Origin of the sequence: Agrobacterium vitis, from assembly GCF_013337045.2 — a bacterium.
Classification (GTDB): domain Bacteria; phylum Pseudomonadota; class Alphaproteobacteria; order Rhizobiales; family Rhizobiaceae; genus Allorhizobium; species Allorhizobium vitis_B.
In genome coordinates this window covers 950001-1065343 of sequence record NZ_CP118260.1, presented here as the reverse complement: position 1 = coordinate 1065343, position 115343 = coordinate 950001, and the positions used below count along the sequence as shown (strand labels likewise).

Here is a 115343-nt window from a genome sequence, read left to right as displayed (position 1 = left end):
TGATCGCAAATTTCTATATCGTCTCGACAGTTATTATATGGTTGCTCGGTCTTCTGGTCGCCGGCACGGCTCAAAACGTCCTTTGGGTGCGCGTGTCAGGCATCAGCCAGATAGTGTTCATACTGATCCCCATCCTGCATCGCGGTGTCTCCGGCCTGTTTCAATATCTGGCAATACGACGGCAAGCCGTTTACGGTCCGGGCTTCCACTCGGTCCTGCTCTGGGCGTTGCGCATCCCGTTTTCCGGCGCGATCTGGCTGATTGGAATTCACATCACCGTCATCCTGTGGCAACCGCTTCTGGCCAATGCGGGGGTGGATGCCTCCTATTGGCTGAATCATTTGCAACAATTTGGCATTACCATTGTCTGCAGCGCCTTTGTCTGCGGCTTCCTCTGGAAGTTTTTTGACACTATTTCACCAGTCAATACTGTCAAACTGCCGGGTCACGAGGATGATGGCGAACAGAAAACCACCAGCCGATTGTCGACGGTTCTGCCTGTCGTGCGCAATCTGGTCATGGGGGCCGTCCTAGCGGTCGCGTGTCTCGTCATCCTGACCTCCCTCGGCGTGAACGTGGCACCGCTTCTCGCGGGCTTCGGTGTGCTTGGCCTGGCCGTATCATTCGGCTCGCAAGCCCTCGTCAAGGATGTCGTTTCCGGCATCTTCTTCCTGGCGGAAGATGCCTTCCGGATCGACGAATATATCGATGTCGGCAAGCTACAGGGCACTGTTGAACAGATTTCCCTGCGCTCGGTTCGTTTACGCCACCACAATGGCCCTGTGCATACAGTGCCGTTCGGCCAGATCGCCGCCGTTACCAATTACAGTCGCGATTGGGGCACGATTAAATTCGAATTGCGCTTCGACCGAGACGCCGATTTGGAAATGATCCGCAAGACGGCCAAGAAAGTTGGTCTATCCCTGTTGGAAGAGCCGGAATTTGCGGATGATTTTCTCATTCCTCTCAAGATGCAAGGCATTCAAGAGGTCAACGAAAATTCCATGGTCATCCGCTTCAAGTTCACGTGTCGGCCCGGCAATCCCAGCCTGATCAAGCGCGAAGGCATCAAGCGTCTGCTCGCAGCATTCAAGGCGGCTGGCCTCAATCTGGCCTCCAATGCTGTTGTCGTGCGCTCCGATGGAACGGCGATCAATGATGCCGCTGCGGCCTCAACCCTATCTGCAAAAGCCGCCAACGCGCCTTGATAGGCGCTTGGATTAACCTTCTCCAATCGACGGTTCCCTTCTGCAGGGTACAATTCATCGTGATCAGAAATGCAAGACTGATTGCAACCATAATGCGACAAAGGTCGTCAGGCCCTTCATTCCCATGCGAATAGGCGTAGGCAACCGTCATTTTAGACAGAAGATACAGCTAAACCGTTCAGCAGCCGCAGACCTTCCAACCGAGAGTAACTTGACTTCAATACTCAGCTTACCTAACCAAGGGTCAGATTTGTGACTTCCTTCTGCCCTTCGACAAGGAGACTGACTTGAAAATCTCTCGTATTTCTAGCTTGAGCGCTATGGCTGTTCTTTCCGCCCTGTTCACCACGACTGCAATTGCACCGGCTTTCGCCGCCGATGGCGACGGCATTGTGGTCTACAATGCCCAGCATGAAAGCCTGGGCCGGGAATGGATCGAAGCCTTTACCAAGCAGACCGGCATCAAGGTGACGATGCGCCAGGGCAGCGACATGCAGTTTGCCAATCAACTCTTGCAGGAAGGCGAAGCCTCCCCAGCCGATGTGTTTCTGACGGAAAATTCTCCCGCCATGACGCTGGTCGATCAGGCTGGCCTTTTTGCTCCTGTTGATGCCGATACGCTGGCGCAAGTGCCGGACGAGTTTCGCCCGGCCAATGGCCAATGGATCGGCATTGCTGCCCGCTCCACGGTATTTGCCTATGACAAGACCAAGCTCAGCGAAGACAAGCTGCCAAAATCCCTGCTCGATCTTGCCGATCCGGCGTGGAAAGGCCGTTGGGCAGCCTCTCCCTCCGGTGCGGATTTCCAGGCCATCGTCAGCGCTCTCCTGGAGCTGAAGGGTGAGGAAGCGACCGCCAAGTGGCTGAAGGCCTTGAAGGAAAACGCCACTTTCTACAAGGGCAATAGCGTCGCCATGAAGGCTGTGAACGCCGGTGAAGTCGAAGGCGCGGTCATCTATCACTATTACTGGTTCGGCGATCAAGCCAAGACCGCAGAAAACAGCGGCAACGTGGCTCTGCATTATTTCAAGCATCAGGACCCGGGCGCCTTTCTCAGCATTTCCGGTGGCGGCATCATCAAGTCCACGCAACATATGAAGGATGCGCAGGCCTTCTTGAAATTCATCACCAGCAAGGAAGGCCAGGCGATCCTGAAAACCGGAACCTCTTACGAATATGCCGTGGGCAAGGGTGCGGAGTCGAATGCCAAGCTGGTGCCGATCAAGGATCTGGACGCACCGAAGGTTGAGCCGACCAAGCTGAACAGCAAGAAGGTCACTGAAATGATGACGGGTGCCGGGATTCTCTAATACAGCAATTCTCTAAATCAGTCTGCATGCGTTACGGCACCCGGCCCGGCCGGCTGCCAGGCGTCTCCTTCACTTCGAAACTATTGTCTTTCCCTCAAGAAAGGCTTAGGGCAATCGCCATTCGGCGATTGCCTTTTTTAGAGTCATTTTGGCTTTTCCAGACAGCGCCCGCATCGATATTGCCATAACAAGAAGATCGAATACCGTTGTTGCAGGACAATAGGCGAACAGCGCCAAAAGCGCAGACAGGGATGACGGCAGGGCGCCAGCACCGGCCCGCTGGACATATCGGTCTGCTGGCGATTGCCGGCCTCGTTGCAGCCTTCAGCCTTGTGCCACTCGGTTTCATCGCCTGGGTCACAGTCGATGTCGGCTGGGAGACGGTGAAAGCCCTGGTCTTTCGCGGCAGGGTCGGCGATCTGCTGATCAATACGGTCCTGCTAGAAGCGGCAACCATTCCCATTACCATCGTGCTTGCCGTGGCCCTCGCCTGGCTGATCGAGCGGACACGCCTGCCATGGGCCGGGCTTTGGTCCTGGCTGATGGTGACGCCGCTTGCTGTTCCAGCTTTCGTGCACAGCTATGCCTGGATCGGCATTTCGCCCGGCATGCATGGGCTGTGGAGCGCGGTGTTCATTTCGGTGCTTGCCTATTTCCCGTTTCTCTACCTGCCTGTTGCCGCCTCTCTTCGCCGGCTCGATCCAGCCATAGAGGATGCCGCCGCCTCGCTCGGCCTTGGGCCATGGCAGGTCTTCTTCCGCGTGGTCTTGCCGCAATTGCGTCTGGCCATTCTTGGTGGCGCTTTGCTGGTGGCGTTGCATCTGTTATCCGAATACGGCTTGTTCGTGATGATCCGGTTCGACACCTTTGCGACCGCCATCGTCGACCAGTTTCAATCGGCCTATAACAGCCCCGCCGCCAATATGCTGAGCGGCGTTCTGGTGTTCTGCTGCTTGCTGCTCCTGGGTCTTGACGGGATTTTGCGGGGCAGCGAGCGCTATGCTCGCGTCGGCTCAGGCGCCATCCGGCCGTCTCCGCGCCACAAGCTGGGCGGATTTGTCGTTCCAGCCTTGTTGCTGCTGCTCACCGTGACGGTGCTGGCGCTTGGCGTGCCTGTTTATACGCTACTGCGGTGGCTCTATATTGGCGGTTTGCAGGCCTGGCAAAATGACATGGTTTGGACCGCCTTTGTCGAAACCATCATGCTCGCAGTCACCGGCGGCGTCCTCTCAATGCTGGCAGCCGCGCCGATGGCCTGGTTGTCGGTGCGTGCGCCCGGACGCCTGCAAAAGGTGCTGGAAGCCTGCCATTATTATGTCGGCTCTCTGCCCGGCGTCGTCGTGGCGCTGGCGCTGGTGACCATCACGGTGCGGGTGGCGCTGCCTTTCTACCAGACATTTGCAACGCTGATCGCTGCCTATATCCTGCTTTTCCTGCCGCGTGCCATGGTTGGTTTGCGCTCCAGCATTTCGCAGGCTCCGGTGGAACTGGAAAGGGCCGCCATGAGCCTTGGCAAAAGCCCGACCCAGGCGGTCTGGCTGACAACCATGCGGCTGGCCGCACCGGGCGCCGCCGCCAGTATCGCGCTGGTTGCCATGGGCATCACCAATGAACTGACCGCAACGCTGATGCTGGCTCCCAACGGGGTCGACACGCTTGCCACCAAATTCTGGTCGCTGACCAGCGAAATCGACTATGTGGCAGCGGCTCCCTTCGCCTTGATGATGGTGGTCCTCTCCCTGCCCCTTACCCTGCTTTTGCAGTCGCAATCCAAACGCACGGCTGGCCAATGACCTTTCTCGATATTCAATCCGTCAGCAAACACTACGGTCATGTGCAGGCGTTGAACGATGTCTCCCTTGCTATTCCCGCCGGCAGTCGCACCGCCATTGTCGGCCCTTCTGGTTCGGGAAAAACCACTCTTTTGCGGCTGATCGCCGGCTTTGAAATGCCGGATTCGGGGCGGATCATCCTTGGCGGGGCTCTTCAGGCTCAGGCCGAGCCAGGCTTCATGCAGCCAGCTCATAAACGCGGCATTGGCATCGTCTCTCAGGATGGCGCGCTGTTTCCCCATCTGAGTGTTGCCGACAATATCGGCTTCGGATTTGAACGCGGATTGAAGAACCGCGATGAGCGGATCAAGAATTTAGCCGAAATGGTCGAACTCGATCCCACCATGCTGGCTCGGCGTCCTCATCAACTCTCTGGCGGCCAGCAGCAAAGAGTGGCACTGGCACGCGCCCTTGGCCGCCAACCGCGACTGATGTTGCTGGATGAACCGTTTTCCGCACTGGACACGGGCCTGAGAGAAACTATGCGCAAGGCAGTGTCCAAACTGCTGGCTGCGGCTGGCATCACCACCATTCTCGTCACCCACGACCAGACAGAGGCGTTGTCCTTCGCGGACCAACTTGCTGTCTTGCGTGATGGCAAGCTTGTCCAAGCTGGCGCGCCCAGAGAGCTTTACGAGCGACCGATTGACCGCCAAACAGCGCTTTTCCTGGGTGAAGCCATCGTTGTTCCCGCAACATTTGCAGGCGGGAAAGCCAATTGTGCGCTTGGAGCGATCCCGATGCAAGGCGCCAACACCGGCAACGGCGATATCATGTTACGCCCGGAACAGATCTGCATCAAACCGGCAATGACCGATGCAAGCATTCCAGTGCGGGTGCTGGATGTCGAATTTTCCGGTGCGAGCGGCACGGTGACCTTGCAATTGCAGGGTAGCGATGCGGCAATGCCAACCCTTTCCGTGAGGATGTCGCGCCTTGATCTGCCAATGCCGGGCGATCTCTCCTATTTGACCGTCATGGGCAGCGCCCACGCCCTGCCGCCAGAATAACCCGTCGCGAATAGCTGTTAAACTGCAAAACGCCGTGCCCCTATCAGAGGCACAGCGTTGATATGCATTCTGCGCCTAGAATCTGTCAGGTTCAGATTGAACCAGACAGATCCTAGGTTCTTTTGTTTTCGTTTGCCTTTTCGGGAAAACCGGGTTCCACTTTTCCCTGACAAACTCTGATCATCTCCATCATCAGGAGTGGCGCAGTCATTATCAGTCTCTCACGTCAATCGACGTCATCAAAACCTATGCCGCTCCCAACTGGGTCAGATGAAGACCCGGCGATGATTTCCCGCTTGCCGACATGGTTTGCTGGGCCGACCAGGCCTTCGCGCTCCATGCGTTCCACCAGCGAAGCGGCGCGGTTATAGCCGATCGACAGGCGGCGTTGGATGTAGGAGGTCGAGCATTTCTGATCCCGCAGCACCACTTTGACGGCCTTTTCATAGACCTCGTCGCTTTCTTCGCTGCTACCGCCAACCGGGGCGCGGTCGTAAGTCTCTTCAACGGCGGGGGCACTGGCCATGGGTTCGCCGCCATCTTCCTCAGTCACTGTGCCGAGATATTCAGGACGTCCCTGCGTTTTCAGATGTGCCACGACTTGCTCGACTTCGGCATCCGAGACAAACGGCCCGTGGACACGGCAAACCCGGCCACCACCAACCATGTGCAGCATGTCACCCTGTCCAAGCAGATGTTCTGCACCCTGTTCGCCCAGAATAGTACGGCTATCGATCTTGGACGTGACCTGGAAGGAAATCCGGGTCGGGAAATTCGCCTTGATCGTGCCGGTGATGACATCGACGGACGGCCGCTGGGTCGCCATGATCAGATGAATGCCCGCCGCACGCGCCATCTGCGCCAGACGCTGGATTGCGCCTTCAATTTCCTTGCCAGCCACCATCATCAGGTCGGCCATTTCGTCAACAATAATGACGATATAGGGCATATGCGACATGTCGAGATCCTGATCCTCATAGAGGATCTCGCCCGAATGACGATCAAATCCGACCTGGACGCTGACGGTAATCACCTCGTTCTTCTCGCGAGCCTGGGCAGCGCGGGCGTTATAGCCATCGATATTGCGCACGCCGAGCCGCGACATCTTGCGATAGCGGTCTTCCATTTCGCGAACCGCCCATTTCAGCGCCATGACGGCCTTTTTCGGATCGGTCACGACGGGGGTCAGAAGATGCGGAATGCCATCATAAACAGAGAGCTCCAGCATTTTCGGGTCGACCATGATCAACCGGCATTCCTCCGGCTTCAGCCGGTAGAGCAGCGACAGGATCATCGTGTTAATCGCCACCGATTTGCCTGAACCCGTCGTGCCTGCCACCAGAAGATGCGGCATCTTGGCGAGTTCAGCGATAACAGGTTCGCCGCCAATCGATTTGCCGAGGCAAAGCGCCAGCTTGAACCGGCTTTCCCAATAATCCTCGCATTCAATCAATTCGCGCAGATAAACGGTTTCACGCACGGCATTGGGCAATTCGATGCCGATGACATTGCGACCGGGGACGACGGCAACACGGGCCGAGAGCGCCGACATCGATCGGGCGATATCATCGGCAAGGCCGATGATCCGCGATGACTTGATGCCAGGTGCCGGCTCGAATTCATACAGCGTCACGACAGGACCGGGGCGCACGTCGATGACCTCGCCGCGAATACCGAAATCCTCCAGCACGCTTTCCAGCAAACCGGCGCTCTGCTCCAGTGCTTCCGGCAACATGGCCTCGGCACGGGCAGCCGGCGGCTCCTGCAACAGGCTGATCGACGGGAATACGAAATCACCATCGAAGGGATGATGACGGTTCATTTCCAGGCCGCCAATGGCGCGGTTGGCTCGAATGGTTTCCGAAACGGGACGAACAACTGCCACGGGAGCCAAAACGATCGGTTGAGCCTCAACAAAATCAAGGTCTGAAACGACTTCCACCGGCTGAGCAGGCTCTTCCCAAGGGGCAAGATCAACAGGAGCCGCTTCTGCTACATCAGCAACAATTTCGGGCTCTGCGGCGAGTTCAACAACAGATTCAACCACTGGCGTAGGCGGAACGGGCTGCTCGACATTCTCTTCGACAATGATGGTGGGAGCAGGCACCGAAATCGCCTGTTCCGCACCATGACGCACCCGGATTTCCCGATAAAGTGCAGCCACTGAGCCGCTAGTAGGCTGTGATACAGGTTCAACTGCAGGAATGGGCGTCCATACCGGCGCCAAAGCAACCCTGGGGACCTCCACCTCGACGGGAAGATCAAAGGGATCGGAGAGCATTTCGAAAAATGCGAAATCGGACACCGACAGCTGCGCTGTAGCGACTACAGGCGGCGCCTGCGCTTCACCCGCTAAATTGTCCACAATAGCGGAGGCCGCCAGGCTTTCATTGCGCAGGTTCAATTCGATGTTCTCTGCCATGCGCATGGCAGCCGCGGCCTGACGCAAACGCAGCGCCTCCGGCAATTGCGGCAGGTCCGCACCGATAGATTCGGTTCTCTGTGAGTTCGGCAAGGGCCGCACCAGCGTCTCCGGCGAAAATTGTGGGGCAATTACAATCTGTGGCACTTGAACCACCTCGGCCTGGGCAGACCCCTGATCCTGAACAGGTTCAGCCACGGACACCTCGGCAACGGGCTGCGGCGGACGCGCATTCACCGGCCTTGGCGGCGGCGCACGGCGCGGGACGATGAGCGGACTGCCTGTCTTCGGCAATCCAAAAAAGCTGGCGTTTTGCGCGGCAGAATCAGCACCAATAGCAGCAGCAGAGGCGGGCATCGCCGTGCTGGACGCCAGATCAGGAGACGAGGTAGCGGCAGGAGTAGAGACGCGAGCCTGATCGACAGCCTTCTGCAAGGCGGCGACGACTGCTGCCTGCTCGGCTGCGGCCTCAGCTTCCCGGCGCTTGTTGATGGCGGCTTCCGGTGTGCGGGTAAAGCGCACATTCGGCCCCAAGACGAAGGCCGATTGCCAAGGCTCCAGCGGTCCGTTCGGACCGGACTGACGGCCCTGATCGGATGAAGACACCGCGCCAGACTGCGGATCGTCATGACCGGACTGATCGGAAGAACGGGGACTATTCTGTGTTGGAACGCGCATGATGCCTAACAGTTCATTTGGAATGGCTCTTGTCCCCTATAGAAGTAAAAAATAAAGGTTAATCACTCCTTTCCAAGCCGCATCATAACTGGGCGAAGCCTTGCGAAACCCCGCGTATAACCCATTGTTTTTCAATGCGTGACAGGAAGAGCACAGATCAAAGCCCGCTCTCAGTACCTTGAAAACAGGGGATAATCGCAGTCAGAAATTTTTTCGCCTCGGTTAAGCCTGCGCACGCTTTTTATTTGGGTAGACGCGAGCAGAGCGATAGGGGCCACCCCATTCATCATCATTCTCGAAGGAATGCCGCTGGTTTCCCCATTCATACCCCAACCAGCTTATACGAATCGACAGTAGCCAGGCCGGACTGGACATGGCAGATTCCACGGCACTGATAGTGAGGAGACAATCATGACCGAACCATTCACCGCAATCGTCATCGATACCGTTGACGGCAAGCCAAAAGGCATCTTTCGGCAATTGACGCTGGCGGATCTCGCCGATCACGATGTGCTGGTGGAAGTTGCCTATTCGACCTTGAACTATAAGGATGGATTGGCCTTTACGGGCGCTGGTCGGATTGCACGGCGCACCCCCATTATCGCCGGCGCCGATCTGGCCGGAACGGTTGTCGAATCGCGCTCGCCGGATTGGGAACCCGGTGACCGCGTGGTCGTTAACGGGTTTGGCATGACCGAGACCGAAGGCGGCGGCTATAGCCGCTACCAGCGGGTCAAGCCGGAATGGTTGCTGCGCCTTCCCGAAGGCTTCTCCTTGCAAGAGGCGATGGCCATCGGCACGGCTGGCTATACTGCCGCCCTCGCCGTATTGGCTCTGGAGGACTGGAGCGCAATCCAGCCGGGAAATGGCGAGGTACTGGTGACAGGGGCAGGCGGTGGCCTTGGCTCCATGGCCGTCAGCCTATTGGCCTCGCGGGGTTATCAGGTAACGGCATCCACTGGCAGGCCTGAGACCCATCAGTACCTGAAAACACTCGGAGCCAGCCAGTTTGTGGATCGCGCCGAGTTGGCAGAAAAGGCCGGTGCCTTGCAAAAAGAGCGTTGGACGGGTGCCGTCGATAGCGTTGGTTCAACCACACTTGCCAATGTCATCGCCCAAACGGTCTACAATGGTGCCGTTGCAGCCTGCGGCCTAGCTGGTGGTGCCGACCTACCTGCCACAATCATGCCGTTCATCCTGCGTGGGGTGGCCCTGCTTGGCATCGATTCCGTCATGACGCCGATGGCAAAACGCCTCCGCGCCTGGGAGTTTCTCAATAAAACCCTCAATCGCGACCACCTGGCAGCCATGACAACAATCGAGCCGATGTCCAATTTACCCGCACTGGCAGAGGCCATCCTGGCTGGAAAAACCCGTGGCCGGGTGGTGATCGATGTGACGAGATAGCAGTTTTTCGCAATCGGCAGACTTCACTTGTCCGCCTGATATCAGGCGGATTTACCAAGACGGGCGATGGCACCGATTAATTGCAGACCGGTTTTTGTGGCGGCCCCCGTCGCCACAACCATCTGCGGCAGCAGCAACCATTCCAAGGCCCAGGCAGCGCCAGAGCGTTCCTGTTCATGCACAAGGCTTTGATGCAGGCCAGCAATCTGAACGGCATTGAAACGGGCAAGCGTCACCAGCGTTTCCGCACCGACGGGGTTTTGCTTATGCGGCATGGCCGAGGAGCCGCCGCCGCCGGTCAATTGAATTTCACTGCCCATTTCCGCCAGAAGCGCCACGTCCTGGCCAAATTTCCCCAGGCTACCTGAGATCAGTGACAGAAGGTCGGCAAAAGTGACGATCCGGTCGCGCTGGCTATGCCATTGCGGCGCATCCTCAAGGCCAAGCAGTTCAGCCAGTCTGGCGCGCACCGCAGGGCCTTTATCGCCGAGCTTTTCCAATGTCCCCGCAGCACCGCCGAATTGCAGGGCAAAACCATCGCCAAGCAAAGCCTGCAAGCGGGAGCGGTGCCGTTGCAAAGGTCCAACCCAGGCAGCGATCCGGTCTGAAACCGTAATCGGGATTGCCGCTTGCATGCGAGTATGGCCCATCAGAACATTCTGCCCAAATGCGGCATCCAGCTGTTCAAACCCGGCGATCAATGCCGCCAGCCGCTCGTCGAGGAGTCCCGCCGCCATCTTCAGACGCAGCACGAGGCTGGTATCGATGACATCCTGACTGGTGGCACCGAAATGTAATTTTGCAGCGCATGTCCCGCCGATGGCCTTGCGCATCTGGCTGACCAATTCTGGAATGACCACGCCATCGCGTGCCGTGGCCGTTTTCAAGGCATCGAGATCCGCTGTAAAACGGGCGAGGCCCGCCTGGATCGCCGTGGCATCACCCACCTCGATCACCCCGGCCTCACCTTGAGCCGTGGCCAGCGCCGCCTCAAAGGACAGCATGGCGGCAATATCTGCCTGCTCGGCAAACAAGGCAGAAAAGGCCTCGTCGCCAAACAAGCCGGACAGGAAGGAATGTTCGAAAGGAGAAATGCTCATGTTGCCAATCAGATATCGAAGAAGACAGTTTCGTTTTCACCTTGCAGATGAATATCGAACACGTAATCATTGCCCTGCTTTTTGGCAATCAGTGTCGGAACCCGCACTTTGTGCTCGATACGCGCCAGAAGCGGATCTTCGGCATTGGCCGCCTCTTCCTCCGGGAAATACATGCGTGTCTGCAAGCCGATATTAATCCCGCGTGCCACGACCCAGAAGGTCACATGCGGTGCCATCCAACGGCCTCCGGCAAAGGGAACCTTGCCCGGCTTGATGGTGTGAAACACGAATTCCCCGGTTGCCATATCGCCTGGGCAACGAGCCCAACCGAGGAAATTCGGATCGGCCTTGCCGCCGGTTTCGGAAGGGCTGTTGTAAAGTCCATCGCTATCGGCCTGCCAGATTTCGATCAGCGCGTCTTTCAGTGCATTCCCGCCACCATCATAAACATAACCGCGAATGGTGATACGCTCGCCACGGGTTTTGTCGTTATAAAGCGGACCAGACCCGAGATCTTCTTTGAAGATCCCCTCAATGCCGGAGAAATTCGGTGTGCAACCGATATGAACGTACGGACCCGCCGTCTGCGAGGGCGATTCCTTCAGGTAACCGAGTGGCTGTACCATATCAGTTGCCCTCCTTGCGATTTTCAAACAGTGTGGAACGGCGTCCGCGCAAGACGATATCGAATTTATAGGCGCGCATGTCCATCGGGATAGCCGCATTCATATCAAGCGGCGCCACCAGACGCTTGATCGCCTCTTCATCCGGAATGGTTTTGACGATCGGACACAGCCAGATCATCGGATCACCCTCGAAATACATCTGGGTGATCAAGCGCTGGGCAAAACCGTGGCCGAAAATGGAAAAATGAATATGCGCCGGGCGCCAGTCATTGACGCCGTTCGGCCAGGGATAGGCACCCGGCTTGATGGTCTTGAACCAGTAATAACCGTTCTCGTCGGTGATGGTACGCCCTACCCCGCCGAAATTCGGATCGAGCGCTGCCAGATAGGTTTCCTTCTTGTGGCGATAACGCCCACCGGCATTGGCCTGCCAGAATTCGACCAAGGCACCGTTTACGCCGACCCCACGCTCGTCCAGCACCCGGCCATGCACCAGAATGCGCTGGCCAATCGCCATTTCACCTGGTTTGGCATAGTTTAGGATCAGGTCGTTATCGGTATCGTTCAGCAGGCTGTGTCCGAAGACCGGGCCGGTAATTTCGCTCTTGGTACCCTCAAGCGAAATCAGCGCGCGCTGCGGCGAACGCAGTACACTGGTCTTGTACCAGGGGGCATAGGCCACCGGATGCATATCCCGGTCACGGGCAAAAAATGGCCCGGTTTCCGGTAGGGAATTTTTCATGTCTTTCCTCCTCAAGTTTCTCCGTCGCAGGCTTCGTGGTGCCAGTTATGGCTCAGGCTGCTTCGGAATCCATTTGCGCGTAAACGCCCTTGGCGATCTTGAACGCATGGTTTGCGGCCGGAACGCCCGCATAGATCGCCACATGCATCAGCGCTTCGCGTATATCCTCGCGGGTTGCCCCGGTATTGACCGTGGCGCGAATGTGCATCGCCACTTCCTCGTCCTGACCAAGTGCCGCCAGAAGCGCAATTGTCACCATCGACCGCTCGCGTTTCGACCACTGGTCGCCCGACCACACGGTTCCCCACGCACCCTCGGTAATCATCGTCTGGAAGGGCTGATCGAAGGCGGTTGTCGCTGCTGTTGCCCGATCCACATGGGCGTCACCAAGCACGGAACGCCTGGTTTTCATACCGCGCCGATGCGCCTCTGATGCCGTGTCTGTTTTGTCGGTCATGTCTGCTCTGTCTCCGCAACTATCTTGTATCTTGCCTTCAGTGTCAGGCTAACTCATCCAAAAATGGCAGCAAGGCCGCAACATAGGCGTCCGGTTGCTCAAGGCAGGGGATATGACCCGCCTTAGACACGACCGAAAACCGGCTGCCCGCAATCAGATCGGCCAATGATTGCACCAGAGCCGGCGGGGTCGAGCCATCCTCGTCACCCACAACGCAAAGCGTTGGAACGGTGATGGCCGGTGCTTGTTCAGTGAAATCGGCATCGCGCAGTGCAGCGCATGTACCGCAATAGCCTTCTACTGGCTGACGCAGCAACATCGCGCAGCAGCCCGCATAAAGCGAATTATCCGTCGTGCGGAACGGTGCCGTGAACCATCTTTCCATAATCGGCTCAAGCAAGGACCCGATACCGTTGTTTTGAATGGTCGCTATCCGGTTGTTCCACATTTCAGCAGAACCGATCTTATGGGCGGTATTGCTGAGGATAAGCGCCCGCACCAGATCAGGACGGCTGGCGTAAAGCCCCTGCGCAATCATGCCGCCGACAGAAAGCCCAACGACAATCACCTGCTTCAACGAAAGATGGTCCAACAATGCGGCCATGTCATCGACATGCGTTGCCATCGAATAGGGAGGATTGCCGAGATCCGACAGGCCATGACCGCGCTTGTCATGCAGCACAAAGGCGTAACGATCCTGGAGCCGATCCATAACCTCGTCCCAGATCCGGAAATCCGTGCCGAGTGAATTGGCAAACGCAATCACCGGCTTGCCGCTCTCTAGGCCAACCGTGTTGTAGTGAATAACCGCATCCGTCGTCTTTAAAAATTTCATACCGTATCCTCCGAAATTGATCTTGCGACAGCAAATCGGTTAAGTAAAATGACATTATCGCCGCCATTGATAACCCTCAGGTTATGAGAGATATGATCGACCAGCGCATCAAGTTTCGCCATCTTCAAACCTTTGTCGAGGTTGCGCGCCAGAAAAGCGTGGTGAAATCCGCCAATTTATTGCATGTCAGCCAACCAGCGGTGACCAAAACGGTTCGTGAGCTGGAAGAAATCTTAGGGGTCAGCCTGTTTGAGCGCGAGGGACGCGGCATCCGCATCACGCGCTATGGTGAGGTCTTTCTGCGCCATGCGGGCGCAACGCTGGCGGCCTTGCGCCATGCAGTTGATTCGGTTTCCCAAGAATCGGCCAAGGCTGGGCCGCCGGTGCGGGTCGGTGCCTTGCCCACTGTTGCCACCCGCATCATGCCCCAGGCCATGACCGTGTTCCTGACGGAAAATACCGGAAGCCCGATCAAGATCGTCACCGGCGACAATTCAGTCCTGCTCGAACAATTGCGCATTGGAGAACTGGACCTCGTGGTTGGCAGATTAGCAGCACCTGAGAAAATGGCAGGATTTTCCTTCGAGCATCTCTATTCGGAACCCGTGGTTTTCGTCGTCCGGACCGGCCATCCATTGCTGACGGGCGAAACGGCACCGTTTGAGCGGATGCGTGAGTTTCCAGTGCTGATGCCAACCCGCAACTCGATCATCCGCCCCTTGGTTGACTATTTCCTGATCGCAAATGGTGTAGCCACCCTGCCCAACCAGATCGAAACTGTCTCCGATTCCTTTGGCCGAGCCTTTCTGAAAATCAGTGATGCCATCTGGGTCATTTCCGAGGGTGTCGTGGCGGGCGACATCGCAGAAGGGACGATTTGCGCCCTGCCGATAGATTGCTCCCCGACACGCGGTCCGGTTGGCTTGACCGTCCGCGCCGACGCCATGGCAACGCTGCCGCAATCACTGCTTATGCAAGCAATCCGTGATGCGGCAGCGGCCATTATGCCTTGATTGCCTGATCAGTAAGGCAAGCCGACATAGTTTTCAGCCAATGACGTAGATGCGGCACGGGAGTGAACGAGATAATCCAGCTCGGCTTCCTGAATGCGCTGCCCGAAATCGCCGGTATCAGGAAAACGGTGCATCATGGTGGTCATCCACCAGGAAAACCGCACGGCCTTCCAGACGCGCGCCAGCGCCCGAACCGAATAATCATCAATCCCGGCGCTGGACTTATCGGCGTAGAATTCAATCAGGCCTTCGCTGAGATAGTGGATATCGCTGGCAGCAAGATTAAGCCCCTTGGCACCAGTCGGCGGCACGATATGGGCGGCGTCACCGGCCAGGAACAATCGGCCGAACCGCATAGGCTCAGTGACGAAAGAGCGCAGAGGCGCAATCGATTTCTCGAAGGATGGCCCGGTCACCATGGCTTCGGCATGCTCTGCCGGAAGACGGCGGCGCAACTCATCCCAGAACCGGTCGTCGCTCCAGTCTTCAACCTTGTCTTCCAGCGGGCACTGCACATAGTAGCGGCTACGGGTGTTGGACCGCATGGAACACAGCGCAAAGCCGCGCGGATGGTTGGCATAAATCAACTCATGGGCCACCGGTGGCACCTCGGCCATCACACCCAGCCAGCCGAATGGATAGATCCGCTCGAATTCCTTGATGGCGCCCTGGGGCACCGATTTGCGGCTAACGCCATGAAACCCGTCACAGCCAGCGATGAAATCGCAGTCGATCCGGTGGCTGACGCCGTCTTTCTCATAGGTGACATAGGGGCTTTCGCCCGAGAAATCGTGCGGTTCAACGTTTGCGGCATCGTAGATGGTCAAGGCACCGGCTGCATCGCGCTGGTCCATCAGATCGCGGGTCACTTCGGTCTGGCCATAGACCATAACCCGGTCGCCGCCGGTCAGATTAAAGAGATCGATGCGGTGATCACGCCCATCGAATGCCAACGAAAAACCGTCATGCGGCAGACCTTCGCGATGGAGGCGATCGGCAGCACCGGCCTTTTCCAGCATGCCCACCATACCCTGTTCCAACACGCCAGCCCGGACCCGGCCAAGAATATAGTCGCGGCCAACACGGTCGATAATGACGGTTTCTATGCCCTTGCGATGCAACAATTGCCCCAGCAACAAGCCAGAAGGGCCTGAGCCAATGATGACGACTTGAGTACGCATGATATCCTCCCGAATTTGCTCCTGATCAAGAAATTGACCGTTTCGGATCGCCAGCTCAATGGACTTTTCAATCCAAAAATTGCACTATTCGACCATGAATGAAGGATGCTGAAACCATGGCCGCGATACCCACTTACAAGCTATATGGCGAAAAAACCGCGGTTTCCGGTGAGTTTTTGCTGCATTGCGAAACCCTTTTTTCCCGCAGCAGTTTGTATCGCTTCGAGATCGACCTCCACCGACACGAGAATTTTCTGCAAATTCTGTACATTTCGGAGGGCCAGGGAGATGCCACGCTGGACGGCGAAGTGATCGGCATTACCCCACCAGCCGCCATCGTCGTTCCACCGCTGTTTAGCCATGGATTTCGGTTTTCGCGTGCAATCAAGGGCATGATTATCACCGTTCTGCCAGCCGCCCTACCGCTTGCCGTTCGAACCAGCCTGAAACAGGCTTTGCCTCTGCCTCTCCATATGCCTTTAGAAGGCGAGCCGTGCGCATCCGAAATCGGCCTATTGATGGAACGGATCGCCGAAGAATATGCTGGCATAAAGCCGGGGCGCAACGGGTTACTTGAGGCTTATCTTGCGACCGTCGTGCTTCTGCTGGCAAGGCAGGCCGCACCGGACGCCTCTTCAGACCGGTTGACGCTAACGGCCAATGACCGGCGAATGGAAAAGCTAACCGCACTGATTGCCGCCCATTTTCGCAGCCACAAAACCGCGGCCTTCTACGCACGGGAAATGGGCCTTTCCCCCACCCATCTGAACAGGCTTGCCAAGGCTGGAACCGGCGCAACCCTGCAACAACTGATCGCTCGCAAGCAGTTGGAAATCGCCCAGCAGGAGTTGATCTTCAGCCAAACCAGTATTCAGGCTATCGCACTCAATCACGGCTTTACCGATCCCGCCTATTTTACCCGTTTTTTCACCCGGGAAACCGGCCTCACACCACGGGCCTGGCGTCTAGCAGAACGGCAGAAACTTCAAAACCTGAGCGACCGCGCACAGGCGGAGATCAGCGCAGCAGCGGCTTCAGAATAGCTTGCGTCGCCAATAGCGCTGGCAGATAGCGCTCAGCCATTTCCGACGCGGAGATAAAAGCGGCTGGCGCCCCGATATTGATAGCCGCCGCCATCTGGCCCCGGCTGTCATAAACCGGCACGGCAATAGAGCACAGGCCTATTTCCAACTCCTGATCGATGATTGCGTAGCCTTGGCGCCGCACATCAGCAATTTCGGCCCTAAGCTCTTCCGGATCGGTTCGGGTGAACGTAGTATTGGCCTTCAGCACCGATGCCTCCAGCACGGCCCTGATTTCGGCATCGCTCAATCCAGCCAGCAAAACCCGCCCCATGGAAGCTGAATAGGCAGGCAAGCGGCTACCCGGCATCAGGTTTATCGACATGACACGCCGTTGTGAGGCGCGAGCGATATAGACGATCTCCGTACCATCGAGAACGCTAGCAGACGCGCTTTGACCGACTTTTTCACTGAGTTGATCGAGATGCGGCTGGAGAATAGCAGGCAACGGGGTCGCCGAGAGCCAAGCATGACCGAGCCGCAGGATCTTTGGTGTCAGGGAGAAGAATTTCCCATCATAATCAGCATAGCCCAGTTGGGAAAGCGTCAGCAAACATCTGCGGGCTGTTGCCCGGTCCAGACCCGAAAGCCGTGCAGCTTCGGCAATGGACAGGCGCGGCGCGGCCTCCTCGAAAGCCTCGATGATCTTCAGGCCTTTGGCAAACCCGCCCATGATATCCGTTTCGCGCATCATACTCTCCTCAGTCGCGGTAGTTTGTGCGATAATCGAACAAATGTCAATTATCGCACAAACTTGTTGCGAGGTGATCGCTCCAGTCCTATCTTTCTTGTCGGAGGCGCGCCTGACTTTTCTCTGGCGCAATCGCAAACGGGAGAATCCCATGGATAAGACAATCGCCAGCACGGCAGACGCCGTTGCCGGTATAAATGATGGTGCCGTCGTCATGATCGGCGGCTTTGGCGGCTCCGGCGCGCCTATCGAACTCATTCACGCCCTGATCGACAAGGGGCCGAAAAACCTGACGGTTATCAACAACAATGCAGGCAATGGCCGGATCGGCATCGCCGCAATGATCGATGCGGGCATGGTCAAGAAGATGATCTGCTCCTTTCCGCGCTCTTCCGATCCACGTGCCTTCACGGACCGGTATCTGGCGGGACAAATCGAGCTGGAATTGGTGCCACAAGGGACGCTGGCAGAGCGTATTCGCGCTGGCGGGGCTGGAATTCCGGCTTTCTATACGCCAACCGGTTACGGTACGGAACTTGCCGAAGGCAAGGTGATTGCCGAGTTTGATGGCCGTCATTACGTACAGGAACGCTGGCTGAAAGCGGATTTTGCCATTGTCAAAGCCCATCTCGGCGATCTGCATGGCAACCTCACCTACAGCAAGGCGGGCCGCAATTTCAATCCGCTGATGTGCATGGCTGCGACCAAAACCATCGTACAGGTCTCCAAGATTGTTGCCCCCGGCGAGATCGATCCTGAAATTATCGTTACGCCCGGCATTTTCATTGATGGCGTCGTTGAAGTCGCCAATCCGCAACAGGAAGAAGCGCTGATCCGCGCCGGAGTGGCCTACGCATGACAATAGACACCCGCGAAGACATCAAGCTTTCGAATGCCCAGATTGCCTGGCGCGCAGCTCAGGACATTGCCGACGGCGCCTACGTCAATCTCGGCATCGGCTTTCCCGAAATGGTGGCGCAATATCAGCCGCCGGGCCGTCAGGCTATTTTCCACACGGAAAACGGCATCCTGAATTTCGGCGAAGCCCCTCCGGAAGGTGAGGAAGACTGGGATCTGATCAACGCAGGCAAAAAGGCAGTGACGCTGAAGCCGGGCGCTGCATTTTTCCACCATGCCGACAGCTTTGCCATGGTGCGCGGCGGCCATCTGGATGTCGCCATTCTCGGCGCCTATCAGGTCGCGCAAAATGGTGATCTCGCCAATTGGCGGGTCGGCAGCAAGGGTGTGCCTGCCGTGGGCGGCGCCATGGATCTGGTGCATGGCGCAAAACAGGTTTTCGTCATCACCGAACATGTCAGCAAGAAGGGCGAGTTCAAGCTTTTGGACAAATGCACCTTCCCGTTGACCGGCGTTGGCTGCATTACCCGTGTCTATACCAGCCACGCGGTGATCGATATCGCCAAGGGCCATTTCGTGGTGCGCGAAATGCTCGCCGCCATGACGCTGGACGAATTGCAGGCAATGACTGGCGCAAAGCTGCATGTCGATGGGCCAATTGCCGATCTCACCGTACCCGCGCTTTGAGGAGACCCCGATGACCGAAGCTTTTATCTGCGATTATATCCGCACGCCCATCGGCCGATTTGGCGGCGCACTTTCCTCCGTTCGCGCCGATGACCTTGGCGCGGTGCCGCTCAAGGCCCTCCTGGCAAAACACACCAATCTGGACTGGGAAGCAGTCGATGACGTGATCTTCGGCTGCGCCAACCAGGCCGGAGAAGATAACCGCAACGTGGCGCGCATGTCGCTGCTTCTGGCAGGCCTGCCGGTCTCAGTAACCGGCACGACCATCAACCGGCTGTGCGGTTCAGGCATGGATGCCGTGATCGCGGCGGCCCGCGCAGTCAAGTCAGGCGAGTCAGAACTGATGATTGCCGGTGGTGTCGAAAGCATGAGCCGAGCGCCTTTCGTCATGCCAAAGGCAGAAACCGCCTTTTCCCGGAACGCTGAAATCTATGACACGACCATCGGCTGGCGTTTCGTCAATCCGCTGATGAAAAAGCAATATGGCGTCGATTCCATGCCGGAAACCGGCGAAAACGTTGCGGAAGATTATAAGATCTCCCGCGAAGACCAGGACGCCTTTGCCGTCAGAAGCCAGAACAAGGCATCGGAAGCGCAGGCCAATGGCCGCTTGGGCCAAGAAATCACCCCGGTGACCATTCCCCAGCGCAAGGGCGACCCGGTGGTTGTCGATAAGGACGAGCACCCCCGCGCCACCACGATTGAAACGCTGGCAAAGCTTGGTACACCTTTCAAAAAGGAAGGTGGCACCGTGACCGCTGGCAATGCGTCCGGCGTCAATGACGGGGCAGCCGCTCTGATCATCGCCTCCGAAGCTGCGGCACGTAAATATGGCCTGACGCCGATTGCCCGTATTCTGGGCGGCGCTACTGCCGGTGTGCCGCCCCGGGTGATGGGTATTGGCCCGGCCCCCGCCAGCCAGAAGCTGCTGGACCGGCTCGGCCTCACTCAACAACAGTTGGATGTTATCGAGTTGAACGAGGCCTTTGCCTCTCAAGGACTGGCAACCCTTCGCCAGCTTGGCATTGCCGATGACGATCCACGGGTCAACCGCAACGGCGGCGCCATTGCCCTCGGCCATCCGCTCGGCATGTCCGGCGCACGCATAACCGGCACGGCGGCGCTGGAATTGTCGCTCAGCGGCGGACGCTATTCGCTGTCTACCATGTGCATTGGCGTGGGCCAGGGCATCGCGGTGGCGCTGGAGCGGGTGTAATCCGGTATCTAACAGGCACGATGACAGATGAAGGTGGAGGATGCTTTCTCCACCTTTTTCATCTTTAGCGCTGCTTCCTCAGACGTTACGAATGCCTATCTGTGCGATGGTTGTTGGCATTTACACAACAGCACTTGACCTTGCTCGCATGGCTGGTAGTTAACATACGCTGCCGCATTGCCAGACATCGGTCTTTGCGGAGTGAACTTATGGTGCCGGGCCCCTCTGGCGAGAGTTTACGGCGCTCTCGTGATGTCGGTACCGCCAGCAATCATGGCCGGCGGATTATAACGCAATGACAATTTCATCCACGTGTTTTTCGCGCGATCGATCCGGCATGGCCGGTGCTCGTTCGCGTGCTATCCCGCTTTTCCCTCGCGTTTCGAAGGTGCAAGCATGAGCACGGCAACCCCTTCCCATTCCGTTCTCAGCTATTTCAAATGGGCCTTTATCGTCACCATTGCAGGTCTTGCACTCGGTGCCTGGCTCGGCTGGAACATGACAGGCACGCTTGGTGGCATGGCCAGTGTGTTCTTCATCTGCACCGTCCTTGCCGTTCTGGAAATCTCGCTGTCCTTCGACAATGCTATTGTCAATGCGAACAAGCTGAAGGAAATGACCCCGGTCTGGCAACAACGCTTCCTGACCTGGGGTATCCTGATTGCCGTGTTCGGCATGCGGATCGTGTTTCCGCTGGCAATCGTCGCCATCGCGGCACAGATCGGCCCAATCGAAGCACTGAAACTGGCAGCCGCTGAACCGGCGGAATACGCCAGAATCATGAATGAAGCGCATCTGCCGATTGCTGCTTTCGGCGGCACATTCCTGATGATGGTTGGTCTCAACTACTTTTTCGATCAGGAAAAGGACGTCCATTGGATCGCCTTTATCGAAAAGCATATGGCGAGATACGCAAGCATCAAGGGCATTGAAGTTGCCTTCGTCCTGGTGCTAATCCTGCTGTTTTCGTCTTTCCTGGAGGGAGCGGAAGCGATTACCTTCCTTTACAGCGCTATCTATGGCCTGTTGACCTTCCTTGCCGTCGAATTGGTCGGCGGTCTCCTTGATGCCTCCCAGCAAACGATGAGTGCTGCGGCCAAGGGTGGCCTGGGCGCTTTCATCTATCTTGAAGTGCTGGACGCCAGCTTCTCCTTCGACGGTGTCATTGGTGCGTTTGCGCTCACGCAAAACCTGTTCGTAATTGCCATCGGCCTTGGCATCGGCGCCATGTATGTTCGCTCGATGACCATCATGCTGGTCGAAAAAGGCACGCTCGCGGAATACCGCTATCTGGAACACGGCGCTTTCTACGCGATCCTGATCCTCTCGGTGATCATGTATTGCCAGACGCTGGTGCATATTCCCGAAGTGGTTACCGGTCTCGGCGGTGCGGCACTGATCGGCATCTCGCTTTGGTCATCGATCCGTTACAACAAACGCGAACACCAGAACGACTGAAAAGCCTTTACGGAATAAATAAGAGCTTTTCACGAACCAAAAAGCCCGCCAGTTTGAACAACTGGCGGGCTTTTACACGCGGATATGAAAAAAATCAGTCAGCGCGCTTGATATTGCGGAAGCTTAGGGGATCGATACCCAGAAGACGCAGATCACGGTCACGCGGCTGGCGATGCCCATCTACAGCCGCGGCAGCGGCGGTTGCTGCGCCGAACACGGCGATGGCACGACCGATAAAGCCTTTACGGGGGAGGGAAGCCATTTTCGTTCTCTTTCCTTGTTAAATCTTACAAAGCAAAGATGGACCTTCCATTAGCTTGTTTCAATGCACACAAATGCACTGTAGCCATGCAACCTGAACAGATCGGCTGATTTGCCCATCTGATTTTATGGATACAGTCAACGACGTGCCCTGTTTTACGCCCGAAAAGACCTGAATCCGCCGATTTTGAGAGAGTTGCAGAGAATTAGTCGAATGAAACAGAACAGCCCCCCGCGCCATAATGGCGCAGGGGGGCTGTTCGCTGTTCATTTTCGCCCGGACTGAAACTCAATCTTCGTTGGCAGCAAGCTGCGACAGAACCTGCCCTCTTCCGCGAATCCTCATAATCAGCGGAATGAAGAAGGCCGCTGCGGCAATGAGGAAAAGACCAACAGCAATCGGCGACATGAAGAGCACCGTGAAATCGCCCTGCCCTATCGCCAGCGCCCGGCGCAATTGCTGCTCGGCAAGTGGACCAAGAATGAGGCCGATAACGACAGGCGCAATCGGATAACCGAAGATGCGCATGACATAGCCGAGAATTCCAAACGCCAGCAACATGCCAAGCTCAAACACCGAGGGATTGGCACCAATCGTGCCGAGTGTGGCAAACAGCAGGATGCCAGCATAAAGCCAGGGCTTCGGGATGGTCAGCAGCTTCACCCAGAGGCCAATCAACGGCAGGTTCAAAACCAGCAGCATGAAATTGGCAATCAGCAGGCTGGCAATCAGACCCCAGACCAGTTGCGGATTGGTGGCAAACAGCAAGGGGCCAGGTTGAAGGCCGAACTGCTGGAAACCCGCCAGCATGATGGCCGCCGTTGCCGTGGTCGGCAAGCCGAGCGTCAGCAGCGGCACCAGCGTTCCTGCCGCCGAAGCATTGTTGGCCGCTTCAGGACCAGCCACACCTTCGATGGCACCATTGCCAAATTCCTCAGGATATTTCGTCAGCTTTTTTTCAGTGGCGTAAGACAGGAAGGTGCCGATCTCCGCGCCGCCAGCCGGCATGGCCCCAATCGGGAACCCAATCGCTGTGCCGCGCAACCACGGCTTCCAGGACCGTGCCCAATCCTGAGCGCTCATCCAGACGGAACCTTTGACCGCTTCGATCTTGTCCGGGCCAAGATTGCCCTGGGCGACGATGTACAAGGTCTCGCCAATCGCAAACATGGCAACTGCCAGCGTCGTAACCTCGACCCCATCCAAGAGATCCGGAACGCCGAAACTCATCCGGGTCTGGCCTGTCAGCTGGTCGATGCCGACAATCGCCAGTGTGAAACCAATGAAAAGTGAGGTTAATCCCCGCAATGCAGAGTCACCAAACGCAGAGGACACGGTCACGAAGGCAAGCACCATCAGCGCAAAATATTCGCGCGGGCCAAACACCAGGGCAAGCTTGACGATCGTCGTGGCGACAAGCGCAAGACCAATCGTTGCCAGAAGCCCGGCCACGAAAGAGCCGATGGCAGCCGTCGCCAAAGCGGGCCCGCCGCGCCCGGCCCGGGCCATCTTGTTGCCCTCCAACGCCGTGACAATCGAAGCACTTTCGCCCGGCGTATTGAGTAGGATCGACGTGGTCGAGCCGCCATACATGCCGCCGTAATAGATGCCAGCAAACATGATCAGCGAGCCAGCAGGATCGAGCTGGTAGGTCACGGGCAGCAGCAGCGCCACGGTCAATGCGGGTCCGATACCCGGCAACACGCCAACGGCGGTGCCAAGCGTCACCCCGATCAAGGCATAGAACAGGTTCATCGGTTGCATTGCAACCACAAGACCCTGCATCAGGAATTCAAAAGTACTCATGAAGGTAAGTCCCTGTCGGGTATCAGAAAAACAGATTTTCCAGCGGCCCGGCGGGCAGCGACAATTGCAATAGGCCAGCAAAGACCAGCCAGACAGCAAGGCTGAGCGCTATGCCTATTGGTATCGAGAACCACAATTTACGTTTGCCGAAGGCCCTGGCCGTAGCAGCAAAAAGCAGGCCGGTCGCAATGGAGAAGCCCGCAACATCGAGCAGAAGCATCTGCGCGGCAAGACCACCCACGACCCATATCACCGGGGCGATTTCCTGCTTTTCGCGCTCTGGAAACTCACCGCGCCATGCCTCGAACACGGTCCAGATCGCAAGACCGATCAAACAGATCGCGATGGCATAGGGAACGGTCGCAGGGCCGACAGGCGAATAGCCTGCCACAGCGCCGAGCCGGGCAGAGTCCCACAGAATGACACCGGCAATGGCAACGAGACAGACCGCGATTGCAAGCGCCGCCCAATCGGGGCGGCGCTTTTCGTTGTTCAAGGGGGTCAAGCCACTGCTCATTTCACCAGACCGATATCTTTGAGGATTGTCGAGGTCGCGGCGATATCCTTGTCAAGCTGCGCATTGAAAGCATCGCCAGCCAGATAGGTATCCTGCCAGCCCTTGGTCTTCAGCACGTCTTTCCAGCCCTCGGACTTGGCCAGCTTCTCAATATCGGCTGAAACGGCTGCTTTCTGTTCTGCCGACAGTCCAGGAGCGGCAGCCACCATGCGCCAGTTTTCGACCACAACGTCGAGACCGGATTCTTTCAATGTCGGCGCGTCAATGCCAGCGATCCGCTCGGCGCTTGAAATGGCGATCAGCCGCAGCGTTCCCGACTTGACCTGGGATTCAAATTCGCCATAGCCGGAAATACCAGCGGTCACCTGTGCTCCCAGAATAGCCGCCAATGCTTCGCCGCCGCCGGAATAGGCGATATAGTTGATCTTGGTCGGATCGACCCCAGCGGCCTTGGCGATCAGGCCAACCGCGATATGATCGACACCGCCGGCAGAACCGCCAGCCCAGGACACCTTGGCCGGATCTGCCTTCAGCGCGGCCACCAGATCCGCAGCATTCTTGATCGGTGAGGAAGCAGGAACCACGACCGCCTCATATTCGCCGGTCAGGCGGGCAATCGGTGTGACATCCTTCAATGTGACGGGTGCATTGTTAGTCAGGATTGCGCCCACCATGACATAGCCGCCGACGATCAGGGCATTGGATTTGCCCTTTTGCTGACTGGCAAACTGGGCAAGACCAATGGTACCGCCGGCACCAGGCACATTCTGGACCTGAACCCGCTTCGAGATGCCTTCCTTCTGCATGACAGTCTGGAGGGAGCGGGCAGTCTGGTCCCAGCCGCCGCCGGGATTGGCAGGTGCGATAATGGTGTAATCAGTCGCAGCAGCCGGCAGTGCCATGGCTCCGGCCAGGATGGTGGCGAGAATGAACTGTTTCAAAGTAATTTCCTCCTGCGAGTGCGCTTCGATGCGCAGTGTTCGTCGATGCCGAAGGAAGAGTATTTCACGGGACCCTCCTGCGAGCTGCGGCAAGACACCGTGCTCGTCCATCCCTTGAGTATCCTCCCTCAAGCCGTAATCATCCGCCTCCACGGATAATCAAGACCTGGAACGCACCATACAAACCTGTCATCGAGCTGACATTGCACTGCATTTTATCAAACGGCGGCGCGCACCCCACAATTGAATGGGTTATTGCAGCCGTAAAACCTCGTTCCAGCGGGCGATGAGACGCATGCGCTTGACCTGATCGAGATAGACCATCAAGCCGGGACTGACGGGGACGGGCCGCAGTTGTGCGCCCAGCAGGGATTGCATGGTATTGGCGGTGTTTTCGCCGCCAACATCCGGATTGACCGCCGCAATATGCAGCTCGCGCGCCATAATGCCCTGCCCTTCCTTCGACATGAAGAATTCCAGATAGCGCCGACCAAGCTCCGGCGATGCGGCCGCCTGTGGCACGAGCCCGATTCGCGACATCACCACGGTATAATCCTTGGGCAATACGATGCCGACATCTGGATGGCGCGACGCCCAGTCGGCAGCGTAGGAGCCCAGAATATTATAGCCCAGCACGAATCGTCCATCGGCGACCCGCTCCAGAATGGCCGAACTGTTGGAGTAGAGCTTGACGCCCGCCGTGCCCATACTGCGGATCACCGACCAGATATCTCCAAACTGCTCCTGGTCACGGGCCATGAACAGAAAGCCGACCCCTGAACGCTCAATATCGTAGGTGCCGATCCGGCCGAAAACGGCATTTCCCTGGCTTTTCAGGTAGTCCACGAATTCCGCCCGCGTCGAAGGCGGCTTCTGATTGGCGAAACTCGGCTTGTGATAGACGAAAACCGCAGGCTCGAATGTCAGCGCGTAGGCGGTATTGCGCCAATTTGCCCAGGCGGGCCAGCTTGCGCTCATCGGCAGGTCACTGCGTTGGGCATAGCCGTCATTGCTGAGCTTGACTTGCAGATCCATCGCCGATGAAAATGCAAAATCCGCTGTCGTCTTGCCCGCATCGGTTTCCCGGACGATCCGGTCATAGATTTCGCTGGTCAACATATCCTCGTAGCGCACCGCGATATCGGGATTTTTCGCCTGGAAGCCTGCAATGATCTGCTTTGCCATCGGCTCATCAAGCGAAGAATAGACAAGCAGCTCGGGGGCTTTTGCATCGCCTGACAAGGCAGGGAACAAGACGGGCCCGGCAGCGGCTGGAAACGCAAGGCCCAGCAGGATTGAAATGAAGATGATAAAACGCATAAACGGATCATGCCGCAGCCCAGCGTTGTTCACAAGCATCATGGACGGCACCATAACATAAATGCGTCAAAAGACCTCGAAGTGGAATGCGACGTGTTATTTTCAGCAATTCATCGTATTCCAGATCAAATATAAAGTGCTAGAGCAATGAGTGAGGAGACATTCCCCAGTGCGCATCTTGCTCGTTGAAGACAATAAGGCTCTGGCCGACGGCCTGTCTGCCATTCTGCGCGGCACCGGCTATGCGGTCGATACCGTCAGCGACGGCGCGTCTGCCGACGCCGCGATTGCGACGGAAAACTTCGATCTTGTCATTCTGGATCTCAACCTGCCGGAAATGGACGGCATAGAGGTGCTGCGCTGCGTGCGCGCGCGCCATGACAAGGTGGCAATCCTGATCCTGACGGCGCGCGGCACACCGGAAGACAAGGTCAAAGGCCTGGATCTCGGCGCTGACGACTACATGATCAAGCCTTTCGATATCGGCGAATTCGAAGCGCGTGTGCGCATGTTGTTGCGCCGCCAGGCCGGGCTGCGCTCTTCGATGATCAGCTACGGAGCGGTTTCGCTCGATCTGAATTCGCGCAGCTTTTCGGCAGCAGGCGTGCCCCTCGACATTCCCGCCCGGGAACTCGGACTGCTGGAAGTGCTGTTCATGCGGGCAGGCAAAGTCGTGGCCAAGGAAGCCATCATCCAATCGCTGGCCGCCTTTGACGACGATCTCAGCGCCAATGCCATAGAGCAATATGCCAGCCGATTGCGCAAACGGCTAGCCCCTCACGGTCTTACCGTGCGCACTGCGCGCGGCATCGGTTATTACCTCGAAAAAACCATGACCGAGACGGCATGACCGGGGTCGCCTACTCGCTCCGTCGTCGTTTGCTGGGCTGGCTGTTGCTATCGACTGCACTCATTGGCGCAGTCGCTCTGATCGACACCTATTATGAGGCGGTCAAAACTGCCGATACCGTCTCCGATCGGGTTCTGGCCGGGTCGGCCTTGGCGATTGCTGAACGGGTCATTGTTTCTGAAAATGGTGAGTTGGCGGTCGATATTCCCTATGTAGCGCTGGAAATGCTAACATCAGGGGCGCAGGACCGGGTCTTCTACCGCGTCGATGGTCCAGGGGGCAGTTTCATCACCGGCTACCAGAACCTGCCGACCGTTTCTGATTTCCAGGGGCAATCGGCTGTGTATATGGACGCAGCTTTTCGCGACGAACCGATCCGCATCGCGGCCCTGCAACGGTCGGCCTCGACCGGCATCGATTCTCTTCCCTTCGTGGTCACCGTGGCTGAGACGACAATTGCGCGCAATCAGCTCACCCAGGCCATTCTGTTGCGTTCAGCGTTGCGACTGCTATTGATGATCGCCGGTGCTGGCGCCATTGTCTGGGTCGCCGTCACCTATTCTCTACGCCCGCTCTACCGACTGGGAGAGGCCATTTCCGAGCGCAGTCCGAACGATCTGCATCCTATCGAGCAATCCGTTCCCCGCGAAGTCGAAAACCTCGTTGAAACCGTCAATTCCTTCATGGTCCGGCTACAATCGGCGCTGGATGCGCTTCGTCATTTCACCGGCAATGCCAGCCACCAGTTGCGAACGCCGCTGGCGATCATTCGCACGCAACTGGCGCTTTCTGCCCGCGCCACAAACATTGAGGATGCACAGTCAGCGGCGCGCAAGGGCGATGAGGCTCTTGCCCATGCCGAGCATATTCTGGCGCAACTGCTGTTGATGGCCCGTGTCGATGCCGTTGGCTCCAACGACCGGCAAATACCGCCCCGGATCGATCTTGCTCATCTGTCACAAGCGATCACCGCCGAACATGTGCCACGCGCCGCCGATGCCGGTATCGATCTTGGGTTCGAGGGCCAGGACGGTCCTGCTTTCGTGCTAGCTGAACCCTTGCTGATCGGGGAGTTACTCAGCAATCTGATCGCCAATGCCCTGGCCTATGCCGGGCATGGCGCAGAAGTCACGGTGCGCATCCGAGAGGATACGCAGAACGTGATCCTGTCCGTCGAAGACAATGGTCCGGGCATCGCCCCCGAACGGCGCGACATCGTGCGCCAAAGGTTCGCCCGGGGAGAGCAGAACCCCTCCCCGGGTCTCGGACTGGGCCTGCCGATCGTTGAGGAAATAGCCAATCTCTTTAACGCCAAACTCACGCTTCAAGACACATCCGAGGGACGCGGCCTGACGGTATCGGTCACATTTCCCAAGGCGGCAAAAGCAGCACACGCATAAGCGTTAGAAGATCCTGCAGGAGAATCAAAGCATCCTCCCCATTCTCGACTGCTTGCGGGTCTCGGCCAGTTTACTCGCTGTCCAGATGCAGTCTGCAATCAGACGCGGATTAAGCTTCACCGGAACGGAGTGAATGACGCTGGCTGGGGCCATGGCAATCTCACCGACTTTCAGCAGGTCTTCCGCTGTCACCGTCTCCAACCCGAGATCGCCAAGCATGGTCGGCAATTTCAGGTCCTGGCAGAAATCGATCGCCTCGTTGATCTCGTCCAGCGACCGATTTTCCAGCACCAACAGACCGATAATACCGAAGGCGACTTTTTCGCCGTGGAAGAAATGATGGGTCGGCTCCAGCACGGTCAGCGCATCATGGATGCCGTGCGCGCCGGAGACACCGCAATTTTCAAACCCAAGACCGCTCAAAAGCGTATTGGCCTCGATGATATTTTCCACCGCTGGCGTCAGTTTGCCATCAATGGCGGCAGCATAGGCAGCCCGCCCATCGCGCATCAGGACCTCATGGCAACGCCGGGCAATCGCTGCGCCCGCTGCAGTTGTTGCATAGCCGTCGCCGATATAATTATTCGAATGGCTTTCGAAATTGGACCGCGCCTCATACCAGGTCGATAGGGCATCCCCCATGCCCGAAACCAGAAACCGGACGGGCGCCTTGATGATCAGAGCGCTGTCCACCAGGACCACATCCGGATTGCGACCGCAACGCACCACCCGATCGTAAACGCCGTCCTCGCTGTAAATCACGCCAAGCGCACTGGTCGGAGAATCCGTCGAAGCGATGGTCGGGACCGTCACCGTGCGCGCACCAATATGAAGTGCTGAAATCTTGGCTGTATCGAGCGCCTTACCGCCACCAATCCCGACAACGACGCCAGCGCCAGCGGTTTTGCCGAGGCTCACGGCCCGCTCGACTTCCTTATCCGTGGATTCGCCGCAAAATTTCATGAAGTGGCTTTTCACCCCATGAGCATCAAGGTTTTTCTCCACTTCCGGGCGAAGAGTATCCCAGAAAAACTCATCGATGACGATCAGCGCCGAGTTTGACAGCGGCGCAATGTAAAGCCCGATCTCATCGATGACACCCGGCCCCTGAACATATCGCAGCGGTCCGCCATAGCCTCTTGACGTCATGGTCTTTATCCTTTTTCGAAAAATGCAATGATCAACGCAGCGTCAAGCCGCCATCAATGGTGATGATTTCGCCTGTGGTGAAGGAACTGGCGTCGCTGGCCAGATAAACCACCGAACCAGCCAGTTCCTCGACGGAACCGATTCTGTTTTGCACGGCACCTTTTGCCCAATGATCCCTGACGACATCGGGATGTTCCCGCAGCACATCATCGGTCAGTTCCGTGCGAATATAGCCCGGCGCAATCGCATTGACGCGGATATTGTGTTCGGCCCATTCCGTTGCCAACGCCTTGGTCAACATATGAACGCCAGCCTTGGAAACATTGTAGGCGGCATGACGGAACGGCCAGTTGACGATCCGGCCCGACATCGAACCAATATTGATAATCGATCCGCTTTTCTGCGCGATCATTTGCCGTCCAACATGTTTGGAGGCAAGGAAAACGCCGTCCAGATTGACGGCCATGGTCTGGCGCCATTGATCCAGGCTGCAATTTTCCGCTGCGGCTGGCAGAACAATACCAGCATTATTGATGAGAATATCGATACGCCCGAACCGATCGACCACAGACTGCGTCATGTGCTCGACATCCGCCTCTTGCGCGACATCGGCTTGCAGAGCGAAGCTATCACGCCCTTGCGTTCTCAGGTTGGCGGCCAGTTCCTCGGCACGATCCAGCGTCGAGCGCACGACAATGGCGACATCGGCGCCATGGGCGGCCAGCGCCTCGGCCAGCCCCTTGCCAATGCCTCGCGACCCGCCGGTAACAATGGCCTTGCGTCCGGTCAGATCAAACATATGGCGGTAATCGGATGCTGTGTTTGACATGTAGGCTCCTCCCTATCTGTCTTGTTTTTCCAGTCAGGCCACGGTCTGCGAAGCCTGTGGCGTAACGGTGCTTTCGCCCCAGCGGGCGAGGATATGTTCAGCGGTGCGCTGCGCCTGCGCGACAATGGTCAGCGAGGGATTGACGGCAGTGGAGGACGGCAGGAAGGACGCATCGACGACATAGAGATTATCGACGTCCCAAACCTTGCAATGTGTGTCCAACACGGATGTCTCTGGCGTCTTGCCGAAACGGGCAGTGCCGCATTGATGCATGGATACCTTGATATCCATCTTGTTGGTAATGATCAGCGGATAGCCCAGCGAGCGCATATGCCGCGACCAGACCTTGACCAGTTCATCGTGAGATTTGAGATTATTAGCCGTGTAGCTCAAACGGATGCGGCCATCCGGATCGACGGTGACGCGGTTTTCAGGATCGGGCAGATCCTCCGACATCAGCCACCAATCGACACTGCGGTCGGCGAACAATGACATCAACCATTCAGGCGCCCAGGCCGCACCGGCGGTCAGCATGCCCCCCTGCAATTTGCCAAGCCCCTGGATATTACCAAGCGGATAGGGTTTTTCGGCATTGGCGAGGTAGTAATCATTGATCGCCATGGATTTCTGAAAGACGACGCGGTTTTTCTTAAAGGGCGAAATCGCCATCAGCGCCGTATTGTTATGCGCCATGTAATTGCGACCGAGCTGGTCGGACATGCTATTGCCGATGCCGCGCTGATGGGCCTGATTGGCTGATCGCAGCAAAAGGGCTGCCGAATTGATCGCCCCTGCACTGGAGACGAACAGATCGGCTTCGATCCGCTTTTTTTCACCCCCATGGGTCAGCTCAACGCCGGTCACCTTTTTACCGGTCGGATCGGTCAGCAAACGATGCACAAAGGCTTCCGTAACAAGCTCGATTTTACCCTTGCCACGGGCGAGCGCCGGATTAACGAGGCGCACTTCGGCGTCTCCCTTGGCGCCCAGCTTGCAGGCAAAGCCGTCACAGGTCCGACATCGGATACAGCTGCCGCCCTGATGGTAATCAATGGCAATCGGCAGTGGAAAGGGATGCAGACCTCTTTCTTTCAGCTTTTTTTCGAAGAAGGCGATTTCCGGTTCATGGCCGATGGCTGGATGTGGCATCGGGCCGGAGCGCGGCGGCTCGGTCGGGTCGATGCCCGCCGTTCCATGCGTCCCCATCAACCGTTCAGCAACAGCATAATAGGGTTCGAACTCGTCGTAGGAAACCGGCCAGGCAGGTGCGACGCCGCCTTCATGGGCCAAATCCTCAAAATCTTCCCGGCGAAAGCGCAGGGTGGCCGCACCGAAGAATTTGCTGTTGCCACCGACATAATAAAACGTGCTGGGGCGGAAAGACTGACCGTCCTTGTCGCGCCATTCTTCTGTCGTTGCATATTTCTTCTGGTGGAAGACCGCATCGACGCTCCAATTATCGTCTTCACGCGGCAAGCGTGGTCCGCGCTCGATCATCAGGATATTGCGGCCCGTTTCTGCCAACCGGTTCGCCAGCGCGCCGCCGCCGACGCCCGAGCCAATAATGATCACGTCGTAAAATCGCTTCAACTCACTCATGTCTCTCTCCCGTGCCTGCCTTTGGCTGCACCTGCGTCTGAATGAATGCCTTTCCCCCCGAAAGGCGCATTCTACCAAGGCTTGAACTTGCTCCAATGCTCGTTGGTGTTACATGATCGCCCCGACCTGCCAGGGGACAAATTCATTGTCACCGTAATTGTAGATCTCACTCACTGTCCGCTCGCCCGACGCGGTGGCAACCACAGCCTCGAAAATCCGCTGCCCGACCGCCTCCACCGTCTCATCGCCGGTGACGATGGTGCCGCAATTGAGGTCCATGTCTTCCTGCATCCGCTCATACATTGGCGTGTTGGTGGCGAGCTTCAGCGATGGCGCCGGTTTGAAACCGGACACCGAACCGCGCCCGGTGGTGAAACAGATGACATTGCAGCCGCCCGCCACCTGGCCGGTCACGGCAATCGGGTCATAGCCGGGCGTATCCATGAAGACGAAGCCGGGTTCGTTGATGCGCTCGGCATATTCATAGACGGCGTTGAGCCTGGTCGTGCCGCCTTTGGCCACCGCACCCAACGATTTTTCCAGAATTGTGGTCAGCCCACCGGCCTTATTGCCATGGGATGGATTGTTGTTCAGCTCGGCCCTGCCCCGCGCCGCATAATCGCGCCACCATTCGATGCGCTCCAGCAGCTTTTGGGCCACATCAGGGCTTTTGGCCCGCCGGGTCAACAAATGTTCGGCACCGTAGATTTCCGGCGTCTCAGCCAGACATGCCGTGCCACCGTGGCGGACCAGCAGATCAGCAGCATAGCCAAGCGCCGGATTGGCGGAAATGCCGGAATACCCATCCGATCCTCCGCATTCGAGTGCTAGTTTCAGCTTGGACACCGGTTGCGGGGTGCGCTTCAATGCATTGACGGCGGGCAACATTGAATCGATGGCTGCAATCGCTGCTTCGATGGATTTGCGCGTGCCACCGGTTCCCTGAATGGTCAGCGTGTGAAATCTGTCGCTCTCGGTGAGGCCATGAGCGGCAAGCAAAGCCGGTATCTGGTTGGTTTCGCAGCCAAGGCCAATCATCACCACACCGCCGACATTGGCATGGGTGGCGTATCCGGCCAGTGTGCGGGTGAGATAGAGATAACCCTCGGTCGCGGTATTGATGGCGCAGCCGCCTGCATGGGTCAGCGCAATAACCCCATCGACATTGGCGAAATCATCGAGCCTGCCCGGCTGGGCATAATGCTGCGCCACGGCCTTGGCCACGGTGGCAGAACAGTTCACCGAAGAGACGATGGCGATGTAATTGCGCGTACCAGCCTCACCATTCTCCCGCTGATAGCCCATAAACGTCGCGGGCTGGGGCGCAAAAACAGGCTCCTGCGCGTCCACGCAAAATTCGTGGGCCAGTTCCACATCCCCCATCGCCATATTGTGGGTATGAACATGATCACCAACCGCAATAGGCTGCGTGGCAAAACCGATGATCTGGCCATATTTGATAATGGCCTGTCCCGGCTGAAGGGCCGTGATGGCAACCTTGTGTCCCTGGGTGATCCGGGCCGAAAGCTGCACGCCGCCAAGCTCTGGAAGCGCCACCGGCTCCAGCGTCAGCCGGGCAACGGCCACATTGTCACGCAAATTCAGCCTGAGCAGCGGCGAAGAAACCGAAGTCACTGTCATGGTCCTTCCTTTCCATCGAAAAGCGCGCCCTGGTCCTCATGCATTTTGGCCATGACGGCGAAGGAGGAATCCAGGTGGATGCGCATGGCCAGTTCGGCCTGATCGGCGTTTCGGGTTGCCAGCGCCCGCACAATCGTATCGTGCTGCTCGGTCACGACAGACAAATGCCCAGGCACAGGCGCACTGAGCTGGCGCATACGGTCGAGATGAACCTTGGCAAGCGTGATGAACTTCCAGATACGGGGATAGCCGCTGATCGTGGCAATGGCGCTGTGAAAGGCATCGTCGCAATCCAGATATTTTTCCAGCTGATTGCTATCGAGAATGGCCTGCATCTGCGTGATGATCGACTTCAGTTGCGCGACGTCGCGATCGGTAACATTGGCCACGGCCTTTCTGACGCTTTCGATTTCCAGCGCCCGGCGAATGACAAAGCCCTCTTCCGCGACAGTGAAGGAAATACGACTGACATAGGTGCCGGAATGGGGAAACACATCCACCAGCCCCTCATCCGCCAGCCGCTGCAAGGCCTCTCGAACCGGGGTGCGCGACACGCCGAATTCGGCACATAGATCTTTTTCCGAGATGATTGCCCCAGGCTGCATCTCCAGATGGACTATGGCTTGGCGCAACAACCAATATATCTGTTCAGCCTTTGGAATTGTCTTCATCTTATCCGTGCGCATCGCTATCTCAACAATTTCGGGCATTTTATCGCCTGTAGAGAAGTTTTCGAAAGCCTGTTGACAGGCGAATAATCATCTGACTTAGATAACTCATATATTGGTTGGCGGTGCAAGTGAAATTTTCAGCCCGCAGCCAGGAGGACTAAACCGAGCTGGCGAGGAGGCCGGCAGGCGCTTTCAAAATTTGGGAATGACGATTCTGGCCGACACTGTTTGCGCGTTGCGTGATGCAATGGCGACGGGAGATCTGTGTCTCACCTCGGCTGACAAACTATGGATGCAAGCGGATCATGGCGACAATCAATTATTTGACACGGATTGAATTCAACGAGGGCGCAATTTCAACATTGCCTGCGTTGCTGGCTGAACTCGGCGTGAAAAAGCCGCTGATCGCAACAGACAAAGGACTGGTTTCGACTGGTCTGGTTGCGAAAGTCCTCAGCCTGTTTGATGAAACACCCGCGGTGTTTGACGGCACTCCGGCCAATCCGACGGAAGAGGCCGTCACCCAGGCTTATGACCTCTATAAAAGCGCCGGATGCGACGGCATTGTCGGTCTCGGCGGCGGTTCCTCGCTCGATCTGGCCAAGGCCGTCCGGCTTCTGACCGGTCATGCGGCACCCTTGGCGCAATATACTGCTGTGGAAGGCGGCGCCTCAAAAATCCACGGGCGCATCTGTCCGATGATTGCCGTGCCAACCACATCCGGCACCGGTTCGGAAGTGGGCCGCGCTGCTGTGATCATCACCAGGGAAGGCCGCAAGCTCGGTATATTGAGCGGCCACATGCTACCCTCCATTGCGCTCTGCGACCCGGAACTGACCTATGGCCTGCCGCCGTTTTTGACCGCCGCAACCGGCATGGATGCCCTCTCCCACTGCCTGGAAACCTATATGGGTCCATCCGTCAATCCGCCTGCCGATGCGATTGCGCTCGACGGTTTGAAGCGCGGCTTTCCTGCCATTCGAAAGGCGGTTGCCAATGGAAGCGACCGGCAGGCGCGCTGGGACATGATGATGACTGCGCTGGAAGGCGCCATGGCATTCCAGAAAGGTCTCGGCGCCGTGCATGCGCTGACCCATCCGCTTGGCGCGATCCGCGAGCTTAATCTGCACCATGGCACGTTGAATGCAGTGCTGATGCCCGCCGTCTTGCGCTTCAACCGCTCCGTCATCGGCGCGAAATGGGACGTGATGGCAGACATCATGGGTGGCGCGCCGGATGAGGTCACGGCATCGCTGAACCACGATATCGGCATGCCATCTGGCCTGAAAGCCATGGGTGTGACGAAAGCGATGATGGAAAAAATCGCCGGAGAAGCCCTGAAAGACCATTGCCACGCCACCAATCCCCGGCTCGCCAGCCGGGAGGATTACCTGGCGTTGCTCCAGGAATCGGCCTGAAAACCGAGGCAACGAAAACAATCGAGTGGGAGGAGAACACAATGACTGACTTTGAGGAAACCAAGGATCGCAGCCGGTTCATGGGCGACCTGAAACTGAGCCGCCGTGGCGTATTGAGTGCAGGCGCAGCCCTCACCGTGGCAGCGGCCCTCAGCAAGCCGCGCCTGGCGGGTGCCGAGGATCTGAAATTCTGTGCGTCGCTTGGCTGGACCGTCTGGGAATCGGGTCGCCATATCGTCAATGGCTATAAGGATGCCGTTTCGCGTCTGGGCGGAACATTGACCATCGCCGATGCCAATTACGACATCAAGAAGCAAGCCGATCAAATCGCCTCCTTCGTTGCGTCCAAGCCAGCGGCGATCTTTATCACGCCCGCCGATGCCGCCGCGATTTCGCCCGCTGTGCAGGCAGCCGTAGCCTCCGGCATCCCGATTTTCTGTGGTGACAGCTATGTGCCAAACACCACGGTAACCTCCACCGCCATGTCGAATAATTTCGGCCTCGGGGCAGCCGGAGCGGAATATATTGCCAAACGGCTGAACGGCAAGGGACAGGTCGCCCTCGTTAGCCTGCCCTCCAACGAGTCCTGGGACCAGCGCACCTTGGGCGCAAAGTCGGTCTTCGTCCGCTTTCCCGATATCAAGGTCGTTTCAGAAATCGCCTTTGCCCTGGGCGGCACGACGACGCCCCGTCAGGTGGTGGACAACATCCTGACGGCCAACCCTGAATTAAACGCCATCTGGTGCGCCTGGGATGGTGCAGCCTCCGAAGGAACACTCGCCATTCGCGCCGCAGGCCGCAAGGTGTTCATCACCGGTATCGATGGTGGCCGCCAATCCTTTGAATATATCAAGGCCGGTTCGCCCTTTGCCATGACCATGGCCCAGAGCTTCTACGAAATGGCCTATATGAATGCCTTTTATGCCCATGAGGTCGTCGCAGGCCGCAAAGCACCGCGCTTCGTCATCACCCCGTCCTATGCGGTGACAGAGGACAGCCTGAAGCCCCTGAAGGACATTCCCGACAATTACGATCAACCGGGCGAAGCCATCAAACTGGGTTGGGCGCGCGCGCTTTAATCTGTCACTCCGGCAGGCGCGTCAGGCCTGCCGGCTCCATCAATACAGCCGGAAAGGCGCGGGTGCAGGATATGACAGCCATTCTCGACATGAAGGGAATCGAAAAACGGTTCGGCGTCGTCAAGGCGCTGGACAACGTCGATTTCTCGCTGGACGCAGGCGAAATCCACGCGCTGCTGGGCATCAATGGCGCGGGCAAATCGACCTTGATCAAGATCCTTTCCGGCGTCTATTCCAAGGATGCTGGTACAATCGTCATCGCCGGGGAAACGGTGGAACTCGGCAGCCCGGCAGCGGCAATTGCCTGCGGCATCGCGTCTGTGCAGCAACATCCGGAACTGGTCGATGACTTCACCGGCGTGGAAAACATTTTTCTTGGCCAGGAATCGACCAAGGCCGGTCTTGGCCGCCGCATAGATCGCAAAGTTCTGAAGACCGAAGCGGCCTTGCTGCTGAAACGCTTTCCGATCGAAGTCGATCTCGACCAGCGCGTCGGTGAAATGCCTGCCGTCGACCGAGAAATAGTCGCCATTCTGCATGCGCTCAGACGTGAGGATATCCGCATCCTCATTCTCGATGAGCCGACCTCGACGCTGACCGAGCGCGAAAAGACATCCCTGTTCCAATTGATGCGGCACCTGAAAGCGGCGGGCATCGCCATTATCTACATCACCCACCGGCTGGAAGAGGTTTTCGAGATAGGCGACCGCTTCACCGTGTTCCGGGCAGGAAAGCGCGTTGCCACCTTCACCTGCCGTGAGGCGCGCGACAGCAACATATCCATTCCCGAACTGATGCTGGATGAAAAGCCGGGCAATATCTTTCCTCCCAAGGCCGCCAGCGCCGCAGGGGAAGCACTTCTGGAAGTAGCGGGTCTTGAAAGACCGGGTCTGTTTTCCGGCGTGAGCTTCACCCTGCGGCGCGGCGAAATCCTCGGTATTTTCGGCCTCGTTGGCTCCGGCGCCGATGAATTATCAAAGGCGCTGTTCGGCGTTATCCGCCCCGACACCGGCACGATCCGCATCAAGGGCAAGCCGGTGACGTTGAAAGACCCGCATGACGCGCTGCGTAAGGGCATTTTCCTGGTTCCCGGCGACCGTCGCACCGAAGGCCTTACCCTGTCGCGCAATGTGATTTTCAACATGACATTGGCGCATCTGAAGAAAGCCTCGTTTTTGGGCGGGTTGTTGAAATTTTCCTCCAGCCGTAAAATTTCCGAGCAGTTGGCCCGCCGTGTTGCCCTTCACCCGATGACACTGGACCGCCCGGCCAGTGCCTTTTCCGGCGGGAACCAACAGAAGATCGTTATCGCCAAGGGGCTCTACCGCGATGCTGACATTTATATCTTCGTTGAACCAACGGTCGGCGTCGATATAGGCGCACGCGCCACGCTCTATGCGCTGATGCGGGAACTGTCGCAGCATGCGGGCGTGCTGGTGATTTCGTCCGATTGCGACGAGGTGCATGGCGTCGCCGACCGGATGATCGCCCTTTACAAAGGCCGCCCTGTTGCCGTCGCCGACCAGCGCCCCAGCCGCGACCAACTTCTGTCTGCCGGAATCATGGGAGCACGATCATGATTGCCTCGTTCAAATCCTCGCCGCTCGCCTTGCGGCTTTCCGCCTTCCTGATCCTGCTTTGCGCGATTGCGGTGGTCTTTCAGTCCTTCGCTCCCGCCTATCTGACCGAAAACAACCTGCACGCCCTGCTGCGCCATATGTCGGTCAACGGCTTGACGGCCATCGGACTGACCTTCGTCATTGTGGTTCGCCATTTCGACCTCTCCTTTCCAGGCGTTGCATCGTTGGGCGCAATGACACTCGGCTGGCTACTTGCCAATGACTACAGCCTGTCTGCGAGTGTGCTGGGCGGCATCGGCGTCGGGCTGATGGCCGGGCTGATCAACGGCACGGTCATTTCCTATCTACGGCTGCCCGATATCGTCACCACCATTGCCACCGGCGGCGTGGCTGTCGGATTGTCCTATTTCTACAGCAACGGCACATCGATTTCGGAAAACTTCTTCATGTCGGGCATCCTCGACCTGAACGATTCAAAATTCCTGGCGCTCGACATGCCCGTGGTCATCCTGCTGGCAACGGCCATCGTGGCTTTCGTTATCCTGCACTGTACCCGCTTTGGCAGGGCCTTTTATGCGACAGGCGAAAACCGGCGTTCGGCGGTGTTTTCCGGCATCAGGGTGAAGACCTATATCCTAACGGCCTTCGGCCTTTGCGGCGCGCTGAGCTGTCTTGGCATCACGCTGCTGGTTGCCTCATCGGGGGCAGCCAATGTGACGGCGGGCAACCAGTTGATGATGCCAGCCTTTGCCGCCGTTTACCTCGGGGCTGCCCTGTTTGGTTCCCCCTCCATTCCAGCGACGCTTGCCGGGGCGCTATTGATGTCGGCCATGCTGAACGGCTTCACCCTGCTTGCCATTCCCTATTATTACAGTGACGCCATTGTCAGCACCGTGCTGATCCTCGCCATTGGCATTTTCGATCCGAAGCTCACAACGCTGTTTGGCGACATTTTCGGCCGAAAAGCAGCGGGTAAAAACGGGAGATAACGGATGAAAAACGCAACGGATATCACCATGACGACTGTGCAAAGTGCCGCAACTCCGGGCCGGGTGGACATGCAGGGATTTTTCCTGCGCTACGGATTATTCCTGCTGCTGGTGCTGCTTATTGTTCTGTTTGCTTGGCTGCGCCCCAGCTTCGTCAGTGGTGGTAACATCAATGACATGCTGCGCTCAGCCAGCATCGCGGCACTGATGTTTCTGGGGCTGACCTGGATCATTGCGGCAGGTGAAATCGATGTCAGCTTCATGTCCGTTGCAGCGCTTGCCAATATGGTCGTGGCAGCCCTGGTTGCATCAGGCCAAAACTGGGCGGTGGCCTGCCTTGCGGGCTTGTTGCTCGGCCTCGTTTTTGGTCTGGTAAACGGACTGCTTGTGGCGATCTTCAAGCTTCCAGCCCTTGTCATCACCATCGCCACGGGCGGGCTGGCCGGATCGATTGCCGCTGCAATCGGCCTCGGCACATCGATTTCCCTCTCCTCCACCGGCTTTATCGGCTCTCTCCTGCACGTCAACCTCGGCATCATCCCGCTGCTGACGGTCATCGTCGCGCTTCTCTATGCCACCGCCTGGTTTATTCAGGAAAGGCTGACCTTTGGCCATTATCTCTATGCCATGGAGCAGAACCGCGCCGCCGTGATCGAAGCGGGCGTGCCAGTCAACCGATTGCTGCTGATGCTCTACGTGCTGTCTGGCCTTGTGTCGGCGCTGGCAGGGATCCTGCTGACAGCCGATCTCTCGTCAGGTCAACCCTATATCGGCAGTTCCTATTTCATCGACGGCCTGACCTCAGTTCTGCTGGGGGGCATGGCGCTGAAATACGGCAAGCCCAATGTCATAGGCACCGTCACCGCCGTTCTGCTCCTGGCCACACTTTTGAGCGGCGCCGCCCTGCTCGGCTGGACGGATGCGCAACGCCAGATCGTGCGCGGCCTGCTGCTGCTATGCGGCGTCGCCACGGTTGTCTGGGCAAGGCGCAAGACCCGCGCCCACATTTAAAGCCAAGGGAAACACCATGAAAGCGACTGAAAAACGCCCGATCGGCAAGACCGGCCTGACTGTCACCGCGCTTGGCGTCGGCACAGCCCCGCTAGGCGGATTGTATGCGTCTGTAGCCAAAGATGATGCCACCGCCATGCTTGATCATGCCTGGGAGGCTGGTATCCGCTATTTCGATACAGCACCCATGTATGGCAATGGCCGTTCCGAACATCTTGTTGGGGAATTATTGCGGGAGAAAAATCCCGAGCAACGAGACTGGGCGATCAGCACCAAGGTCGGAAGGTTGATGACCACGGAGCGGGTGGGCCGAAAGCTTCCCCCGGCTCCGCCGAAAAACCCGCTCGATCCTGGCTGGTGGAACGGCTTGAATTTCCGCGAGGTGTTTGATTACAGCTATGACGGCATCATGCGCAGCTTCGATGACAGCCAGCAGCGATTGGGCTTTCCCAATCCCGACATTCTCTATGTGCATGACATCGGCAGCGTCACCCATGCCGATCTGCACGAGCATCACTGGTCAGCTTTGACCAGGAGGGGCGGCTTCCGGGCATTGACGCAATTGCGCGATGCAGGTGACATCAAAGGCTTCGGCCTTGGCGTCAACGAATGGCAGATCATCCGCGATGCGCTGGAAGAGGCTGACCTCGACTGTTCCATGCTGGCGGGCCGCTATACGTTGCTGGACCAGGATGCGGAACAACAGTTTCTGCCATTGGCCCAGAAACGCGGCATGGCGCTGGTGGTTGCGGGCGTCTTCAATTCCGGCATTCTTGCCTCAACGACAGGTCGTCGCAAGTTCAACTACGCCGATGCTCCGCAGGATATTGTCGATAAGGCCGAAAGGTTGAGGGTCATCTGCGACAGTTTCGCCGTGCCGCTTCCCGCCGCCGCCATCCAGTTTCCGCTGCGCCATCCGGCTGCGACCTGCGTGGTGATCGGCGCAAAAACCGCAGAGCAGATCTCCACCAATATTGGCTGGTTCGAACAGGACATTCCCGAGGATCTTTGGGCGCAACTGCGCGCCGAAGGCCTTATAAGCCATTAACCTACCCCGGAGGACGACCATGCTGAAAACCATCAACCCGCTTTTGACCGGCGATCTTCTCGCTATCCTCGCAGATATGGGCCATGGCGATGAAATCGTTATCGCCGACGCCAACTTCCCCGCCATCACCGCCGCCAACCGTCTGGTGCAGATGCCGGGCATCGACGCATGTGCTGTGATGGAGGCCATTCTCTCGCTGATGCCGCTTGATGATTTTGTCGAATACCCAGCTGGCGTAATGGACGCGCCGGGCGAGCGGCCTGCCATCTATGCCGAATTCGAAACAATCATAGAGAGCGCCGAAAATCGCAAAATCGAACTGGATCTCATCGACCGCTTCGCTTTCTACGACCGGTCCAAAGCCGCCTTTGCGGTGATCTCAACCGGCGAGCGGCGACTGTACGGCAATATCATCTTGAAGAAGGGCGTGGTTCGTCCCGCATAAGCCAGAGTGAAAAGTTTCGGATGCTCGACAGCCATCAACATTTCTGGAAAGTCGACCGTGGCGATTACGGCTGGCTGACGCCTGATCTCGGAGCGATTTATCGCAATTTCCTGCCAAAGGATCTGGAACCCGACATGCGCCGGGCCGGAATAACCCGGACCATTCTGGTTCAGGCGGCGGAAACCCAGGCAGAGACCGATTTTCTGCTGACGATCGCCGCAAAGACTGACTTCGTTGCAGGTGTTGTCGGCTGGCTCGATCTGGAAGCCGATGATTTTGCCACCCGGCTGAAACACTACCGTACAAATCCTGATTTCATCGGCATCCGTCCCATGCTGCAAAGCTTGGCCGACGACACCTATATCCTGCGCCCGAAGGTGATCGATAGCCTCAAAGCCATTGCTGACAGCGGCCTGCCTTTCGATATTCTGACCTTCCCGCGCCATTTACCGCATGTGATCGCGGCACTGAAACAGGTGCCGGACCTGAAGGCCGTGGTCGATCATATTTCCAAGCCGCAGATTGCCAAAGGCACACTTGACCCGTGGCGCGACCATATGACGGAAATCTCCGGTTTCAGCCAGGTCTGCTGTAAGGTTTCCGGCATGGTCACAGAAGCCAATCCGGATTGGACGCTTGACGATTTTCGTCCCTATGTGGACCATGTTATCAAATGTTTCGGTCCCAACCGGCTGATGTTTGGCAGCGATTGGCCGGTTTGCACGCTGGCCGCCAGCTATGGCGAAGTTGCCAATCTGGCCCGCACATTGTTGTCCGCCCATTTCGGCCCTGATGATCTCACGCTGATTTTCGAGACCAATGCGCGCCGTTTTTACGGTGTCTGAATGGGATGTCTCAGCGAAGGAGCAAAACGTCCCTTTACGTCAAACGCCCACCTTGGTCTTATAAACAGACCGAGGTGAGCATTTGATTTTACGTATTAAAATCAGAACGGTGCATCAATATCAACGACATCGATCAGCTTGTGGTTGACGAATTCCTTGATGCCGAGGCCCAGCAATTCGCGGCCATAGCCCGAACGTTTGACGCCACCGAACGGCAGGTCCGCCTTGACCATGGTCGGGTGGTTGATGAACACCATGCCAGTGGTGATCCGGTGGGCAAGCGCGACACCGCGCGCGGTGTCCCGGGTAAAGATCGAGCCACCCAAACCATAGGGCGTATCATTGGCGATGCGGATCGCGTCATCGTCATCCTTGGCGCGAAACAGCATGGAGACCGGGCCGAAAAACTCCCAATAACGGGCCGGATTGTCGTCGGCCAGATCGGTCAGGATGGTTGGCTGCACGAAAGCGCCCTGGTTTGGCACCGGAGGCCCGACTTCCGTTGCCGTTGCCCCATAAGACACGGCTTCGGCAATCTTTTGACGGATCTCGTCGGCAGCCCCTTGTGAGGATAGCGGCGCAAGCGTTGTTTGCGGATCGAACGGATCACCGGCTTTCAGCCCGGCGACACCGGTTTTGTATTGCTCCAGAAAAGCATCATAGACCGCATCAACGATAATCATCCGCTTGGATGAGACGCAGACCTGACCGCCATTCCAGTGGCGACCGAAGACCGCCCATTTCACGGTCTTTTCCAGATCGGCATCGGCCAAGACCACGAAGGCATCGGCGCCTCCCAGTTCCATGGTGGATTTTTTCAGCGCCTGCCCCGCCTGCGCGGCAATGGTGGCGCCCGCGCCTTCCGAACCGGTCAAAGCCACGCCATGGACGCGCGGGTCGTTGAGGATCATTTCCACCTGGGTCCGCGTCGCATAAAGATTGGTGAACCCACCCTTCGGCAGACCGGCCTCCAGCATCAACCGCTCAAAAGCTGCTGCGCATTGCGGCACATTCGACGCATGCTTCAACAGCATGGTATTCCCGGCCGACAGCTGAGGCGCGATAATCCGAGCGATCTGGTAATAGGGGAAATTCCAGGGCTCGATGGCCAACAGCACACCGAGAGGCTCATGCACCAGGATCGCCTCACCTTCAGCCCTATGGGCGACGGGAAGCTGTTCCGGCTTCAACAGGCGTTCGGCATTGATCGCGTAGTAATCGAGGATATCGGCAGACAGGCCCACCTCGGCCCGTGCTTCGGACATCAGCTTGCCCATTTCCAGGGTCAGCAGCTTGGCATAATCATCCGTCTGGCCGCGCAGGATTTCGGCGGCAGCATGCATGACCTTGGCCCGCTCGGCAAAGGATGTCTGCCGCCATTGCTGAAATGCGGCATCCGCCGCCGTAATGGCCGCCTGAACGGCAGCGTCGGTTGCTTCGGGAAAAGTGATAAGAGTTTCGCCAGTATAGGGATTGGTTGTTGCGTAAGCCATGGAACCGTCCTTTGCAGTCATTGCTGCGGCGCGCATTACCGACATCGGTCGCGTCGATGAGGTAATGATAGCGCTGAAGGTGGTTCTGGCCGTTGATCCTAATCAAGATCGTAAAAGTTGTAGATTATAGCATTTTCAGGAAGCTGTTCTCCCAAAGCGCTATTCTGCAAAAACATGCGCCGACGCCGGATCGAACCCCAGCGCAACAGGCGCACCGATCGTCAATCCATCCAGTGCGGCATGGCCGAAGGGCAGACGCACGGACAGGCCATGCCCGCCTTCGCTCAATAGCGCGATATGAATGGTATTGCCGAGAAACGTAATGTCCTCAATCTTGGCAGCAAGCATTCCCGGTCCTTGAGCCGAAAACAACGTCAACCGCTCCGGGCGCAGCATCAGCATGGCATTGCTTCCACTCTGCGCCTTCCCATGCAGCGGAATATTTCCGATTGCCAGATAATCACCAAGGCGGATTTCGGCCTTACCCTCCCTGGTATCGGTCACCACGCAGGGCAGAAAATCGCTGTCCCCGATAAACTCCGCCACAAACCGCGTCGCCGGATTGGCGTAAAGCTCGGCGCCGGTGCCGATCTGGTCGATCACCCCCTTGGAAAACACCGCAATCCGGTCGGAAAGCCGCAGCGCCTCTTCCTGGTCATGGGTGACGTAAAGGATGGTAACATCCGTTTGGTGATGGATGCGGCGGATCTCGTGCTGGATTTCCTCGCGCAGCTTTTTGTCCAGCGCCGAAAGCGGTTCGTCCATCAAAAGCACCGGTGGATCATAGGCCAGCGCCCGTGCCAGCGCGACGCGCTGCTGTTGGCCACCGGACATTTGCGCCGGTTTGCGATCCTCATAGCCTTCCAGCCGCACCAATTGCAGCATCTTGCGGACACGCTCGGTGATATCGGCCTTCGACCAGCCGCGCATTTTCAGCGGAAAGGCAATGTTCTGGCCGACCGATAAATGCGGAAACAGCGTGTAGCGTTGAAATACCATGCCGATATTGCGTTGGTGCGATGGGGTCTGCAACACGCTCTTGCCCGATAGCAGCATATCACCCGCACTCGGCTGTTCGAAACCGGCGAGAATATAAAGCGTCGTGCTCTTGCCTGACCCGGAAGGACCGAGAAAAGTCATGAACTCGCCCTTTGCCACCTCAAGATTGACATCCTGCACCGCGACCACCGGGCCGTATTGCTTGCGGATACCGCGAATTTCCAGAAAAGGCGTCATGCTTTCAGTCCTTTGCGCACCAGGGCGGTGATCAACATCAACGCGATGGTGACGACGATCAGAAGGGTGGAGGCGGCGGCAATCACCGGCGTCAGATCCTGACGCAGCGTTGCCCAGATCTTGACAGGCAGGGTTTGCAGCGTCGGGCTTGCCATGAAGATCGCCAGAACGACCTCATCCCAGGAGGTCAGGAAGGAAAACACCGCCGCCGAAAACAATCCATGACCAATGCAGGGCAGCGTAATCAACAGCCGCGCCTTCAGCGGCGAGGCACCGCAGAGCACGGCGGCATCCTCGATGGATTTATCGAAGCCTTCCAGCGCGTTGGTCAGTGCGAGAATGGAAAAAGGCAAGGCGACAACCAGATGGGCGATGACGAAACCGAGTGTCGTGCCGTTCAGCCCGATGCGCAGGAAAAACGCATAGAGCGCCACGGCCAACACCACGACGGGCAGGATCATCGGCGTCATGAACAGTGCTCGCAAAGTATTCCGCCCCAGAAACCGACCACGCACCAGGCCGAACGACGCACAAAGCCCGATCAGCACCGACAGGATCGTGACGATGACGGCAATGCGAAAGCTGGTCCAGGCCGCATCCAGCCAGCGCGGATCGGCAAATAGCTGGGCGTACCATTTGGTGGTCCAGGCGGGTGGCGGAAAAATCAGCCATTGCGAGGAGCCGAAGGACAGGGCGGCGATAAACAGGATCGGCAGCAGGAGAAAAGCCGCCGTCAGCAGCGTGATGACCAGCAAAATCCATTTCCAGACACCAAGGCTGTTGAAATTCAAAAGCATGTCAGCGCCCTCCCTCACCGGCTGCGCCGAACAGCTTCAATTGCAGGGCATAAAGGCTCAACGTCACCACCAGCAGCACCAGCGCCGCCGCACCGCCCATGCCCCAATTGACCAAGGATTGCACGAATTGGGCGATCAACTCGGCCAGCATCATATTGGATGTGCCGCCCAGCAGCGACGGTGTAACGAAATAGCCAAGTGACATGACGAACACCATCAACCCGCCAGACACCAAGCCCGGCATGGCAAGCGGCAGCAGCACCGTCACCAGAGCCTGCCAGCGCGTCGCTCCGCAAAGTGCTGCCGCCTGCAACAGCGCCGGATCGATCTTGCGGATCACCCCATAGAGCGGAATGATGATGAAGGGCAGCATGATGTAGCTCATCCCGATGGTCACACCGACGAGATTGTTGACCATCACCAGCGGCGTATCGATCACACCGAGACTGATCAGCGTTTTGTTGATGACCCCGGTGCGCTGTAACAGCACCATCCAGGCATAGGTGCGGGCGAGAAGGTTGGTCCACATCGACAGCAAGACGATCGCAAAGATCACGGAGGCCAATCGTTGCGGCATGATCGCCAGCGCCCAGGCGACGGGAAAGCCAATCACGAGCGAGATTGCCGTGACCAGGGCCGAGACAAAAAACGTGTTGAAGAAGATTTTCAGATAGGTCGCGCTTCCCAGCAATGCGCCGTAATTGCCAAGGCCGAGAACCGGCTCCGTCACCGAGCGCGTCAGCAGAGCCAGCACCGGCAGAACGAAGAAGATCAGGATCAGCACCAGCGCCGGCAGGGTCGCGGCTTTATTGCCGAAACCCCACCGGTTTCTAACGGGCTGTTCAATAGTCGAGATCGGGGACGCCATGCCGTTTCCTTGCGAAACCCGTCCGACATCGTGCATTTAAAGGATGCAACATGCCGTAACGCTGAGGACGCTCCGGCACCGGATGTTTACGGTGCCGGAAATGTCTTACTTTAGAGTATGGCTTACTTCGACTGCCAAGCGTACCAACGCTCACCAATCTCGTCACGGTGCTTGGCCCAGTAGGCCATGTCAGCATTGACCTGCGACGCGGTCTGCTGGTCCGGCAAGGTCTTGGCGATGGCGGGGTCCATCAGCGCCGGTGACTTGGTATTCACAGGCGCATAACCGGTCCCTGCTGCCATCTCGGCCTGACCCGCGGGCGAGGTTGCGAAAGCGATGAACTTCATCGCCGCTTCCTTGTTCTTGGTGCCCTTCGGCACGACCAGCGCATCGGCTGCCGTGATATTCTGCGCCCAGGAGGTTTCAACCGTCACACCGGTCGCGGCCAGCGCCGTCAACCGGCCATTCCAGAACGAGCCGAACGGGGCTTCGGCAGAGGCCAGCAATTGCTGCGACTGCGCACCGCCCGACCACCAGATGATGTCGGATTTGATGGTGTCGAGCTTCTTGAAGGCGCGGTCGAGATCAAGCGGATAAAGCTTATCCGGCGTCACGCCATCCGCCAACAACGCGGCTTCGATCACGCCTGGCGCTGACCATTTGTAGAAAGTGCGCTTACCGGGAAATTTCTTGGTGTCGAACAGGTCCGTCCAGCTTTTCGGGCAAGCGGCGACAGCGTCCTTGTTGCAGCCGACCACGAAGGAATAATAAAAGCTGCCGACCGAATAATCCGTCACAAAACGCGGATCGAGCGTTGTCTTATCGATGGTCTTAAAGTCGAGCTTTTCCAGCAGGCCCTTGTCGCCAGCTTGAATCGCATAGTCGCCCTCGACATCGACGACGTCCCAGTTCACGCCCTTGGCCTCGACCATGGCTTTGATCTTGCCGTAATCGGTCGGGCCGTCCTGAAGGACGTTGATGCCTTCTTTCGCGGTGAATTTATCCGCCCAGGCGGATTTCTGCACGTCCTGCGTGGTGCCGCCCCAACTGGTGAACACCAAGTCAGCGGCCAGTGCCTGACCGGAGACGCCCAAGAGCAAAGCCAGCGATGCGATAATCGTTTTGTTTTTCATGTTCCCTTGTCCTTGTTTGATTGTGCCTTACCCGGATGCCGGTTGCTTCTTTTGGGCCATCCATCCGGGGCATGTTCTTATCACCGCATCACGAACGGATCGGGAAACGGGTCGTCTGAGGTTTTCAGCCAGACCGTCTTGGTGCGGGTATAGTCCAGTACCGCGGCCATGCCGCCTTCCCGCCCATGGCCGGACAAGCCAAAGCCGCCAAAAGGTGCAATCGGCGAAACGGCGCGGTAGGTATTGACCCAGACGACGCCAGCGCGCAGCCCGCGTATCATCCGATGCGCGCGTGCCAGGTTTTGGGTAAACACGCCTGACGCCAGACCATAGGCCGTATCATTGGCCAGATGCAGCGCTTGCGCCTCACTCTCAAAAGACACCACGGACAGGACCGGCCCGAAAAATTCCTGCGCCATGGAGGGCGAGTTGACGCCATCGCAATCGAGAATGGTCGGCAGATAGAAGTTACCCGGACCATCTGGGCGCTGCCCTCCCGTCACCAGCCGGGCGCCTGCGGCAAGCGAGGCCTTCACCAGCGCATCGACATGATCCTGCTGGCGTCTTGTGGCGAGCGGTCCCACCTCCGTTGCCATATCCAGCGGACTCCCAATGCGGATTGCTTCGGCCTTCTCCTTCAACCGGGCCAGGAATGCACCCTTGACCGAGCGCTCGACAATCAACCGCGATCCGGCAACGCAGGATTGGCCGGTGGCTGCAAAAATGCCGGAGACCTGCGCATTGGCTGCACTTTCCAGATCCGCGTCGGCAAAGACGATGAACGGCGACTTGCCGCCAAGTTCCAACGAGGTGGAAGCCAGATTTTCCGCCGAATTGCGCACCACGTGCCGCGCTGCCTCCGGCCCACCGGTGAAGGCCACATGTGCAACCCTGGGATGACGGGTGAGTGCTGCACCGCAAGCAGGCCCGAAGCCGGTAATGATATTGACAACACCGGGCGGAAATCCCGCCTCATGCACCAGCCGGGCAAATTCCAGCATCGGGGCCGGACCGTCTTCCGAGGCCTTCACCACCATCGTACAGCCAGCGGCCAGCGCCGGGCCGATCTTGACCGCCGAGAGAAACAATTGGCTGTTCCACGGAATGACCATAGCAACCACACCGACCGGCTCACGACGTAGCCAGACATCCATATCCGGCTTGTCGATCGGCAGTGTCGAACCTTCGATCTTGTCGGCAAGCCCCGCATAATAGCGATAGTAATCGGCGACATAGGCAATTTGCGAGCTTGTCTCACGGATGATTTTGCCGGTATCGCGGGTTTCCAGCTCCGCAAGCCTTGGCGCATTGGCGGCAATCAGATCGGCCAGCCGGTAGATCAGCTTGCCACGCTGGGTGGCGGTCATTTTTGCCCATGGCCCGGCATAGAGTGCCGTATGGGCCGCGTCCACTGCGCGGTCCACATCCGCTTCGCGCGCTTCCGGCATATCGGCCCAGACCTCGCCAGTGGCCGGATCGAGGCTTTCAAACCGCGCCTCGCCGTCACTGAAGGTGCCATCGATGTAAAGCTGGAAACGCTGCATCGCTTTACTCCGCAAAGGCTGGCATGACATCGGCAATGAAGCGCTCCAGCGAGCCTTTCTTGCGCTCGAAGCTCATGCCAGTGTCGATCCAGAAGGAAAACTCATCATAGCCCAGCGCCTCATAGCGTTTCAGCCGGGCGATCACGTCATCCGCTGTACCAACAGCCATATTGGCCCGCATCACCTCGGGCGCCAGCATGGCGTTGGCGTCGATATCCTCCTGGCTCAACCTTTCGATCAGGCCCTGGTGGATTGGACGCTCGTTTTTGAACCACGCGAAGAAGTAATTGTAATAGGTGCTCAACTCCCTGGCCGCTTGGGCGATATCGGCCTCGCTGGAGCCGACATAGCTATGCAGCAGCAGCATGATTTTCGGGCGCGGCAGATCGGGGGACTTCTCGCAGGCGTCGTTAAACCGTTGCATCAGAGTTTCGATTTCGCCGTCGCCATTCCACAGCGGCGTCACCTGCACATTGCAGCCATTGGCCACGGCAAAATCATGCGAATTGGGATCACGCGCCGCCACCCACAGCGGGATCGGTTCCTGCAAAGGTTTCGGTGCCGAGGTGGTCGCCGGAAAATTCCAGAACTCTCCCTGATGGGCATAGTCGCCAGCCCAGACGCCTTTGACGGCTGGGATCAGTTCGCGCATCCGCTGGCCAGCGGTCCAGGCATCCAGGCCCGGCATCAACCGCTCATATTCAAAGGAGTAGGCGCCACGGGCGATGCCGATATCCAACCGGCCATTGGTGATCAGGTCGGTCATCGCCGCCTCGCCCGCCAGCTTGATCGGGTGCCAGAAGGGTGCAATCACCGTTCCCGTTCCAAGGCGGACGTTTTTCACCCGGTTGGCCAGATCGGCAATGGTCACGAATGGGTTGGGCGCAATGGTGAAATCCATCCCATGGTGTTCGCCGGTCCAGATCGCATGCATGCCGCCCTTATCGGCGATCTCGCAGAGTTGCAGAAATTCCTCATAGAGGCTCTTGTGGCTCTGGCTGGCATCGAGCCGTTCCATATGGACGAAGAGAGAGAACTTCATGGATCAAGCCTTCCTGGCAATGGAGTGAACCCGGCCTGCCGTCTCATTGCCAACATAGACGCCGAAATTGCCAAGCGAGCTTTCTGCCGCGAAGCGATTGAGAATATCTGCCGTGGCCGACCCGCCCACACCGACAAGCTGGTCAACCGGGAGGAAATTGCCGCATTTCGGCACGCCAGTAGCGGCAAAGGCGCGGTAAACGATATGCTGGCATGCCTCGCTCTTGTCTTCGTAGACGGAATACAGAAACCCGATGGTGATACCGAGCCCAGTCAACTGTTCGAGATGGGCTTTCAAATCCTGCAACGGCTCGCCGCTGACCGCATGACAACCCGGCAGGCTGCGGCCACCTTCGCCCACCAGAAGCACCTCGCCATCACGCTCGATAACGGCGCTCAGATGCAGCGGGCCATCGCTAGCGGCGCTGACGGCTTTTTCGGCAAGGGCTGGCGTGAAATAACCGCCGCGCGCATAGCCCAGCCCGTTCAACTCGCTTTTGTCGAATGCCTGTACCCGCCCCAATAACACGACATGGTCGCCTGCCTCGATCACCTGTTCCAAACTGCAATCAAACCAGGCACACGTCCCGGAAAACACTGGCGACCCATGAGGACCAAGCCGCCAGTCCACAGTAGCAAACCGGTCTTCGACCGGCCGGGCGAAGGTGTTGGACACCTCCTTCTGCCCGTCGGACAAGATATTGACCGCAAAGCCTTCGGCCTTGGTCATCACCTCAAAATTGCGCGAGGTCTTAGCCAGACAGACCAGCAGCAAAGGCGGATCGAGCGAAACCGATGTGAAGGAATTGGCGGTAAAGCCGATTGGAGAACCGTCAGGACCAAGCGTGGTGACAACGGTGACGCCGGTGGCGAAAGCGCCGAAGGCATCGCGCAGGCTGCGGGGATCGATTATCGCTTCGCTCATCCGCGCGCCTCACTGTTGGTTTTATCGGCACTCATTGACGTGCCTCCGGTAAAGCCAGCCACGCGGCCATGATGTCATGCACCTCTTGCGGTGCCGTGAGATTGACCATGTGGCGATGGCCGGGAACGATCCTGGCAATACCTTGCTGCGCCTGCCCCGCCATGGCCTCAGCCATTTCAGCCGTCGAGTTCGGATCACCGGCACCCGTCAGGAACAGGGCCGGACAGGCAACCTGCGGCCAGCAGTCCGCATAGGTTTCATCCCCATTGGCAAAGGCACGGTAAGCGGTGGCATAGGCATCGACATTCATTTGCCGCAGGCATTGCTCGGTCAGGGCGCGAGCGGCAAGGCTGACGGCATCGCTGTCGAACCAGCGCTTCAACGGCCCTTCAATATCAATGCCGTCAGCGGCAATCGACTCTGCCCGGGCAAGAACCGCAGCCTTAGCCGACGCATCACGCCGGTAGACGCCATTCACCAGCGCCACCCGCCGGATTTTCTGCGGAAAGCTGGCGACGGCACCGCCTGCAATCAACGCGCCCATCGAATGACCGGCCAGATTGACCGGTCCAAGATTGATTTCCTCCAGAAACCGGCCGAGCCAGGCAACGAAATCCGGCAGCTCACTGCCTTTCGGCAAGGCAAGACTCTGACCATGGCCCGGCATATCGACGGCGATGACCCGATGGTTGGCGGAAAGGCTTGCCATTTGCGGCCACCATGCTTCCAGCCGCATGCCGACGCCATGCACCAGCACCAGCGGCTCGCCGGCGCCTTGCTCCACATAAGCGGTTCCATCAGGGGTAATTTGGCGCTCGACCGCCGGAAATGGCGATGGAGCCGTGCCACGCATTGCTGCCATCTCCATGGTCCCGCCCCCGCTTATACGCCCGCCGGGTTGGCGACATCCTGGCCCAGATCTTTCAGATCCTGATAGCGGTCACCAATCCGGTGATGGGGCCTTCCGCCAACAGACGCCCCAAGCCCAACGACAATTTCGTCGGCCGCTGGCGCATCGGCAATCGCCGTCTGGATCGTCAGATAATGGGAACGGCGTCCTTCGTCATTCTTGTCCATCAACGGGATCATGATTGGGGCATTGGCCGGACCGCGCGTATTGCAGAAGGCGAGATAGGATTTCGCCCCCACCGCCGTGCGGTAATGGTTGCCGAACCGCAACGTATGGATCAGCGCCGAAGCATGTTCTATCTCGCCATCAAGACCGACAACGGCAACCTTGCCATAGGCTTCGACCGCCTCGCCGGAGCCAACGGCCTCTAGGATCATACCGGTCAGAAGTTCACCGAGAACCGGAGCACATTGATGGATTTCCGGCTTCAGATCCTCAACAAAGCCGCGCCCGGCCCAAGGATTTTTAACGACGGCGAAGGCTGCGTAGAGTTTCAGCGGCTTGGGCGCCGCCTTGCCTCCTTCCACTAAAGTGGTCTCCACATGCAGAAGAGTTTTGCGGATTTGCAGGGCCATGGCTTACCTCAAATATCAACGTTGGTATTATGGTATGCCAAGCTATTTCAGAGTCAAGCAACTTGTCGAGTAGGAATTATTTTTTCTTTTAAGGAATATTCCTATTCAATCTCACCGGCAGATCGAGCCTGCTGCGCAAGCACAGCAACAGCTATGCAGGAAGCACGCTGCACATGATCGATAGCGGCCTGTTCGGCAGCGGGTCCGTCGCCATTGCGGATGGCCTCGACAATCCGTTGCATCTGGGCTGGCCCCTCCGTTGCCCGGCCATCGGTCTTAATGGTCATCGAGCGCAAATGGTTGATCCGCACGGTCATTTGTCTTACCACGCCCCAGGCAATCTGCCTGTCAATCCGGGTAAACAAGGTCTCGTAAAATCGCGTCGTTTCCTTCAAGACATCAACCATGTCCTGACGAGCATAGCCGTCTTTGATGGCATCCAGCGCCTCTGACAGGCCAGCCACAATAGCCGGATCGTCCCGCTCCGCGCAAAGCCGCGCTGCCATGCCTTCCAAAGCCGCACGGATTTCATAGATCTGCCGGGCTTCATCAACGTCCAGCAGCGCCACCATAGGCCCCTTGCTTTGGGGATTGCTGACCAGACCCTCGGACTCCAGATGCCGCAGCACTTCGCGCACCACCGTTCGACTAACCCCAAGCTGCGCGCACAGGTCACGCTCGACCAGCCGGTCACCCGGCTTGAAATAGCCACTGATGATCGCATCGCGGACTTTTTCAAGCGCCAGTTCCCGCAGCGTCTTGGTGGGACGCTCCACCTTTATGGTCTCTGTCATTCCCTTAAGCCTTCCCGGCAACCAGACCGCTCATAAAGAGCAGGCAATTCATCCGTATTATGGTCTACCAAAAGCCAAAATGACAAGCAGGAATAAAATCCTCACAATTTCGGCTTGGCATGGCGGGTTTTCAGCACATTGCGAATGGAAAAACTGGAGTGGATGCGTGCTACGCCGGGTAGTTTGGCGAGGATTTCCTTATGGATTCGCTCAAAATCATGAGCGCTGTCCACTTCCAGTTTCAAGAGGTAGTCCGATCCGCCGGTCATCAGAAAACATTCCTGGATTTCCGGATATTTCCGGATCGCGGCCTCAAAGCGGTTGAGATGATCCTCTGTCTGCCGATCGAGTGTGATGTTGATGATCACGGCAATGCCATCGTCCTTGTCAGACTTGCCGAGAATGGCGGTATAGCCGCTGATATAACCTTGCTTTTCCAGAAGGGCGACACGTCGCAGGCAGGCTGAGGCGGAGAGCCCGACAGCCGCAGCCAGACTGGCATTGCTGATGCGCGCATTCAGCTGCAATTGGCGCATAATGGCCCGGTCGATGGCGTCGATACCACTCACGCAATAATCCTCATTTTCTTCGCAGAAAATTGCGCAAAAATTCATAAAGCACAAGGGTTGCCGATAAACTGCCCGGAAATTTCGTGAATGTTTCAATATCATCGAAGAAAAACGGGGTACAGTTATGGATATGTCTATCAGCCACGACCTGAATGCCGATGCGTTTTCCGCCCGCCTTGTAATCGACCTCGACGCGCTTGCCGACAATTACCGCCAATTGTCCGCTGAAGCCGCCCCGGCGGAAACCTCCGCTGTCGTCAAGGCCGATGCCTATGGCCTTGGAGCCGTCCGCGTCGCGCCTGCCCTCTACCGGGCCGGATGCCGTAAATTCTTCGTGGCGCATGTGCAGGAAGCAGCTCGCCTGAGGCAGCATTTGCCTGGGAATGCCGAACTGTTCATTCTCAACGGTTTGCAGCCGGGCGCAGAACCTTTTGCAGCGGCAAATGGCTTCATACCGGTGTTGAATTCGTTAGAGCAGCTTGCCAATTGGTCGAAAACGGCAAGCGAATTTGGACGGACCCTGCCCGCCATCCTGCAATTTGATACCGGCATGTCACGGCTCGGCTTTTCGCCAGAGGAAGCGACTGTTCTCGCGGGCAATCCCTCCCTGTTATCCGGCCTTTCCATACGCTTCATCATGAGCCATCTCGCCTCTGCCGATGACAGCGCCAGCAGCCAGAATGCCGCTCAATTTTCGGTCATGCGCGAGCGACTGACGCAATTTCCAGGCATTCCCTTGTGCTTTTCCAATTCAGGCGGCATCTTTATCGACAAGCAGTTTCACGGCGCGTTGGTCCGTCCCGGCGTTGCCCTTTACGGCGCAGTCCCCAGCGATCTGGCAGGACGCCGCATGAAGCCGGTGGTGCGGGTCGATGCGAAAGTCATCCAGACACGAACTGTGCCAGTCAGGGCCTGCGTCGGCTACGGCGCGACCTATGTCACCACCAGAGAAACCCGGCTGGCCACCCTTGCCATTGGCTATGCGGATGGCCTGCCGCGTTGCTTGAGCGACCGGGGCGCCGCTTATTATGGCGACATCCGTTTGCCGATTGTCGGGCGGGTGTCGATGGACAGCATGACGGTCGATATTTCCGCCCTGCCACCTGGTGTATTAACACTCGGCAGTCTGGTCGAAATCATCGGGCCGCATCAGACCTTGGAAGACGTGGCGCAAGCGGCGGGTACGATTGCCTATGAAATCCTGACCAGCCTTGGTCATCGCTATCACCGCGACTATATTTCCGCATAAGAATACTGGGGAACAACATGAAAGTCACCATTCTGGGCGCGGGCGTGATCGGCGTCACCAGTGCCTATTATCTTGCCAAAGCCGGTCATGAAGTAACCGTCATCGACCGTCAGATGGGTCCGGCCCTGGAAACCAGCTTTGCCAATGCGGGCGAAGTCTCCTTCGGCTATTGCTCGCCCTGGGCGGCACCGGGCATTCCGCAAAAGGCGTTGAAATGGCTGTTCATGGAACATGCCCCGCTGATTCTACGACCGAAAATCGATACCGCCATGCTGGGTTGGATGCTGAAAATGCTCTCCAACTGTACCTCCGGGCGCTACGCGATCAACAAGAGCCGGATGCTGCGGCTGGCCGATTACAGCCGGATCGCGCTGGCGCAGCTGCGCGCTGAGACCAATATCGTCTATGACCAGCGCATGCAGGGCACTTTGCAGCTGTTTCGCACCCAAGCGCAGCTGGATGCCTCTGCGAAAGATGTGAAAGCACTGGCGGCAGACGGTATTCCCTATGAAGTGCTGGACCGTGAAGCCTGTATCAAGGTCGAGCCAGCGCTTGCAGCGGCCCGCCACAAGATTGTTGGTGGCTTGCTGACTCCGAAGGACGAGACGGGAGACTGTTTCAAATTCACCAACCAGCTTGCTGAAAAGGCTGCGTCGCTTGGCGTGGTGTTCGACTATGGCCGCACCATAGAGCGGCTGGTGGTATCGGGTGGCAAAATCAGTGGCGTCGTCACCGACAGGGGAACCGAAACCGCCGACGCCTATGTCGTGGCACTCGGCAGCTATTCGCCGCTACTGCTGAAACCACTCGGCATCACGCTGCCAGTCTATCCGGTCAAAGGATATTCGCTGACCATCCCGATTGTCGATCCGTCGAAATCACCCGAATCCACCGTGATGGATGAGACCTACAAGATTGCCATCACCCGGCTGGGCGACCGGATCCGGGTGGGCGGCATGGCGGAAATTTCCGGATATACCAATGATCTCGGTGTCGCACGTCGCCGGACGCTCGAACATTCCGTCACCGATCTGTTTCCCGGTGGCGATATGGCCCGGGCCGATTTCTGGTCCGGCCTTCGCCCAATGACGCCGGATGGCACGCCAGTGATCGGCGCAACCGGCATCAGCAATCTCTATATCAACAGCGGCCATGGCACACTGGGCTGGACGATGAGCTGCGGTTCGGGCCGTTTGCTCAGCGACATCGTCAGTGGCCGCCAGACAGAGATCGACAATGCCGATCTGGCGCTCAGCCGCTATGCTGCCGGTCGGGCCGGATAATCAAGGCTCTAGCTTCTTTTGTTTTCGTTTGTCTTTTCGTGAAAACCGGTTGCCACTTTTCCCTGACAAACTCTATTTCAAAGGCCGGACATGTTCCGGCCTGAAGCCAAGGCCGATCAGCCGCCCGGCGATATGGGCAAGCAGCGGCCAGCGGGCAATGGTCTTCAGGAATGCGGGCGGACCAGAGGGCTTGGCCGGTGCCTCATTCGCCACGGTCTCATCCTCGGCCTTCGGCTTGCGGCGCATCATCAGTTGCAGTTTCTGCGTCGCCTTGGTTGGAAATAGGCGTCGTTTCTCGATGCCGGCGAGATGGGCGTCCAGCGGTTCGCCTGCTAGCAACGGTTTTACTAGCCGGTTAGCAGCGGCCACGGCATCCTGAATGGCCAGATTGACGCCGACACCACCAATCGGCGACATGGCATGGGCCGCATCGCCAATGCAGATCAGCCCCGGCTTCCACCAGCGTTTCAGGCGGTCGATACGGATGCTGAGAAGATAGAGATCGTCAAATGAGGTGACTTCCTCCATTCGCTCCGGCGGCAGGGGTGAAACCTCCGCAGCGGCTTGGCGGAAGGCATCAATCCCCTTGGCTTTGACCGTATCGAAGCTCCCCTTGCGAACGATATAGCCGCATTGCCAATAGTCGCCGCGATCAATCATCACGAAACCCTGCCTTGGGCCGCCATGACCCATCGTATAGGGCGGATCTTGCGGCTGGTGGGATAGCTTGAACCACAGCACATCGCTTGGGCTGCCAAAGCTTTCCACCTCCAGCCCCGCCTTGGCGCGGGTGACGGAATGACGGCCATCGGCACCGACCACCAAGCGAGATCGCAGCCTAACCAGCCCTTGCGGAGTGGACGCCGTCAAGCCCGTTACTCCATTCAGATCTTCCAGCAATGTCTCCACCCTGGCATTCATCAACAGCCGAAAATTGGCGTATTTCCCCGCTTCCCGGGCGAGAAAATCCAGAAAGTCCCATTGCGGCATGAAGGCGATAAACCGGCATCGGGTCGGCAACCGCGAGAAATCAGCCATCGTCACATCGCGCCCGCCGATTTCCGCATGCAGGGTCGGCGCCTGCACATGCGGCAGTTTCAACAGATCCTCGAGCAGGCCAAGCTCATGCATCACTTCCAGTGTGGAGGGATGCAATGTGTCGCCACGAAAATCGCGCAGGAAATCGCCGTGCTTTTCAACTACCGTGACATTAACCCCGGCGCGGGCCAGCAGCAGGCCAAGCATCATCCCGGCAGGCCCGGCACCGACAATCGCGCAGTCACATTCAATCGTTTCCGTCATAGGCGTAGCAGAGATAAGATCGTTCTGTGCAGTCATGATCCGTGCCTCTCATCATCGCTCATGCGCCTGGATAACCTCCAGGAAAGCGTCGCCATACCGTTCCAGCTTCGATTGTCCGACGCCGGAAATACCCAGCAACGCCTCCCGGCTATCCGGCCTTTCCATTGCAAAGGCAATCAACGTGGTATCCGGGAAAACCACATAGGGCGGCACGGAAAGGTCCTTGGCAATCGCCATTCGCGCCGCCCTTAGCGCCTCGAACAATTCCATATCGGCACCCTCCAGCGCAGATTTCGCCTTTGCGGCAGCGGGCGAAGCATTGCGCGCCGCCTTGCCCTTGGTCGGGCGGTCCTTGCGGAACCGCACCTCACGCTCCCGCTTGAAGACGGCGCGGGCGTCCGGCTCCAGTTTCAATGCGCCGAAAGCGTCATGATCGACCCGAAGCAGACCGGCGGCCAGCAATTGTCGAAACACCGATTGCCAGGTTTTTAACGGCAGATCCTTGCCCGCACCGAAAACCGGCATGTCAACATGGCCAAAACGGACCGTCTTGTCGTTCTCATTCCCCAACAGCACATCGATGACATGGCCGGTGCCGAAACGCTCCCCGGTCCGGTAAATCGCCGCCAGCGCCTTGATCGCCGCGTCGGTCCCATCCCAGGTTTCCACCGGCTTCAGGCAGGTGTCGCAATTGCCGCAAGAACCGGGATGCACTTCGCCGAAATGCGCCAGGATTGACTGGCGGCGGCAGCCGGGGGTTTCGCAAATTGCCAGCAGCGCATTCAACTTGGCCCGCTCGACCCGCTTGACCTCCTCCGCCGAAGTGCCGCCATCGATCATCCGCCCGCGCTGGATGACATCGGCCATACCATAGGCCATCCATACGTCAGATGGCAGCCCATCGCGCCCGGCCCGCCCGGTTTCCTGGTAATAGGCCTCGACGGAGCCGGGCAAATCGAGATGCGCCACATAGCGCACATTCGGCTTGTCGATGCCCATGCCAAAGGCGACAGTCGCCACGAGACAAAGGTTTTCTTCCTTCAGGAAGGCGTCCTGATTGGCATCGCGCAGCACCCGGTCCATGCCAGCATGATAGGCCAGCGCCCGCACCCCTTGCGTATTGAGCCATTCCGCCGTGTCCTCCACCTTGGCGCGCGACAGGCAATAGACAATGCCACTCTCGCCTTCATGGCGCGCCAGAAACCGCAGGAGCTGCTGGCGTGGCTGGTCGCGCTCGACAATTTCATAAGCGATATTGGGCCGGTCGAAGGAGGTGGTAAACACCTTGGCCGATTGCAGGCCAAGCTTGTCGATAATGTCATCGCGCGTATGGGGATCGGCGGTTGCCGTCAACGCCATGCGTGGCACGCCGGGATAGGCCTCGGCAAGCTTGCCCAGTTCCCGATATTCCGGGCGGAAATCATGGCCCCATTGCGAGACGCAATGGGCCTCGTCTATGGCAAACAATGCGATCTTCGCAGAGCCGATCACATCCTTGAACGCAGGGGTGACGATCCGCTCCGGCGTGACATACAGCAGATCGAGCGTGCCATCGGCAATAGCGCGCCGCACCTCGACAAACTCCTCCCGTGACAGCGAGGAATTCAGCGCTGCCGCCCGCACCCCCACTTGCTTCAGCGCCTCGACCTGGTCGCGCATCAAGGCAATTAGCGGCGACACCACCACGCCGACCCCATCGCGGCACAGCGCCGGAATCTGGAAGCACAGGGATTTACCGGCACCGGTCGGAAACAGCACGACCGCATCGCCACCGACCACCACCTGCTGAACCACCTCGGCCTGCTTGCCGCGAAAGGCCGAATAGCCATAGACCCGCTTCAGGATGGACAGCGGATGTCTTTCGCCATTATCGAATGTCGGTTCGTGGCGGGGCTGGCTTGACGGCATGGCATTGCTTTCGAGACATTATGGATGCCCCAAACAGGGCTGTTCAACCGGCTGCCCGATGGCAACGCAAGCCAAGAGATAGAGTTATATCAGGCCCCGTGCAACCTGCATCACCCTCGGGAGCGCCGGATGAAAACAGTCAGGGTCAACAAACCCCAAAAACAACCATTACGGGAGCCAGAACGGTTTTGCATAGCGCAACGAAATCCATCCTTCAACATATGAGTCATGCAAACTCGCCTGAGGTATCGGGCGTCTGTCTTTGATACAATTTCCCATCAGCATGCATTTGGAAATGCTATCAGAAATGTTAAACGGGGCGACTGAAAATCGTGAAAACTGTCCTTGGCTTGGCGATGACATCAGATACTGACAAATCACGCCGCCCTTCAGGACATTGGGTTCGCCGCGTTGCGCGCTGGCTGGAACTGCGTGCAATCGGGCTGACGCCTGAACATCTCGACATCTTGGATGGCCTTCGTTCGGCCCTCATCGTCGGCGTTCCCATTCTCATCGTCGCGGCAGGGCAGAGCCAATATGGCTGGTCGATTTTTGCAGCGTTCTGGACCTGTCTGGCCGATACCGGCGGCGAAAAGCGGTTTCAGCGGCGGATGCTGGCGACCTTCGCGCTGCTTGGCAGCCTCACGGCTTTCCTCGCATCCTGGCTTGCGGGTTTCGGGCCTGTCGCAGGGCTTGCCGCTGGCTCAATTCTCGTCGGTTTGACCGCATTGCTGCCGGTGCGCTGGCCTGTCGTGCCGCTTGTCGCCACACTCCTTGGCGTGGTTGGCGTTGTGGCGGCGGGTTATCCCCACACGGCACCGCAAGCGGCCCTGCTCGCCTGTTCTTTTCTGGCTGGCAGCGCCTGGGCTGCCCTCGTGCTGACTGTGCTCTGGCCAACAGATGCCTGGCGCCCGGCACGGCGCGCCATTTCCGCCGTTTACGCCCGCCTGGCCGATATGACACTTGATCTCGACACGATATCTCAGTCCGTAGCCACGCAAGTCTGGACCTTCAAGAGCAGCCAGCATCGGCGCGCCGTGCGCAATGCGATGGAGCGCGCACGGTCTCATCTTGCCCGCGCAGCGCACCCTTCTGAGCAAAGCAACAAGACCACCCTTCATGTTGCCCTGCTTGCAGCAGACGATATTTTTCACGCCCTGCTGGCGCTTGACCATCTTCGTTCATCAGAGCGGCAGGCAGACATCGGCCAGCTTTGCGCCGAGGTCATCCGGCCAAGCCTGATTGCGGCGGCCCAAAATCTCACCCTGCATACGGAGCCGATGGCCGAGCTGCAAAACCGGCTTTCCGTGCTGGAGCAGAGCGTTTCTGACCGCCATGACGCCGTCGCGGGCGCGGTACGGAGCATTGCAACAGCACTCCAATGGAAAGCAGCACCAGACGTTATCGAAACGGCGGGACCAGAACAGGCCGCTTTGGACAAGATGGCGCAGGCCCGGCAGCGGCAGCATTTTTTGCGTGGTGCGGTTCGCAGCGCCGTGGGCGTGACCGTTGTCACTGTCGCCGCCCATCTGCTGGCTTTGAACTATCCCTATTGGGCCGCCATGGCCGTCGTCGTGGTTTTGCAGCCGGACAGGCGGATGAGCTGGAGCCGGGCGCTGGAGCGTATCGTCGGTTCGGTGGTGGGGAGCGCCCTGGCTCTGGCGTTACTGACCGGCATACCGGCATCAGGGCTACTCACCGCCATCATCATTCCCCTTGCGGCGGCAACCATTGCCCTGCGCTCCGTCAGCTATACGCTGTTCGTTACCGTGCTGACCATGCTGTTCGTTCTCACCATGGACATGTTGCACCCCGGCGCTGGCATAGCCTCGGCGCGAATGCTCGATAATATCGTCGGCAGTCTTGCCGCAATCATTGTCACCTTCCTCGTCTGGCCCGACAAAGCGCCGTCCCTGTCAGAACTGGCAGCCCGGGCGCTAGAGGCCAATCGTGCTTACCGGGACGCTGCCGAACGCGGCGACGTGGCCCAGATCGCTCTCACGCGTCGCGCTGCCGGAATTGCCAGCACGGAAGCTGAAATAGCCTTTCATGCACCGGATCGTTACCTTGGGAAAACGCCCCCTGCCACCGATGTCGAGACACTGGCAAAGGCGCGGCTACTCGCTGGGGAAGCGGCTGTTCTGTGGCATAGCCGGTAGCGACAAGGGGTCGGAATCACTCAGACCGGCTCCTGGAATCGCTATCCTTTGGACAACATCTTTATGAAATCCTTATATCTCACCACCGCATTCCCTATGGAGATTTAATGGCATTTGGGAGGATTGTGCATGCCTGACCATAGACAGGAGCACAATGTGACTGACTTGCTATTCATCGCCATTGGACTGGGGAGCTTTGTCGCTCTTGCGGTCTATGCCCGCGCCCTAAACAGTTTGTGAGGCGGCCATGTTCGAACCGCTGCTCGGTCTTGCCGCCGCCCTGTTCATCTGCGTCTACCTGCTGATAACGCTGATCAGGCCCGAACGTTTTTGAAGCGACACCCGCTTCAACCATTCTTGCCCGGCTTGTCTTTTGAGACATCGGGCAACCCTCTTTCCTGACAGATACCAGACGTCCCGCATCACATCGCTTCATACTGGCAGCGACGATGATGGGGGACGCAATCCCTCTTTTCGGAGAACATCATGTCTTCCAACGGTTGGCTGCAAATCGGCTTGCTGCTCGCTCTCGTCTTCGCCACCATCAAACCGCTGGGGCTTTACATCGCCTGCGTGTTCGAGGGGCAGCGGACGTTTCTCTCTCCCATTCTCGGCCCTATCGAGCGGCTGCTTCTGCGCATATCCGGCGTTGATGCGCGCCGGGAACAAGGCTGGCTAGCCTATACGCTCGCCATGCTCGCCTTCAATGCCGCAGGCTTTCTGGCGCTCTACGGTATTTTGCGGCTTCAGGCCTATCTGCCATACAATCCGCAAGGCTTTGCAGGCATGACCCCGGATCTGGCCTTCAACACGGCGATCAGCTTCGTCACCAATACCAATTGGCAGGCCTATTCCGGCGAGCAGTCCGCCAGCCATTTCTCGCAGATGGCAGGCCTTGCCGTACAGAACTTCCTGTCGGCGGCCACCGGCATTGCCATCGCGCTGGCCGTCACCCGCGCCTTTGCCCGTTCGGCTGCCAACACACTCGGGAATTTCTGGGTCGATATGACCCGCTCGACGCTGTATCTGCTGCTGCCAATGTCGATTGTGCTGGCCCTGGTTTTCGTCTGGATGGGCATTCCCCAGACACTCGACGCCTCGGTCACGGCCACAACGCTTGACGGTGCCCAGCAGACCATCGCCCTTGGGCCGATTGCCAGCCAGGAAGCCATCAAGCAGCTTGGCACCAATGGCGGCGGTTTCTTCAATGCCAATGCCGCCCATCCGTTTGAAAATCCCTCGGCAATCAGCGATTACCTCAATATTCTCGCAATGATGTCGATCACCATGTCGCTGATCTATGCTTTCGGCAAAATGGTCGGCGACCTGCGCCAGGGCTGGGCACTGATCGCCAGTGTAGCGGTGCTGCTCATCGCTGGCATTGCCGCGGTCTACATCGCTGAAACCGCAGGCAACCCCATCCATCTGGCGCTTGGGCTTGATCCCTCGCTCGGCAATATGGAGGGGAAGGAAGTTCGCTTTGGCCAGGCGATGAGTGCGGCCTATACGGCGATCACCACAGGTATTTCCAATGGCGGCGTCAACACCATGCATGGTTCGCTGACCCCGCTTGGGGGTCTGGTGCCACTGTTCCTGATCCAGTTGGGTGAAATCCTGCCCGGTGGCGTCGGTTCCGGCCTTTACGGGCTGATTGTCTTCTGTGTGCTGACCGTCTTCGTCGCTGGCCTGATGGTTGGGCGCACGCCGGAATTTCTGGGCAAGAAGATCGAAGCCCGGGAAATGAAATTCGCTATGCTGGCCGTATTGGTCCTGCCCTTTGCAATCCTGGGATTTTCGGCAATTGCTGCCGTTCTGCCCAATGCGCTGGCCTCGCTTGGCAATGCCGGACCGCATGGTCTCTCGGAAATACTCTATGCTTATACGTCTGCGGCTGGCAATAACGGCTCGGCATTTGCAGGGCTCTCGGCCAATACGCCCTGGTACAATACCACGCTCGGCATTTCCATGGCGCTTGGCCGCTTCGCCTATGCCGTCCCGGTTCTGGCAATTGCCGGTTCGTTGGCCGCAAAGACAAAAGGCACGGCATCGGCAGGTACCTTCCCCACGCACACGCCGCTTTTTGTCGGCCTGCTCGTCGCCATCATCATCATCCTGGGCGGACTGCAATACTTCCCGGCCTTGGCGCTCGGCCCCATCGCAGAACATGTCGGCATGCTCGCCGGAACCCTTTATTGATTGAAAGAGGCTGTCATCATGACACAGTCACAATCCACCTCAGAGACCAGGCCCGCCCAACGGCTATTTGAACCATCGATCCTCAAGGGCGCGTTCAAGGACGCATTCGTGAAGCTCGATCCGCGGCAATTGATCCGTAATCCGGTGATGTTCGTCACCGAAATCGTCGCCATGGTCGTTACGATCCTTGCGGTCCGCGACCTGATTACCGGCAATTCAGCGGTGTTCTCCGGCCAGATTGCCGCCTGGCTCTGGTTTACCGTCTTGTTCGCCACTTTCGCGGAAGCCGTTGCCGAAGGCCGGGGCAAGGCCCAGGCCGATAGCCTGCGCCGTACCAAAAGCGAGCTTTCGGCCCGTAAAGTGTCGGGCAATGCCGCCAGTAGCCGGGAAACAACCACGGTTGCCGCCACAACGCTGAAGATTGGCGATGTGGTGCTGGTTGCCGCTGGCGAACTCATTCCAGGCGATGGCGAAGTGATTGAAGGCGTTGCCTCAGTCAATGAAAGCGCCATTACAGGCGAATCCGCGCCTGTGATCCGCGAGGCAGGCGGCGACCGCTCCGCCGTGACCGGCGGAACCCAGGTTCTGTCCGACGAGATCCGAATCAAGATCACCACGGCTCCCGGCTCATCTTTCGTTGACCGGATGATTGCGCTGATCGAAGGGGCCGAACGTCAGAAGACGCCGAATGAAATCGCTCTATCGATCCTGCTTTCCGGGCTGACACTGATCTTCGTGATCGCTGTCGTCACCCTCTGGGGTCTGGCCAGCTATTCGGGTGTTGCGCTGACGGTCACCGTCATGGCCGCCCTGCTGGTAACCCTAATCCCCACCACCATCGGCGGACTGCTGTCGGCCATCGGCATTGCCGGCATGGACCGGCTGGTGCGCTTCAACGTCATCGCCACCTCGGGCCGCGCCGTGGAAGCGGCAGGCGATGTCGATACGCTGCTACTCGACAAGACCGGCACCATCACCTTCGGCAATCGCATGGCCAGCGATTTCATCGCAGTGCCTGGTGTCAGCGCCACGGAAATTGCCGAGGCTGCCCTTCTTGCAAGCCTTTCCGATGAAACACCTGAAGGCCGCTCCATCGTCGCCTTGGCGACTGGGGAATACGGCCAGTCCGCCCCCGATGCAGCACCGGATGCGGTAATCCCGTTCACCGCCGAAACCAGGCTTTCCGGCGTTGATATCAAGGGCAAACGTCTGCGCAAGGGTGCGGTGGATTCGGTCCTGGCCTTCACCGGTCTCGACGCAGCATCGGCACCCCGCGCCTTTACCGAGGCCGTCACGCGGATCGCCCAATCGGGCGGCACGCCGCTGGCCGTTGCCGATGGCAGCCGGTTGCTAGGGGTCATTCACCTGAAGGACGTGGTCAAGCCCGGCATCAAGGAACGCTTCGCCGCCCTGCGCGCCATGGGTATCCGCACGGTGATGGTGACGGGTGACAACCCGATTACCGCCGCAGCGATTGCCTCTGAAGCCGGTGTGGATGATTTTCTGGCTCAGGCAACCCCGGAAGACAAGCTTGCCTATATCCGCAAGGCCCAGCAGGGCAGCCGTTTGATCGCCATGTGCGGCGATGGCACCAATGATGCCCCGGCGCTGGCCCAGGCCGATGTCGGTGTCGCCATGCAGACCGGTACGCAAGCCGCCCGTGAAGCCGCCAATATGGTCGATCTGGATTCCAGCCCGACCAAGCTGATCGAAATTGTCGAAATCGGCAAACAGCTATTGATGACACGTGGCTCGCTGACGACGTTTTCGATTGCCAATGACGTCGCCAAATATTTCGCCATCATTCCGGCTCTGTTCGTCACCGCCTATCCGGGACTTGCCGCGCTCAACATCATGCAGCTGGCCTCGCCGCAATCGGCCATCCTCTCGGCGGTGATCTTCAACGCGCTGATTATCGTCGCACTGATCCCGCTTGCCCTCAAAGGGGTTGCCTATCGCCCGGTTGGGGCCGCAGCACTGCTGCGCCGCAATCTCCTGGTTTACGGGTTGGGCGGGTTGGTCCTTCCCTTCATCGGCATCAAGATTGTCGATCTCGCCATTACAACACTGCATTGGGTGTAATCATGCTGTCCCATCTTCGTCCCGCCATCACCATGACCGTGCTGTTTACCGGCCTTTGCGGCCTTGCCTATCCGCTGGCCATCACCGGCGTCGCCCAGGCGGTGCTGCCCGCCCAGGCCAATGGCAGCATTGTCAAGAAAGGCGATGCCGTGGTCGGCTCGGCCCTGATCGGTCAGGCTTTCACGTCGCCGCGCTATTTCGCCTCGCGTCCATCGGCCACCAGCAATTCGCCCTATAATCCGCTGGCGTCAGGCGGCACCAATCTTGGCGCCACCTCGCAAAAGCTGAAGGACCAGATTGCCGCCGCTGTCACCGCCTGGCAGGCAAACGGTCGCAGTGGGCTGGTGCCTGCCGATGCCGTCACCTCTTCAGCTTCGGGCCTCGATCCGGATATAACGCCTGAAAACGCCCGCCAGCAGGTGGCGCTGGTTGCCAAAGCCCGCAACATGCCGGAAAAGGAGGTAGCGGCGCTGGTGGAAGCCCAGGTGCAACCACGGCTTCTTGGCGTGATCGGTGAGCCAAGGGTCAATGTATTGCGGCTGAACATGGCGCTCGATGCGGCGGGAGCCACTCAATAAGGTCTACTCATGTCCGACGTCCAGCGCGACACCAACCGCCGTCCCGATCCTGACGCCCTGCTGGGCCTTGCCAACCGGGACGGACGGGGAAAACTGACGATCTTCCTGGGAGCTGCGCCCGGCGTCGGAAAAACCTATGCCATGCTGTCGCGTGCCCGTGGTCAAAAGACCGCGGGCATCGATATCGTTATAGGCCTGGTCGAGACCCATGGCCGCAGCGAAACGGAACTGCTGACGGACGGCCTCGAAATCCTGCCGCGCAAGCAGATTGCCTACAAGGATCGCGTGCTGGAGGAATTCGACATCGACGCGGCGCTTGCCCGCCGTCCTGCGATCATCATTGTCGATGAACTCGCCCATAGCAATGTACCGGAAAGCCGCCATCCAAAACGCCACCAGGATATCGAGGAGCTTCTGGCTGCCGGCATCGATGTCTGGACGGCGCTGAACATCCAGCATCTCGAAAGCCTCTCGGAAATCGTCACGCAAATCACCGGCGTCCAAGTGCGGGAAACCGTGCCGGACCGGGCGTTGAAACAAGCCGATGTGGTCGTCCTCATCGACCTGCCACCGGAAGAATTGATCATCCGGCTGCGAGAGGGCAAGATCTATCTGCCCGATAATGCCCGCCGCGCCACCGACAGCTTCTTTCGGCTTGGCAATCTAACCGCGTTGCGCGAACTGGCCTTGCGCCGCACCGCCGACCGGGTCGATGACCAGATGGTCGATTACCTCAAGCAGAATGCCATTGAAGGGCCATGGCGCACGGGTGAACGGCTTCTCGTCTGTATCGGCCCTGATGCGCTTTCGGAAAAAGTAGTGCGCACCGCCAGCAACCTCGCCTCCGGCATGAATGCCCGCTGGCTGGTCGTTTCACTAGAACAAGCCGATCAGGCCGATGAAAACCCCGGCGATCAGACCCGGATCGAAGAGTTGTTTCGCTTGGCGGAACGGCTTGGCGCGGAAACCCGGCGAGTCCAAGGCCGCGATTTCGTTCACGAGATCCTGCGTCTCGCCAAGAAGGAACACGTCACCCAAATCGTCATCGGCGCACCACAGCGTTCCCGTTGGCAAAGGCTGTTCCGCCACTCCCTGCCGGATGCCTTGCTGGAAGTCAGATCCGGCATGGGCATTCATCTGATCACCGGCGAAGCCGCGCCTGACACAACCAAGCGCGTCCAGCGGACGAAAGCCTTTTCCCTGAAGACCTTGCCGGTTCGGCCAAGGGACATCATCACCGCTCTGCTCACGACCACGGTGGCGGCTATCGGGGCACGCGGCATCATTGAATTCGTGGCGCTGCCGAATGTATCCATGCTGTTCTTGCTCGCCGTGCTGGTTTCGGCTCTGCGCGAGGGCTATGCCGCCGCCGTGCTGACCTCCGTGCTGTCGGCGCTGGCCTATAATTTCTTTTTCATCTCACCGGTCTTTACCCTCACTATTGCCGCGCCGCATGAAGTCTTTGCCTTCATCATGTTCATCGCAGCGGCGCTGATCGCTGGTGGCATTGCCGCACGGATCCGCGCCCAGGGGCAGATCGCGGCCCGTCGCGCCACACAGACGCAGATCCTCTACGACGTCTCTTCAAAGCTTGCTGGCACGGTGGATGCCGATGGCGTGGTCTGGACCGCTGTCAGTCAGTTGAATGGCATTATCAAGCGGCCCGTCGCCTTGCTCTCGCCGCAAAACGGCACGCTCGCCTTACGCTCGTGCTGGCCTCCGGATACTGAGCTTGGCGTGGCGGAAATGGCAGCGGCCCGGTTTGCCCTCGAAAAAGGCGAGGTAGCGGGCGCTGGCACCGGCACTCTGCCAAATTCAAAACTGCAATTTCGGCCCTTGCGCAGTCCTGCTGGCACATTGGCCGTCTGCGGTCATGAAATGACTGGAGAGCCACTCGATCCGATGGAGGAGCGAGTGCTTTCCGCCATTCTGGACCAGGTGACGATTGCTCTCGACCGCGCCAACCTGACAATCCGCAGCGTCGAGGACCAGGCAAGGCTGGAACGGGAGCGTTTCCAATCGACCCTGCTGTCTTCCATCTCCCACGACCTGCGCACGCCACTTGCCACCATTACCGGTGCCGTCACCAGTCTGAAGGAATTCGGCGAGCGCATGCCCGTCGAAAGCCGCCGCGATCTGCTGCAATCCATCGAAGAAGAGGGTGAGCGGCTGTCGCGTTTCGTTGGCAACCTCCTCGACATGACCCGCATCGAAGCGGGAGCACTGGAAGCCAAGCACGATTGGGTAGATTTGAACGATGTGATCTCGGATGCTATCGCCCGCGCTCGCCGTGTCGCACCAGGCACCGACATCAGCGCCAGCATTGCCCGTGACCTGCCCTTGTTGCGGGCGGATAGCCTGCTTCTGGGTCAGGTATTGTTCAACCTGATCGACAATGCCTGCAAGCATGGTGGTGGCGAGCCGGTGACCGTCTATGCCCGCGCCGATGATACAGTGCTGTCGCTTTCGGTAACGGACATGGGCAAGGGTATTTCGGAAAAAGACATCGACCGGATATTTGAAAAGTTCTACCGTCGTGGCAAAGGGGCGGATGGCCGAAAGCCGGGGACCGGGCTTGGCCTTGCCATTGCCAAGGGCTTTGTTGAGGCGATGGGCGGCACGATCACCGTCGAAAGCCCGGCAGTGAAACGGATGGGGACACGCTTCACTCTGCGTTTTCCGCTGGAGAATATGGAAAAGGACCGGGCTGAGGCATGAAAGGGCAACGCATTCTCGTCGTCGATGACGAGCCGCAGATCCTCCGATTCCTGCGCCCTGCCCTTGCGGCGGCGGGTTACGAGGTGATTGAAGCCGATACCGGCAAGCAGGCATTGGCGCTGGTGGCAACCGCCGTGCCTGATCTATTGATCCTCGATCTCGGCCTGCCGGATATGGATGGCAAAGAGGTGATCGCCCAATTGCGTCACTGGAACCCGATCCCGATCATCGTGCTGTCTGCCCGTGACCGTGAAATCGAAAAAATCGCAGCCCTTGATCTCGGTGCCGACGACTATCTCGAAAAACCCTTCGGTATCGGCGAATTGACGGCCCGCATTCGCGTCGCCCTTCGCCATAAACCGCAGGCCGAACCCGCCCAATCCATCATCCGCAGTGGCGAACTCGTCATCGACATTGACCATCGCCTCGTCACAAGAGCGGATCAGCCGGTCAAGTTAACACCGAAGGAATATGATCTTCTGCGCCTGCTCGCCACCCATGCGGGCCGCGTCTTGACCCATGGCGCATTGCTGAAAGAGGTGTGGGGTCCCGCTCATGCCCACGATCTTCAATATCTGCGCGTCTTTATTCGCCAGATCCGCGCCAAGATCGAAAAAGACGAAAGCCAACCGGCAATCATCCTCACCGAAGCCGGGGTGGGTTATCGCTTTGTGCTTGCCTGACGGCAAGGCCCTGGCAAGAAGTTAATTTTTACGAAAAAACTTCACGACGCCTTCATTTCCGCAAACACAAAGTGAAAATAAAACCTTTATTAAAAATCAGATACTTACCGACAACGTTTTCGAAACCAAAGGCACAGTTCCGTCAAGCGATCATTAGAAAATAAACAACTTTTAATTTATGAATCAAAAGTCACTGAAATCAATCGGTGTACAAACTACAACAACATCATAAACAAATTCCAAACTCAAGAGAACAGAGGGTGGGTCAAGCATGTCCGCAGATACAAATCAGACTGGTACAACTGGCACATCACCAGTTGTTGCCGAGGCACCCAACGTGGCGCTGAGTATGTTCTACCAATCTGCTGGACAAGCTTATTCCATAACTATGCAGAATGCAGCATCCAACCAACAAAATCTCAATACGCTTAATCCGTCCATTGTAGCCCAAGCAATAGCCCTGATCAACAAAACTTAGTGTGGGTTTTCGAAGGAAATACTAGCTATTGAAAGGTAACAAAGGCGATGGTTGTAGGATTTGGGAACAATTCTGATGACTCCGGGGCGCCAACCAAGCCCGCGCAGGACCACACGATCGATCATGATACAATGGAAGATGTCGCACCGCCTACTCAGGAAGACCAGACTACCGCAGACGCCGCCAGCGAGTCAGATGCCGCCGACCCCGGCACGTCGACCTCCACGAGTATAACGGTTATCGACATTCAAAGCCCGACCCTGAACACATTTACAGGTGCCGCCATCGGCCAGATGGTGGCCATGATAGGCGAAGATACAAGAACATATCTCCAAGGCATGGAGCAGATCTACTCCATGGCAATCGGTAAGGCGCTGGCTATGACCGCCAGCCCAGACTCCATGACCGCGCAACGCGGTGCAAAAATGCTGGAAAGCATAGGAACGTCGCAATCCGCCACAATCAATTTTGCACAAGGGACCGCGACGGTGGCATCCGCCTTTGCGCAGTTCTCAGGATAGATACAATGAGCGATCAGGAAGACCATCAGGACCAATCATCCGCTACGCCGGATGCTTCCAAAGATGACGAAATGTTCCCGAAGCCAAATGGTGTTGATCGATATGACACCAGCAATCCGCTGATCCAGTTGATGGTCGAGGCGGTCACGAACAAAGTAAAACTGCAAATTGACCCGCTTTTGCTTGAGTTGACTAAGCTTGCAAGGGAAAATTCGCCACAGATCTCAACTCAGGCCAACCAAGACGGAACGCCCCCAACGCAGCCAGCAGAAGATACCGCAGGACCCTTGCCGTCTTCCAAACCAATCCAGGCCAACAGTCGCCAGGAGATTGAACATCTGGATCAAAGCCACGTGGATGCGATTGCAGAGACCGTTCTCTCCAACGTTATGGCCGAGATCAACCCGCTCTTGCTTGAGTTGGCGAAACAAAAGCAGGAAAAGCAGCCAGGATTGGGTGGCGTTGCCAGCCAACTCGGCAAAAACAACACCGCCTCACCGCAGGTGATGCAGGAACAGGTGATGAGCCGCGTCATGGAGCTCGAGAACCTGATCAAGGAAAAAATTTCTGCGCGTGAACTTCGCTTCCAGGCGATGATGCGCAAACCGAACTCACGCTGACAATGTCAGAGATGAGACATCTGCCCGAAACCGGCCGGATGATAGAAAACTAAACCCAACATCAATGGAGAGTATAATGACTGTTCCGACAACCGTTAACCCTGTCATCACCGATGCCGTTACCCAAGCCAATGTCAAGGTCGTTGGTGAAGCCCCCGCCATGGCAATGGGCTCGCTCTATCAGACAGCCTCTCATTCAACCGGCCTGATGTTCGAAAACGCCGTTACAGCTCAGAATAACCAGAACATTCTGGCTCAGGCTGCAACCACGCAAGGTGTCATGCAGATCTACAGCATCGACACCATTTCGGATGCGATCGCAGTTGCTCGTATGCTTCAGGCATCGGCATAACACTCAGACACGGGACGGTCTCCGTCCCGGCACTCCCCCGTGAGATAATCAAGTCTGGCGGAAGCACAGGAGTCATCAATGAATTCAAACTCACAAATTGCCGATGCAGTCTCACAGGCAAACCTATCGGTTGTCGGCGAGGCACCGTCCATGGCCGCAGGTACACTCTACCAGACTTTGGCCCACTCCACCGGCGTCATGTTCGAAAATGCAGTCAACGGACAAAACAACCAAAATATATTGTCATTGGCATCGACAACGCAAGGCATCATGCAAATATACAGCGTAGATACCATCTCTGATGCGATTTCTATTGCGCGTATGCTGCAAGCTTCGGCTTAAAATCAGCGTCGGAAGAACCCGCAATATTCTGACGCGCCTTTGCAAACATTACAGCGCTACGGTTGTTGCTCGTAGCTAGCGCTGTAATGTCAAAAGCACTGAAAACGGCGGTTTCTATTCCATTTCTGTTGCCTCAAAGCTCCTATGTTCTTGAGATATCCAACATGTTTTCAACAGGAGGATAACCTAGATATAGGTGCTTTTGCATAAGTGGTGGTCCTGATTATACCACCAATCTTAGTCATCAAAGATTGAGTTTGTTAATTGAATGCAACCTTATAATGCGACATTATTCATCAATTATGAAGCGAACCTTTCAAAAACCAACATGTAAATATAATTAAAATTTTAATTAAAATGAAATTCCTCATCATAACCAATGGGAAAAATGATGCAACGAATGAGAGATACAACAGAAAACCTGGATACAGTAGGAACTGTTACTTAATCTATGCGCTCACGCAAGATTTTTACCATAGTCTTTCAGTGAGAACCAATAGTAAACGCACCGCTTTTGGTACGATTCAGAAGACATTTGCTTTGCGCTCTGGTCCACCTCACACCTTGGCTTGGAATTTATGATTTTTTTCGCACCGCCAACGATTTTGTTACTAGCTCAAGATATAAATAAAGCCCGAGATTATAATATATTTCCAACATAAATTACAAATATAAGCAAAAAACTGAACCTCCAGAATTCAACTGAACGAATAAATCTGATGTGCTCATCTTGAACAGTTCTTAACCCGCTCAATGACAATTCGCTCAAAGTAAGATGCGCGAGAATTTGCAAAAGGTCAATTCAATGTCGTTATTTCTCGTTGTCTATCGCGGTTCAGCTAAATGAAACAGATTTCGAGCGATCAGGTGCAATATAAAATTAGTGCGTCTTCATTAAATGTTTTGCGAGAACAGACGCAAAATCTACTTGCGAAATCACCACTGTTTTCGGGTCTGGATTCCGACATCGTTACCGCAATCGCAGCAAGAGGCAAGCTGCTTTCCTTCGACAAGAACGAGATCGTTATTTCCGAAGGATGCAGTAAACGAATGATCGGATTCGTTGTTTCCGGCCTCTTCGTGTGCAGACGATCATCTCCGGCAGGAATGGTGTTTGCATTTCAAAATGCCCGCCCTGGCGCCTTTTTCTGCGAACTTTCGCTCATCAGCGATGACCCTTGCGGCATAGAAGTCATCGCGACCTCCTCCGCCTGCAGAGCCCTCATGTTTGCAGCCCGCGACTTCCGGCATCTCATGGAGCAATACCCTATCATCAGTAGCCGGATGGTCGATGAACTGGCGGAGAGAATAAATTCACTTTCCGAGTTGAGCTTTGAGCTGGCAACAATGAAGATCGATGCTCGCCTGCGCAAAACCATTGGAAAACTCGCACGCGAAACAAACCAGCTTCGGGATGGTGGCGTCATCAATCCCGCGCCAACCCATGCCGAATTGGCAACCATGTTGGGGACGACACGCGAAGTCGTCAGCCGATCACTGACCATGCTATGCCGGGAAGGGCTGATCGAAACCAGCCGACAGGCCATCATGATCCGATCCGTCGATGGGTTCAGTTGATAGAAACTGGTTACCCCCATGCCCTGAAATTCTTTTCGTCTCCTCCCTCAGGGAGGAAGAGCGGCATCTGCGGCCAGCGCACCGGTAGCAGCTATGGCGCATGGAAACAGAAAAGCAACCCAATACAACCAAAACTCTTTGTCACGATGCGGCGTTCTTTCCGAACTGGAAAGATGGATTTCGGCAGAAGTTATGACATGACACGTTGACGCCGCTCCAAATGTGCAATTGCCAGAAAGGCCAGGACCGCAATACCGCCAATGGCAGTGTTGATCGCAAGAGCGAGATCCGTACCCATTTTTTCCATCATCCATGCGAAAGCGAAAGGGGCCGTCGAAGACACGGCCAACCGGACAGCGGTGACTTGGCCTTGACGCCTACCGTAACCGCCGCTGCCAAACAATGCCAGCGGCAGGGTTCCCTGGACGATGCTGCCGAGGCCGGAGCCCAAGCCGAACAGGACCGCAAATATCAATGCGCCTGAAAAGGATGGGGCCGTCAACAAGAGCACGGCAATCGCCGCGGGCATCAGCAGTGCCGAAACCAACGCCAATGTCAGTTGAGACAGATCGCGGCCAAACATCATATTGGTAAAGCGACTGAGAACCTGTGACGGGCCAAACAGGGTTCCGACCAGTAGAGCGGCGGAGCCAAGGCCGAGCGCCGTCAACAGCGGCACCATATGCACGAGCAAAGCCGCATTCACGAAGCTTTCAAGCGCAAACCCTGTCACCATCAGGAGAAAGGCCGCGGGTCGCAACCTGTCGGGCAGGCCGCCTTCCATGATACGCTGTGGCGTGGTGCTGGGGGCAATAACTGGTGCATTGCGCTCACCCACCCGGCGTGCCAGCCACAGATGAAGCGGTAAGCAGATGGCAAGATGCAGAAGCGCGTAAACCAGATAGACCTGCCGCCAGCTGAGATCGGCATGAAGTGCTGAGGTCAGTGGCCAGAAAATCGTCGAAGCAAAACCGGCGATCAAGGTCAGATAGGTGATATTGCGTTGCGCACTCTGAGGCCGAAACTGGACAAGAAAGGCAAAAGCCGCCGTATATTGCACCAGGGTCGAGGCCATCTCAATGACGATCAGCGCCATTGCAAACGTAATCTTGCCCGGCGCAAGTGCGCAGGCGACCAGGGACAGCGCCGCAATCAGCGATCCCACCGTCAGGACCCGACCCGCACCATGGTCATCGATGATGCGCCCTACCCAGGGCGCGGCCAGCCCGCCTGCCAGCAGGGCAGCGGAAAGAGTTGCGAAAATCCATTCGCTCGACCAGCCAAGATCCACCCCCATCGCGGGGGCGAGAATACTGAAGCTATAATAGAGCGTGCCGTAACCGATAATTTGCGTCAACCCCAAGGCGATAATCACAAGGATCTCGCCCCGGTTGATCGACAGCGACAAGCGGCCAAGACTGCTCCTATTCAGGCTCATAATGGTGTGTTGCCCGTGAGTGTTTCGAGCTTTTCAGCCGCTTCCTTGCGCTCGCTATAGCGGTCGGTCAAATAGCCGGATGCATCCCGCGTCAGGAGCGTAAACTTCACCAGTTCCTCGCAGACATCGACGACGCGGTCGTAATAAGAGGAGGGTTTCATGCGTCCGTCGGCGTCGAACTCCTGGAATGCCTTAGCAACGGAGGATTGGTTGGGAATGGTCATCATCCGCATCCAGCGGCCAAGAATGCGCATCTGATTGACCGCATTAAACGACTGCGATCCGCCCGAAACCTGCATGACGGCCAGCGTCTTGCCCTGGGTCGGACGCACGGCACCGATGGAAAGCGGAATCCAGTCGATCTGGCTTTTCAGAATACCGGTCATGGCGCCGTGGCGTTCCGGGCTGACCCAGACCTGGCCTTCCGACCATGCCGACAACGCGCGCAATTCCTGGACCTTCGGATGACTGACCGGCTCCGCATCGGGCAATGGTAAGCCAGCAGGATCGAATATCCTCACCTCGCACCCGAAATGCTCCAGCAGCCGACCCGCTTCCTGCGCCAATAACCGGCTATAAGACACCGCCCGCAAAGAACCATAGAGGATCAGGATGCGAGGCTTGTGCGTGGAGACAGGCGGCCTCAAGGCCGCCATGTCGGGATGCTTCAAATGCTGTTCGACAGCCGCTGGCAAATCAGACAATGCGCTTGCCCTCACTGTCCAGAACCTTTTCACCGTCTTCCTTGGTGAACGCGCCCTGATGGCTCTCGGGCAGGATCTCCAGGACCCGTTCGGATGGCCGGGCCAGGCGCGTCCCAAGCGGGGTGATCACGAACGGACGATTGATCAGGATCGGGTGTTCCAGCATGGCCTCCAGCAATTGCTCGTCGGTGAGATCAGGATTATCCAACCCAAGCTGCGTATAGGGCGTTCCCTTTTCCCGGATCGCTTCGCGCACGGAGAGACCGGCATCGGCGATCATCCGGGCCAATTCGGCGTGGGTTGGCGGATTGGTCAGATACTCGATGACCTGCGGTTCAATGCCCGCATTGCGGATCATTGCCAGTGTATTGCGGGAGGTGCCGCACCCCGGGTTATGATAGATCGTGGCGTTCATGACTGGGCCTTTCTTTAAGTGTTTTCTTCCTGAATGCCGGCTCTGGAAAGACCGGCAGCCTGCACAGCCGGGCCGCGCTCGTACCAGCCCTTGCTGCGATTGACGATCCAGACGACAGACAGCATGACCGGCACTTCAATGAGAACCCCGACGACCGTGGCAAGTGCCGCGCCAGAATTAAAGCCGAACAGGCTGATGGCAGCGGCAACCGCCAGTTCGAAGAAATTCGACGCGCCGATCAGGGCTGAAGGACCGGCAACGCAATGTTGCTCGCCGGTCATGCGATTGAGCAAATAGGCGAGGCCCGAATTGAAATAGACCTGGATCAGGATCGGCACCGCCAACAGGGCGATAATGGTCGGCTGGGCAATGATCTGCTCGCCCTGGAAGCCGAACAGCAACACCAGCGTGACCAGCAATGCCACAAGCGACATCGGTTGCAGCACCTTCAGCAAACGGTCGAGTGAGGCCGAGGAACCGGACGAGGTCAGACTGCGCCGCAAAATCTGCGCCGCGATCACCGGAAGGATGATGTAGAGCACCACCGAAAACACCAGGGTATCCCAAGGCACGGTAATGGCCGACAGGCCAAGCAGCAAGCCGACGATGGGCGCAAAGGCCACGACCATAATCGCATCGTTCAATGCGACCTGCGAAAGAGTGAAATGCGGCTCGCCTTTCGTCAGGTTCGACCAGACGAACACCATCGCCGTGCAAGGCGCAGCCGCCAGGATGATCAATCCGGCAATATAGGAGTCGATCTGTACATCCGGTAGCAGGGGCCGGAACAGGGTACCGATAAACAGCCAGCCAAGCAGCGCCATGGAGAAGGGCTTGACCGCCCAATTGATGAACAGCGTGACGCCGATGCCGCGCCAATGGCGGCCGACCTGCCCAAGCGCTGCGAAATCGATCTTGATCAACATCGGGATGATCATCAGCCAGATCAGCACTGCGACCGGGATATTGACCTTGGCGATTTCGGCGGCACCGATAACCTGAAACACACCGGGCATGGCATGTCCGAGGACGATACCAATGATAATACACAGGAAAACCCAAACCGTCAGATAACGTTCGAATGTAGACATCAGCTTATCGCTCCAATGACGTGGCAGCCGGTGGCTCCGATCCCGGAGCACAACAAACCGCAAGCTCGGCAACCGGCACGCAAATTTCAGGATGTCCTGAGCAGCAATCCTCCATCAGAAACCGGACAAGTCCGCCAAGGGCGGCATAATTGGCGGTATAAATAATCGACCGTGACTGCCGTTGCGCGCCAATCAATCCGGAATGCTCAAGCTCTTTGAGGTGAAAGGAGATATTGGAGGGAGACACGTCGATCTTTTCGGCCAGCGCACCGGCAGCCATGCCATCCGGCCCAGCCACAACAAGCATACGGACGATCAGCAGCCGGGTTTCCTGAGAAAGAGCAGCAAAGGCGGAGAGAGCCTGTTTTTGATCCATACTTCAATAATCCTTGAATGATTGAAATCATCTATTCAAGATTCCCAATAAATGCAAGGGAGAAAAGCCGGAGGACTGCACTGCTGCATTGCAAGGCTCCTAGGCGGCAAGACCCATCTCATCAATCGGTGTTTTTGAGCAAATTATTCCAACTGGCCGCGACCAGACAGCGCTTATGATCTTTGATTTATTATCTACTATTTCTATCGTTTATAAATACTGCGCAATGCGGCCAGCCAGATCGCGTGCAATGTTGCAAGTCGCTTTTGAAACCCAATGGAGGAGACGGATATGCCACACCAGAAAAGAGAGCCGCTGAAATTCGCCTATTGGGTTCCCAATGTCTCCGGCGGATTGGTCATCAGTTCCATCGAACAACGGACCCATTGGGGGATAGAGTATAACCGCAAGCTGGCGCAGATTGCCGAGCAGAGCGGCTTCGATTACGCCCTTAGCCAGATCCGCTTCACCGCCGGTTATGGTGCCGACAACCAGCACGAATCCGTGTCCTTCAGCCATGCCCTACTGGCGGCGACGGAAAAGCTGCGGGTTATCGCCGCCGTCCTTCCCGGCCCCTGGCACCCAGCCCTGCTTGCCAAGCAGATCGCCACAATCAGCCACCTCACCAACGGGCGCGTTGATGTGAACATCGTCTCTGGCTGGTTCCGGGGTGAATTTACGTCGATTGGCGAACCGTGGCTGGACCATGACGAACGTTATCGCCGCTCAGAAGAATTCATCCGGGCCATTCGCGGCATCTGGACCGAGGACACCTATAATCTGCGCGGCGATTTCTATCGCTTCAACGATTACTCTATGAAACCGAAGCCGGAAGGTGGCGTTCCACAGGTCTTCCAGGGCGGCTCCTCACGCGCCGCACGCGACATGGCGGCCCGGGTGTCCGATTGGTATTTCACCAACGGCAATACGCCGGAAGGCCTGCAAGCCCAGGTCGATGACATCCGCGCCAAGGAAAAACTGTTCGGCAAGACCTGGCGCACCAGGATTGGCATGAACGCCTTCGGCATTGTCCGCGACACCGAGCAGGAAGCGCAGGACACCCTGAAGGAAATTATCGACAAGGCCATCCCCGATGCCGTCAATGGTTTCAAGCATGAAGTTCAGAATGCCGGCAACGCCTCGCCGGAGCGCGAAGGCAATTGGGCAAAATCCACCTTCCAGGACCTGGTCCAATATAACGACGGCTTCAAATCCAACCTGATCGGCACGCCACAACAGGTCGCAGAACGGATCATCGAGCATAAACGCGCCGGTGCGGACCTGATCCTGATGGGCTTCCTGCATTTCCAGGAAGAGGTGGAGTTCTTCGGCAAAAAGGTCATTCCGTTGGTGCGCGAACTGGAAGCGCGGGAAGACGGGACACTGCAAGCTGCCGAATAACTGATCGCACTACTCACTTGTCGATTAATCCGTGGAGATTTTCATGAATATCATTGCCAAGCCGGAAACGTCAGGAATACCCGCGATCCCGCGCCCGGTCGAGCCCGCGCATGTGATCACAAGCGATGCGGAAGCCATCGAGATTGCCCATCGGCTCGCATCAGATTTCGCCAAGGATGCGGCAATCCGGGACCGCGACAGAATTTGGCCGGTTGCGGAACTCGACGCTTTTTCCCAGAGCGGCCTCTGGTCGATCAATGTGCCAAAGGAATTCGGAGGCCCCGAGCTTTCCTATGCGACGCTGGCCAAAGTCATCGAAATCATTTCGCAGGCCGATTCCTCCATTGGACAGGTGGCGCAAAACCATCTGGGCGTCGTGGCGGCAATTCGCACCGTGTCCGACAAAGCCCAACAGCAAATGATCTTCGGAGAAGTGCTGAAAGGCTTGCGGCTGGGCAATGCCTTTTCGGAATTCGGCTCGAAACGGGCCGCCGATTTCGAAACGAAATTTACCAATCACGGCGACCACGTCATCGTCAACGGCAAGAAATTCTACTCCTCCGGCGCGCTGCTCGCCCATAAGGTGCCAATCGTCGCCCTCGATGAGGAAGGCCGCGCCTGGTACGCTATCGCCGACCGCGATGCACCCGGCCTGACTGTTATCGACGACTGGTCCAGTTTCGGCCAGCGCACCACGCTTTCAGGCACGGTCATTCTGGAGAATGTCAAAGTGGACAAGGCTTGGCTGGTTCCAGGCTACAAGGGCTATGAAGTGCCGACCGCAGACGGCGCAATTTTCCAGATCATCCAGGTTGCCGTCGATACCGGCATTGCGCAGGCGGCAATTGTCGAAACCATCGATTTCGTCCGCACCAAATCTCGACCCTGGGTGGATTCCGGCCTAGAGCGCACCAGCGATGACCCCTACACGATCCAGGCCGTTGGCAGCCTGTCGCTGCGCCTGCATGCAGCTCAGGCATTGCTTGAAAAAGCCGGTAAAGCCATCGACGTCGCTGTTGCCAACCCCAATGCCGACACCGTCGCCCAGGCACAAATCATCACCGCCGAGGCGAAAATTCTATCCACCGAGATTGCTATTGAAGCGACCAATAAATTGTTCGAGCTCGCAGGCACGAGATCGACTTTGGCCGAGCACAATCTGGACCGCCATTGGCGTAATGCCCGAACCCATACGCTGCATGACCCGGTGCGCTGGAAATATTCCATTCTTGGCAAATATTACCTGAATGGCGAGAAGCCGCCGCTGCATGCCTGGAGTTGATAAAAGCATCGGGCCGTTTCCGGTTTTCTGCGCGATGCAGTAGCCTAATGCCGATGAAATCTCGTGGAGAAACCTCATGCCTCCCGCCAACCCGCCTCAGGAGCAAAAGCCGCCAATAATCGCCATCATTGGTGGCGGCTTTACAGGTGCAGCCGTCGCCTGGAACCTGGCGCGCAAGACACAGTCCGGCAGTGTTCGCATTGTGATATACGAACCGCGCACCAGACTTGGCGGCGGCCTTGCCTATGATACGGCTGATCCGGCTCATCGCATCAATGTCCCCGCAGACCGGATGAGCCTCGACCCGGACGAGCCTCTCGACTTCCTCGATTGGGTCGGCAAGCAACGTCTGGATAAGGACGACAGGCAAGCGGCTTTGGAGGATGGCAGGATATTTCCGCGCCGCCGCGATTTCGGTGTCTATATTGCGTCGAAGCTGGCGCCTTATCTGGCCGATAACCGGATAGACCATGTCAGATCCGATGTCGTCGCGCTGGACCCGTCGACCCGAGGCTGGCGCGTAACACAAGCGGATGGAGCAACGCTGGAGGCAGATGATGTGGTGATCGCCACCAGTCACCCCTCCCCCAGGCCACCAAAGGCGCTTGCCGCCATTCTGGAAGGACACCCGCGCTTCATTCCCGATGCGACCGTACCGGATGCGCTCAACGTCATTCGCCCGGACGATGCCGTTCTTATCGTCGGTAATGGCCTGACGGGTGCCGATATCGCAGCGTCCTTGCTGGTGCGAAACCATCTTGGGCCGATCACCAGCATTTCAAGGCGTGGCCTGCGCTCAAGAGGCCATGCCGGAACGGTGCAGGAGCCCTATGGGGATTTCATTGACCCACCCAGCCGGTCAATCCGGCAGCTGACCCGCCGCATCCGTGAACAGGTCAACCGTGCTGCTGCGGAAGACATCAGTTGGCATGCCGTACTGGATGCGGTTCGCGCTCAGGCGCAGGAAATCTGGAGCGAACTGCCACTCGATGAAAGGCGGCGCTTGGTGCGCCATCTGCGCCCCTTTTGGGATGTGCATCGGTTCCGCATCGCCCCGCAAGTTGAAGGGGCCATCAACCAGGCGATCAGCCGGGGGCAAATGGAGATATTGGCAGCGTCGGTACAAACAGCCTCCTATGATGGGTCGAGAATCCGTGTCTCCCTGCGTCTGGCGCGCAGCACGGAAACGGTGTCGCGGCTTTTCGATGCCGTGGTGATTGCCACCGGTCCGGCGCATGGCGCCATCATCGATAACCAACCCTATCTCCGCAACCTTGCCCAGAAGGGCTTGATCGGTCTCGACCCGACCGGTCTTGGGCTGCATTGCGACCGGCAATCGCGCCTTCTCGATCAGCATGGAGCGGTAACGCCGGGCCTACTTGTCGCCGGGCCGCTTGCCCGTGGGACATTTGGCGAATTGATGGGGCTGCCCCAGGTCGCGCACCATGCCCGCGACATCGCCGATCATCTATATGCGCGGCTTGAGGAAGCCCGCCGCGGTGCGACAGCAACTGCCGAAGACGCAGCATAAATGATAGCCCGGCTGCCGTCCGAGGATGGCAGCCGGGATATGTTGATCAAGCCTCGACGGAGCCGGCTGACTTTTCCGGAACTGCCGCCCGCTTGCGGCGCCAATCGCCTAAGAACAGCAGGATCGGTGCGGCAATAAACACCGACGATGAGGCCGCAATGGCAATGCCGAAAATCATCGGCACGGCAAAGCTCTCGACTGCGCTGCCGCCCCAGATGGCCATGGGCAGCAGAGACAGAAAGGCGGTGGCCGATGTGTAAAGGCTGCGGGCCAGCGTTTCGTTGATCGACAGATCGATCAGTTCGCGCAGCGGCATCGTCTTGTAAAGCCGCATATTTTCCCGCATCCGGTCATAGACCACGACCTTGTCGTTGACGGAATACCCGACCAGGGTCAGCAGCGCCGCGATAGCCGTCAGGTTGAAATCAAGCCCGGTGAGCGCGAAGAAACCAATCGTCTTGGTGACGTCGAGAATGAGTGTCGCGATGGCACCAACAGCGAAAGGCCATTCGAAACGCACCCAGATATAGGCCAGCATCGCCAAGCTGGCGAGGACGACCGAAAGGAAGCCGGCCATCGCCAGTTCCCCCGACACCTTAGGGCCGACAACTTCAGTGCGCTCCACCGACGCCGTAGCATCGATAACCTTTACCTCGGCTCTCAGCTTCTCCACCGCCGCAGTCTGCGCCTCTTCCCCGCCCGGCTGCCGTTCGACACGCACCAGGAGGTGACGGACATCGCCGAATTCCTGAAGGGTGACATCGCCCAGCCCGAGCCCGTCTAAGCCAGAGCGGAAGGCCGCGAGATCGGCCCGGTCCTGGGTCACCACTTCAAGCTGGATACCACCGCGGAAATCAACGCCGTAGTTCAAGCCCGGTGTGACGAATAGAATGAGAGAGGCAATCGAAAGAAAGGCCGAAATGCCGATACCAATGAAACGCGCCTTCATGAACCGAATGCGTGTTCCGTCAGGGATGAGCTGGACAGGAAGCAGCGGCTTGATATCGAGACGCTTCAGTTTGTAACGCCTGACGATGGCGAGCATGACGACACGCACCACCGAAACCGCTGTAAACATCGATATGGCAATGCCCAGACCCATGGTGATGGCAAAACCGCGCACAGGGCCAGAGCCGAACCAGAACAGCAGCAGCGTGGCAATCAGTGCCGTCACATTACTATCGATAATGGTGGAATAGGCCCGGCGGAAACCCGCATCCAGCGCCGCCATGGCGCCCCGTCCCTTGCGGGTTTCTTCCCGAATCCGTTCATTAATCAGCACGTTAGCGTCAACAGCAAGGCCGATACCGAGCACAATCCCCGCGATACCCGGTAGGGTCAGCGTCGCCCCGATCAGCGACAGGCAAGCGAAGGTCAGGATGACATTGAGACCGAGGGCCAGATTGGCAATAATCCCCCAACCGCCGTAGAGCACGATCATGAAGCCGACGACCAGGGCAAAGCCAATCAATCCGGTATAGACACCCATCTTGATCGCGTCCGCGCCAAGGTCAGCGCCAACCGTCCGCTCTTCAATCACCGTCAGCTTGACGGGCAGCGCCCCGGCGCGCAGCAATGCAGCAAGGTCCGTTGCGCTTTCCACCGTGAAATTACCGGAAATCTGGCCAGAACCACCAGTAATCGGCTCACGGATGACAGGGGCAGACAGAACCTTGTCGTCCAGCACGATGGCAAAAGGCTTGCCGACATTGACACGGGTAATTTCGGCAAACCGCGCCGCACCTGCCGTATCGAAGCGGAAACTGACCAGCGGCTCATTGGTATTTGGATCAAAGCCGACGCGGGCATCGGTCAGGCGGTCGCCTGCGAGTTCCACCCGGTCATCAACCGGATAGGCGCGTCCCTCATCGTCCTTCAGCATGGTGACGCCGCGCGGTACGGCAGCGCCATCCGTGGCACTGTCCGACAGCATGTGAAAGCTCATCTTGGCGGTAGAGCCAAGAAGTTCACGAATGCGCGCCGGGTCCTGCGTGCCCGGAAGCTGCACAAGAATGCGATCGCCGCCGATACGCTGGATCGTTGGTTCGGCAACGCCAACCTGGTCGATACGTTGGCGAATGATTTCCAGGCTCTGCTCCACCCCGGCATTGGCCCGGTCGGTAATTCCGGCCTCGGCAAGCGTTACGGATATGGTAGCACCCTCGCCCGTAAATGCCAGATCAGGCGTCCCTGTGAGACCGACCGGATGGGCAAGCTTACCCAGGGCCGTCAAGGCTGCGGCTCGTTGCTCTGCCGATTGAAGAGTCACGATCAGCGCCGAGCCACTTTTGCGCACGGTCGCCGCATCGACGCCATCATCGCGCAGCGCCCGGCGCGAATCCTGGATCAGGCTTTGCAGTCTTTCTTGCACCAGATCGGCGCTATCGACCTCAAGCACGAGATGAGAGCCACCGCGAAGGTCAAGTCCGAGTGCGACCTTGTCCTTCGGAAACCAGGAGGGAAAGCTATTGAGAGTGTTTGGAGAAAGAATATTCGGCAGTGCCGTTAGGATGCCAAAGGCAATGATGACCACATAGGTGGCCACAAGCCAGGGAGAGGTTTTCATAGGACAGTATCCATGCCTGCGCCGCTACCGCCGAGGCGTATTCAAATGCCAGTCACCACGAAGAGGCGATAGGCTTTCATGAAACGCTTGATGTCTGCGGCATGATCCTGGTCACAGGCATGTCACGGCAGATAGTCGGCGCGCGGTCGCGCGTTGATCGAAAAACGGGATCAGGCAGACAAGGATGGTGGGGCTCTCGCAAGGTTGGCGCGAGAAATCCGACCGGAAACGAATGGCGAAGAACGCGCGATAAGCTGGTCAGAAGACCGCCCAACAAACAGGAAATTCTCAGCTCCCGAGCTTAACACAGCCAAAGGTGGCGGGACAGGAACCCGTGGATCGTGCCGCGAAGCAAATGCAACGGCGCGGCTGCCATTTTCTCGTGCGGCCAGATGCTGTGTCTGCTGTGGCGCATGCAGAATCGCTGACCCAGGCGGGTCAAACGTCGCGGGCAAAGGTGTCGCAAAAAAGAACCCGAGATAGGCAACCGCAAGAGCAATAATGGCAACGAGAACAGCGGGCCTCAGACCTTGTGAAAAAGCCTGCTCCTCGTCTGCCGACAGCATATTCTGGTTAATTGCCATGGCCGTGATTACCAGAGCAGCAGGATGCTGTCGAGCCTGAGCGGGTTTGGAGATGAAACGCTTTGCCATCTCATGACGAAAACATCGGAGAAGCTCGGCGTCTCGGAGCAGGGTTAAACGACAGCTCACCGCGACGTTTGCTCAATTTCGTGATTAAGCAGCACACAGATGACAAGGTTGCAGATAACAGACGAATGCTTGTTCGTCGTATTGCTCACGATCGCTCCACTTTCTAATAGGTAGAAGCATTCGCCAATCATTATACCGTTCATATGGCGCGTACCATCACCAGTGCCGTTGGAAACTGGTCGTCCCCAAGCGGCTGACCTGAATGATCGGCAGGATACAGAACGTCATCTATGGAAGCACGCGGTCCAAACACGGCAAAAACCCAATCCGTCAGAGGCGCTCGCCCACCAGGTAGGCATAGCGGAACTTGATCGAATTATTGGGACGTTGCGCGTCGATCTTCGGACCATACATCAGGTCCGCCGTCAGTATCCGACCGGCATCAGTAGCCTTCGGCACGGTACCAAGCAGATAAATATCGCGGCTCAGATAGGCCCGGGTCTCATTCGCGTCCGATTCCATGTAGTTCACTTGAACGACAAAGGCGCCATCGCCAGTTTCCATCAGTTTTGCGAGGATTTTAGTTTCGTTGTTTTCCAGCCACTTCTTTGCCCAATGGGTCAATGCATAGCTGTTCAGGGCTTCCGACCCCATGCGCAGCACAGATGCGGCGGCGCCTCCAACGGCGTTGCGAGATGAAACTTCGCGCGGGCCGGGTGCATAAGTAATGTAATCCAGTGACGGGCCTCGTCCCATACGGGTCATGGGCTCGGATACATCATTGCTGTTAAACGGCTTCATCTTCAGGCGTGAGGAAGAAACGTCGAAATCAGGCATAGCCTTCTCCTTGGATCACGATAGACGTGCTTGATACCGAAGGCTGAAGTTGCTCACGCAGCCTCACCTTGAAGACGCTATCAGAGAGCATTCGCTCGAACGGGCGTATCCGAAATATAGGCATCACGAAAAATACGGCACCGCCAAAAGGCGGTGCCGCTGCAAGAGAAAGGCGGATTACGCAGCCTTTGTGGTCGACAGATCGTAAGATGCGATCATCGGCGACTTCGGGTTGTTCTGGTCGTCGTAAGGCGTGTACTTCACTTCGATCTTGGTGAAGTTCAGCTTGATGGTTTCGACCGGACGATCACCACTGGAATCGACGGAATAATTGGCGATCAGTGTATTGGTGAGCGTGTATTCGATATAGGTATTGCCGGGATTGCCGGTGGTGACCATGTGGATCACCGCTTGCTTGCCGGTGCGGCCAGCGCAGGCTTCCTGGAACAATTTCGTGGAAGAGGAATCGCTGACCTTGGTCAGGATGACTTCGGAAATTGCGGGTTCAGAGGCTTCACGGTTGGCGGTAGAACCAGCCGTGGTGTTCATGGCGCGGCTGACGTTCCAGTGAATAGCCTCGATGTCCATCCAGTTGCGGTGCTCTTCGTGGGTCGCATCACCCTGGATACCATCGACCTTCAGATAAATCGGCATATAAATTCTCCTATATAAATTGAAATCACCTCGTTCACGGCGAGGTATGGTTCACCTTTCACTCACTGCCGCATGCGTCTGGATACCCCTTCCGACGCGGCATCCTTATCCATCGATAGACCAGAGGCATCGACGAATTCCTCGTTTCCCCCAGCGGCCCCGGCGCGAACGCCGAACCCATTTTCGTCATGAGTCACCTGAGCTTCGGTAACCTTTCCGCCGGATGTGACCAGCTCAAGGAAGAAGCTGGAAAGCGGCGGCAACAGATCCCGGCCAATCATGATTTCGATGGCGCGGGCTCCGATCTCGCTTGCAACGGCGCGCCCTATCAGCGCGTTGCGGGCCTCCTCGGACAGAACAAGCTCTGTGCCATAGGCCGAAAAAATACGCTCCCGAATACGGTCGATCTGAATATCGACGATCCGCGACAGTGCTTCCTTGCCGAGCGGCATGAAGGGCAACAGCACCGTGCGTCCAAGGAAGGCCGGCTTGAACTGTTTTTGCAGTTCGGGCATCAGCAGTGCTTCCAAAGCCTCACCTTCGGGCATAGTGTCCGGATCGAGGGCAAGTGAGGCCAGCAATTCAGAGCCGGTATTGGCCGTCATGAAAATCGTTGTGTTGCGGAAGTCGACATCGCGGCCTTCGCCGTCGCGCAACATTCCCTTGTCGAAGACCTGATAGAAAATGTCCTGGACGCCGGGATGCGCCTTGTCGATTTCGTCCAGCAACAGCACGCCATAAGGCCTGCGGCGCACGGCTTCGGTCAGCACACCGCCTTCGCCATAGCCGACATAGCCCGGAGGCGCGCCCAGCAGCATGGATACTTTGTGCTCTTCCTTGAACTCCGACATGTTGATCGTCGTCAGATGTTGGCTACCGCCATACATCAGGTCGGCCAGGGTCAGCGCGGTTTCGGTCTTGCCGGTTCCCGACATGCCGACCAGCATGAACACGGCAGGCGGGCGCCGCGGATCGGAAAGACCGGCGCGCGCCGCACGCATGGCGTCACCGATCCGTTCCAGTGCTGCATCCTGGCCAATCACCTTTTCCTTCAACCTGGTATCAAGGCTCTTTGCGCTTTCGATCTGATCGGCCAGCAATTTGCCGAGAGGAATGCCGGTCCAACGCGCCAGAACGGCGGCCACGACATTGCGATCGACCTCATGCGGTATAAGCTTTTCCTCGCCAGCCGAGGTCGGCGCCAGGGACGCTGCCCGGCGGGCAAGTCCGCGAGTGCGCAGGGGGGTGATCAATGGTGTGACGTTGACGTCAGGAGCATCCTTGGACGCCGTCGCATCACTGCCTACCGCTGCCGCTTCATCACTCACTGCAAGCGCTGCAATTTCAGCGTCATAGCGCGCTTGAAGGCTATCGATTTCCTTCGTCAGACGCTCCATTTCAGCGGTAACCGCCTGACGGCGCTCCAGCACATCCGTATCATCAGGCTCACGGGCAAGCCAGTCGGTCTCGACCGTGAGATGGGAATGCTCGCTCTTAAGAAGCAGCAATTGTTCCGGCACTGTCTGGCGCGCCAGCGAAACCGTGGCTGCGGCGGTATCGATCAGGCTGACCGCTTTGTCAGGCAATTGGCGTGCAGGCAGGAATCGCGCAGAAAGTTGCACGGCAGCAACGATAGCCTCATCACGGATCTTCACCCCATGATGGGCCATGAAGGTCTCAGCAATGCCGCGTAGCATACGGATTGCGGTTTCCTCGTCCGGCTCACGCACATGCACCGGCTGGAAGCGGCGGGTCAGTGCTGCGTCTTTTTCGAAATACTTCTTGTACTCGCTCCAAGTCGTGGCGGCGATGGTGCGCACTTCGCCACGCGCCAACGCGGGCTTGAGGATATTGGCGGCATCGCCCTGTCCGCTTGCCCCACCGGCACCGATCAAGCCATGCGCTTCATCGATAAACAGGATGATCGGTTCTGGCGAGCGTTTGACCGCTTCGATAACGCCGGTTAACCGCCGCTCAAACTCACCCTTCACGCCAGCGCCCGCCTGCAACAATGTCAGATCGAGCATCAGCAGCCGTACAGATTGCAATTTTTCCGGCACGCGTCCGGCGGCAATCTCCAGCGCCAGTGCTTCGGCAACAGCGGTCTTGCCAACGCCCGCTTCACCCACCAGGATCGGGTTATTCTGTCGCCTGCGCAACAGGATGTCGATCATCTGGCGAAGCTCGCCATCACGGCCGACGACCGGATCAAGCCGGCCCGCCCGCGCGTCCTCGGTAAGGTCATGAGTGTAAAGCCGCAGGAACTCGTCTTCGCGGGCGGAGGCCGGAGACAGCGACGATTTTGGCGTCTCGGAGATAACATCCGTCTGCAAAAGAGCTTCGAGTGCGGTTCGATCCAGCATCCTGAGCGACGGGAAGCGACCACGGGTCAAGGCTCGAAGCGATGGCTCATCGTCCATGGCCGCAAATATATCGGCAAGCGTAATCGCACGTCGTCCAGACTGGAGCGAAGCACAAATCCATGCTTCCCGACCCAAAGTCAGAATATTCTGGGATAAAGCGAGCTGACCGGACCCGGAAACGACAGTGTCATCGAGTGCATCGCCCACTTCGCGGCGAAGTGCTGCAATGGGCAGGCCCAATTGTTCCAACACAGGTTGGAAAGACGCCGCGTCCATCACGGCGGCAAGCAAATGAGCAATGTCAACCTGTCCGTGTCCGCGCCCGGCAGCTGTGGAAGCAGCCGTCTCAAGCGCGACACGCAAATTAGGCTCAAGCGATTCGATCAATCGATTGAGGTCAATATGCGACATGCAAAAAGCCTCCCCAGCAACGACCTTACCTTCGTTGGAATGAACAACTAAGGCGATTACCCCACCCTGTCCAGAGCGTCAGATAAATTTTTTAAGATATGCAAAGCCAGGCATCATCTCCGGCATCAAACAAATGACCTCAGGTTGACAAAAATATAACTGCGCCCCACATTAACAAGTAGCATATATTAGTTAATTCAAAACGGGGCTAGTCTATCGTTGATTGACAATGAATTGGCTACAGCATTAGTAGAAAATGGACCTTGCGGAATAAATATTCGCGTGGATGCCAATTATCGTGAGGTATACTATAGAATTAAGGACGCAAGAAACCAAGCAAGGACGGAAGAAAGATCTACAACACCCGGAGAGGTTATCAAAGTTTCCCAAAGCTGGAACCTTGTGAGCAATCTTGGATTGCAAATTACTTCTTCCGTTAGCAAAGATCTTGAAGTATTGGCTTGGCTTGCAGAATCCCGTTTGCGACTTGAAGGCTTTCCCGGCCTGAGTGAAGTCTATGAAGCGACAGCGTCGCTTATAGAACGACATAGCGACGAACTTCATTCGATCGATGATGAGGATATCGAGGAAAAGCTGGCTCCCTTTGCCGGATTAAACGGTTTTGGCGCCGAGGGAACATTGATTCAGCCCTTGCGCCTGTCTTCGCTTTTGCCGTTTGGAAAATTCGGGGAATTCACGCTTTGGGATTATCAACTTGCCCAGCGCAGTGATGAAACGGGTTTGCGCGATAGCCTGCATCAGGCCGCAGCCGAGGCAGGAATAGCTGCTCTCTCCGCTCATCTGGCCGAGGTCAACACATGCCTCGCCGCCTTCAATAGCTTCAATGCGCTCGTCACCCAGCGCTACGGACAGTTTGCCCCACCGGCATCCAATATCCGCAACGTGCTCGAGGAAATCATTGCAGCGATTCGCAGTCTTGGCGGACGCGACGACGCGACCTTGCCTGCCAATCAGAATGGCACCCCTTCAGGTGAAGATGGACAGGCCGCCCAACAAAATCCTGCGGCTGGCGTCGTGCAGCCCGCCGCCCGCGCAGCCGAGGGCCCTGAAGGCATTGCTTCGCGTGAAGAGGCCTTCGATCTCCTGATGAATGTCGCCCGCTATTTCCGCCGCACGGAACCGCATTCGCCGATTTCACTTTCGATTGAAACCCTGGTGCGGCGCGGACGCATGGATTTTTCCGAATTGCTGACGGAGTTGCTGCCGGAAGCACAGACCAGAAATGCCATTCTCATCGCCGCCGGCATCAAACCGGCCAAGGAGAGCGGAAACTAACACATATCGGCGGAGGCTTCGGCATTCCGCCCACAGTTTTTTCGATGCCCAGGGGGCACGCAAGGAGGGTCAGTGATGGCAAGTGTGCATGAAAAGCTCGAGCGGGTTCGCAAGCCCAGGGTCCACATCAAATACGAGGTGGAAACCGAAGGTGCGATGGTGGTCAAGGAACTGCCCTTCGTGGTGGGTGTACTCGGCGATTTCTCCGGCAACCCGACCCAGCCGCTGAAGCCGTTCAACGAGCGGAAATTCGTCCAGATCGACCGGGACAATTTCGACGATGTGATGCGCCGCATGACGCCGGGCCTGAATATCCAGGTGAAGAACACGATCGACAATGACGGCACCGACATTGGCGTCAATCTGAAGTTCGAAAGCATGGACGATTTCCTGCCGGGATCGGTGGTGCAGCAGGTGCCAGCGCTGAAAGCGCTTCTGGATGCCCGCAATGAATTGCGCGACCTGCTCAGCAAGGCGGACCGTTCCGAAGATCTTGAACGGCTTCTTGAAGACATTCTGCAGAACCGTGGTGATCTTTCAAAGCTCGTCGCCGAGCTGAAAGACCGGCCCGACAGCAACGGCCAGAGCTGACACCAGCCGGTCCAACCCAAAACTCTTTGACTGGCGGCCCTTGTGTGACGCCGCTTTGAAAGGATTGAAGAGATGAGCGCTGAAAGCGTTTTGAAGCCGAATGAACCGACCGCCGCCACCGAAGAACAGGGGCTGTTGTCGAAGGTCGTGGCCGCCACCCGTCAGACGGAGCCGGATCGCGCCCGCAACCTTTTGAGCACCCTGACGGATCAGGCGCTGAAAGGTACGGTCAAATACGACCGCAACCTGACGGTCACCTTGAACAATGCCATTGCTGAGCTGGACAAGGTGATCTCCACCCAGCTCGCCGCCATCATGCAATCGCCGGAATTTACCAAGCTGGAAGGCAGCTGGCGGGGGCTGAACTATCTGGTCAAGAATTCTGAAACCAGCGTCAACCTGAAAATCCGGGTGCTGAACGCCTCCAAGCGCGAATTGTCCAAAGACCTCGCCAAAGCAGTCGAATTTGACCAGTCGCGGCTGTTCAAGTCGATTTACGAAGACGAATTCGGCACGCCTGGCGGTGAACCGATGGGCGCTGTGGTCGGCGATTACGAATTCGATAATTCCTTCGAGGACGTCCAATTGCTTCAGGGCGTGTCCTCGATTGCCGCCGCCGCCTTCGCACCGTTTGTCTCGGCGGCAAGCCCACGGATGTTCGGCTTTGACGATTTCCGGGAATTGTCGCGGCCCCGCGATCTCGAAAAAATCTTCGAGACGGTGGAATATGCCAAATGGCGCAGCTTCCGCGAAAGCGACGATTCGCGTTTCGTCACGCTGGCCCTTCCGCGAGTGCTGGCGCGCATGCCCTACAGCCCGAAAACCAGCCAGATCGACGAGTTCGGTTTTGATGAGACCTTGGGCGAGGCAAGCGGCGAACTGCATCACGACAGCTATTGCTGGATGAATGCCGCCTATGTGATGGGGACCCGCCTCACCGAAGCCTTTGCGAAAAACGGCTGGTGCACCGCCATCCGTGGCGCAGAAAACGGCGGCAAGGTGGAAAACCTGCCCATGCATGTGTTCTCCAGCGATGATGGCGATCTCGACCTGAAATGCCCGACCGAAGTCGGCATTACCGACCGGCGCGACGCCGAACTTGGCAAGCTGGGCTTCCTGCCACTCTGCCACTACAAGAACACCGACTACGCCGTGTTCTTCGGCGCGCAAACCGCCCATAAGCCAAAACTCTATGACAAGCCCGAGGCGACGGCCAATGCCGCCGTGTCCGCCCGTCTGCCCTATATGATGGCGACCTCGCGGTTTGCCCATTATCTGAAGGTCATGGGACGCGATAAGATCGGCTCCTTCATGGAAGCAGACGATTGCGAGGTCTGGCTCAATCGCTGGATCTCCAACTACGTCAATGCAAATGACGATGCTGGCGAAGATTCGCGCGCAAAATATCCGCTGCGCGATGCCAAGGTGACGGTGCAGGAAATCCCCGGCAAACCGGGCTCCTACAATGCGGTCGCCTGGCTGCGTCCATGGTTGCAGATGGAAGAGCTGACGACTTCACTGCGCATGGTTGCCCGTATTCCATCGAAAAACTGATCTATGAGCAAAGGTCTGCGCGGGAGTTTAGCGCAGACCTCTATCGTCAACGTCATCAGGCATGCGCGTCCACCGGGGGGTATTGTGAGGACATCGTCACGGATGCTGGCAGATCGGTTGATCGCGGAAATCGACGCGGTTTTGAACCGGCAGGTGAATGCAATTCTACATCATCCCGACTTCCAGGCGATGGAAGCGCGGTGGCTTGGCCTTGACTTGCTGGTCCGCGAGGCCGGGCGCAGCGCCGAGGTAAAGATCAAGCTGATCAGCGCCAGCTGGAAAGAATTGGCGCGCAGCATGGAACGCGCCACCGATTTCGACCAGAGCCACCTTTTCGAACTAGTCTACAACCGAGAATTCGGCATGCCGGGCGGCGAACCGTTCGGGCTTCTGGTCGGCGATTATGACCTCTCTCCCGCCACCATCGACGGCGCCGATACCGTCAGTACACTTGCGCGCCTTTCAACGGTAGCAGCAGCAGCCTTTTGTCCTTTCATAGCCGGTGCATCGCCGCAGGCCATCGGGCTTGAAACCTTCCGCGAACTGAACCGAGTCTCTGATTTCTCCTGGTTGCAACAGGACAAGACGCGGCTGCGCTGGAACAGCTTGCGCGGCAGTGACGATACCCGGTTCCTGGGCCTGGTGGCACCACGCGTGCTGATGCGTCCGCCCCACAAGCCATTCTGGCGTAAGCGCAATGACGGTTTTCCGTTTCGTGAACATCTCGCCGAAACCGGGGAGACTTTGCTCTGGGGTAACAGTGCCTTCGCCTTTGCGGCGATTATTCTGCGCACCTTTATCGATTCCGGCTGGTTTGCCGATATGCGCGGCGTGACCCAGGACGAGATCGATGGCGGCATGCTGGCGCCCTGGCAATTGCCGGGCCTTGATATCGGCGTGGAAAGCGAGGGCCTGTCCGCCCAACCGCCCGTCGAGGTCAAGCTGACCCGCTCCCAGGAATTGCAGCTATCCGATCTCGGCATCGTCCCCGTTGCCACGACCTATCTTTCATCATCCGCCATTTTCAACGCCAACCAGTCACTACACGCCCCCGGCCACTATTCCAGCGAAACCGCACGGCAAAACGCCCGGCTGGCGGCCATGCTGCAATATGTGCTCTGCGCGTCACGCTTCTCCCATTATCTGAAGGTGATCATGCGCGACAATATTGGCCAGCTCAGCACCGCCAATGTCATTCAGCGGCGGCTGGAAGACTGGCTGTCGGGCTACACGCTTGGCAATGACGATGCGGATGTGACACTCAGAAGCCGTTATCCGCTGCGTTCAGCAGGCATACACGTCACGGAAATTCCTGGAAAACCCGGCGCCTTTTCCTGCACGGTCAGATTGCAGCCGCATTTCCAGCTCGATGATATCTCCACCAGTTTTCATCTTGTCGCCGAAACCTCGGGCGCTGCCGCGATGGGCGCTAGCGCCGGGCAGACGGAACCGAAAAGGATAGTTGCATGAGTACCGCCTCCCGCCGCATTGCCAGCCTGCTCGATGATGCAGATCTTGCCCAGGCCATGGATGCCGTCAAAACCGAATTGAAAACGGCGGCCAGCGACCATGACCTGCGCCATCTCTATATCGACCTGCTGATTCTGGCTGGCGATTATGAAAAGGCCGATAGCCAATGCGAACTGGCCGTCCGCTTCCAGCCGCAGGATGCCGTCGGCTTTTCACTGCTGCGCCAGCAGATCCGCGGGATGGCAGCCCGCAAAGCCTGGTTTGAAACAGGTGCCCTGCCGGATTTCCCCGGTGGCCCCACCGCCAGCGACCAGATTGCATTAAAGCTCAACCTGGCCCTGAAGGAAGGAGCGGCAAGTGAAGCCGTGGCCCTGCTTGCCGAATTGGAAGAGAGCCGGGGCACTGTGCCGATGCTATGGAATGGCGGCGCCGTTGCCGATGTCCGCGATCTCGACGACCGTATCCCCCATGCGCTTGAAGTGCTGACCACCGGCGGCGCCTATCTCTGGGTGGATTTTTCAAGGATCGCCGCGGTTACCCCGCAACCGATCCGTCGCCCCCGGGACACAGCCTTCCGCCCGGCTGAACTGACCCTGGAAAGCGGCGCCGAGGCGAGCGTGCTTCTCCCCGCCATTTATTACGGCACCGATTCCAGCCCTGCCCTGCAACTCGGCCATCAGACCGAGTGGGTGGATGCGGTGGATGGGATCGTCACCGGTCTTGGCCAGCGATGCCTGCTGGCGGGCGACGAACTGGTGTCTTTCCACGATCTTGAAAGCTTGCAATCGGATGCGACCGGCGAAAGGCAGGCTGCTCATGGTTGATCCACTACAGCGGTTTCGCGCCTCTGAACGGGTATTGAACCGATCCGTCCTGGACCGGCTGCTGGACGATACGCCGGACATGGACAGCGATCCGCAAACCAGTGTCAGCGAACAGGTGCGCGAGATGCGCGAAGTGATCCGTCGCGACCTTGAAGCGCTGTTGAACACCCGCCGCTGCCCGCAAGCACCACCGGATGGACTTGGCGAGTTGCAGGATGCGCTGGTCTCCTATGGCGTCGATGGTATTCTTTCGGCCAATCTTTCCACCGACGAATCCAAACTTCGGCTGGCAAGACTGGTGGAACGGCGCATCTCCCTGTTTGAGACCCGCCTCGCCGACGTCAAGGTCACGATCCTCAAAGGCAATACAGAGGGCGACCGCGCCTTGCGGATGCGCATCAACGGTGCATTCCGTCTTTATGACGGGATGCCGCCGGTCAGTTTCGAATCCCGCATTGACCCCTCCACCCAGGCTTTCCGCATCGAGGCGTCGAATGGCTGAGACCTTTCTGGAACGGTATAATGACGAGTTGTTCGCGCTGCGCAGGCGCGCGGAAAAATTCGCCCGCGCCTTCCCGAAAATTGCCGGGCGGTTGCGTCTGTCGGGTGATGTGGCCGACGATCCGCATGTGGAGCGGATTATCCAGAGTTTCGCCTATTCCGCCGCCCGCGTTCGCCAGAAACTGGACGATGAATTTCCGGAACTGACCGACAGCCTGCTGGAAACCCTCTACCCGCATTATCTGGCCCCAGTGCCACCGATGAGCATCGTGCAATTTGCGCCAGGCGCAACGCTGGCCGGCATGCAATTGCTGCCACGCCATACCGACATCGTCACCGAACCGGTCGGCGGCGATCCCTGCCAGTTCCGCACCACTCAGGATGTGGAAATTGTCCCGATAACGGTCAGCACCGCCAGCCTGACCGGCCTGCCGCTCGATGCGCCAGCGGCACCCTTTGCAGGTGCGGCAGGCGTATTGCGCCTGTCCCTGCGCTCCACCGCACCCAAGCAGGACAGCATGGCCGGGCTTGGCGTCAACCGCCTTACTTTTTTCATTGCCTCCGCATGGGCGCAGGCCGCCGCCCTGTTCGAACTTCTGGCCAATCACTGCATCGGCATGGCACTGGCACGCCATTCGGAGGATCGCAATGCGGTGTTTCTGCCAGCGGAAAATCTACGCCCGCTGGGGTTTGCGCCGGAACAGGCGATGCTTCCAACGGCACCGGGCAGTTTTGCCGGATACCGGCTGCTGACCGAGTTTTTCACGTTGCCGCAAAAATTTCTGTTCCTGGAAGTATCCGGCATGGATCGCTGGCAGGGCGATGATGTCGAGCTTTACATCTATCTGGACACCAGCGACGCCCGACTGGAACGGATGATTTCCGCCAGCGACATCGCCCTCAATGCCACCCCGGTCATCAATCTATTCCGGCAAAGCTCGGAACCGCTGACCCTGGATGGCAGCCGCACGGAATATTCGCTGCTGCCCGACAGCCGCCGCCAAACCACCCGGGAAATCTACATGGTCGAACAGGTACGTCTTTCGGCGCCTTCCGGCGAAGAACAGGATGCCCGGCCGTTTTTCGGAAGCAGCCAGCGTGGCGCCAATAGCAGTGTGTTCTGGCAGGCGGTTCGCCGGTTCGATGAGGATGACGGATCATCAGACACCCAGATCGCCTTCGTTGATCGCAATCGCGGCCCGCTTGAGCCGACCGGGCTGACGGCCAGCGTCGAGACCCTATGCCTGAACAGAGACCTGGCCAGCCAATTGCCTTTCGGCGGTGGCCATCCACACCTTCAATTGGTCAAGCGCAGCGAAAGCGTAGCCGAGATCAAGGCGCTTTTACCGCCGACGCCCGCCATTCGTATCCATGAAAAACTGGCGCGCCAATGGCGGCTGGTCTCCCATCTTCTGCTCAACCATCTGTCACTGTTCGACAATGACGGTTCAGCGCTGAAGGATATTCTTTCGCTCTATGCGCTGCGCGATGCACCGGAAACGCGTCAGCTCGTCGAGGCTATCAGCCGCGTCGAGGCAAAACATGCGCTCGCCCGGCTTGGCCCCGCCATGGTGCCAGGCACCGATGTCACTATCGAATTTGACCCGGCTATGATCGACCGGGCAGCCGCCTTCATCTTCGGCAGCATCATCGATCATTTCTGCGGGCTCTATACCTCGGTCAACAGTTTCACCCGGCTGACCCTGACCATGCGCGGCCAGTCCGAGCCAATTGTCCGCTGGCCCGCCCGGGCCGCCGAGCGGCCTTTGCTGTAGGGGTGGCCATGAATATCCAGATCAAACCCAATGAGGATAAGCTGGCCCGCCTGCTGGAGCAGGACCCCGGCCATTTTGAACCGACCACGGCATTTCGGGTGGCACAGCACCTGTCATCGGGAACGGAGCTGGAGGTCGGCCCCCATTCCGGCATTCAACCAGCCCCCCTTGCCGTCAGCGGTTTTCGCCGCAAGTTGCAGGGCAATGTCGTCAAATCGGCGTTTGCGCCACTGGTCGGGCCGCTCGGCGCGCTGCCGCCGGAATATAACGAATTGCTGCTGCGCGAAGAGCGACGCCGTTCCCGCGCCTTGATCAGCTTCCTCAACCTGTTTGCCATCCGGTTTTCGGAACTGTTCGTGGCGGCCTGCGAGAAATACCGGTTGGCACGGCGGCTGCGCTGGAGTGCCACCAAGGAACAAAACACCTTCCGCAAGGTGCTGCTATCCCTGACCGGCTTCGGCACCGCCGGACTGGTCGAAAAAGCCGGTGTCAATGAAGATGTGATCCTGCGGTTTTCCGGTTTTTTTGCCGACCGTACCCGCAATGTCGCCAGTCTTCGAGCCATGCTGGAGGAATTTACCGGCATGGCGGTGGCGATTGAGCAGTTCCGCCCGCGCTGGGTCTCCATTCCGGCCGCCGAGTTGAGCCAGATGGGCAAGGGGTCAGGGCCAAGGCTTGGCGTCAATGCCATGGCGGGTGCATCCGTCATGGACCGGAGCGGGGCGCTGAGGCTGGTCATCGGTCCGGTTGGCTATGACGATTATATCAGCCTATCGCCTGGCAAGCCGCGTCTTGCGGAAATCTTCGCCCTCACCCGGCTGTTTATCGGCAACGGCTTCGATATCGATGCCCAGGTGGTGCTGAAAAAAGAAGACATTCCTTTTTGTCAGATGGGGTCTGCGACCATGCCTGCCCGGCTCGGCTGGAACAGCTGGGCGCGGCTGGCCCCAGCAAGCAGTGACAGCCGCGATGCCGTGGTCACCGAATATCAGGCCATGCCGCAGGGAGGTCTGGCATGAAGCTGGAACTTCGCCCCGAAAAGCCAGTTACTAAAGGCCAGACCACCTGGACGCTGGACTATGGTCGCCGGACTATTGGCCGCGCCCCTGCCTGCGATTGGCAAGTGACGGACAATGAATGCCGCGTCTCCAAACTGCATTGCACCATCAGCCGGGACCGGGACGGTTATGTCCTGAGCGACCAGAGCGCCAATGGCACCCTGGTCGATGGCAAGCTGCTGCTGGAAGGCGATACGATCCCGCTCAAGCATGGCGCCAGCATCGATGTGCGCGGCTATCGCTTTACCGTTTCGATCACCGGTGAGGCGGCGCCTGAGGCGGTCGATCCCGATCCAACCATGCCGCTCAGCAGTGAGACGCTGACGATTTCATCGATCCTTGCCGATATCGCCCCGAATGGCACCACCGCTCGCGGCCTTCTGGGAGAGCGGCAGGTGGAGGAACCGTGGAAGCAACCCCGGCCCTCAGAGCGAGGCATATCTGGAGGGGCGACACAATCTGACCGTCGGGCGGACAAGGAAAAGAGCTTTACCCGGCATGTCGATATCGGCTGGAGCGGTCCGCCGCAGACCGACGGCATGAAGCCCGTCCTGCCGGACAATTGGTTCGATGAGGATGCCGGTGGAAGCGCCATGGAACATCTGGCCGCGCCGAAAACCTTCGTGACCATCGCGCCACCCGTTCGCCGTCCGCCGCAGGACTTGCCCCCTCCGCAGGAGGAACGGTCAAAACCGCAGGACGAATTTGACGCCGTGTTCGCCGATCCCGAGGATCATGAGCCGGATCAGCGACAGAGCCAATCGGCTTCAGATTTGCAAGCGGAGCGGATGATGGCGGCGCTCGCCCGCGCCCAGGAGGCGCTGGCTGAAAGCATCGCGGCCTTCGACCTGCCGGGTGATGCTGTGCCTGCCCTGTCGCCCAGCGGCGGAACCGATCTTGCCGCTCGGCTGGAAGCCTTTGCCGGACAGCAGGAGGCCTTTGCGGCGATTTTGCAAACCATGATGCAGGCGGCAGGCCGCTCGCTGGACCCCCGCCTGCTGGAGGCCAAGGTGGACGCTAATATGCCGATGCGCCTGCCTTTCCTTGCCGAGCGCGATTATTGGGCCGCCTATCGGCAATTGTTTCAGGCCGAGGGCCGTATTCTTTCATTCAGGGATTTCATGCGTCGCGCCGCAATGGGCGAGCAGGCCGAAGAGCCTGCCGCACCTGTTCAGGCTGACAGGATAATGGGGGTTGAAACATCAAATGAGACATGAAAACCGGGTTGCCTGGACCGAAGGCATGTTCCTTCGCGTCCAACATTTCCAGCAGTCCGACCGCTGGACGGAGCGTCTGGTGCGCTCGGTGGCGCGCAGCCTTACGCCTTATCCCTGGGGCATTCTGGAGATTGGCCTCGACCGCAGCGCCCTTGCCATCGGCCAGTTCGCTCTGTCAGGCCTGCGCGGCATGTTGCCGGATGGCACGCCCTTCGATGCGCCTGAGGATACCGACCTGCCAGCCGCCCTTGAGCTGGACGAATCCGTCAAGAACGCGGTGATCTATCTGGCCCTTCCCGCCCGCCAGCCCGGCAAGGCCGACATGGCCCAGACCGGCACCTCGGCGGTCAACAGCGTGCGGCTTGTTGCTTCACCCTATGAAGCGCCTGATGCCAATGTGGAAACCGATTTCCTGGCGCCCATCGATGTCGGTCGTCTGAACCTGAAACTGTTGAAGACCGGCGACGATCTGGCTGGTTATGAGCTACTGGGGCTTGCCCGCGTGGTCGAGGTGCGCTCCGACAAGGCTGTTCTTCTCGACCCGGATTTCATTCCAGCCAGCCTGAACTGCACGGCATCTTCAAGGCTGCATGAATTGATGACCGAATTGCTGGGCATCGTCCGGCACCGGGCGGAAGCGATTGCCGAACGGATCGGCGATCCGACCATTCGTGGCACCGCGGAAGTCGGCGATTATTTCCTGTTGCAAATCCTCAACCGCGCCGATCCGCTGCTGAAACATGCGCTGGCCAATGCCACCCGGCTGCATCCCATGCAGTTTTACGAGCAATGCATCCAGCTGGCCGGTGAGCTGGCCACATTTACCATGGAGAGCAAGCGGGCGACGGATTTTCCGGCCTATCGCCATGACGATCTGAAGGCGACGTTTGGCGCTGTCTTCGAGGACTTGCGCACCTCGCTGTCCTCGGTGCTGGCACAATCGGCTGTTGCTATCGAGCTGGTGGAGCGTCGCCACGGCGTGCGGGTCGGCACGATCAACGACCGGAGCCTGCTGCGCGATGCTGGTTTCGTGCTGGCAGTGCGGGCGGACATGTCGGCGGAAGACGTGCGCCGCACCCTTCCCGCCCGCATCAAGGTCGGGCCGGTGGAGCGGATTGCCGAACTGGTCAATGTCGCGCTGCCAGGCATTCCGGTGCGTCCGCTGCCGGTTCTGCCACGCCAGCTGCCTTACCGGGCCGGGACCATCTATTTCGAGCTGGATACCAAAACACCGCTCTGGAAACAGCTTGAAACATCCGGGGCGATTGCCCTGCACCTGGCAGGCGACTTCCCTGGTCTTGAACTCGAAATGTGGGCCTTGAGAGAATGAGCAACGAACGGCCTCCTTCCTGGCAGGATCTGCCGACCGTGGTGGAAGTCACGGAGGAAAAACGCCTCCAGGACGACAACGCCCGCAAGGTCGCCGACCTGCTCGACGGCGAAGCATCGCAACCGGCACCCGCCGATGGCGGGGCGCGTATGCCTGTCGCACATCTGATCGACAATTTCCGCTTCGGCAGCAGCGAAATGCCGGTGCTGGTGCGCTCGGCAGCACCGCTGCTCAACCTTGCCCATGCGCTGCGCTACCGTGCCGAACAGCCGGATATCGAGGAACTGCGCCAGGTTTGCATCAACGCGGTCAACCGCTATGAGCGTGACCTCGCCAGCGCCCGTATCAGCCCGGAACGGGCGCGCGCCGCCCATTATGTTGTCTGCGCCACCATCGACGATGTGGTTCTCTCCACGCCTTGGGGCGTGCGGGCCGGATGGGCGCGCTCGGGCCTGGTCTCCACCTTCCACAATGACGTGACGGGCGGCGACCGGGTGTTCGATATTCTCGATCATTTCCATCAGTCACCTGGGTCTGCCAAGGACCTGCTGCTACTGATCTACCTGTCCCTATCCCTGGCGTTCGAGGGCCGCACCCGCGTTTCCTCCAAGGGACCGCTTGAGCTTTCCCGCATTCGCGACAGTCTCTACAAAACCCTGCTTGGCCAATATGGCGTGTTTGAACGGGAGCTTTCGCCGCATTGGCAGGGCGTCCATGCCCGCCACAAGCCGCTTCGCACCATGGCGGCGCTGTGGACCGTGCTGTCGCTGCTGGCCCTGGCGCTTGGGCTTGGCTACCTGTTTTTCACCCTGACCCTGAACGACAGTTCCGACCGGACTTTCGAGCGGCTGGCCGGGCTTGGTCCACATGAGGCGCCGGGCGTGATGATTACGGTTCCGGTGCCGGAACCGCAGCAAACGGTTGCACCACAAGAGCCGGAACCGCAGCCGGTCAAGCCTCCGGCACCGCCGCCACCTAGCCGCTTGAAAAATCTCATCACCTTCCTTCAGCCGGAAGTCGAAAAGAAACTGGTCTCGCTGTCGGACGCCAATGGACGGCTGCGTGTTCGCATCAACAATTCCGGCCTGTTCGACACCGGCAGCGCCGATGTGAAGGGCCAATTCCGCGATCTGCTGCAACGCATTGGCGGGGCGCTGGCGGCGGAAAAATTCAGGGCGGTGGTAATCGGCTATACCGATAATGTGCCGATCAAGACCGTACAGTTTCCGTCCAACTGGCACCTGTCGGAAGCCCGCGCCAAGGCAGTGGGCGAAATCCTTTCCAGCTTTACCGGACCGGATGCAATCCTGACCGAAGGCCGCGCCGACAGCGACCCGATTGCCGGTAACGACACGCCGGAAGGCCGTGAAATGAACCGGCGCACGGAAATCCTTGTTCTGACCAATCCTGACGAGAAAATCACCGATGCCGGCATCCTGACCCCGCCCGTCGAAAGCATCGACAATGGTCAAAATAATCAAGTGCCGAACACAGATATAAAGACGCAGCAGGGGGCCAAGCCGTGATCAATCCACTCAGCTGGTTTTACACCATACGCTCCTATGTCGATTCCTACGCGGGTGTCGTGGGGCGGCGCTTTATCTCGCTGATCTGGGTCATCGCCCTTTGCGTGCTGATCTGGTTCTACGGCTATCTGGCCGCCTTCGGCAGTTTCAAGCCGCTCGCCAGCGTCTCTGCACGCATCTGGACCATGGTGGTAATTTTTGCCATCTGGACGGCCTATATGATCGTCACCATGGTGCGCGCCAAGCGCCAGGACAAGGAACTGGTCGATAGTATCGAGGCACAGGCGCTGGCCAATCAGCAGGCCGAGGTCAGCGAAATCAGCAATCGGCTGAAAGAAGCTTTGGCCTTGCTGCGGCGCATTACCAAAAAGCGCTTCGGCTATATCTATGAACTGCCATGGTATGTGATTTTCGGGGCGCCTGGCTCGGGCAAGACGACAGCGCTGACCAATTCCGGCTTGCAATTTCCGCTTGGCGACGCGCTTGGCAGCGATGCCGTCAAGGGCATCGGCGGCACGCGCAATTGCAATTGGTGGTTCGCCGATCAGGCGATCATGATCGACACCGCCGGTCGCTATACGACCCAGGATGACCTCGATGGATCATCGAAAGCCGGATGGGAAGGGTTTCTAGGCCTGTTGCGCCGTTATCGCCGTTCGCAGCCGGTCAATGGCGCGCTTCTCACACTGTCCATCGGCGACCTGTTGACCCGCGACCCGGAAGCCCAGCGCGAAGAATTGCGGGCGATCCGCAAGCGGCTGGCGGAACTGGACAACCATCTCGGCGCCCGCGTTCCGGTCTATATCCTGCTGACCAAGGCCGATCTTCTGACCGGTTTCGTGGAATTCTACGATAGTTTCAACAAGAGCGACCGCGAACAGGTCTGGGGTACGACCTTCGGCCTGGAGGAAAGCTACGGCGCAAAGACATTGCCGGAGCGTTATGCCGAGGAATTCGCCCTGTTGCAACAGCGTGTCGATGCCATGCTGATCGAACGGCTGCAACAGGAACAAAGTGCCGACATCCGCGGCCGGATTTTCCGTTTTCCAGCCGAACTGGCCAGTTTGCAGGAAAAGCTCGGTGAAGCGATCAGCGAGCTTTGCACCGGCTCCTCACTGGTCGAGGCGCCGCTGATCCGTGGCATTTACTTCGTCTCTGCCACGCAGCCGGAGGAAAACCTCACCCGCACCAATGCGAATGCCAACCGGACACGGCGCAGCTATTTCCTGCCGAAACTGTTCAGCGAAGTGATTTTCAACGAGGCCGCCCTGGTTGCCCGCGACAAGCGCCTTTCCTCCCGTCAGGTTCTGCTGCGCCAGGCCGTCTGGGGGCTGGCAGTGGCGGCGGTGGTCATTGTGTTTGCCGGGTGGACCATGACGTTTTTCCAGAACCGGGCAGCCCTTGCCCAGGCCGAAGACCATCTGAACGCCTATGACAAGCTGATCCAGGATGTACCGGTGCGCAATGTGTCGGATGCCGATTTTCTGCGTGTTCTGCCCGCGCTGGACAATCTGCGTGCAGTTCCAACCGGTTTTGACACCCGCTATGTCTGGGCAGCGAGTTTCGGTCTCAGCCAGCGCGACAAGATTGCAGGTCGCCAGCGCGACGCCTATCAGCGCGCGCTGAACAGCCTTTTGCTGCCCCGCATGCTGGTGCAACTGCAAAAGGACCTGACCGGCGAAAGCGATGTCACGCGAACCTTCAATGCGCTGAAACTCTATGAAATGCTCGGCGGACTGGGGCGGCTCGACCGGGAATTTGTCTCGGCCCAGGCAACCCAGATGTTTAACGCCCTTTATCCGGGCGAAGGCCGGACAGCGGCCCGCAAAGCGCTGATCCAACATGCCAGCGCGATGGCGGCAGGCGTATTGCAACCGGTCGAAATCGACAAGCGGCTTATTGAAAAGGCCCGCAACACCATCCGCAACCAAACCGTTGCCGAACGGGCTTTCGACATCCTGGCCGGATCGAAACAAGCGCAGGCGCTGATGCCGTGGCAGCCATCGCTTGCCTTTGGCGCGCTGGGGGAGAAAGCCTTCATCCGCAAGTCCGGCGCGCTGCTGACGGAAGGGGTCGAGGGATTATTTACCGCGACCGGCTACCGCACCGTCGTCCTGCCGCATATTGCCGATGCAGCCCGCGAAGCGCTGCAAGAAGAATGGGTGCGCGGCTCCAATGCGCAATTGCGCGGCCAGACGCTGGAATCGGTAGCCCAGGCGGCCCTGCAGATCTACTATGACCGGCTTGAACAGCGCTGGGCCTCCGTGCTGGGGGATCTCGCAGTCAGGCCGTCGCAAAGTCTTGGTGATGCGGTAGAAACCACGCGCATCCTCTCCAATGACCGCAATATCGTTGCGCAGGCCGCCCGCTCGATTGCCGATGCGACCGACTTGCGGCCGAAGGGCGATACGGCGGGCATGACCACGCTGGTATCATCCGCCAGTGGTGACACGGTTGCCGCCATGCTGGCGTCCTCCATGGCCGCCCCTGATCCCTATAGCCGCTTGCGCGAGGCGCTGGACACGCCTGCCGCAGACGATAGCCGCAAGGCCACGACAGGCAATCAGGACAAGCCTGCATCCCAGGTCGATGCGATATTGCCTGTCATCACCGCCCTTCATGACCAGCTCGCCCGCTCGGTCACGTCCTCAGCGGAAGTGGCGAAAGTGTTCGATGTCGATAGCCAGCTGACAAGGGCCAATCAGGATCTGCTCCAGGATGCCCGCCGCCTGCCGGGACCGTTGGATGGCTGGATGGCCGGACTTGCCGCCGATACCGGCTCACTTGCCGTCAAATCGGCGCGCAGCCGGATTGGCGACCTGTGGTCCAGCGAAGGGGCAGGCCTGTGCAGCTCCATCGTCACAGGCCGCTATCCCTTCGACCGCGCCTCCAGCCGCGATGTCGCCATGAACGACTTCATCCGGCTTTTTGGACCGAAGGGCCTGTTCCAGACCTTCTTCAAGCAAAGGATGGAACCCTTCGTCGATCAGTCGATCTCGCCCTGGGGCTGGAAAGGCACCTTCGGCGCAGCAGGCATTCCCAGCGAGGGCATTGCCGAGTTTGAAAGGGCCGACCAGATTTTCCGCGCCTTCTTCCCGAATGGCAGCGAGACACCGGCAATAGCCATCAATGTCAAACCGGTGTCGCTTGGTGAGACCTCGACGGCGGTGATGCTGGAAATCCAGGGCGAACGGGTGGTGTATTTCCATGGCCCGGTCCAGGCGAAAACCATAACCTGGCCATCGAAGGAGGCCGCCAGCATGTCGCGGATTGCCTTCCAGCCCGGCGGCTGGAAACAGGCGAAGACAGAAAATGGCGACTGGTCGCCTTTCCGCCTGTTTGACGATGCAAATATCCAAAACCAAGGCGACGATCTGTTCCGGGCGAAATTCACCAACGATAACCAGGTGGCGGAATTCGATGTGCAGTTCGGTTCGGTGTTGAATGCCTTCAGGCTGAAGGCGCTGTCCGAATTTACCTGCCCGACCCAGTTCTGATCCGCAATCGTACGACCCGGCATGATGGCCGGGTCCTACCTCCCTGTCAAAGGCACCCCGGATCACTCCGCCGGGATGCATCCTGAGGAAGAGGCAAGCCATGGCATTGCGACCTGCCCAGACAGAAAAGCCCGCCGGTCAGGACCGGATCGGGTTTTTCGGCAAATTACCAAGCCATGGGGATTTCCTCTCGGAAGGCCTGGAACGGGAAATGGTCGCCACACTCGATGGCTGGATCCGTGGCGGCTTGCATGCCTGTGAACAGGAATTCGGCGCGGCCTGGCCGGATCTGTTCAGCGCCTCCCCGCCTTGGCGGTTCATCGTCGAAAAAGGCGTTTGGGGCCAGGTGGCGCATGCGGGTGTCATGCTGGCCAGCCGTGACCGTGTCGGTCGCAGTTTTCCGCTGATCATCATGGCGCAGATGCACCGGTTCTCCCATCACCCCCGCACGCTGTTTCTGGACCACACCTGGTTCATGGCCGCCGAAGGACTGGCTGAATCAACGATGACGCGGGAATTTGACATTAACCGCTTCACTGAAACCCTGAAGCGCATGCGTATGCCCCGCCCCCAGGAGGAAGAGGGCACCGCCACCGCCAGCAAAGATGGCACTGCACTCTGGTGGTATATCGATCCGCAAACCTCAAAACCGCAGGGACTTCGCTTTTCAAGCCAGATGAAAGCCGAGGACTTCCTGCGGCTTTTCCGACAAAGCGCGGGTCTTATGTCCCGACCGCAAGACAATACCGCGTCCGCCCCTGCCCCAGCCCGGGCCCCAGCGTCAGTCCCGATACCAGCCGAGGCAAAACCTGCACCTCAACGGGCCGCTCCAAGCCCGGATAAGCCACCCAGAGACCCTAAAACAGCTGAGCCGCAAGCAACTGGGCTGCGTTACAGTTACGCCACCCATGCCGGTACGCGGTTTTCGATCAATGCGGACGGGCTATTCATCTGCGAAAAACCGAGGATTTTCGCCATTGCCGACGGCGTTGGCGACGACACCGCGTCCCAGGAAGCCGCACGTTATACCGCAGGCCAGTTGACCGAAATCGGTGACACCGCCGATATTGATACCATGTTGCAGGAAATCAAAGGCAAGCTTGGCCGAGCCAATAGCCTGCTGCAAGCCCGCACGCAACGCACAGACGGAACCCCACCCGCCGCCAGCGTGGTTGTTGCCGCCTTGGTGAATAATCAACTTCTGCTGGTTTGGGCGGGCGATGCCCGAGCCTATCTGTTGCGTGACGGCACCATGGTGCCGCTGACCCGCGACCATATTGCCATCGGCCTACAAAAACGACTGCGGCGCGGGGTTGGATTGGATCAGCAATTCTTGCCGGAAACACTGACCACCGACATATTACCGGGCGACCGCCTGTTGCTATGCAGTTTTCCGCTGATCCAGGTCCTGACGGAGAGAACCGTTGCGGAAATTCTGCACCAATGCACCGATACCGAAAGTGCCGAGCGGCTGGTTCAGGAGGCTTTGATTGTCAATGTGCGCGAAAATGTGAGCGCTATCGTCGTGAGCCTGGCGCGTACCGATGCCTCTGCCTGACGGTTTCAACGAAGTTGCCGCCCGTTTCAACGCGCTGATACAAGCAGTGCGCGGGGATAGGGAGACACCTAATACTAACGAGGAACAGCGGCTACTGATCGACCAGTTGAGAAACGCCCTCGACCGGAGGGCCGAAACATTGGCTCCCTCAGACCCCACCTTCATTGCAGGAACATTTGCCGTCGAAACCCTGCTTTACGAGGGTCGCCATAGCCGCGTTCTCAAACTGCGTCACCGGGATCTGGGAACCGCCTATGTCCTGAAAACACTGACCACGGATGGGGCTTCGTCAGCCAGCCAGGCGGAACTGCTGATCCGTGAAGCCCGGGTTGGCCTCGACCTGCACCATCCCAGCCTGGTCAGAACCTCAATACTGTTGCGACTGGACGATGGCAGCCCAGGCCTCATCCAGCCCTGGGCTGGGTATTCGCTGCGCGAGAGGCTCGAGAAGGCAGATGAAACAGACCTAGACATAGCCCAAATCCTGCATGATCTGCTGACGGCACTTGCGGCTTTGCATGATCGCGGTCTTGTCCACGGTGATGTTACCCCTGGCAACATCATTCTCGATCAGCAGCGGCGGATAGCAAGATTAGCCGACTTTGGTTTGACCATAGAATGCGGCGCCAGCTGGGCCGATCTCGGTCTTGCAGAGGTTGGCTCCCCACAATATCGCGCCCCGGAACAAAATGCTTCCAGCAAGGCATCGGCGACGATGGATCTCTACGGCGCAGGCCGCGTGCTTTTACGAATGCTCGACACTATGCCACAAGGACAGAACGTCGATCTTGCGCAGCTCGCGGATCACCTCTGTAGCGTCGATCCTGCAAACAGGCCAAAGACTACCAGAGAAGCCTTGGCGAAACTCTCGCAGATAGGGGCAACGGAATGATATCAAAGCGTAACAACGCTTACGCGTTCTCGCCCTCAAAGCATTGAAGACGTCTCAATTCCGTCAAGAATTTGAGACGTCCAAGACCGGAATTTCGACGGTCATTTTCAATCAAAGAACCAACACGCCGCAGGTTCAGCTTATAAGGCTCAATTGGAGGAACCCGGCAGAGGTGCTGCCGATGTCGAAGGCACTTTCTGGTAAACGGTCAGCAATTTGGCCGCATCAACCATGCCCGAATTGCTGGCGTAGAGCACATCGCCCTTCTGCATCTGGAACAGCTGCATCAGCATGATGCTGGAGGCGTCCTTCATATTGACATGGTAGATCACCGGCTTGCTGCTGGTGGTCATAGCTACCGGTCCCTTGGCGCCGCTTGCGGTCACCGTCGATGCCGGAACCTGGATCAACTGGTTGCGGAACACATAGACATTGCGGGCGTCGGCCCGGTCATCCAGCAATCCGCCAGCCCGGCCAACCGCCTGAGCCAGGGTGAGTTTGCCGGTTTCAAACTGAAATTCCCCCGTGCTTTTGAAAGCGCCGAGGGCCGTATAGCTGGCCGGTTCGCCATCAACGATTACCTGATCGCCGGGCAGCAGAACGATATTCTGCTTTTCATCGCTCATCACCCGATCGAGCGTCGTGGTCGCACGTTCGCGACCGCGCACCACGGTAACCTTGGCGGCCTGCGGTGCGACCGACGCCCCGCCCGACTGCGAAATGATATCCAGAACCCGCTCGCGCCGGGCTGTCAGCGCCACTTTTCCGGGGGTCTTGACACCACCGCTGACCAGAACGGCACTGGACGGTTTGTCCACAACCGTCACGACGGCCTGTGGGTTAACAGCAGACCCCTTCATGCCCTGGACGATACGATTTTGCAGGCCTTCCGGGGTGGAATCCGTCACCCGCTGCTTGCCAACAAATGGCATGGTGACACTGCCTTGGGGATCGACAGTGAAGCGCCCGAGATTAAGTGTACTACTATGGGTGGAGGAAAACAGACCTTCTTCCCCGGTATCCAGCAAGGTCACGTCAAACACATCGCCCGGCCGCAGTCTCTGTTGATTATAGGCGCCGCGAAGCACCGACAAACCCGGCTCGGACGCTGAATAACCAGACTGCGGTGCCGCAGCCGTGACCGCTGGCGCCTTGGAAAGCTCAATCACCGGCACTTTGCTTGAACTGCCCGGGAACGTCGCAGACCGGATGGCCCCGGCACTTGGTCCATCCGATGGTTTTGCACAGCTCGACAAAATCGCAATTAAAAGAACTGGCAAAACCTTGCGCATTCGCTGCTCCAAAATCCAAGAATCAATAGAAAAATAGATAGCAGCACAAGCCTAACTAACAATTGCTAAAACCGACAAATGCCGCAAAAACGACATTCAAAAAACACATGTGGCTTTTGCGCAACCCCAAGAGTGAAAATTGAAGACAGCTCGCGTCTAGCAATTGTAACGACCGCACGCATGGTTGTAGGCTTATCCCACCACTCCTCCCGTCCATTGTCTTGCTCGTGCGATTGCAAACTAAGGCTCCTCAATAAAACAAGCCGCCGCATGTACCAACGGAAACAGGACGTGGACCAAAAAAGCATATGAGGGCCGCGACATTCTCGAAAAGATTGAGGTGGCGCGGTTTGTCTGAACAGTTTCGGGCGTTTTTCTAAGTGGACTTCCGCCTTGATTATGCCGCCACCATCATTGGTGCCAGCCCGTTGAAGTAGGCCTGATCCGGCTGACGTGCCGGTGACCTTGCCCCCAAGTTTTATCCAGTTTTGAGTTTGCTCCGGCGGTTTTGGGTTACTGTATTTGGTACGGTAGCGGCGGGTTGCGGTGCGGAGCCATTTCGGCTGCGCAGCACCGCATCACGTCGCGGGTTGATGGTTTGAGCGAACTCGGCAGGAGTCATCCAGCCAAGTCCAGAGTGTGGTCGATGCTCGTTGTAATCGCCTCGCCAGTTTGAAAGCTCTGATCGAGCATGGATCAATGACGAGAAGAGGGTTTCATTCAGGAGCTCGTCTCGTAGCCGTCCATTGAAGCTTTCGATAAAAGCGTTCTGGATTGGTTTGCCAGGGGCGATGTAGTGCCATTCCACTTTGGTCCGATCCGCCCAATGCAGGATTGTGTTACTGGTGAACTCACTGCGGTTGTCACTGACGATCTTCTTCGGCTTGCCGCGTGCTTCGATGATCCGATCAAGCTCACGGGCAACCCGCAGCCCGGAAAGGGACGTATCGGTGACGAGAACCAGGCATTCCCTTGTGCAGTAATCCACGACCGTCAGAATCCGGAACCTGCGGTCATCAGTGAGTTGATCCGACACGAAGTCCAGCGACCAGCGATCATTGGCAGCCGTCGGGATCAACATCGGCGCTCGGGTGCCTATCGCCCGCTTACGTCCGCCACGCTTGCGCACAGTAAGCCTCTCCTCCCGATAGAGCCGGAAGAGCTTCTTGTGGTTCACAAGGTGGCCCTCGCCTCTGAGCAGCACATGAAGGCGCCGATATCCAAAGCGGCGGCGTTTATGCGCCAGCGCCTTCATTCGCTCGCGAAGATCATGGTCATCGCTGCGCCTGGTTTCATAACGGATCGTCATCCGGCAAAAGCCGACGGCTTTACACGCCCGCCCCTCTCAGCGGTGTAAACACCGCCTGCCGGGCAATGGTTCGCTCATCTGGTGATGATCTATCAGATGTGCGACAGCTTTCCGCTTGGCTGCGGGCGTCACCACTTCTTTCCCAAAAGGTCTTTCAAAGCGGCATTGTCGAGCATGGCGTCTGCCAGTAGCCGTTTCAACTTCGTGTTCTCATCTTCTAGCGTCTTAAGCCTCTTGGCTTCGGATACGTCCATGCCGCCGAACTTGGCCTTCCATTTATAGATGCTCGCATCACTGACACCGTGCTTGCGGCAAAGCTCCGAGACCGGCGTGCCCGCCTCATGATCCTTTAGAATGCCGATGATCTGTTCGTCTGTAAAACGGTTGCGCTTCATTCCCTGGTCCTCTCAATGGGCCAGAGCTTACTTCAAAATGGATTAGTTCAACGGGGCAAGGTCACTGCCCCAGAAACAGAAATAGCGCCCGAGAGGGCGCTATTTCAAAGCTAAGCTATTGTAATTTTTGGTTGCGGGGGCAGGATTTGAACCTGCGGCCTTCAGGTTATGAGCCTGACGAGCTACCGGGCTGCTCCACCCCGCGTTATATATAAGTGTAATTATCAACGTAAGAAGGGTCGCTTTATGCGACCCTTTTTTGTTGTCGGCAGGGCCGAAGATAGTGAGAGAAGAGTGTTTTGATTTTGGATTTTTTAACAACATTGCCATTAGCAGACCTGGCAGCGACCTACTCTCCCGCGTCTTAAGACGAAGTACCATTGGCGCAGGGGCGTTTCACGGCCGTGTTCGGAATGGGAACGGGTGCGGCCGCCCCGCCATGACCACCAGGTCAGCTAAGGGCAATGTTGATGCTTCGCATCAACATTGTTCCCTTTTCTTTGGCAAACCCATCTTCTTCGCTTGCGCTCAGAAGGGTGCCAAAGCGTTAATACGGAACCGTATTGATGCTTTGCATATGTGAGAAGCTGGCGGGCGTTGCCCGTTTTTTTTGTGAACACGTCATTCGTCGACGTTTTGCTTGGCACCTTCGGACGAAGTCCGCAAGCGCAAAGCGCGTCGCCGATCGTTCGGCGCCCTCGCGGAGCATAGGCTCGTATACGAGCCGCTCATGCGTGAGCGCTAAACATATGGCTCATCGACGAAGTCGATGAGCATGGTCAATGAGAACGATTAAGCCAATCGAGCTATTAGTAACGGTAAGCTTCGCAGGTTACCCTGCTTCCACACCCGTCCTATCAACGTGGTCGTCTTCCACGGCTCTGATAGGGAATACTCGTTTTCAGGTTGGTTTCCCGCTTAGATGCCTTCAGCGGTTATCCATTCCATATATAGCTACCCTGCTATGCCGTTGGCACGACAACAGGTCCACCAGAGATATGTCCATCCCGGTCCTCTCGTACTAGGGACAGATCCTGTCAATATTCCTACACCCACGGCAGATAGGGACCGAACTGTCTCACGACGTTCTGAACCCAGCTCACGTACCGCTTTAATTGGCGAACAGCCAAACCCTTGGGACCTGCTCCAGCCCCAGGATGCGATGAGCCGACATCGAGGTGCCAAACAACCCCGTCGATATGGACTCTTGGGGGTCATCAGCCTGTTATCCCCGGCGTACCTTTTATCCGTTGAGCGATGGCCCTTCCACGCGGGACCACCGGATCACTATGACCGACTTTCGTCTCTGCTCGACTTGTCAGTCTCGCAGTCAGGCGGGCTTATGCCATTGCACTCGACGACCGATTTCCGACCGGTCTGAGCCCACCATCGCGCGCCTCCGTTACTCTTTCGGAGGCGACCGCCCCAGTCAAACTACCCACCATACACTGTCCCGGATCCGGATAACGGACCGCGGTTAGACATCCATGACGATAAGGGTGGTATTTCAAGGATGGCTCCACTCGAACTGGCGTCCAAGCTTCAAAGCCTACCACCTATCCTACACATGCCGACACGAATGCCAGTGTAAAGCTATAGTAAAGGTGCACGGGGTCTTTCCGTCTGACCGCAGGAACCCCGCATCTTCACGGGGAATTCAATTTCACTGAGTCTATGTTGGAGACAGCGGGGAAGTCGTTACGCCATTCGTGCAGGTCGGAACTTACCCGACAAGGAATTTCGCTACCTTAGGACCGTTATAGTTACGGCCGCCGTTTACTGGGGCTTCGATTCAAAGCTTGCACCTCTCCTCTTAACCTTCCAGCACCGGGCAGGCGTCAGACCCTATACGTCGTCTTGCGACTTCGCAGAGCCCTGTGTTTTTGATAAACAGTCGCTACCCCCTGGTCTGTGCCACCCCTCTCCACTTGCGTAAAAAGGGGTCACGCTTCTTCCGAAGTTACGCGTGCAATTTGCCGAGTTCCTTCAACATAGTTCTCTCAAGCGCCTTGGTATACTCTACCTGACCACCTGTGTCGGTTTCGGGTACGGTCTATACGGTGGAGCTATTTCCTGGAACCACTCCACTGCACAATCAATCCAATAAGACTGTACAATTTGTGTGATCCGTCACTACCACCAGGCCCACGAATATTAACGTGGTTCCCATCGACTACGCATTTCTGCCTCGCCTTAGGGGCCGGCTAACCCTGCTCAGATTAACTTTAAGCAGGAACCCTTGGTCTTTCGGCGAGGGGGTCTCTCACCCCCTTTATCGTTACTCATGTCAACATTCGCACTTCCGATACCTCCAGGATGTCTCACGACTGTCCCTTCACAGGCTTACGGAACGCTCCGCTACCACGTGCATTACTGCACATCCTCAGCT

At 57.9% G+C, this 115343-nt stretch carries 95 protein-coding genes, 1 tRNA gene, 2 rRNA genes and 1 pseudogene (2 of these 99 cut by a window edge); 53 read left to right on the top strand and 46 right to left on the bottom strand.

From position 1 onward, the window contains the following. The 4 genes from G6L01_RS22545 to G6L01_RS22530 form a co-directional block, all read left to right on the top strand. A protein-coding gene (locus tag G6L01_RS22545) for a mechanosensitive ion channel family protein (RefSeq protein WP_070163300.1) crosses the window boundary here: on the top strand, positions 1-1208 show its 3' portion. Its footprint begins 718 nt before the window's first position; the window shows 1208 of its 1926 coding nt (coding positions 719-1926); its start codon lies beyond the left edge, outside the window; the stop codon is at positions 1206-1208. Between the two features lie 320 nt (positions 1209-1528). Next, entirely contained in the window at positions 1529-2518 is a 990-nt protein-coding gene (locus G6L01_RS22540; RefSeq protein WP_070163299.1) for an iron ABC transporter substrate-binding protein, read from the top strand. Positions 2519-2769: 251 nt separating this feature from the next. Beyond that, positions 2770-4311 carry an ABC transporter permease gene (locus tag G6L01_RS22535; RefSeq protein ID WP_070163298.1) on the top strand — a complete coding sequence of 514 codons (1542 nt, stop codon included), beginning with the start codon at positions 2770-2772 and terminating at the stop codon, positions 4309-4311. Then, a complete protein-coding gene (locus tag G6L01_RS22530; RefSeq protein WP_070163297.1) occupies positions 4308-5360 on the top strand; it encodes an ABC transporter ATP-binding protein in 1053 nt (350 codons plus the stop codon). The genes G6L01_RS22535 and G6L01_RS22530 overlap by 4 nt, the downstream gene beginning before the upstream one ends. A gap of 226 nt (positions 5361-5586) precedes the next feature. Here the strand turns inward: G6L01_RS22530 and G6L01_RS22525 are convergent, their stop codons facing one another. Next, entirely contained in the window at positions 5587-8460 is a 2874-nt protein-coding gene (locus tag G6L01_RS22525) for a DNA translocase FtsK (RefSeq protein ID WP_070163296.1), read from the bottom strand. 411 nt (positions 8461-8871) lie between these two features. On the opposite strand from G6L01_RS22525, the gene G6L01_RS22520 reads away from it, so the two are divergent. Further along, positions 8872-9867, top strand: a complete 996-nt coding sequence (locus G6L01_RS22520) for an MDR family oxidoreductase (protein WP_070163295.1) — start codon at positions 8872-8874, stop codon at positions 9865-9867. A 41-nt stretch (positions 9868-9908) separates the two neighbouring features. Here G6L01_RS22520 and G6L01_RS22515 read toward each other — a convergent pair whose 3' ends face one another. The 5 genes from G6L01_RS22515 to pcaD are packed head-to-tail and all read right to left on the bottom strand — an operon-like array spanning position 9909 to position 13627. After that, entirely contained in the window at positions 9909-10967 is a 1059-nt protein-coding gene (locus tag G6L01_RS22515) for a 3-carboxy-cis,cis-muconate cycloisomerase (RefSeq protein WP_070163294.1), read from the bottom strand. 8 nt (positions 10968-10975) lie between these two features. After that, entirely contained in the window at positions 10976-11593 is a 618-nt protein-coding gene (gene pcaG / locus G6L01_RS22510; protein ID WP_070163293.1) for a protocatechuate 3,4-dioxygenase subunit alpha, read from the bottom strand. A gap of 1 nt (position 11594) precedes the next feature. Next, positions 11595-12335 (bottom strand): protocatechuate 3,4-dioxygenase subunit beta, encoded by a 741-nt coding sequence (gene pcaH / locus G6L01_RS22505; protein WP_070163292.1) that lies wholly within the window; start codon positions 12333-12335, stop codon positions 11595-11597. Positions 12336-12387: 52 nt separating this feature from the next. Next, complete coding sequence (pcaC, locus tag G6L01_RS22500; protein ID WP_070163291.1) at positions 12388-12792, bottom strand: 4-carboxymuconolactone decarboxylase; 405 nt, start codon at positions 12790-12792, stop codon at positions 12388-12390. 43 nt (positions 12793-12835) lie between these two features. Continuing rightward, positions 12836-13627 carry a 3-oxoadipate enol-lactonase gene (gene pcaD / locus G6L01_RS22495; protein WP_070163290.1) on the bottom strand — a complete coding sequence of 264 codons (792 nt, stop codon included), beginning with the start codon at positions 13625-13627 and terminating at the stop codon, positions 12836-12838. Positions 13628-13719: 92 nt separating this feature from the next. Between pcaD and pcaQ the strand changes: the two genes are divergently transcribed. Continuing rightward, positions 13720-14640, top strand: a complete 921-nt coding sequence (gene pcaQ, locus G6L01_RS22490; protein WP_070163289.1) for a pca operon transcription factor PcaQ — start codon at positions 13720-13722, stop codon at positions 14638-14640. 8 nt (positions 14641-14648) lie between these two features. Here pcaQ and pobA read toward each other — a convergent pair whose 3' ends face one another. After that, complete coding sequence (gene pobA, locus G6L01_RS22485) at positions 14649-15821, bottom strand: 4-hydroxybenzoate 3-monooxygenase (protein ID WP_070163288.1); 1173 nt, start codon at positions 15819-15821, stop codon at positions 14649-14651. Between the two features lie 116 nt (positions 15822-15937). Between pobA and G6L01_RS22480 the strand changes: the two genes are divergently transcribed. Continuing rightward, a complete protein-coding gene (locus G6L01_RS22480) occupies positions 15938-16864 on the top strand; it encodes a helix-turn-helix domain-containing protein (RefSeq protein ID WP_070163497.1) in 927 nt (308 codons plus the stop codon). On the opposite strand, the gene G6L01_RS22475 is transcribed toward G6L01_RS22480, so the two are convergent. Then, complete coding sequence (locus G6L01_RS22475; RefSeq protein WP_070163496.1) at positions 16839-17594, bottom strand: IclR family transcriptional regulator; 756 nt, start codon at positions 17592-17594, stop codon at positions 16839-16841. The genes G6L01_RS22480 and G6L01_RS22475 overlap by 26 nt on opposite strands. A gap of 151 nt (positions 17595-17745) precedes the next feature. Here G6L01_RS22475 and G6L01_RS22470 point away from each other — a divergent pair, with 151 nt between their 5' ends. The 4 genes from G6L01_RS22470 (at position 17746) to G6L01_RS22455 (ending at position 21813) form a co-directional block, all read left to right on the top strand. After that, positions 17746-18453, top strand: coding sequence for a 3-oxoacid CoA-transferase subunit A (locus tag G6L01_RS22470; RefSeq protein ID WP_070163287.1), 708 nt, complete (start codon positions 17746-17748; stop codon positions 18451-18453). Next, entirely contained in the window at positions 18450-19139 is a 690-nt protein-coding gene (locus G6L01_RS22465) for a 3-oxoacid CoA-transferase subunit B (protein ID WP_070163286.1), read from the top strand. Before G6L01_RS22470 ends, G6L01_RS22465 begins: the two co-directional genes overlap by 4 nt. A 10-nt stretch (positions 19140-19149) precedes the next feature. After that, positions 19150-20355, top strand: coding sequence for a 3-oxoadipyl-CoA thiolase (pcaF, locus tag G6L01_RS22460; protein WP_070163285.1), 1206 nt, complete (start codon positions 19150-19152; stop codon positions 20353-20355). Between the two features lie 396 nt (positions 20356-20751). Further along, a complete protein-coding gene (locus G6L01_RS22455) occupies positions 20752-21813 on the top strand; it encodes a DUF475 domain-containing protein (protein ID WP_070163284.1) in 1062 nt (353 codons plus the stop codon). Between the two features lie 94 nt (positions 21814-21907). Here G6L01_RS22455 and G6L01_RS22450 read toward each other — a convergent pair whose 3' ends face one another. From G6L01_RS22450 to G6L01_RS22430, 5 genes are all read right to left on the bottom strand, one after another. Beyond that, the gene (locus G6L01_RS22450; protein ID WP_087729627.1) at positions 21908-22075 is read right to left on the bottom strand and encodes a hypothetical protein; all 168 of its coding nucleotides are present in this window, start codon (positions 22073-22075) and stop codon (positions 21908-21910) included. A 288-nt stretch (positions 22076-22363) separates the two neighbouring features. Then, a complete protein-coding gene (locus tag G6L01_RS22445) occupies positions 22364-23881 on the bottom strand; it encodes a tripartite tricarboxylate transporter permease (RefSeq protein ID WP_070163283.1) in 1518 nt (505 codons plus the stop codon). Between the two features lie 22 nt (positions 23882-23903). Beyond that, complete coding sequence (locus tag G6L01_RS22440; protein ID WP_070163282.1) at positions 23904-24398, bottom strand: tripartite tricarboxylate transporter TctB family protein; 495 nt, start codon at positions 24396-24398, stop codon at positions 23904-23906. Then, the gene (locus tag G6L01_RS22435; RefSeq protein ID WP_070163495.1) at positions 24395-25339 is read right to left on the bottom strand and encodes a Bug family tripartite tricarboxylate transporter substrate binding protein; all 945 of its coding nucleotides are present in this window, start codon (positions 25337-25339) and stop codon (positions 24395-24397) included. Before G6L01_RS22435 ends, G6L01_RS22440 begins: the two co-directional genes overlap by 4 nt. A gap of 252 nt (positions 25340-25591) precedes the next feature. Continuing rightward, positions 25592-26659 carry an ABC transporter substrate-binding protein gene (locus tag G6L01_RS22430; RefSeq protein ID WP_070163494.1) on the bottom strand — a complete coding sequence of 356 codons (1068 nt, stop codon included), beginning with the start codon at positions 26657-26659 and terminating at the stop codon, positions 25592-25594. Positions 26660-26828: 169 nt separating this feature from the next. Here G6L01_RS22430 and G6L01_RS22425 point away from each other — a divergent pair, with 169 nt between their 5' ends. Together G6L01_RS22425 and G6L01_RS22420 are read left to right on the top strand one after the other, a co-directional pair. Next, positions 26829-27509 (top strand): response regulator, encoded by a 681-nt coding sequence (locus tag G6L01_RS22425; RefSeq protein ID WP_070148534.1) that lies wholly within the window; start codon positions 26829-26831, stop codon positions 27507-27509. Further along, complete coding sequence (locus G6L01_RS22420) at positions 27506-28909, top strand: sensor histidine kinase (protein WP_070163281.1); 1404 nt, start codon at positions 27506-27508, stop codon at positions 28907-28909. The genes G6L01_RS22425 and G6L01_RS22420 overlap by 4 nt, the downstream gene beginning before the upstream one ends. 24 nt (positions 28910-28933) lie before the next feature. On the opposite strand, the gene G6L01_RS22415 is transcribed toward G6L01_RS22420, so the two are convergent. From G6L01_RS22415 to G6L01_RS22395, 5 genes are all read right to left on the bottom strand, one after another. Continuing rightward, entirely contained in the window at positions 28934-30058 is a 1125-nt protein-coding gene (locus tag G6L01_RS22415) for a glycerol dehydrogenase (RefSeq protein ID WP_070163280.1), read from the bottom strand. Positions 30059-30089: 31 nt separating this feature from the next. Then, positions 30090-30887 carry an SDR family NAD(P)-dependent oxidoreductase gene (locus G6L01_RS22410; protein WP_070163279.1) on the bottom strand — a complete coding sequence of 266 codons (798 nt, stop codon included), beginning with the start codon at positions 30885-30887 and terminating at the stop codon, positions 30090-30092. A gap of 33 nt (positions 30888-30920) precedes the next feature. Continuing rightward, the gene (locus tag G6L01_RS22405; protein ID WP_070163278.1) at positions 30921-32486 is read right to left on the bottom strand and encodes a GMC family oxidoreductase; all 1566 of its coding nucleotides are present in this window, start codon (positions 32484-32486) and stop codon (positions 30921-30923) included. Positions 32487-32594: 108 nt separating this feature from the next. Next, positions 32595-34127, bottom strand: coding sequence for a UxaA family hydrolase (locus tag G6L01_RS22400; RefSeq protein ID WP_070163277.1), 1533 nt, complete (start codon positions 34125-34127; stop codon positions 32595-32597). Further along, positions 34124-34837 carry a GntR family transcriptional regulator gene (locus tag G6L01_RS22395; protein WP_234891906.1) on the bottom strand — a complete coding sequence of 238 codons (714 nt, stop codon included), beginning with the start codon at positions 34835-34837 and terminating at the stop codon, positions 34124-34126. The genes G6L01_RS22400 and G6L01_RS22395 overlap by 4 nt, the downstream gene beginning before the upstream one ends. Positions 34838-35103: 266 nt before the next feature. Here G6L01_RS22395 and G6L01_RS22390 point away from each other — a divergent pair, with 266 nt between their 5' ends. The 8 genes from G6L01_RS22390 (at position 35104) to G6L01_RS22355 (ending at position 43213) form a co-directional block, all read left to right on the top strand. After that, entirely contained in the window at positions 35104-36216 is a 1113-nt protein-coding gene (locus G6L01_RS22390) for an iron-containing alcohol dehydrogenase (protein WP_070163276.1), read from the top strand. A 41-nt stretch (positions 36217-36257) separates the two neighbouring features. Then, on the top strand, positions 36258-37295 hold the full coding sequence (locus G6L01_RS22385) for a sugar ABC transporter substrate-binding protein (protein ID WP_070163275.1): 1038 nt from the start codon (positions 36258-36260) through the stop codon (positions 37293-37295). Between the two features lie 71 nt (positions 37296-37366). Continuing rightward, entirely contained in the window at positions 37367-38875 is a 1509-nt protein-coding gene (locus G6L01_RS22380) for a sugar ABC transporter ATP-binding protein (protein WP_070163492.1), read from the top strand. Beyond that, positions 38872-39864: an ABC transporter permease gene (locus tag G6L01_RS22375; RefSeq protein ID WP_070163274.1), complete on the top strand. Its 993-nt coding sequence runs from the start codon at positions 38872-38874 to the stop codon at positions 39862-39864. The genes G6L01_RS22380 and G6L01_RS22375 overlap by 4 nt, the downstream gene beginning before the upstream one ends. Before the next feature lie 3 nt (positions 39865-39867). Then, positions 39868-40875 (top strand): ABC transporter permease, encoded by a 1008-nt coding sequence (locus G6L01_RS22370; protein ID WP_070163273.1) that lies wholly within the window; start codon positions 39868-39870, stop codon positions 40873-40875. Positions 40876-40891: 16 nt separating this feature from the next. After that, on the top strand, positions 40892-41923 hold the full coding sequence (locus G6L01_RS22365) for an aldo/keto reductase (RefSeq protein ID WP_071207152.1): 1032 nt from the start codon (positions 40892-40894) through the stop codon (positions 41921-41923). A gap of 19 nt (positions 41924-41942) precedes the next feature. Continuing rightward, entirely contained in the window at positions 41943-42368 is a 426-nt protein-coding gene (locus G6L01_RS22360; RefSeq protein WP_070163271.1) for an RbsD/FucU family protein, read from the top strand. Positions 42369-42388: 20 nt separating this feature from the next. Further along, positions 42389-43213: an amidohydrolase family protein gene (locus G6L01_RS22355; RefSeq protein WP_070163270.1), complete on the top strand. Its 825-nt coding sequence runs from the start codon at positions 42389-42391 to the stop codon at positions 43211-43213. A 101-nt stretch (positions 43214-43314) separates the two neighbouring features. Here G6L01_RS22355 and G6L01_RS22350 read toward each other — a convergent pair whose 3' ends face one another. The 12 genes from G6L01_RS22350 to G6L01_RS22295 form a co-directional block, all read right to left on the bottom strand. Next, entirely contained in the window at positions 43315-44706 is a 1392-nt protein-coding gene (locus G6L01_RS22350; protein ID WP_070163269.1) for an NAD-dependent succinate-semialdehyde dehydrogenase, read from the bottom strand. Positions 44707-44865: 159 nt separating this feature from the next. Beyond that, the gene (locus G6L01_RS22345) at positions 44866-45942 is read right to left on the bottom strand and encodes an ABC transporter ATP-binding protein (protein WP_070163268.1); all 1077 of its coding nucleotides are present in this window, start codon (positions 45940-45942) and stop codon (positions 44866-44868) included. Continuing rightward, a complete protein-coding gene (locus G6L01_RS22340) occupies positions 45939-46739 on the bottom strand; it encodes an ABC transporter permease (RefSeq protein ID WP_070163267.1) in 801 nt (266 codons plus the stop codon). The genes G6L01_RS22345 and G6L01_RS22340 overlap by 4 nt, the downstream gene beginning before the upstream one ends. A gap of 1 nt (position 46740) precedes the next feature. After that, positions 46741-47643, bottom strand: coding sequence for an ABC transporter permease (locus G6L01_RS22335; protein WP_139190060.1), 903 nt, complete (start codon positions 47641-47643; stop codon positions 46741-46743). 86 nt (positions 47644-47729) lie between these two features. Continuing rightward, positions 47730-48740: an ABC transporter substrate-binding protein gene (locus G6L01_RS22330; RefSeq protein WP_070163266.1), complete on the bottom strand. Its 1011-nt coding sequence runs from the start codon at positions 48738-48740 to the stop codon at positions 47730-47732. An 80-nt stretch (positions 48741-48820) separates the two neighbouring features. Next, the gene (locus G6L01_RS22325; RefSeq protein ID WP_070163265.1) at positions 48821-50284 is read right to left on the bottom strand and encodes an aldehyde dehydrogenase; all 1464 of its coding nucleotides are present in this window, start codon (positions 50282-50284) and stop codon (positions 48821-48823) included. Between the two features lie 4 nt (positions 50285-50288). Then, the gene (locus tag G6L01_RS22320) at positions 50289-51326 is read right to left on the bottom strand and encodes an LLM class flavin-dependent oxidoreductase (RefSeq protein WP_070163264.1); all 1038 of its coding nucleotides are present in this window, start codon (positions 51324-51326) and stop codon (positions 50289-50291) included. 3 nt (positions 51327-51329) lie between these two features. Continuing rightward, positions 51330-52250: a flavin reductase family protein gene (locus tag G6L01_RS22315; RefSeq protein WP_070163263.1), complete on the bottom strand. Its 921-nt coding sequence runs from the start codon at positions 52248-52250 to the stop codon at positions 51330-51332. A 31-nt stretch (positions 52251-52281) separates the two neighbouring features. Beyond that, positions 52282-53112, bottom strand: coding sequence for an alpha/beta fold hydrolase (locus tag G6L01_RS22310; protein ID WP_420359976.1), 831 nt, complete (start codon positions 53110-53112; stop codon positions 52282-52284). A 20-nt stretch (positions 53113-53132) separates the two neighbouring features. After that, the gene (locus tag G6L01_RS22305) at positions 53133-53735 is read right to left on the bottom strand and encodes an amino acid synthesis family protein (protein WP_060716131.1); all 603 of its coding nucleotides are present in this window, start codon (positions 53733-53735) and stop codon (positions 53133-53135) included. Between the two features lie 101 nt (positions 53736-53836). After that, a complete protein-coding gene (locus tag G6L01_RS22300) occupies positions 53837-54529 on the bottom strand; it encodes a GntR family transcriptional regulator (RefSeq protein WP_070163261.1) in 693 nt (230 codons plus the stop codon). 101 nt (positions 54530-54630) lie between these two features. Beyond that, positions 54631-55098, bottom strand: a complete 468-nt coding sequence (locus G6L01_RS22295; protein WP_139190059.1) for an Lrp/AsnC family transcriptional regulator — start codon at positions 55096-55098, stop codon at positions 54631-54633. 124 nt (positions 55099-55222) lie between these two features. Between G6L01_RS22295 and alr the strand changes: the two genes are divergently transcribed. Both alr and G6L01_RS22285 read left to right on the top strand, forming a co-directional pair. Further along, positions 55223-56347 carry an alanine racemase gene (gene alr / locus G6L01_RS22290; protein ID WP_070163259.1) on the top strand — a complete coding sequence of 375 codons (1125 nt, stop codon included), beginning with the start codon at positions 55223-55225 and terminating at the stop codon, positions 56345-56347. Between the two features lie 17 nt (positions 56348-56364). Next, positions 56365-57630 carry a D-amino acid dehydrogenase gene (locus G6L01_RS22285; protein WP_070163258.1) on the top strand — a complete coding sequence of 422 codons (1266 nt, stop codon included), beginning with the start codon at positions 56365-56367 and terminating at the stop codon, positions 57628-57630. 72 nt (positions 57631-57702) lie between these two features. Here G6L01_RS22285 and G6L01_RS22280 read toward each other — a convergent pair whose 3' ends face one another. Both G6L01_RS22280 and recQ read right to left on the bottom strand, forming a co-directional pair. Beyond that, positions 57703-58968: an FAD-dependent oxidoreductase gene (locus G6L01_RS22280; RefSeq protein ID WP_070163257.1), complete on the bottom strand. Its 1266-nt coding sequence runs from the start codon at positions 58966-58968 to the stop codon at positions 57703-57705. 15 nt (positions 58969-58983) lie between these two features. Next, positions 58984-60840, bottom strand: coding sequence for a DNA helicase RecQ (gene recQ, locus G6L01_RS22275; RefSeq protein WP_070163256.1), 1857 nt, complete (start codon positions 60838-60840; stop codon positions 58984-58986). Positions 60841-61196: 356 nt separating this feature from the next. Here recQ and G6L01_RS22270 point away from each other — a divergent pair, with 356 nt between their 5' ends. The 13 genes from G6L01_RS22270 (at position 61197) to G6L01_RS22215 (ending at position 75147) form a co-directional block, all read left to right on the top strand. Next, entirely contained in the window at positions 61197-62999 is a 1803-nt protein-coding gene (locus G6L01_RS22270) for an FUSC family protein (RefSeq protein ID WP_071205576.1), read from the top strand. Between the two features lie 247 nt (positions 63000-63246). Continuing rightward, entirely contained in the window at positions 63247-63333 is an 87-nt protein-coding gene (locus G6L01_RS28140) for a potassium-transporting ATPase subunit F (RefSeq protein WP_070148480.1), read from the top strand. Between the two features lie 152 nt (positions 63334-63485). After that, positions 63486-65195, top strand: coding sequence for a potassium-transporting ATPase subunit KdpA (gene kdpA, locus G6L01_RS22265; RefSeq protein WP_070163254.1), 1710 nt, complete (start codon positions 63486-63488; stop codon positions 65193-65195). An 18-nt stretch (positions 65196-65213) separates the two neighbouring features. Continuing rightward, entirely contained in the window at positions 65214-67277 is a 2064-nt protein-coding gene (kdpB, locus tag G6L01_RS22260) for a potassium-transporting ATPase subunit KdpB (protein WP_070163490.1), read from the top strand. Positions 67278-67279: 2 nt separating this feature from the next. Beyond that, the gene (kdpC, locus tag G6L01_RS22255; RefSeq protein WP_070163489.1) at positions 67280-67855 is read left to right on the top strand and encodes a potassium-transporting ATPase subunit KdpC; all 576 of its coding nucleotides are present in this window, start codon (positions 67280-67282) and stop codon (positions 67853-67855) included. Between the two features lie 9 nt (positions 67856-67864). Beyond that, positions 67865-70573 (top strand): sensor histidine kinase, encoded by a 2709-nt coding sequence (locus G6L01_RS22250; protein WP_070163253.1) that lies wholly within the window; start codon positions 67865-67867, stop codon positions 70571-70573. Then, the gene (locus tag G6L01_RS22245) at positions 70570-71256 is read left to right on the top strand and encodes a response regulator (RefSeq protein ID WP_070163252.1); all 687 of its coding nucleotides are present in this window, start codon (positions 70570-70572) and stop codon (positions 71254-71256) included. The genes G6L01_RS22250 and G6L01_RS22245 overlap by 4 nt, the downstream gene beginning before the upstream one ends. 271 nt (positions 71257-71527) lie before the next feature. Continuing rightward, positions 71528-71734, top strand: a complete 207-nt coding sequence (locus G6L01_RS22240) for a RebB family R body protein (RefSeq protein ID WP_081341670.1) — start codon at positions 71528-71530, stop codon at positions 71732-71734. 47 nt (positions 71735-71781) lie between these two features. Beyond that, on the top strand, positions 71782-72255 hold the full coding sequence (locus G6L01_RS22235) for a hypothetical protein (RefSeq protein ID WP_070163251.1): 474 nt from the start codon (positions 71782-71784) through the stop codon (positions 72253-72255). A gap of 5 nt (positions 72256-72260) precedes the next feature. Beyond that, the gene (locus G6L01_RS22230) at positions 72261-72875 is read left to right on the top strand and encodes a hypothetical protein (RefSeq protein WP_070163250.1); all 615 of its coding nucleotides are present in this window, start codon (positions 72261-72263) and stop codon (positions 72873-72875) included. A 76-nt stretch (positions 72876-72951) separates the two neighbouring features. Further along, on the top strand, positions 72952-73227 hold the full coding sequence (locus tag G6L01_RS22225) for a RebB family R body protein (RefSeq protein WP_070163249.1): 276 nt from the start codon (positions 72952-72954) through the stop codon (positions 73225-73227). Between the two features lie 78 nt (positions 73228-73305). Next, on the top strand, positions 73306-73569 hold the full coding sequence (locus G6L01_RS22220) for a RebB family R body protein (RefSeq protein WP_070163248.1): 264 nt from the start codon (positions 73306-73308) through the stop codon (positions 73567-73569). 843 nt (positions 73570-74412) lie between these two features. After that, on the top strand, positions 74413-75147 hold the full coding sequence (locus tag G6L01_RS22215; protein ID WP_081343932.1) for a Crp/Fnr family transcriptional regulator: 735 nt from the start codon (positions 74413-74415) through the stop codon (positions 75145-75147). Positions 75148-75337: 190 nt separating this feature from the next. Here G6L01_RS22215 and arsK read toward each other — a convergent pair whose 3' ends face one another. From arsK to G6L01_RS22190, 5 genes are read right to left on the bottom strand one after another with little or no spacing between them, the layout of a single operon-like run. Continuing rightward, on the bottom strand, positions 75338-76585 hold the full coding sequence (gene arsK, locus G6L01_RS22210) for an arsenite efflux MFS transporter ArsK (protein WP_070163246.1): 1248 nt from the start codon (positions 76583-76585) through the stop codon (positions 75338-75340). Next, the gene (gene arsH, locus G6L01_RS22205) at positions 76582-77241 is read right to left on the bottom strand and encodes an arsenical resistance protein ArsH (RefSeq protein ID WP_234891912.1); all 660 of its coding nucleotides are present in this window, start codon (positions 77239-77241) and stop codon (positions 76582-76584) included. The genes arsK and arsH overlap by 4 nt, the downstream gene beginning before the upstream one ends. Positions 77242-77281: 40 nt before the next feature. Next, entirely contained in the window at positions 77282-77704 is a 423-nt protein-coding gene (gene arsC, locus G6L01_RS22200; RefSeq protein WP_070163244.1) for an arsenate reductase (glutaredoxin), read from the bottom strand. A gap of 14 nt (positions 77705-77718) precedes the next feature. Further along, positions 77719-78795, bottom strand: coding sequence for an ACR3 family arsenite efflux transporter (gene arsB, locus G6L01_RS22195; protein ID WP_070163243.1), 1077 nt, complete (start codon positions 78793-78795; stop codon positions 77719-77721). A gap of 4 nt (positions 78796-78799) precedes the next feature. Next, positions 78800-79171, bottom strand: coding sequence for an ArsR/SmtB family transcription factor (locus G6L01_RS22190; RefSeq protein WP_070163242.1), 372 nt, complete (start codon positions 79169-79171; stop codon positions 78800-78802). Between the two features lie 291 nt (positions 79172-79462). Here G6L01_RS22190 and sfnG point away from each other — a divergent pair, with 291 nt between their 5' ends. The 3 genes from sfnG to G6L01_RS22175 all read left to right on the top strand — a co-directional run bounded on the left by sfnG (position 79463) and on the right by G6L01_RS22175 (position 83385). Beyond that, positions 79463-80572: a dimethylsulfone monooxygenase SfnG gene (gene sfnG / locus G6L01_RS22185; protein ID WP_070163488.1), complete on the top strand. Its 1110-nt coding sequence runs from the start codon at positions 79463-79465 to the stop codon at positions 80570-80572. A 43-nt stretch (positions 80573-80615) separates the two neighbouring features. Beyond that, positions 80616-81854, top strand: coding sequence for an SfnB family sulfur acquisition oxidoreductase (locus tag G6L01_RS22180; protein WP_070163241.1), 1239 nt, complete (start codon positions 80616-80618; stop codon positions 81852-81854). Positions 81855-81930: 76 nt separating this feature from the next. Beyond that, the gene (locus G6L01_RS22175; RefSeq protein WP_070163240.1) at positions 81931-83385 is read left to right on the top strand and encodes an FAD/NAD(P)-binding protein; all 1455 of its coding nucleotides are present in this window, start codon (positions 81931-81933) and stop codon (positions 83383-83385) included. 46 nt (positions 83386-83431) lie between these two features. Here G6L01_RS22175 and secD read toward each other — a convergent pair whose 3' ends face one another. From secD to tssH, 4 genes are all read right to left on the bottom strand, one after another. Continuing rightward, positions 83432-85951: a protein translocase subunit SecD gene (gene secD, locus G6L01_RS22170; protein WP_071205574.1), complete on the bottom strand. Its 2520-nt coding sequence runs from the start codon at positions 85949-85951 to the stop codon at positions 83432-83434. 983 nt (positions 85952-86934) lie between these two features. Then, the gene (locus G6L01_RS22165) at positions 86935-87441 is read right to left on the bottom strand and encodes a hypothetical protein (protein ID WP_070163237.1); all 507 of its coding nucleotides are present in this window, start codon (positions 87439-87441) and stop codon (positions 86935-86937) included. A 177-nt stretch (positions 87442-87618) separates the two neighbouring features. After that, positions 87619-88095, bottom strand: coding sequence for an Hcp family type VI secretion system effector (locus G6L01_RS22160; RefSeq protein WP_012654308.1), 477 nt, complete (start codon positions 88093-88095; stop codon positions 87619-87621). Positions 88096-88157: 62 nt separating this feature from the next. After that, positions 88158-90869 (bottom strand): type VI secretion system ATPase TssH, encoded by a 2712-nt coding sequence (tssH, locus tag G6L01_RS22155; protein ID WP_070163236.1) that lies wholly within the window; start codon positions 90867-90869, stop codon positions 88158-88160. A 219-nt stretch (positions 90870-91088) separates the two neighbouring features. On the opposite strand from tssH, the gene tssA reads away from it, so the two are divergent. From tssA to G6L01_RS22085, 14 genes are all read left to right on the top strand, one after another. After that, the gene (gene tssA, locus G6L01_RS22150; protein WP_081343931.1) at positions 91089-92165 is read left to right on the top strand and encodes a type VI secretion system protein TssA; all 1077 of its coding nucleotides are present in this window, start codon (positions 91089-91091) and stop codon (positions 92163-92165) included. A gap of 75 nt (positions 92166-92240) precedes the next feature. Further along, positions 92241-92756 (top strand): type VI secretion system contractile sheath small subunit, encoded by a 516-nt coding sequence (tssB, locus tag G6L01_RS22145; protein WP_060716153.1) that lies wholly within the window; start codon positions 92241-92243, stop codon positions 92754-92756. A 72-nt stretch (positions 92757-92828) separates the two neighbouring features. Beyond that, the gene (tssC, locus tag G6L01_RS22140) at positions 92829-94310 is read left to right on the top strand and encodes a type VI secretion system contractile sheath large subunit (RefSeq protein WP_012654304.1); all 1482 of its coding nucleotides are present in this window, start codon (positions 92829-92831) and stop codon (positions 94308-94310) included. Between the two features lie 81 nt (positions 94311-94391). Further along, the gene (gene tssC / locus G6L01_RS22135) at positions 94392-95780 is read left to right on the top strand and encodes a type VI secretion system contractile sheath large subunit (protein WP_427832967.1); all 1389 of its coding nucleotides are present in this window, start codon (positions 94392-94394) and stop codon (positions 95778-95780) included. Beyond that, positions 95777-96604, top strand: a complete 828-nt coding sequence (locus tag G6L01_RS22130; RefSeq protein ID WP_070163234.1) for a type VI secretion system accessory protein TagJ — start codon at positions 95777-95779, stop codon at positions 96602-96604. Before tssC (G6L01_RS22135) ends, G6L01_RS22130 begins: the two co-directional genes overlap by 4 nt. Then, on the top strand, positions 96597-97106 hold the full coding sequence (gene tssE / locus G6L01_RS22125) for a type VI secretion system baseplate subunit TssE (RefSeq protein WP_070163486.1): 510 nt from the start codon (positions 96597-96599) through the stop codon (positions 97104-97106). Before G6L01_RS22130 ends, tssE begins: the two co-directional genes overlap by 8 nt. Continuing rightward, complete coding sequence (gene tssF / locus G6L01_RS22120; protein ID WP_070163233.1) at positions 97099-98880, top strand: type VI secretion system baseplate subunit TssF; 1782 nt, start codon at positions 97099-97101, stop codon at positions 98878-98880. Before tssE ends, tssF begins: the two co-directional genes overlap by 8 nt. Positions 98881-98888: 8 nt before the next feature. Beyond that, on the top strand, positions 98889-99899 hold the full coding sequence (gene tssG / locus G6L01_RS22115; RefSeq protein WP_070163232.1) for a type VI secretion system baseplate subunit TssG: 1011 nt from the start codon (positions 98889-98891) through the stop codon (positions 99897-99899). After that, positions 99896-101155, top strand: coding sequence for an FHA domain-containing protein (locus tag G6L01_RS22110; protein WP_070163231.1), 1260 nt, complete (start codon positions 99896-99898; stop codon positions 101153-101155). The genes tssG and G6L01_RS22110 overlap by 4 nt, the downstream gene beginning before the upstream one ends. Further along, complete coding sequence (tssK, locus tag G6L01_RS22105; protein ID WP_070163230.1) at positions 101145-102485, top strand: type VI secretion system baseplate subunit TssK; 1341 nt, start codon at positions 101145-101147, stop codon at positions 102483-102485. The genes G6L01_RS22110 and tssK overlap by 11 nt, the downstream gene beginning before the upstream one ends. Beyond that, positions 102482-104011: a type VI secretion system protein TssL, long form gene (gene tssL / locus G6L01_RS22100; RefSeq protein WP_070163229.1), complete on the top strand. Its 1530-nt coding sequence runs from the start codon at positions 102482-102484 to the stop codon at positions 104009-104011. The genes tssK and tssL overlap by 4 nt, the downstream gene beginning before the upstream one ends. Further along, the gene (gene tssM / locus G6L01_RS22095; protein WP_070163485.1) at positions 104011-107508 is read left to right on the top strand and encodes a type VI secretion system membrane subunit TssM; all 3498 of its coding nucleotides are present in this window, start codon (positions 104011-104013) and stop codon (positions 107506-107508) included. The genes tssL and tssM overlap by 1 nt, the downstream gene beginning before the upstream one ends. A 100-nt stretch (positions 107509-107608) precedes the next feature. After that, the gene (gene tagF / locus G6L01_RS22090; protein ID WP_071205568.1) at positions 107609-109066 is read left to right on the top strand and encodes a type VI secretion system-associated protein TagF; all 1458 of its coding nucleotides are present in this window, start codon (positions 107609-107611) and stop codon (positions 109064-109066) included. Further along, positions 109053-109958 carry a protein kinase domain-containing protein gene (locus tag G6L01_RS22085; protein WP_070163227.1) on the top strand — a complete coding sequence of 302 codons (906 nt, stop codon included), beginning with the start codon at positions 109053-109055 and terminating at the stop codon, positions 109956-109958. The genes tagF and G6L01_RS22085 overlap by 14 nt, the downstream gene beginning before the upstream one ends. A gap of 149 nt (positions 109959-110107) precedes the next feature. Here the strand turns inward: G6L01_RS22085 and G6L01_RS22080 are convergent, their stop codons facing one another. From G6L01_RS22080 to G6L01_RS22060, 5 genes and pseudogenes are all read right to left on the bottom strand, one after another. Next, a complete protein-coding gene (locus tag G6L01_RS22080) occupies positions 110108-111250 on the bottom strand; it encodes a polysaccharide biosynthesis/export family protein (protein WP_012654292.1) in 1143 nt (380 codons plus the stop codon). 478 nt (positions 111251-111728) lie between these two features. After that, a pseudogene (locus G6L01_RS22075) lies at positions 111729-112954 on the bottom strand (IS3 family transposase). Positions 112955-113082: 128 nt separating this feature from the next. Continuing rightward, a tRNA-Met gene (locus tag G6L01_RS22070) sits at positions 113083-113159 on the bottom strand. Positions 113160-113290: 131 nt separating this feature from the next. Beyond that, positions 113291-113405 (bottom strand): 5S ribosomal RNA (gene rrf / locus G6L01_RS22065). 337 nt (positions 113406-113742) lie between these two features. Further along, a 23S ribosomal RNA gene (locus G6L01_RS22060) occupies positions 113743-115343 on the bottom strand (it continues 1198 nt past the right edge of the window).

Bases quoted from the DNA above. Each gene is read 5' to 3' on its own strand.
- pcaH (WP_070163292.1), bottom strand. From the start codon at position 12,335: ATGAAAAATTCCCTACCGGAAACCGGGCCATTTTTTGCCCGTGACCGG.
- G6L01_RS22350 (WP_070163269.1), bottom strand. From the start codon at position 44,706: ATGGCTTACGCAACAACCAATCCCTATACTGGCGAAACTCTTATCACT.
- G6L01_RS22530 (WP_070163297.1), top strand. From the start codon at position 4,308: ATGACCTTTCTCGATATTCAATCCGTCAGCAAACACTACGGTCATGTG.
- pcaF (WP_070163285.1), top strand. From the start codon at position 19,150: ATGACCGAAGCTTTTATCTGCGATTATATCCGCACGCCCATCGGCCGA.
- pcaG (WP_070163293.1), bottom strand. From the start codon at position 11,593: ATGGTACAGCCACTCGGTTACCTGAAGGAATCGCCCTCGCAGACGGCG.
- tssK (WP_070163230.1), top strand. From the start codon at position 101,145: ATGAGACATGAAAACCGGGTTGCCTGGACCGAAGGCATGTTCCTTCGC.
- tssC (WP_012654304.1), top strand. From the start codon at position 92,829: ATGAGCGCTGAAAGCGTTTTGAAGCCGAATGAACCGACCGCCGCCACC.
- G6L01_RS22235 (WP_070163251.1), top strand. From the start codon at position 71,782: ATGGTTGTAGGATTTGGGAACAATTCTGATGACTCCGGGGCGCCAACC.
- G6L01_RS22400 (WP_070163277.1), bottom strand. From the start codon at position 34,127: ATGACAGTGACTTCGGTTTCTTCGCCGCTGCTCAGGCTGAATTTGCGT.
- tssE (WP_070163486.1), top strand. From the start codon at position 96,597: ATGGTTGATCCACTACAGCGGTTTCGCGCCTCTGAACGGGTATTGAAC.
- G6L01_RS22440 (WP_070163282.1), bottom strand. From the start codon at position 24,398: ATGAGCAGTGGCTTGACCCCCTTGAACAACGAAAAGCGCCGCCCCGAT.
- G6L01_RS22455 (WP_070163284.1), top strand. From the start codon at position 20,752: ATGAGCACGGCAACCCCTTCCCATTCCGTTCTCAGCTATTTCAAATGG.
- G6L01_RS28140 (WP_070148480.1), top strand. From the start codon at position 63,247: ATGTTCGAACCGCTGCTCGGTCTTGCCGCCGCCCTGTTCATCTGCGTC.
- pcaC (WP_070163291.1), bottom strand. From the start codon at position 12,792: ATGACCGACAAAACAGACACGGCATCAGAGGCGCATCGGCGCGGTATG.
- G6L01_RS22310 (WP_420359976.1), bottom strand. From the start codon at position 53,112: ATGGCAGCAATGCGTGGCACGGCTCCATCGCCATTTCCGGCGGTCGAG.
- G6L01_RS22375 (WP_070163274.1), top strand. From the start codon at position 38,872: ATGATTGCCTCGTTCAAATCCTCGCCGCTCGCCTTGCGGCTTTCCGCC.
- G6L01_RS22430 (WP_070163494.1), bottom strand. From the start codon at position 26,659: ATGCGTTTTATCATCTTCATTTCAATCCTGCTGGGCCTTGCGTTTCCA.
- alr (WP_070163259.1), top strand. From the start codon at position 55,223: ATGGATATGTCTATCAGCCACGACCTGAATGCCGATGCGTTTTCCGCC.
- G6L01_RS22525 (WP_070163296.1), bottom strand. From the start codon at position 8,460: ATGCGCGTTCCAACACAGAATAGTCCCCGTTCTTCCGATCAGTCCGGT.
- G6L01_RS22190 (WP_070163242.1), bottom strand. From the start codon at position 79,171: ATGGATCAAAAACAGGCTCTCTCCGCCTTTGCTGCTCTTTCTCAGGAA.
- G6L01_RS22220 (WP_070163248.1), top strand. From the start codon at position 73,306: ATGAATTCAAACTCACAAATTGCCGATGCAGTCTCACAGGCAAACCTA.
- sfnG (WP_070163488.1), top strand. From the start codon at position 79,463: ATGCCACACCAGAAAAGAGAGCCGCTGAAATTCGCCTATTGGGTTCCC.
- G6L01_RS22160 (WP_012654308.1), bottom strand. From the start codon at position 88,095: ATGCCGATTTATCTGAAGGTCGATGGTATCCAGGGTGATGCGACCCAC.
- G6L01_RS22415 (WP_070163280.1), bottom strand. From the start codon at position 30,058: ATGACGTCAAGAGGCTATGGCGGACCGCTGCGATATGTTCAGGGGCCG.
- G6L01_RS22325 (WP_070163265.1), bottom strand. From the start codon at position 50,284: ATGCAGCGTTTCCAGCTTTACATCGATGGCACCTTCAGTGACGGCGAG.
- arsB (WP_070163243.1), bottom strand. From the start codon at position 78,795: ATGTCTACATTCGAACGTTATCTGACGGTTTGGGTTTTCCTGTGTATT.
- G6L01_RS22175 (WP_070163240.1), top strand. From the start codon at position 81,931: ATGCCTCCCGCCAACCCGCCTCAGGAGCAAAAGCCGCCAATAATCGCC.
- G6L01_RS22270 (WP_071205576.1), top strand. From the start codon at position 61,197: ATGACATCAGATACTGACAAATCACGCCGCCCTTCAGGACATTGGGTT.
- tssG (WP_070163232.1), top strand. From the start codon at position 98,889: ATGAATATCCAGATCAAACCCAATGAGGATAAGCTGGCCCGCCTGCTG.
- G6L01_RS22410 (WP_070163279.1), bottom strand. From the start codon at position 30,887: ATGTCAAACACAGCATCCGATTACCGCCATATGTTTGATCTGACCGGA.
- G6L01_RS22250 (WP_070163253.1), top strand. From the start codon at position 67,865: ATGTCCGACGTCCAGCGCGACACCAACCGCCGTCCCGATCCTGACGCC.
- G6L01_RS22370 (WP_070163273.1), top strand. From the start codon at position 39,868: ATGAAAAACGCAACGGATATCACCATGACGACTGTGCAAAGTGCCGCA.
- pcaQ (WP_070163289.1), top strand. From the start codon at position 13,720: ATGATCGACCAGCGCATCAAGTTTCGCCATCTTCAAACCTTTGTCGAG.
- G6L01_RS22240 (WP_081341670.1), top strand. From the start codon at position 71,528: ATGTCCGCAGATACAAATCAGACTGGTACAACTGGCACATCACCAGTT.
- G6L01_RS22450 (WP_087729627.1), bottom strand. From the start codon at position 22,075: ATGGCTTCCCTCCCCCGTAAAGGCTTTATCGGTCGTGCCATCGCCGTG.
- G6L01_RS22365 (WP_071207152.1), top strand. From the start codon at position 40,892: ATGAAAGCGACTGAAAAACGCCCGATCGGCAAGACCGGCCTGACTGTC.
- tssB (WP_060716153.1), top strand. From the start codon at position 92,241: ATGGCAAGTGTGCATGAAAAGCTCGAGCGGGTTCGCAAGCCCAGGGTC.
- G6L01_RS22130 (WP_070163234.1), top strand. From the start codon at position 95,777: ATGAGTACCGCCTCCCGCCGCATTGCCAGCCTGCTCGATGATGCAGAT.
- secD (WP_071205574.1), bottom strand. From the start codon at position 85,951: ATGAAAACCTCTCCCTGGCTTGTGGCCACCTATGTGGTCATCATTGCC.
- G6L01_RS22300 (WP_070163261.1), bottom strand. From the start codon at position 54,529: ATGACAGAGACCATAAAGGTGGAGCGTCCCACCAAGACGCTGCGGGAA.
- G6L01_RS22335 (WP_139190060.1), bottom strand. From the start codon at position 47,643: ATGCACGATGTCGGACGGGTTTCGCAAGGAAACGGCATGGCGTCCCCG.
- G6L01_RS22520 (WP_070163295.1), top strand. From the start codon at position 8,872: ATGACCGAACCATTCACCGCAATCGTCATCGATACCGTTGACGGCAAG.
- G6L01_RS22165 (WP_070163237.1), bottom strand. From the start codon at position 87,441: ATGCCTGATTTCGACGTTTCTTCCTCACGCCTGAAGATGAAGCCGTTT.
- G6L01_RS22245 (WP_070163252.1), top strand. From the start codon at position 70,570: ATGAAAGGGCAACGCATTCTCGTCGTCGATGACGAGCCGCAGATCCTC.
- G6L01_RS22475 (WP_070163496.1), bottom strand. From the start codon at position 17,594: ATGCGCGAAACGGATATCATGGGCGGGTTTGCCAAAGGCCTGAAGATC.
- G6L01_RS22330 (WP_070163266.1), bottom strand. From the start codon at position 48,740: ATGAAAAACAAAACGATTATCGCATCGCTGGCTTTGCTCTTGGGCGTC.
- G6L01_RS22380 (WP_070163492.1), top strand. From the start codon at position 37,367: ATGACAGCCATTCTCGACATGAAGGGAATCGAAAAACGGTTCGGCGTC.
- recQ (WP_070163256.1), bottom strand. From the start codon at position 60,840: ATGCCGTCAAGCCAGCCCCGCCACGAACCGACATTCGATAATGGCGAA.
- pcaD (WP_070163290.1), bottom strand. From the start codon at position 13,627: ATGAAATTTTTAAAGACGACGGATGCGGTTATTCACTACAACACGGTT.
- G6L01_RS22390 (WP_070163276.1), top strand. From the start codon at position 35,104: ATGGCGACAATCAATTATTTGACACGGATTGAATTCAACGAGGGCGCA.
- tagF (WP_071205568.1), top strand. From the start codon at position 107,609: ATGGCATTGCGACCTGCCCAGACAGAAAAGCCCGCCGGTCAGGACCGG.
- G6L01_RS22535 (WP_070163298.1), top strand. From the start codon at position 2,770: ATGACGGCAGGGCGCCAGCACCGGCCCGCTGGACATATCGGTCTGCTG.
- G6L01_RS22280 (WP_070163257.1), bottom strand. From the start codon at position 58,968: ATGACTGCACAGAACGATCTTATCTCTGCTACGCCTATGACGGAAACG.
- G6L01_RS22360 (WP_070163271.1), top strand. From the start codon at position 41,943: ATGCTGAAAACCATCAACCCGCTTTTGACCGGCGATCTTCTCGCTATC.
- G6L01_RS22110 (WP_070163231.1), top strand. From the start codon at position 99,896: ATGAAGCTGGAACTTCGCCCCGAAAAGCCAGTTACTAAAGGCCAGACC.
- kdpB (WP_070163490.1), top strand. From the start codon at position 65,214: ATGACACAGTCACAATCCACCTCAGAGACCAGGCCCGCCCAACGGCTA.
- G6L01_RS22340 (WP_070163267.1), bottom strand. From the start codon at position 46,739: ATGCTTTTGAATTTCAACAGCCTTGGTGTCTGGAAATGGATTTTGCTG.
- G6L01_RS22385 (WP_070163275.1), top strand. From the start codon at position 36,258: ATGACTGACTTTGAGGAAACCAAGGATCGCAGCCGGTTCATGGGCGAC.
- G6L01_RS22515 (WP_070163294.1), bottom strand. From the start codon at position 10,967: ATGAGCATTTCTCCTTTCGAACATTCCTTCCTGTCCGGCTTGTTTGGC.
- arsH (WP_234891912.1), bottom strand. From the start codon at position 77,241: ATGGCGGCCTTGAGGCCGCCTGTCTCCACGCACAAGCCTCGCATCCTG.
- G6L01_RS22395 (WP_234891906.1), bottom strand. From the start codon at position 34,837: ATGCCCGAAATTGTTGAGATAGCGATGCGCACGGATAAGATGAAGACA.
- kdpC (WP_070163489.1), top strand. From the start codon at position 67,280: ATGCTGTCCCATCTTCGTCCCGCCATCACCATGACCGTGCTGTTTACC.
- G6L01_RS22215 (WP_081343932.1), top strand. From the start codon at position 74,413: ATGAAACAGATTTCGAGCGATCAGGTGCAATATAAAATTAGTGCGTCT.
- tssH (WP_070163236.1), bottom strand. From the start codon at position 90,869: ATGTCGCATATTGACCTCAATCGATTGATCGAATCGCTTGAGCCTAAT.
- G6L01_RS22405 (WP_070163278.1), bottom strand. From the start codon at position 32,486: ATGAGTGAGTTGAAGCGATTTTACGACGTGATCATTATTGGCTCGGGC.
- G6L01_RS22540 (WP_070163299.1), top strand. From the start codon at position 1,529: ATGGCTGTTCTTTCCGCCCTGTTCACCACGACTGCAATTGCACCGGCT.
- G6L01_RS22315 (WP_070163263.1), bottom strand. From the start codon at position 52,250: ATGAGCGAAGCGATAATCGATCCCCGCAGCCTGCGCGATGCCTTCGGC.
- G6L01_RS22080 (WP_012654292.1), bottom strand. From the start codon at position 111,250: ATGCGCAAGGTTTTGCCAGTTCTTTTAATTGCGATTTTGTCGAGCTGT.
- G6L01_RS22470 (WP_070163287.1), top strand. From the start codon at position 17,746: ATGGATAAGACAATCGCCAGCACGGCAGACGCCGTTGCCGGTATAAAT.
- G6L01_RS22445 (WP_070163283.1), bottom strand. From the start codon at position 23,881: ATGAGTACTTTTGAATTCCTGATGCAGGGTCTTGTGGTTGCAATGCAA.
- pobA (WP_070163288.1), bottom strand. From the start codon at position 15,821: ATGCGTACTCAAGTCGTCATCATTGGCTCAGGCCCTTCTGGCTTGTTG.
- tssF (WP_070163233.1), top strand. From the start codon at position 97,099: ATGGCTGAGACCTTTCTGGAACGGTATAATGACGAGTTGTTCGCGCTG.
- G6L01_RS22345 (WP_070163268.1), bottom strand. From the start codon at position 45,942: ATGACGCCTTTTCTGGAAATTCGCGGTATCCGCAAGCAATACGGCCCG.
- G6L01_RS22355 (WP_070163270.1), top strand. From the start codon at position 42,389: ATGCTCGACAGCCATCAACATTTCTGGAAAGTCGACCGTGGCGATTAC.
- G6L01_RS22085 (WP_070163227.1), top strand. From the start codon at position 109,053: ATGCCTCTGCCTGACGGTTTCAACGAAGTTGCCGCCCGTTTCAACGCG.
- kdpA (WP_070163254.1), top strand. From the start codon at position 63,486: ATGTCTTCCAACGGTTGGCTGCAAATCGGCTTGCTGCTCGCTCTCGTC.
- G6L01_RS22420 (WP_070163281.1), top strand. From the start codon at position 27,506: ATGACCGGGGTCGCCTACTCGCTCCGTCGTCGTTTGCTGGGCTGGCTG.
- tssL (WP_070163229.1), top strand. From the start codon at position 102,482: ATGAGCAACGAACGGCCTCCTTCCTGGCAGGATCTGCCGACCGTGGTG.
- arsC (WP_070163244.1), bottom strand. From the start codon at position 77,704: ATGAACGCCACGATCTATCATAACCCGGGGTGCGGCACCTCCCGCAAT.
- G6L01_RS22180 (WP_070163241.1), top strand. From the start codon at position 80,616: ATGAATATCATTGCCAAGCCGGAAACGTCAGGAATACCCGCGATCCCG.
- G6L01_RS22305 (WP_060716131.1), bottom strand. From the start codon at position 53,735: ATGGCCCTGCAAATCCGCAAAACTCTTCTGCATGTGGAGACCACTTTA.
- G6L01_RS22320 (WP_070163264.1), bottom strand. From the start codon at position 51,326: ATGAAGTTCTCTCTCTTCGTCCATATGGAACGGCTCGATGCCAGCCAG.
- G6L01_RS22465 (WP_070163286.1), top strand. From the start codon at position 18,450: ATGACAATAGACACCCGCGAAGACATCAAGCTTTCGAATGCCCAGATT.
- arsK (WP_070163246.1), bottom strand. From the start codon at position 76,585: ATGAGCCTGAATAGGAGCAGTCTTGGCCGCTTGTCGCTGTCGATCAAC.
- G6L01_RS22230 (WP_070163250.1), top strand. From the start codon at position 72,261: ATGAGCGATCAGGAAGACCATCAGGACCAATCATCCGCTACGCCGGAT.
- G6L01_RS22285 (WP_070163258.1), top strand. From the start codon at position 56,365: ATGAAAGTCACCATTCTGGGCGCGGGCGTGATCGGCGTCACCAGTGCC.
- G6L01_RS22225 (WP_070163249.1), top strand. From the start codon at position 72,952: ATGACTGTTCCGACAACCGTTAACCCTGTCATCACCGATGCCGTTACC.
- G6L01_RS22480 (WP_070163497.1), top strand. From the start codon at position 15,938: ATGGCCGCGATACCCACTTACAAGCTATATGGCGAAAAAACCGCGGTT.